The 93,747-nt window shown below is 71.9% G+C and carries 78 protein-coding genes, 6 pseudogenes and 1 riboswitch (1 of these 85 cut by a window edge); of the genes and pseudogenes, 42 read left to right on the top strand and 42 right to left on the bottom strand.

The window, feature by feature from the left end:
* Together ABZ079_RS12250 and ABZ079_RS12255 are read right to left on the bottom strand one after the other, a co-directional pair.
* On the bottom strand, positions 1–233 hold the start of the coding sequence (locus ABZ079_RS12250; RefSeq protein ID WP_356939329.1) for an LLM class F420-dependent oxidoreductase. It extends 700 nt beyond the left edge of the window; 233 of the gene's 933 nt are visible here — the first part of the coding sequence; the start codon lies at positions 231–233; its stop codon lies beyond the left edge, outside the window.
* A gap of 94 nt (positions 234–327) precedes the next feature.
* Entirely contained in the window at positions 328–1,014 is a 687-nt protein-coding gene (locus tag ABZ079_RS12255; protein WP_356939330.1) for a DUF5995 family protein, read from the bottom strand.
* A 73-nt stretch (positions 1,015–1,087) separates the two neighbouring features.
* On the opposite strand from ABZ079_RS12255, the pseudogene ABZ079_RS12260 reads away from it, so the two are divergent.
* Positions 1,088–1,240: pseudogene (locus tag ABZ079_RS12260) on the top strand (glycoside hydrolase family 6 protein); the annotation flags it as partial.
* Here ABZ079_RS12260 and ABZ079_RS12265 read toward each other — a convergent pair.
* Positions 1,207–2,598 (bottom strand): solute carrier family 23 protein, encoded by a 1,392-nt coding sequence (locus tag ABZ079_RS12265; protein WP_356939331.1) that lies wholly within the window; start codon positions 2,596–2,598, stop codon positions 1,207–1,209. The pseudogene ABZ079_RS12260 and the gene ABZ079_RS12265 sit on opposite strands and share 34 nt — an antisense overlap.
* Positions 2,599–2,845: 247 nt before the next feature.
* Between ABZ079_RS12265 and ABZ079_RS12270 the strand changes: the two are divergent.
* Positions 2,846–3,066, top strand: a pseudogene (locus ABZ079_RS12270) (alginate lyase); the annotation flags it as partial.
* Between the two features lie 98 nt (positions 3,067–3,164).
* Positions 3,165–3,623: an acyl-CoA thioesterase gene (locus ABZ079_RS12275; RefSeq protein ID WP_356939332.1), complete on the top strand. Its 459-nt coding sequence runs from the start codon at positions 3,165–3,167 to the stop codon at positions 3,621–3,623.
* On the opposite strand, the gene ABZ079_RS12280 is transcribed toward ABZ079_RS12275, so the two are convergent.
* A complete protein-coding gene (locus ABZ079_RS12280) occupies positions 3,583–4,797 on the bottom strand; it encodes an MFS transporter (protein ID WP_356939333.1) in 1,215 nt (404 codons plus the stop codon). The genes ABZ079_RS12275 and ABZ079_RS12280 overlap by 41 nt on opposite strands.
* 166 nt (positions 4,798–4,963) lie before the next feature.
* Here ABZ079_RS12280 and ABZ079_RS12285 point away from each other — a divergent pair, with 166 nt between their 5' ends.
* The gene (locus ABZ079_RS12285; protein ID WP_356939334.1) at positions 4,964–6,187 is read left to right on the top strand and encodes an ROK family transcriptional regulator; all 1,224 of its coding nucleotides are present in this window, start codon (positions 4,964–4,966) and stop codon (positions 6,185–6,187) included.
* 97 nt (positions 6,188–6,284) lie between these two features.
* Here the strand turns inward: ABZ079_RS12285 and ABZ079_RS12290 are convergent, their stop codons facing one another.
* On the bottom strand, positions 6,285–6,707 hold the full coding sequence (locus tag ABZ079_RS12290; RefSeq protein WP_356939335.1) for a DUF4440 domain-containing protein: 423 nt from the start codon (positions 6,705–6,707) through the stop codon (positions 6,285–6,287).
* Between the two features lie 48 nt (positions 6,708–6,755).
* Between ABZ079_RS12290 and ABZ079_RS12295 the strand changes: the two genes are divergently transcribed.
* Positions 6,756–7,154: a helix-turn-helix domain-containing protein gene (locus ABZ079_RS12295; protein ID WP_356939336.1), complete on the top strand. Its 399-nt coding sequence runs from the start codon at positions 6,756–6,758 to the stop codon at positions 7,152–7,154.
* A gap of 87 nt (positions 7,155–7,241) precedes the next feature.
* Here the strand turns inward: ABZ079_RS12295 and ABZ079_RS12300 are convergent, their stop codons facing one another.
* From ABZ079_RS12300 to ABZ079_RS12310, 3 genes and pseudogenes are all read right to left on the bottom strand, one after another.
* Complete coding sequence (locus tag ABZ079_RS12300) at positions 7,242–7,988, bottom strand: NAD(P)H-binding protein (protein WP_356939337.1); 747 nt, start codon at positions 7,986–7,988, stop codon at positions 7,242–7,244.
* Between the two features lie 103 nt (positions 7,989–8,091).
* A complete protein-coding gene (locus ABZ079_RS12305; RefSeq protein ID WP_356939420.1) occupies positions 8,092–8,310 on the bottom strand; it encodes a hypothetical protein in 219 nt (72 codons plus the stop codon).
* A 238-nt stretch (positions 8,311–8,548) separates the two neighbouring features.
* Positions 8,549–8,626, bottom strand: a pseudogene (locus tag ABZ079_RS12310) (hypothetical protein); the annotation flags it as partial.
* A 589-nt stretch (positions 8,627–9,215) separates the two neighbouring features.
* Positions 9,216–9,346: riboswitch (FMN riboswitch) on the top strand.
* Positions 9,347–9,507: 161 nt separating this feature from the next.
* Between ABZ079_RS12310 and ABZ079_RS12315 the strand changes: the two are divergent.
* The 9 genes from ABZ079_RS12315 (at position 9,508) to ABZ079_RS12355 (ending at position 16,862) form a co-directional block, all read left to right on the top strand.
* Complete coding sequence (locus ABZ079_RS12315; protein WP_356939338.1) at positions 9,508–10,113, top strand: riboflavin synthase; 606 nt, start codon at positions 9,508–9,510, stop codon at positions 10,111–10,113.
* Positions 10,110–10,751 carry a nicotinamide mononucleotide transporter family protein gene (locus ABZ079_RS12320; RefSeq protein WP_356939339.1) on the top strand — a complete coding sequence of 214 codons (642 nt, stop codon included), beginning with the start codon at positions 10,110–10,112 and terminating at the stop codon, positions 10,749–10,751. The genes ABZ079_RS12315 and ABZ079_RS12320 overlap by 4 nt, the downstream gene beginning before the upstream one ends.
* A complete protein-coding gene (locus tag ABZ079_RS12325; RefSeq protein WP_356939340.1) occupies positions 10,748–12,061 on the top strand; it encodes a bifunctional 3,4-dihydroxy-2-butanone-4-phosphate synthase/GTP cyclohydrolase II in 1,314 nt (437 codons plus the stop codon). Before ABZ079_RS12320 ends, ABZ079_RS12325 begins: the two co-directional genes overlap by 4 nt.
* Before the next feature lie 21 nt (positions 12,062–12,082).
* The gene (gene ribH / locus ABZ079_RS12330) at positions 12,083–12,568 is read left to right on the top strand and encodes a 6,7-dimethyl-8-ribityllumazine synthase (RefSeq protein WP_356939341.1); all 486 of its coding nucleotides are present in this window, start codon (positions 12,083–12,085) and stop codon (positions 12,566–12,568) included.
* Positions 12,569–12,601: 33 nt separating this feature from the next.
* Positions 12,602–12,874, top strand: a complete 273-nt coding sequence (locus ABZ079_RS12335; protein ID WP_356939342.1) for a phosphoribosyl-ATP diphosphatase — start codon at positions 12,602–12,604, stop codon at positions 12,872–12,874.
* A gap of 48 nt (positions 12,875–12,922) precedes the next feature.
* Positions 12,923–13,771 (top strand): ATP phosphoribosyltransferase, encoded by an 849-nt coding sequence (gene hisG / locus ABZ079_RS12340; RefSeq protein WP_356939343.1) that lies wholly within the window; start codon positions 12,923–12,925, stop codon positions 13,769–13,771.
* 14 nt (positions 13,772–13,785) lie between these two features.
* Positions 13,786–14,238, top strand: a complete 453-nt coding sequence (locus ABZ079_RS12345; RefSeq protein ID WP_356939344.1) for a PH domain-containing protein — start codon at positions 13,786–13,788, stop codon at positions 14,236–14,238.
* A gap of 204 nt (positions 14,239–14,442) precedes the next feature.
* Positions 14,443–15,777 carry a hemolysin family protein gene (locus tag ABZ079_RS12350; RefSeq protein WP_356939345.1) on the top strand — a complete coding sequence of 445 codons (1,335 nt, stop codon included), beginning with the start codon at positions 14,443–14,445 and terminating at the stop codon, positions 15,775–15,777.
* Complete coding sequence (locus ABZ079_RS12355; protein ID WP_356939346.1) at positions 15,774–16,862, top strand: hemolysin family protein; 1,089 nt, start codon at positions 15,774–15,776, stop codon at positions 16,860–16,862. Before ABZ079_RS12350 ends, ABZ079_RS12355 begins: the two co-directional genes overlap by 4 nt.
* 170 nt (positions 16,863–17,032) lie before the next feature.
* Here ABZ079_RS12355 and ABZ079_RS12360 read toward each other — a convergent pair whose 3' ends face one another.
* Positions 17,033–18,892 carry an AAA family ATPase gene (locus tag ABZ079_RS12360; protein ID WP_356939347.1) on the bottom strand — a complete coding sequence of 620 codons (1,860 nt, stop codon included), beginning with the start codon at positions 18,890–18,892 and terminating at the stop codon, positions 17,033–17,035.
* A 385-nt stretch (positions 18,893–19,277) separates the two neighbouring features.
* Positions 19,278–19,934, bottom strand: coding sequence for a hypothetical protein (locus tag ABZ079_RS12365; protein ID WP_356939416.1), 657 nt, complete (start codon positions 19,932–19,934; stop codon positions 19,278–19,280).
* A 260-nt stretch (positions 19,935–20,194) separates the two neighbouring features.
* Here ABZ079_RS12365 and ABZ079_RS12370 point away from each other — a divergent pair, with 260 nt between their 5' ends.
* From ABZ079_RS12370 to ABZ079_RS12390, 5 genes and pseudogenes are all read left to right on the top strand, one after another.
* Entirely contained in the window at positions 20,195–21,151 is a 957-nt protein-coding gene (locus ABZ079_RS12370; RefSeq protein ID WP_356939348.1) for a hypothetical protein, read from the top strand.
* A gap of 45 nt (positions 21,152–21,196) precedes the next feature.
* On the top strand, positions 21,197–22,738 hold the full coding sequence (locus ABZ079_RS12375) for an amino acid permease (protein WP_356939349.1): 1,542 nt from the start codon (positions 21,197–21,199) through the stop codon (positions 22,736–22,738).
* Positions 22,739–23,080: 342 nt separating this feature from the next.
* On the top strand, positions 23,081–24,445 hold the full coding sequence (locus ABZ079_RS12380) for a peptidase C39 family protein (protein ID WP_356939350.1): 1,365 nt from the start codon (positions 23,081–23,083) through the stop codon (positions 24,443–24,445).
* A 107-nt stretch (positions 24,446–24,552) separates the two neighbouring features.
* A complete protein-coding gene (locus tag ABZ079_RS12385) occupies positions 24,553–24,693 on the top strand; it encodes an SCO1431 family membrane protein (RefSeq protein WP_356939351.1) in 141 nt (46 codons plus the stop codon).
* Between the two features lie 109 nt (positions 24,694–24,802).
* Positions 24,803–25,003: pseudogene (locus ABZ079_RS12390) on the top strand (TetR family transcriptional regulator); the annotation flags it as partial.
* 58 nt (positions 25,004–25,061) lie between these two features.
* Here the strand turns inward: ABZ079_RS12390 and ABZ079_RS12395 are convergent.
* The gene (locus tag ABZ079_RS12395) at positions 25,062–26,300 is read right to left on the bottom strand and encodes a glycoside hydrolase family 18 protein (protein ID WP_356939352.1); all 1,239 of its coding nucleotides are present in this window, start codon (positions 26,298–26,300) and stop codon (positions 25,062–25,064) included.
* 332 nt (positions 26,301–26,632) lie between these two features.
* On the opposite strand from ABZ079_RS12395, the gene ABZ079_RS12400 reads away from it, so the two are divergent.
* A complete protein-coding gene (locus tag ABZ079_RS12400) occupies positions 26,633–27,805 on the top strand; it encodes an acyl-CoA dehydrogenase family protein (protein WP_356939353.1) in 1,173 nt (390 codons plus the stop codon).
* Positions 27,806–28,385: 580 nt separating this feature from the next.
* On the opposite strand, the gene ABZ079_RS12405 is transcribed toward ABZ079_RS12400, so the two are convergent.
* Positions 28,386–28,823, bottom strand: a complete 438-nt coding sequence (locus ABZ079_RS12405; protein ID WP_356939354.1) for a hypothetical protein — start codon at positions 28,821–28,823, stop codon at positions 28,386–28,388.
* Between the two features lie 244 nt (positions 28,824–29,067).
* Here ABZ079_RS12405 and ABZ079_RS12410 point away from each other — a divergent pair, with 244 nt between their 5' ends.
* The 3 genes from ABZ079_RS12410 to ABZ079_RS12420 all read left to right on the top strand — a co-directional run bounded on the left by ABZ079_RS12410 (position 29,068) and on the right by ABZ079_RS12420 (position 32,518).
* The gene (locus tag ABZ079_RS12410) at positions 29,068–29,508 is read left to right on the top strand and encodes an Lrp/AsnC family transcriptional regulator (protein ID WP_356939355.1); all 441 of its coding nucleotides are present in this window, start codon (positions 29,068–29,070) and stop codon (positions 29,506–29,508) included.
* Between the two features lie 73 nt (positions 29,509–29,581).
* The gene (locus tag ABZ079_RS12415; protein WP_356939356.1) at positions 29,582–31,186 is read left to right on the top strand and encodes an amidohydrolase; all 1,605 of its coding nucleotides are present in this window, start codon (positions 29,582–29,584) and stop codon (positions 31,184–31,186) included.
* 537 nt (positions 31,187–31,723) lie between these two features.
* Complete coding sequence (locus ABZ079_RS12420) at positions 31,724–32,518, top strand: polyprenol monophosphomannose synthase (protein WP_356939357.1); 795 nt, start codon at positions 31,724–31,726, stop codon at positions 32,516–32,518.
* Positions 32,519–32,600: 82 nt separating this feature from the next.
* Here ABZ079_RS12420 and ABZ079_RS12425 read toward each other — a convergent pair.
* Positions 32,601–32,758: pseudogene (locus tag ABZ079_RS12425) on the bottom strand (GNAT family N-acetyltransferase); the annotation flags it as partial.
* Positions 32,759–32,820: 62 nt separating this feature from the next.
* Between ABZ079_RS12425 and fxsA the strand changes: the two are divergent.
* Positions 32,821–33,372, top strand: coding sequence for an FxsA family membrane protein (fxsA, locus tag ABZ079_RS12430; protein ID WP_356939358.1), 552 nt, complete (start codon positions 32,821–32,823; stop codon positions 33,370–33,372).
* A gap of 80 nt (positions 33,373–33,452) precedes the next feature.
* Here the strand turns inward: fxsA and ABZ079_RS12435 are convergent, their stop codons facing one another.
* The 3 genes from ABZ079_RS12435 to ABZ079_RS12445 form a co-directional block, all read right to left on the bottom strand.
* The gene (locus ABZ079_RS12435) at positions 33,453–33,827 is read right to left on the bottom strand and encodes an RNA polymerase-binding protein RbpA (protein ID WP_003977404.1); all 375 of its coding nucleotides are present in this window, start codon (positions 33,825–33,827) and stop codon (positions 33,453–33,455) included.
* Between the two features lie 723 nt (positions 33,828–34,550).
* Complete coding sequence (locus ABZ079_RS12440; RefSeq protein WP_356939359.1) at positions 34,551–35,327, bottom strand: glycerophosphodiester phosphodiesterase; 777 nt, start codon at positions 35,325–35,327, stop codon at positions 34,551–34,553.
* On the bottom strand, positions 35,324–35,977 hold the full coding sequence (locus ABZ079_RS12445) for a hypothetical protein (protein WP_356939360.1): 654 nt from the start codon (positions 35,975–35,977) through the stop codon (positions 35,324–35,326). Before ABZ079_RS12445 ends, ABZ079_RS12440 begins: the two co-directional genes overlap by 4 nt.
* Positions 35,978–36,079: 102 nt before the next feature.
* Here ABZ079_RS12445 and ABZ079_RS12450 point away from each other — a divergent pair, with 102 nt between their 5' ends.
* Positions 36,080–37,588 (top strand): PLP-dependent aminotransferase family protein, encoded by a 1,509-nt coding sequence (locus ABZ079_RS12450; RefSeq protein ID WP_356939361.1) that lies wholly within the window; start codon positions 36,080–36,082, stop codon positions 37,586–37,588.
* Between the two features lie 209 nt (positions 37,589–37,797).
* Here ABZ079_RS12450 and ABZ079_RS12455 read toward each other — a convergent pair whose 3' ends face one another.
* Positions 37,798–39,417, bottom strand: a complete 1,620-nt coding sequence (locus ABZ079_RS12455; RefSeq protein ID WP_356939362.1) for an ABC transporter ATP-binding protein — start codon at positions 39,415–39,417, stop codon at positions 37,798–37,800.
* 40 nt (positions 39,418–39,457) lie between these two features.
* Positions 39,458–39,652 carry a hypothetical protein gene (locus tag ABZ079_RS12460; RefSeq protein ID WP_258781179.1) on the bottom strand — a complete coding sequence of 65 codons (195 nt, stop codon included), beginning with the start codon at positions 39,650–39,652 and terminating at the stop codon, positions 39,458–39,460.
* A gap of 308 nt (positions 39,653–39,960) precedes the next feature.
* Here ABZ079_RS12460 and ABZ079_RS12465 point away from each other — a divergent pair, with 308 nt between their 5' ends.
* A complete protein-coding gene (locus ABZ079_RS12465; protein WP_356939363.1) occupies positions 39,961–40,353 on the top strand; it encodes an ankyrin repeat domain-containing protein in 393 nt (130 codons plus the stop codon).
* 300 nt (positions 40,354–40,653) lie between these two features.
* Positions 40,654–42,072 (top strand): HEAT repeat domain-containing protein, encoded by a 1,419-nt coding sequence (locus ABZ079_RS12470; RefSeq protein ID WP_356939364.1) that lies wholly within the window; start codon positions 40,654–40,656, stop codon positions 42,070–42,072.
* Positions 42,073–42,477: 405 nt separating this feature from the next.
* Here ABZ079_RS12470 and ABZ079_RS12475 read toward each other — a convergent pair whose 3' ends face one another.
* The 5 genes from ABZ079_RS12475 to ABZ079_RS12495 form a co-directional block, all read right to left on the bottom strand.
* Positions 42,478–43,347 carry a biotin-dependent carboxyltransferase family protein gene (locus ABZ079_RS12475; RefSeq protein WP_356939365.1) on the bottom strand — a complete coding sequence of 290 codons (870 nt, stop codon included), beginning with the start codon at positions 43,345–43,347 and terminating at the stop codon, positions 42,478–42,480.
* A gap of 70 nt (positions 43,348–43,417) precedes the next feature.
* Positions 43,418–44,035: an allophanate hydrolase subunit 1 gene (locus ABZ079_RS12480; RefSeq protein WP_356939366.1), complete on the bottom strand. Its 618-nt coding sequence runs from the start codon at positions 44,033–44,035 to the stop codon at positions 43,418–43,420.
* Positions 44,032–44,790, bottom strand: a complete 759-nt coding sequence (locus ABZ079_RS12485; RefSeq protein WP_356939367.1) for a 5-oxoprolinase subunit PxpA — start codon at positions 44,788–44,790, stop codon at positions 44,032–44,034. Before ABZ079_RS12485 ends, ABZ079_RS12480 begins: the two co-directional genes overlap by 4 nt.
* Positions 44,791–44,837: 47 nt before the next feature.
* Positions 44,838–45,668 (bottom strand): putative hydro-lyase, encoded by an 831-nt coding sequence (locus ABZ079_RS12490; protein WP_356939417.1) that lies wholly within the window; start codon positions 45,666–45,668, stop codon positions 44,838–44,840.
* Between the two features lie 5 nt (positions 45,669–45,673).
* The gene (locus tag ABZ079_RS12495) at positions 45,674–46,993 is read right to left on the bottom strand and encodes an MFS transporter (protein WP_356939368.1); all 1,320 of its coding nucleotides are present in this window, start codon (positions 46,991–46,993) and stop codon (positions 45,674–45,676) included.
* A 127-nt stretch (positions 46,994–47,120) separates the two neighbouring features.
* On the opposite strand from ABZ079_RS12495, the gene ABZ079_RS12500 reads away from it, so the two are divergent.
* From ABZ079_RS12500 to ABZ079_RS12515, 4 genes are all read left to right on the top strand, one after another.
* Entirely contained in the window at positions 47,121–47,828 is a 708-nt protein-coding gene (locus ABZ079_RS12500) for a GntR family transcriptional regulator (RefSeq protein WP_356939369.1), read from the top strand.
* Between the two features lie 91 nt (positions 47,829–47,919).
* Positions 47,920–49,449 carry a hypothetical protein gene (locus ABZ079_RS12505; RefSeq protein ID WP_356939370.1) on the top strand — a complete coding sequence of 510 codons (1,530 nt, stop codon included), beginning with the start codon at positions 47,920–47,922 and terminating at the stop codon, positions 49,447–49,449.
* A gap of 31 nt (positions 49,450–49,480) precedes the next feature.
* Positions 49,481–50,371, top strand: a complete 891-nt coding sequence (locus ABZ079_RS12510) for a hypothetical protein (protein ID WP_356939371.1) — start codon at positions 49,481–49,483, stop codon at positions 50,369–50,371.
* Positions 50,372–50,408: 37 nt separating this feature from the next.
* A complete protein-coding gene (locus tag ABZ079_RS12515; RefSeq protein ID WP_356939372.1) occupies positions 50,409–55,058 on the top strand; it encodes a hypothetical protein in 4,650 nt (1,549 codons plus the stop codon).
* 3 nt (positions 55,059–55,061) lie between these two features.
* Here ABZ079_RS12515 and ABZ079_RS12520 read toward each other — a convergent pair whose 3' ends face one another.
* The 9 genes from ABZ079_RS12520 to ABZ079_RS12560 all read right to left on the bottom strand — a co-directional run bounded on the left by ABZ079_RS12520 (position 55,062) and on the right by ABZ079_RS12560 (position 67,478).
* Positions 55,062–56,612, bottom strand: coding sequence for a GMC family oxidoreductase N-terminal domain-containing protein (locus ABZ079_RS12520; RefSeq protein WP_356939373.1), 1,551 nt, complete (start codon positions 56,610–56,612; stop codon positions 55,062–55,064).
* A 37-nt stretch (positions 56,613–56,649) separates the two neighbouring features.
* Positions 56,650–58,221: an amino acid permease gene (locus tag ABZ079_RS12525; protein ID WP_356939374.1), complete on the bottom strand. Its 1,572-nt coding sequence runs from the start codon at positions 58,219–58,221 to the stop codon at positions 56,650–56,652.
* Positions 58,222–58,240: 19 nt separating this feature from the next.
* A complete protein-coding gene (locus ABZ079_RS12530; protein ID WP_356939375.1) occupies positions 58,241–59,707 on the bottom strand; it encodes an aldehyde dehydrogenase family protein in 1,467 nt (488 codons plus the stop codon).
* Entirely contained in the window at positions 59,700–60,830 is a 1,131-nt protein-coding gene (locus ABZ079_RS12535) for an aromatic ring-hydroxylating dioxygenase subunit alpha (protein WP_356939376.1), read from the bottom strand. Before ABZ079_RS12535 ends, ABZ079_RS12530 begins: the two co-directional genes overlap by 8 nt.
* Before the next feature lie 11 nt (positions 60,831–60,841).
* Positions 60,842–61,996 carry an N-methyl-L-tryptophan oxidase gene (gene solA, locus ABZ079_RS12540; RefSeq protein WP_356939377.1) on the bottom strand — a complete coding sequence of 385 codons (1,155 nt, stop codon included), beginning with the start codon at positions 61,994–61,996 and terminating at the stop codon, positions 60,842–60,844.
* A 107-nt stretch (positions 61,997–62,103) separates the two neighbouring features.
* The gene (locus tag ABZ079_RS12545) at positions 62,104–64,629 is read right to left on the bottom strand and encodes an FAD-dependent oxidoreductase (protein ID WP_356939378.1); all 2,526 of its coding nucleotides are present in this window, start codon (positions 64,627–64,629) and stop codon (positions 62,104–62,106) included.
* 44 nt (positions 64,630–64,673) lie between these two features.
* A complete protein-coding gene (locus ABZ079_RS12550; RefSeq protein WP_356939379.1) occupies positions 64,674–65,309 on the bottom strand; it encodes an MBL fold metallo-hydrolase in 636 nt (211 codons plus the stop codon).
* A gap of 17 nt (positions 65,310–65,326) precedes the next feature.
* Positions 65,327–66,412 carry an S-(hydroxymethyl)mycothiol dehydrogenase gene (locus ABZ079_RS12555; protein ID WP_356939380.1) on the bottom strand — a complete coding sequence of 362 codons (1,086 nt, stop codon included), beginning with the start codon at positions 66,410–66,412 and terminating at the stop codon, positions 65,327–65,329.
* A 226-nt stretch (positions 66,413–66,638) separates the two neighbouring features.
* Positions 66,639–67,478, bottom strand: a complete 840-nt coding sequence (locus ABZ079_RS12560; RefSeq protein WP_356939381.1) for an IclR family transcriptional regulator — start codon at positions 67,476–67,478, stop codon at positions 66,639–66,641.
* A 301-nt stretch (positions 67,479–67,779) separates the two neighbouring features.
* On the opposite strand from ABZ079_RS12560, the gene ABZ079_RS12565 reads away from it, so the two are divergent.
* Positions 67,780–68,103 carry a bifunctional 3-phenylpropionate/cinnamic acid dioxygenase ferredoxin subunit gene (locus ABZ079_RS12565; RefSeq protein WP_356939382.1) on the top strand — a complete coding sequence of 108 codons (324 nt, stop codon included), beginning with the start codon at positions 67,780–67,782 and terminating at the stop codon, positions 68,101–68,103.
* 130 nt (positions 68,104–68,233) lie between these two features.
* Positions 68,234–69,421: an FAD-dependent oxidoreductase gene (locus ABZ079_RS12570; protein WP_356939383.1), complete on the top strand. Its 1,188-nt coding sequence runs from the start codon at positions 68,234–68,236 to the stop codon at positions 69,419–69,421.
* Between the two features lie 252 nt (positions 69,422–69,673).
* On the opposite strand, the gene ABZ079_RS12575 is transcribed toward ABZ079_RS12570, so the two are convergent.
* On the bottom strand, positions 69,674–70,207 hold the full coding sequence (locus ABZ079_RS12575; protein ID WP_356939418.1) for a hypothetical protein: 534 nt from the start codon (positions 70,205–70,207) through the stop codon (positions 69,674–69,676).
* Between the two features lie 418 nt (positions 70,208–70,625).
* Between ABZ079_RS12575 and ABZ079_RS12580 the strand changes: the two genes are divergently transcribed.
* Genes ABZ079_RS12580 through ABZ079_RS12600 form a run of 5 tightly spaced genes read left to right on the top strand, consistent with a single transcriptional unit; the run spans position 70,626 to position 78,587 of the window.
* Positions 70,626–73,466 (top strand): nitrate- and nitrite sensing domain-containing protein, encoded by a 2,841-nt coding sequence (locus ABZ079_RS12580; RefSeq protein WP_356939384.1) that lies wholly within the window; start codon positions 70,626–70,628, stop codon positions 73,464–73,466.
* A complete protein-coding gene (locus ABZ079_RS12585; protein ID WP_356939385.1) occupies positions 73,463–73,897 on the top strand; it encodes a roadblock/LC7 domain-containing protein in 435 nt (144 codons plus the stop codon). The genes ABZ079_RS12580 and ABZ079_RS12585 overlap by 4 nt, the downstream gene beginning before the upstream one ends.
* 9 nt (positions 73,898–73,906) lie before the next feature.
* Entirely contained in the window at positions 73,907–74,302 is a 396-nt protein-coding gene (locus ABZ079_RS12590) for a DUF742 domain-containing protein (RefSeq protein WP_356939386.1), read from the top strand.
* Positions 74,303–74,326: 24 nt separating this feature from the next.
* Positions 74,327–78,001, top strand: a complete 3,675-nt coding sequence (locus ABZ079_RS12595) for a hydantoinase B/oxoprolinase family protein (RefSeq protein WP_356939387.1) — start codon at positions 74,327–74,329, stop codon at positions 77,999–78,001.
* Entirely contained in the window at positions 77,982–78,587 is a 606-nt protein-coding gene (locus tag ABZ079_RS12600; RefSeq protein WP_356939388.1) for an ATP/GTP-binding protein, read from the top strand. The genes ABZ079_RS12595 and ABZ079_RS12600 overlap by 20 nt, the downstream gene beginning before the upstream one ends.
* Before the next feature lie 87 nt (positions 78,588–78,674).
* On the opposite strand, the pseudogene ABZ079_RS12605 reads toward ABZ079_RS12600, so the two are convergent.
* The 5 genes and pseudogenes from ABZ079_RS12605 to ABZ079_RS12625 form a co-directional block, all read right to left on the bottom strand.
* Positions 78,675–79,259, bottom strand: a pseudogene (locus ABZ079_RS12605) (FGGY family carbohydrate kinase); the annotation flags it as partial.
* Positions 79,260–79,352: 93 nt separating this feature from the next.
* Positions 79,353–80,102 carry an MIP/aquaporin family protein gene (locus ABZ079_RS12610; protein WP_356939389.1) on the bottom strand — a complete coding sequence of 250 codons (750 nt, stop codon included), beginning with the start codon at positions 80,100–80,102 and terminating at the stop codon, positions 79,353–79,355.
* Between the two features lie 340 nt (positions 80,103–80,442).
* Positions 80,443–82,092 (bottom strand): GGDEF domain-containing protein, encoded by a 1,650-nt coding sequence (locus tag ABZ079_RS12615; protein WP_356939390.1) that lies wholly within the window; start codon positions 82,090–82,092, stop codon positions 80,443–80,445.
* A 123-nt stretch (positions 82,093–82,215) separates the two neighbouring features.
* Entirely contained in the window at positions 82,216–83,406 is a 1,191-nt protein-coding gene (locus ABZ079_RS12620) for a lipid-transfer protein (RefSeq protein ID WP_356939391.1), read from the bottom strand.
* Positions 83,403–83,849 carry a zinc ribbon domain-containing protein gene (locus tag ABZ079_RS12625; RefSeq protein ID WP_356939392.1) on the bottom strand — a complete coding sequence of 149 codons (447 nt, stop codon included), beginning with the start codon at positions 83,847–83,849 and terminating at the stop codon, positions 83,403–83,405. Before ABZ079_RS12625 ends, ABZ079_RS12620 begins: the two co-directional genes overlap by 4 nt.
* 223 nt (positions 83,850–84,072) lie before the next feature.
* Here ABZ079_RS12625 and ABZ079_RS12630 point away from each other — a divergent pair, with 223 nt between their 5' ends.
* Positions 84,073–84,609, top strand: a complete 537-nt coding sequence (locus tag ABZ079_RS12630; protein ID WP_356939393.1) for an NUDIX domain-containing protein — start codon at positions 84,073–84,075, stop codon at positions 84,607–84,609.
* A 90-nt stretch (positions 84,610–84,699) separates the two neighbouring features.
* Here ABZ079_RS12630 and ABZ079_RS12635 read toward each other — a convergent pair whose 3' ends face one another.
* The gene (locus tag ABZ079_RS12635) at positions 84,700–87,060 is read right to left on the bottom strand and encodes a TIM-barrel domain-containing protein (protein ID WP_356939394.1); all 2,361 of its coding nucleotides are present in this window, start codon (positions 87,058–87,060) and stop codon (positions 84,700–84,702) included.
* A 214-nt stretch (positions 87,061–87,274) separates the two neighbouring features.
* Between ABZ079_RS12635 and ABZ079_RS12640 the strand changes: the two genes are divergently transcribed.
* Positions 87,275–89,242 carry an acetoacetate--CoA ligase gene (locus tag ABZ079_RS12640; RefSeq protein ID WP_356939395.1) on the top strand — a complete coding sequence of 656 codons (1,968 nt, stop codon included), beginning with the start codon at positions 87,275–87,277 and terminating at the stop codon, positions 89,240–89,242.
* 12 nt (positions 89,243–89,254) lie between these two features.
* Here ABZ079_RS12640 and ABZ079_RS12645 read toward each other — a convergent pair whose 3' ends face one another.
* Positions 89,255–89,560: a hypothetical protein gene (locus ABZ079_RS12645; RefSeq protein WP_356939396.1), complete on the bottom strand. Its 306-nt coding sequence runs from the start codon at positions 89,558–89,560 to the stop codon at positions 89,255–89,257.
* Positions 89,561–89,570: 10 nt separating this feature from the next.
* Between ABZ079_RS12645 and ABZ079_RS12650 the strand changes: the two genes are divergently transcribed.
* Complete coding sequence (locus ABZ079_RS12650; RefSeq protein ID WP_356939397.1) at positions 89,571–90,125, top strand: hypothetical protein; 555 nt, start codon at positions 89,571–89,573, stop codon at positions 90,123–90,125.
* A 23-nt stretch (positions 90,126–90,148) separates the two neighbouring features.
* Entirely contained in the window at positions 90,149–91,042 is an 894-nt protein-coding gene (locus ABZ079_RS12655; RefSeq protein WP_356939398.1) for a hypothetical protein, read from the top strand.
* Positions 91,043–91,134: 92 nt separating this feature from the next.
* On the opposite strand, the gene ptsP is transcribed toward ABZ079_RS12655, so the two are convergent.
* A complete protein-coding gene (gene ptsP / locus ABZ079_RS12660) occupies positions 91,135–92,805 on the bottom strand; it encodes a phosphoenolpyruvate--protein phosphotransferase (RefSeq protein ID WP_356939399.1) in 1,671 nt (556 codons plus the stop codon).
* A gap of 78 nt (positions 92,806–92,883) precedes the next feature.
* A complete protein-coding gene (locus ABZ079_RS12665) occupies positions 92,884–93,333 on the bottom strand; it encodes a PTS glucose transporter subunit IIA (protein ID WP_356939400.1) in 450 nt (149 codons plus the stop codon).
* Positions 93,334–93,747 lie beyond the last annotated feature (414 nt).

The raw sequence follows: 93,747 nt of genomic DNA on the forward strand, positions 1-93,747 counted from the left end.
GCCGCCAGGGTGAGCGTGACCAGCGGGTCCGCCGTGTTCCGGTACTCGTCGGGCCAGGCCATGCCCTCGATGCCGTACAGGCCCTGCGTGGCCGGCTCCGGGTACAGGGCGCGCTCGAAGACCCACAGGCTGTCGTAGCCGATACGCTCGGCCGCCCGTGCCACGTCGGGCACGTCCTTGCCGAGTGCGTACTGCTGCATCTGGGGAAGACCGAGCCCGAGCCTGGTCGCCATACGGCTGCTCCTCTGCAATCGGATACACGGGATCAACGCAGGGTGATCACCGGCGAGTTCCGGAGGCCGCGCGGAGCGAGGAGATCACGCCACGTCAGTCGGCCAGGGGGGTCAGCAGCATCCGGCCGGCGAAGCCCACCGCCGCGTCCAGCCGCTCGGTGAACTCCTCGGCGACATCCTCGCATCGGCGCAGCGTCCACAGTGCCCGGGCCGCCGACCAGGTCGCGTCCCGGGCCCGCTCCAGGCTCCAGGAGCCCAGCAGATGCGTGAGCGGGTCGGCGATCTGGAGCAGGTCGGGGCCCGGCATCAGATCCTCTCGGATGCGCTCCTCCAGCGAGACGAGGAGGTCGCCCACGCGGTCGAACTCGTCCTCCAGATCGGCCGGTGCGCAGCCAAGCGTACGACAGGCGTCCACCACGGCGAGCGCCAGGTCGTGGCCGATGTGCGCGTTGATGCCGGCCAACGCGAACTGCAGAGGCCGTACTCCGGGATGGCGGCGCAGCTGGAACAGCGGCCGCCAGCAGGCGGGGGGACGGCGGTCCGCGGCCGCCGCGTCGACCGCGGCCAGATACCGCTCGGCGAACCGCACGTCCAGCGCGATCGCAGCCCGAGGATCGGTGAACTCCCCGCTGTCCAGGCGCCGGTCGACCTCCTCGGTGACGGCGAGGTAGACGCGGTTGAACACGGCGACCCCGTCCCGCTCGGGCAGAGCCGCTTCGAGCGCGCGCATCCGGGAGACGACCGCGTCGACGGGAGTGGGGAAGTGTTCCAACCGGGCCATGGGGGAAGGGTCCCAGCCCTGGGCCGACCGGCGTGCCGACCGGCCCGGCGCTTCGCCGGAACGGGGGAACGCAGGGCGGGCGCCGGCCCTGGCCACCGGCGAGGCGCGGATCGACGCCTGCCTGTGGGTGAAACCGCCGGGGGAGTCCGGCGGCCGCACGGGCCCGGCCGGGACGTTCAGTCCGTCGGACGCCTACGACCCGGCGCGCGGACCCTCCGCGTCGTAGCTGGACGTGCCCTCGTCCAGCAGCGGCGCCTGCTTCTTCAGATGGGCCGGGGCGAAGGCGCGCAGCGCGTGGTAGCCGGTGATGGCCACCAGGGTGCCGAGGGCGATGCCGCTGAGCGAGAAGGTGTCGGTGAACTGCATGGTCACGTTGCCGACGCCGATGATGATGCCCGCGGCGGCCGGCACCAGGTTCAGCGGGTTGCGCAGGTCCACCCTGGCGTTGAGCCAGATCTGGGCACCGAGCAGGCCGATCATGCCGTAGAGGATCACGGTGATGCCGCCGAGGACGCCGCCCGGGATCGCGGCCACGACCGCGCCGAACTTCGGGCAGATTCCGAAGAGCAGGGCGAAGCCGGCGGCCGCCCAGTAGGCGGCGGTGGAGTAGACGCGGGTCGCGGCCATCACGCCGATGTTCTCCGAGTAGGTGGTGTTCGGCGGGCCGCCCACCGCGGTGGACAGCATGGAGGCGACGCCGTCCGCCGAGATCGCCGTACCGAGCTTGTCGTCCAGCGGGTCGCCGGTCATCTCGCCGACCGCCTTGACGTGGCCCGCGTTCTCCGCCACCAGCGCGATCACGACCGGCAGCGCGACCAGGATCGCCGACCACTGGAAGGACGGCCCGTGGAAGGAGGGCAGACCGATCCAGTCGGCCTTGGACACGCCGGAGAGGTCGAGGCGCCAGTGGTCGGTGACCTTGCCGCTCGGGCTCATGGAGTGGATCCTGCCGAATATCCGGTCGAAGGCCCAGGAGACGCCGTACCCGAAGACCAGGCCCAGGAAGATCGCGATGCGCGACCAGAAGCCGCGCAGGCAGACGACCGCCAGACCGGTGAAGAGCATGACCAGCAAGGCCGTCCACTGGTCCTGCGGCCAGTACGTCGACGCGGTCACCGGGGCCAGGTTGAAGCCGATCAGCATGACGACCGCGCCGGTGACGATCGGCGGCATCGCGGCGTGGATGATCCGCGCGCCGAAGCGCTGCACAGCGAGCCCCACCAGGAACAGCACGGCACCGACGACGAGGACCGCGCCGGTCACGGTCGCGCTCGTACCGCCCTGCGCGCGGATGACGGCGGCCACGCCGACGAACGACAGGGAGCAGCCGAGGTAGCTCGGCACCCGGCCGCGGGTGGCGAGCAGGAAGATCACGGTCGCCACGCCCGACATCATGATCGCCAGGTTGGGGTCCAGGCCCATGAGTACGGGCGCCACGAAGGAGGCGCCGAACATCGCGACCACGTGCTGGGCGCCGAGGCCTACGGTACGGGGCCAGGAGAGCCGTTCGTCGGGGCGTACCACCGCTCCGGGCGCGGGGGTGCGCCCGTCACCGTGCAGCTTCCAGCGCACGCCGAGGTCCATGGTGGGGTTTCGCTTTCTCTGTACGTGAAGACGGTCCGCACCATTGTCACGGGTACCTGGAAGCTCTACGCTCGCCCGGCCCTGTTCATGAACTGCGTTCACATAGACGATCCGCCGTCGTGGTCGGAGTGCCCGAGGAGTGGAAGATCGCGCGCGGTCGTGCCGCTGGCCGCGGCGGTGACCTTCACAGCCGTGCCCGTCCCGTCCAGTCGCCCAGAGTGCCGCGGACGGCCGTCCTCGACGGAGCCAGGGACCGGACGGTCAGAGCCTGGTCAAGACGGCCGACCATCTACTGCCGGCCGCACCCGAGCCGGTCCACCGTCACGCGGCGATTGACGTCGGGCACGCGACCGCGGACGCCGGTGACCCGGCGGCGCGGGCGGCCGTGCCGAAGCTCCGGGCGCCGCCCGGGGGAACCTGTGGGCGCTGCGGCCCGCCGCCGAGCAGTCGGACTCGATAGCGGGCTGACCAGCCCCTTCCCGGCCGGGGTTCCTGAGCGGTCGCTTAGTATGGGGTGTGCCCGGGGGTGCGCCCGCCCCACTGCCCAGCGTTCAGGAGTCCCTGCCGTGACCGCCGAAGCGCCGACCGCCCCCGCCGTCTCCTACGGCCGGCTGATCCCCGTCACCGTCCACTTCGACGACCTCGACGCGCTCGGGCTCCTCCACAACGCCCGCTACCCGCTGATGGTCGAGCGCGCCTGGACCGAGCTTTGGAGCGAGCACGGCGTCCGCTTCGACGGCGACTGGGTGGCGGCCGGCGACGCCTGCAACGCGGTCAGGGAACTGCGGATCACCTACGAGGCACCGGTGACCCGCCCCGGCGCCTACGCCGTCCACCTCTGGCTGGATCGACTCGGCACCACCGGCCTGACCTACGGTTTCCGCTTCTGCTCGGCCGACGGGACGCAGACCTACGCGCAGGGCACCCGGGTGCTGGTCCGGCTGGACGCGACGAGCCTGCGCCCCGCGCCGTGGACCGACGCCTTCAGGGCCGTGGGTCGGGAACTGCTGCGGCCTGCGGACTGATCTCCTTCCGGCCGCCGCGTTCGGCGGTGCGCAGCACCCCGGCGAACACCGCGAGCCCACACGCCAGCGCCGTCACCACACAGAACGACACCATCAGGCTGGTCGCCTGCGCCACCCCGCCGATCAGGCTCGGCGCGATCAGTCCCGAGGTGTAGGTGATGGTCGCCACGCCCGCGATGGCCTGGCTCGGATTCGGCCCGGCGTGCCCGGCCGCGGCGAAGCACAGCGGTACCACCACCGCGATGCCGAGGCCCATCAGCGCGAATCCGCCCATCGCCGTGGCCGGGTGCCCGGCGAGGACGATCAGCAGCCCGCCCAGCCCGGCCAGGACTCCGCCGGCCCGGACCGTGCGGACCGCGCCGAAGCGGTTGACCACCGCGTCCCCCGCGATCCGGGCCACGGCCATCGTCAGCATGAAGCCGGTCGTCGAGGCCGCCGCCAGACCGGCGGAACTGCCCAGCCGGTCCCGCAGGAACACCGCCGACCAGTCCAGGCTCGCCCCTTCCGCGAACACCGCGCAGAACCCGACCGCGCCGATCAGCAGCGCGGAGCGGGGCGGGAGGGCGAAGCGCGGGGGCGGTTCCTCGTCCTCGGCGGGCTGCACATCGAGCACCCAGGTGCAGGCCAGCAGTCCGAGGACGGTGAGGGCGGCCGCGGCGAGGGCGTGGTGCAGGCGGGCGTCGGAGCCGAAGTGTGCGGCGAGCGTGCCCGCCGCCGAGCCGATGAGCGCGCCCGCGCTCCACATGCCGTGCAGTCCCGACATGATCGACTTCTCGAGCCGCCGCTCGATCTCGACACCCAGCGCGTTCATCGCGACGTCGGCCATGCCGGAGGTGGCGCCGTAGGTGAACATCGCCAGGCACAGGGTGTACAGGTTCGGCGCGAGGGACGGCAGGATCAGCGACAGGGTCCACAGTGTGAGCAGCCCGCGCAGGGCCGTACGACTGCCGGAACGGTGACTGATCCGGCCCGCCAGCGGCATCGCGCACGAGGCACCGAACGCCGTGAAGGCCAGCGCGAACCCCAGCTGGCCGGCGCTGAGCGAGGCGTGGTCCTGCACCCAGGGCACGCGGGTCGCGAAGGAGCCGGTCACGGCGCCGTGCACGGCGAACACGGCCGCCACGGCGTACCGGGCGCGCCGCGCCTCGTCGCGCGCGTAGCCCACGTCACTCATGTTCCAGTCCCTCCCCGGTAGTTCCCCGGACACGCCTGCTGAACGCGCCGCAAACTATCAGGGACCCTGCCTGATAGAAAGACGGTTTTACGGCCGGAGATGCCCTCGAAACCGCCTCCCGGGCCCACAGCCGGTCCGGCCGCAGCGATCTGGGAGGATTCCCGCCATGCCCGCATCACCCAGCACCGCCCGGGCCATCAACGACCGGCTCGCCCTGCGGCTGTTGCAGCAGGAAGGCCCCCTGACGGCAGGGCAGTTGAAGCACCTGACGGGGCTGTCCCGGCCGACGGTCGCCGACCTCGTCGAACGGCTCACGGCCTCCGGACTGATCACGGTGGTCGGCGAATCCGGCGAACAGCGCCGGGGCCCGAACGCCCGGCTGTACGGCATCGTCGCCGACCGCGCCCACCTCGCCGCCCTCGACGTCCGTACCGAAGGCGTCTTCGTGCTGGTCTCCGACCTGGTCGGGCGGGTGCTCGCCGAGGCGTCCGTGCCGATCGGCGGTGACGCCGGGACCGGACCGGCCGTCGAGCAGGCGGTGGCCGCGGTGGAGCGGACGGCGAAGAAGGCCGGGGCGGACCGGCTGCACACCGTCGGCATCGGCGCCCCCGGCCTCATCGACCCGGCCACCGGCGACCTGCGCGACTCCGCCGGGCTGCCCGCCTGGCACCGCAGCCTGGCCGCCGCCCTCCAGGAACGGCTGCCCGGGGCCCGGGTCACCGTGGAGAACGAGACCAACCTGGCCGCCCTGGCCGAACAGCGCGAGGGCGCCGCCCGGGACCGGGACACCTTCGTCCTGCTCTGGCTCGGCCACGGCGTCGGCGCCGCGGTCGTCCTGGACGGCACGCTCCGTCGCGGCGCCTCGGGCGGCACGGGCGAGATCGGCTTCCTGCCTGTTCCGGGAACCGGCTCACTCCCCTCGGCGCGAGACTGCGACGGCGGCTTCCACTCACTGACGGGGGCGGCGGCGGTCGTGTCCCTGGCGGGCGAGTGCGGCCTGCCGGTGCCGGCCGCGACGGACGGGCCGGGGGCGGCCGTGGCGGTGCGGAAGGCGGTGGCGGAGGTGTCGCGGGAGCCGGTTCCGGTCACCACGCCGGCAACGGTTCCCCCCGCCCACCGCTTCCTCCACACCCTGGCCGACCGGGTCGCCGTCGGGGCCGCCTCCGTCGTCGCCGTACTGGACCCCGGGTGTGTGGTGCTCGGCGGTGAGGTCGGCCAGGCCGGCGGAGCGGTGCTCGCCGGGCTCGTGGCGGAGCGGCTGCGCCGGATGTCGCCCCTGCCCACCGAGGTACGGCCGAGCAGCCTCGGCGGGACCGCCGTGCTGCGCGGAGCGCTGCTGACCGCCCGGGAGCGAGCACAGGACCAGGTGTTCGCACCGCCCGAGCGGTAGGGCTGCCCTCGGTGGCCTGGCGCGCCGACGCGGCGGAGCGTCTCCCGGCTCGTACCGGCGACGCGGAGGCCGGCACGGAGATCTGCCGCGTGGCGGCTCAGGCCTGAGCGGTGCCGAACGGGTTGTCGATCAGGTATCGCCACAGCCCGTCCGGGCCACGGCGGGCGACATCGGTGGCCGTCCCCTCCAGGTGCACGCGCTCGCCGTCGGGACGCCGGCCGGCGATGACCCAGTCGACGATGAGCAGGGCAGTGTCACCGCTGACGTAGGTGTGTCGGGGGTTGACCCGGATGGGCAGCCCCAGCGACTGGAACCCGGCGTTGGCGGCGACGAGTTCCGTCCCCGTGACCTGGCCGCCGGGGCGCGGCACGAACACCGCGTCCTCGGCGTAGACCCGGGCGAGAGCCTCGGGACCGCCGGAGTTGAACGCGGTGGCGAAGACATGCGGATGTTGTGCGGCGTCGCAGGTGAGGGCGACAGTGGGGGCATGGTCGAGAGCGGAATTCCTGTGCAGGGTCATGGCACCAGCCAAGCCGGTCGCCGTGTGGCTCACCAAACGGAAAGTCACATGTGGGACGGCGAGTTGGTGCCGACCGCGGCCGGGCGCACCACCCGGCCCGAGCCGGACTGCCCCGTGGAGATCGCCCTGGCCGCGGTCGCCGGCCGTTGGACCACGCTGGTCCTGCGCGAGCTGATGAACGGCCCGCACTCCTTCGGTTCCCTGCGCGAACGGCTCCCGGAGATCAGCCCCAAGGTGCTCACCGAGCGCCTTCGCGCACTGTGCGACCGAGGCCTGATCGCCCAGGAGAGACTGCCCGGCTTCCCGGTCCGCACCCGCTACACGCTCACCCCGTCCGGCCGGGCGCTGCGCCCGCTGCTCGTGGAGCTGTACCGCACCGGCGCCCGGCTGTCCCGGCTGAGCGTGGACCCGCCGACACGCGCCGGCCCCGGGCGCCGTGGCGGTTGAACCCGGTGGGCGGCATGGGTCCTTCACGGCGGGCGTCCGGTGCCGAAGCGACCGGACCCGGCGAGCGGCAGCAGCCGTTCACCGTGCTCAGTTCCGCCCGAACCGCTGTGTCAGGTACTCCTCGAAGGTCACCTTGCCCACCGCCTGGTCCGGTGCCAGGTGCCCGCCCGAGCGGAAGGCGCTGTAGGTCCCGCCGAAGAGCCGCACCTTCGCGACCGGGCGGCGCCGGCCGGTCGCCCGCAGGTAGGCACGGGCCAGCGACTCGAAGGTACGGACCTCGGGACCGCCCATGTCCGGCACCCGCCCGGCGGGCGCCGCGAGCGCCAGCTCCGCCAGGCGGTCGGCCACCTCGGTGACGTCGGCCGGCTGGTCCGCCACCCCGGCCGGAACCAGCATGACCGGCGGTTTGGCCAGGCCCTGGAAGAGCGTGACCAGCAGGTCGTGGAACTGGGTCGCGCGCAGCACGGTCCAGCCGAGCCCCGACTCCTGGATCAGCCGCTCCACGGCGAGCTTGCTCTGGTAATAGCCGAGCGGCACCCGGTCGACGCCGACGATGGAGATGTAGAGGAGGTGGCCCACTCCGGCCCGCCGCGCGGCCGCGATCAGGTGCTGTGCCGCCTTCTCGTCGCCGCCCCGGGGAGTGCTGGCGCAGTGCACGACCGTCTCCACGCCCTCCAAGGCCGCCTCGAGTCCGGGGCCGCCCTCGCGCAGGTCGACGGCGTACGGCTGGGCGTGCCGGCTGAGCACCCGCACCTCGTGCCCGTCCGCCCGCAGCCGCTCCGTGACGAGCCGGCCGAGCGTGCCGGTCCCGCCGGTCACCAGGATCGTGGTCATGCTGTTCTCCGTCCCTCGGGTACCGGGGCGCCCCGGCCGGAGCGCCCTTCGTCAGCTGAGACAGACAGCCGCCCGGAAATGTGACAGCCCCGGCGGCCGTCTTTCACGGGCGTGCGAGCTGCCGTCGTACGAAGTCCAGCTTGTCCGGGTTCACCACGCACCGCATGGGCGCGATCACTCCGTCCGCCAGCTCGAAGGCGGCGACGCCCAGCAGCGTGTCGCCCGCCCATCCGGCCAGTGCGCTCGCCCCGTTCCCCTCCACCACCGTGACGTCCAGGCCCGCCGCGAACCGCCGGGAGCCGCCCACGAGGAAGCGAACCACCTTGTCCGGCCCTCGATCGGCCGCAGGGCCGCCGAGACCTTGCCGCCGCCGTCGCGGCTTCTCCAGACCGGCCAGGTCGCCCCTCCCGGGCGGCCGTGCTGAACGACGTGACCAGCTCCTCCCGGCGCTCCGGCACCGGGTCGAACCGCCCCTCGCGCACGGCCACCCCCGCCACCACCCGGCGGTACAGCTGACGGCAGTCGGCCTCGCTCAGGTCCAGCACGGCCGCGATCTCCCGGTGGCCGTAGCCGAACGCCTCGCGCGGCACGTACACCGCCCGTTCGGTCGGCGTCAGCCGCTCCAGCAGGACCAGCATCGCCAGGGAGACCTGGTCCCGCCGCTCGGCCGACTCCAGGGGTCCCAGCGTGCCGTCGGAGGTGACCACCGGCTCCGGCAGCCAGGTCCCGACGTACTCCCCGCGCCGCGGCCGCGCCGAGGTCAGCCGGTTCGGTGACGGTCTTGGCGAGCCCGGCGCCCAGGTGCTCGATGTCCGCGCGATCGGCGCCGTTGAACCGCAGACGCGTCCTGTACGGCGTCCTCCGCCTCCTGCGCGGAGCCGAGCAGGCGACAAGCCAGGCAGCCGGAACGGTGGGTCTAAAACTCCTCGGCGGATGGCGGCAGCGTCATGCGCTCACCCTGCCAGAGGGCAAGCCGGTGACGTTCCGAGCCCTGGCGGCCCGGCGGCGGGCAAGGGCCGTCGTCACCGCCGCCGGGCCCGCCCGCACCCTAAGAGGACTAGACCAGATGGTCAATAGGTCCAGACCAAGCCCACCGCTCACCCGGCACGCGGCAGTTGACGGAAGCGGCTTCAGGCGCAAGTCCAGCGATACACACTGTGAGCGAACCCACACTCTTCACCTGTCTGGGTGAGCGCGGGGCGTGGCACACTGGCCCTGTACCAGAAGCAGCGCACTCCGGGGTCGGTGAAAGTCCGAACCGGCGGTTATAGTCCGCGACCCGGTCGCTTCCAGCGGCCGGTTGACCAGGTGGAATTCCTGGACCGACGGTTAAAGTCCGGATGGGAGGCAGTGCGCGGCGGGCGGGCATGCGTTCCGTGTGCGCGCCGCCGTCTCTGGACTCGTCCGGGTACGGACGCGTCCTTTTTCGGCGACGCTCCCGGTGTGCGCCCATCCGTAGATTCTGTCGTCATCGACAGGCCCCGGAGTCCGTGCCCGAAGAGGCAGGAGGACCCGGGAAGTGTTCACCGGAATCGTCGAAGAGCTGGGTGAGGTCACCGCCGTCGAGAACCTCGGCGACGCCTCCCGCTTCCGGCTCCGCGGCCCCGTCGTGACCGAGGGCGCGCAGCACGGCGACTCCATCGCCGTGAACGGGGTCTGTCTCACCGTGGTCGACCACGAGGGCGACGAGTTCACCGCCGACGTCATGGCCGAGACGCTGAACCGCTCCAGTCTGGGCGCGCTCGCCGTCGGCTCCCGCGTCAACCTGGAGCGCCCCACCGCCGTGGGGGCACGCCTCGGCGGGCACATCGTGCAGGGCCACGTCGACGGCACGGGGCAGGTCCTGGAGCGCAAGCCGTCGGAGAACTGGGAGATCGTCAGGATCTCGCTCCCCGCGGACCTCGCCCGCTACGTCGTGGAGAAGGGCTCCATCACGGTCGACGGCATCAGCCTCACCGTCGTCGAGGCCGGTCCGGACTACTTCACCGTCAGCCTCATCCCGACCACCCTCGCCCTGACCACGCTCGGCCACAAGCAGCCCGGCGACCCGGTCAACCTCGAGGTCGACGTCATCGCCAAGTACGTGGAGCGGCTGCTCGCGGCCGGTCAGGGGGCCGGCCGGTGAACTGGATGAACTCCGAGGCGTTCACCCTCTTCGGCCAGCACATCATCTGGTCGGACATGGTCGGCAACATCCTCGGCCTGATCACCCTCGCCCTCGGCTGGCGCCGCTCCCTGCTGACCTGGCCCGTGCAGTTCCTGTCGGGCCTCGTCCTCTTCGCCGCCTTCTACGGCCACCTGACCGGAAGCGCCGGCAAGCAGGCCGTCGTCATGGCCGTCGCGCTGTACGGCTGGTGGCAGTGGCAGCGCAACAAGGACCGGTCCGCGGACGGCCACATCGCCCCCCGCTTCGCCACCTGGCGCGAGCGCGCGGCGATGCTCGGCGCGGCCGCCGCGGGCACGGTCGCGGTGGCCCTGCTCTTCAAGGCCTACCCGAACCTCTCCTGGGACCCCTGGCCCGACGCGTACATCTTCGTCGGCACCATCGTCGCCATGTACGCCCAGGCCAAGGGCATGGTCGAGTTCTGGTTCGCCTGGCTGCTCGTCGACCTCGTCGGCGTGCCCCTCAACTTCGCCAACGGCTACGCCTTCTCCGGTTTCGTCTACGTCATCTACGGCGCACTCGTCCTGTGGGGCATGCGCGACTGGTGGCTGCGCTCCCGCAGGGGCACGCGGCCCGTTCTGGAAGGAGCGCCGGCATGACCTCGGCACCGCCGCTGTACGACACGGACACCATCGAGAGCTTCGGGCTCGACCCCGTCGAGCAGGCCATAGCCGACATCGCGGCCGGCCGCCCCATCGTGGTCGTCGACGACGAGGACCGGGAGAACGAGGGCGACCTCGTCGTCGCCGCCGAGAAGGCGACCCCCGAGATCGTCGCGTTCATGATGAGTGAGTGCCGGGGCCTGATCTGCGCCCCCATGGAGGGCGAGGAGCTGGACCGGCTCCAGCTGCCCCAGATGGTCGAGGACAACACCGAGTCGATGAAGACCGCGTTCACCGTCTCCGTGGACGCCTCGGCCGCTCACGGCGTGAGCACCGGCATCTCGGCCGCCGACCGCGCGACGACCCTTCAGCTCCTCGCGAGCGGCGCGGCGGAGCCGACGGACCTCGTCCGTCCCGGCCACGTCTTCCCACTGCGTGCCAGGCCCGGCGGGGTACTCGTCCGCAACGGCCACACCGAGGCCGCCGTCGACCTCGCCCGGCTCGCGGGCCTCCGCCCGGCCGGCGCCATCGTGGAGATCGCCGGCGAGGACGGCCGGATGCTCCGGCTGCCCGAGTTGATCCCGTTCGCCCGCAAGCACGGCCTGACGATCATCTCCATCGAGGACCTGATCGCCTACCGCCGCAGCAGCGAGCCCACCGTCCGCCGCGAGGCCGAGACCCGCCTGCCCACCCGGCACGGCACCTTCACCGCCTACGGCTACCGGTCCACCGTCGACGGCGTCGAGCACGTCGCCCTCGTCCACGGCGATATCGGCGACGGCACGGACGTCCTGGTCCGCGTCCACTCCGAATGCCTCACCGGCGATGTCTTCGGCTCCCTGCGCTGCGACTGCGGCCCCCAGCTCGACACCGCGCTCGAACGCATCCAGAGCGAGGGCCGGGGCATCGTCGTCTACCTGCGCGGACACGAGGGACGCGGCATCGGCCTGCTGTCCAAGCTGCGTGCCTACGAGCTTCAGGAGCAGGGTCACGACACGCTCGACGCCAACCTGGAACTGGGCCTGCCCGCCGACGCCCGCGACTACGGCGCGGGTGCCCAGATCCTCGCCGACCTCGGCGTCCGCAGCGTCCGGCTCATGACCAACAATCCCGAAAAGACCGACGCGCTGCTGCGTCACAGCCTGCAGATCACCGGCCGCGTGCCGATGCCGATCCAGGCCGGCGAGCACAACCTCCGGTACCTGCGCACCAAGCGGGACCGGATGGGGCACGACCTGCCCTGGCTGGACACGCCGGCCGCGGCAGCCTCCGCGGCCGCGTCCGCGACCACCTGCGGCAACCAGTAAGCGAAAGCACTTAGGAGAGACGTGAGCGGCAAGGGTGCACCGGAGCTGTCCGTACGCAACGTGAGCGACCTCAGGGTCGCCGTCATCGCGGCACAGTGGCACGAGAAGGTGATGGACGGTCTGGTGAACGGCGCCCTGCGCGCCCTGCACGAACTGGGGATCGACGAGCCGACCCTGCTCAGGGTCCCCGGCAGCTTCGAGCTGCCGGTCGCGGCCAAGGTCCTCGCGGGCCGCGGCTACGACGCGGTGGTCGCCCTCGGCGTCGTCATCCGGGGTGGCACCCCCCACTTCGACTACGTGTGCCAGGGCGTCACCCAGGGCCTCACCCAGGTCTCCGTCGAGACCGGCGTCCCCGTCGGCTTCGGCGTGCTCACCTGCGACACCGAGGAGCAGGCCCTGGACCGGGCCGGCATCGAGGGCTCCAGCGAGGACAAGGGGCACGAGGCGGTGACGGCCGCGGTGGCGACGGCTGCCACACTCCGCTCAGTATCTGAACCCTGGCACTGAGGTACCGCCCGAACCGCGTAGGGTGGGACCACCATGCCCAAGAAGACGTTCGAGCAGCTGTTCACCGAGCTGCAGCACAAGGCCGCCCACGGCGATCCCGCCACCTCCCGCACCGCAGAGCTGGTCGGCAAGGGTGTCCATGCCATCGGCAAGAAGGTCGTCGAAGAGGCCGCCGAGGTCTGGATGGCCGCCGAGTACGAGGGCAGGGAAGCGGCCGCCGAGGAGATCTCGCAGCTGCTCTACCACGTCCAGGTGATGATGGTCGCCCGCGGGATCTCCCTGGACGACGTCTACGCCCACCTGTAAACCCCACCAGCTCAGATTCACCCTCTCAACGCGAAGGAAGCCGACCTCATGCTGCGCATCGCCGTCCCCAACAAGGGTTCCCTGTCCGGCCCTGCGGCGGAGATGCTGCATGAGGCCGGCTACCAGCAGCGCCGAGACTCCAAGGAGCTGCGGATCGTCGACCCGGAGAACGAGGTCGAGTTCTTCTACCTCCGCCCCCGCGACATCGCGATCTACGTCTCCTCCGGCCGCCTCGACATCGGCCTCACCGGCCGGGACCTGCTGATCGACTCCGGCGCCGACGCCGAGGAGATCCTGCCGCTGGGCTTCGCCCGCTCCACGTTCCGCTTCGCCGCCAAGCCGGGCACCGCGAACGGCGTCGAGGACCTGAAGGGCAAGACGGTCGCCACCTCCTACGAGGGGATCGTCGCCGGGCACCTCGCCGACAGTGGCATCGACGCCTCCGTCGTCCACCTGGACGGCGCCGTGGAGACCGCGATCGAGCTGGGCGTCGCCGAGGTCATCGCGGACGTCGTCGAGACCGGCACCAGCCTGCGCAACGCGGGCCTGGAGGTCTTCGGCGAGCCGATCATGAAGTCCGAGGCGATCGTCGTCCGCCGCACCGGCGCCGACGCCGAGGAGCCGAAGGTCCAGCAGTTCCTGCGCCGTCTCCAGGGCGTCCTGGTCGCGCGGACGTACGTGATGATGGACTACGACTGCCGCGTCGAGCAGCTGGAGAAGGCCGTCGCCCTCACCCCCGGCCTGGAGTCGCCGACCGTCTCCCCGCTGCACAACGAGGGCTGGGTCGCGGTCCGCGCCATGGTCCCCGCCAAGGAGGCGCAGCGGATCATGGACGACCTCTACGCCATCGGCGCCCGCGCCATCCTGACCACGGCCATCCACGCCTGCCGCCTCTAAGGGTACGTACCGAGATGTCCGACGCTCTCCCCCTTCCCGTCACCTTCCGGCCGGGCCGCACCCGGGCCATCCTGCTCACCGCCGGTGTCGTGATTTTCCTGGTGATCTCCGGGATCGCGATGCTGCTGGAGCTCGGCCCGGGGGAGCGGCTCAGCTTCGTCATCACCGGGGCGCTCATCTTCTGGGCGCTGGCCCAGCTGGCCCGGGTGAAGGTCGTCGCCGACGAGTCCGGCGTCACCGTCGTCAACATCGCCAGCAAGAGGCGTCTGGACTGGGCGGAGATCGTCCAGGTCAACCTTCGTCCGGGCGATCCCTGGGTGTTCCTCAACCTCAGCGACGGCACCAGCCTGCCCGCCCTCGGCATCCAGCCGGGCATCGCCAAGCAGCGCGCCATCGCCGACGCGCAGGCCCTGCGGGCGCTCGCCGACGCCCGCGCGACCGCCCGCCAGGCGCAAGATCAGGGGTGAGTCGGGGGGCGCCCACCCTGCCCGTGCGGGCCGTGTCTTGATTAATCTGGAGGCGGAGGCCTTTTCGCTGCGCCTCCGCCCCTGAGCGCCGCCCGGTGCACAGGGGTTCCTGCTACCCGAGGAGTGACTCCCTCCAGCGATGGACGGATCGTCCTGTAGTACCCGCGCCGCCCCGACCCGACATAACGGGGAGGCGGTGGCATCGTGACCACCCCCCTGCTGCTCCTCGGAGCGGCGTTCCTGCTCATCCTGGCCAACGGCTTCTTCGTGGCGGCCGAGTTCGGCCTGGTGACGGTCGAGCGCCCGGACGCCGAGAGGGCCGCGGCCGACGGCGACAAACGCGCCCGTACGGTCGTGGAGTCGCTGAAGGAGCTGTCCTTCCAGCTCTCCGGCACCCAGCTCGGCATCACCATCACCTCCCTGGTCGTCGGCATGCTCGCCGAACCGGCCCTGGCCGAGCTGCTGCACGGCCCGTTCGCCGCGCTCGGCATCCCCGAGGGCGCCGTCTCCGGTGTCGCCGTGGTCGTCGGCATGCTGCTGGCTTCCGCGATCCAGATGGTGATCGGCGAACTCGTGCCCAAGAACTGGGCGGTGTCCAAGCCCCTTCAGGTCGCGCGGTTCGTGGCCGGCCCGCAGCACCACTTCTCCCGCCTGTTCCGGCCGGTGATCGCCGCGCTCAACACGGTCGCCAACCGGCTGGTCCGCGCGCTCGGCGTCGAACCCGCCGACGAGCTGGCCTCCGCCCGTACCCCCGGCGAACTGGTCTCTCTGGCCCGGCACTCCGCGCGGGCCGGCGCTCTGGAACAGGACACGGCCGACCTCTTCGTCCGCACCCTGTCCCTGGGCGAGCTGACCGCGCAGCACGTCATGACCCCTCGTGTGAAGGTCAGCGCCCTGCAGGCCTCGGCCACCGCCGAGGACGTCGTCAACCTCACCCGGGCCACCGGCCTGTCCCGCTTCCCCGTCTACCGGGAGAAGATCGACGAGATCGTCGGGATGGCCCACCTCAAGGACGCGCTGGCGATCCCCGTGCACGACCGGCTGCGCACCCCCGTCGGCCGTATCGCCCACAAGGCACTCCTCGTCCCCGAGACCCTGCCCGTCCAGCCGCTCCTCGCCCGGCTGCGCAGCGAGCAGCCCATCGCGGTCGTCGTGGACGAGTACGGCGGCACGGCCGGCGTGGTCACCCTGGAGGACATCGTCGAGGAACTCGTCGGCGAGGTCCGCGACGAGCACGACGCCAAGGACATGCCCGAGCTGGCCGCCGCCCCGCCCGAGGACGGCAAGCCGGCCTGGGACGTCGACGGCAGCTGCCGTGTCGACATCCTGCAGCGCATAGGCCTCGTCGTGCCGGAGGGGCCGTACGAGACCGTCGCCGGCCTGGTCGCCGACCTGCTCGGCCGCATCCCGGCCCCCGGCGACCGGGCCGAGCTGCCCGGCTGGCGGCTCTCGGTCCGACAGGTCGGCCACTACCGCGCCGAACGGGTCCGTCTGGTCAGGACGGCCCCGGTGACGAACGTCATGGAGGCGGCCCGATGAGCGTCCTCCAACTGGTCTTCGCCATGCTGCTCGTGCTCGCCAACGGCTTTTTCGTCGGCGCCGAGTTCGCGCTCGTCTCCGTCCGCCGCAGCCAGATCGAACCCCTTGGCACGGCCCGGGCACGCCAGGTGCTGTACGGCCTCGAACGCCTGCCCCAGATGATGGCCGCGGCGCAGTTCGGCATCACCGTCTGCTCCCTGACGCTCGGCGCGGTCGCCGAACCGACGGTGGCGCACCTGCTGGAGCCGGTGTTCGAGGCGATCCACCTCCCGCACGGCATGATCCACCCCCTCGGCTACGTCATCGCCCTGGCCGCCGTGGTCTTCTTCCACCTGGTCATCGGTGAGATGGTCCCGAAGAACCTGGCCATGGCGGCGCCCGAGAAGGCGGCACTCTGGCTCAGCCCGGGCCTGGTCTACTTCGCCCGCCTGTGCAAGCCGATCACCGTGTCCCTCGGCGCCTGCGCCCAGGGCATCCTGCGGCTCTTCCGCGTCGAGCCGAGAGACGAGGTCGAGGCCGTCGTCACGAGCGAGCAGCTGAACCGCCTGCTGGAGGACTCGGGCCAGGCGGGCCTCCTCGACCCCGAGGAGCAGGAGCGGCTGGAGGACGCCCTGGAGCTGGGTTCCCGTCCGGTGACGGACGTCCTGCTGCGCCGGGAGTCACTGGTGACGGTGACCCCGTCGGTCACGCCGGGCGAGATCGTGGATCTGACCGCCCGCACGGGCTACTCCCGCTTCCCGGTCGCGGCGACGGAGAAGGGGCCCTTCATGGGGTACGTCCATGTGAAGGACGTCCTCGATCTGGAGGACTCCGACCGCGCCGTCCCGCAGCACGTCTGGCGCCCGATGACGACCCTGCGCTCCGAGCTGCCGCTCGACGACGCCCTGACGGTGATGCGCCGAGCGGCCACGCATCTGGCCCAGGTGGCGGACGCGACCGGCAGGGTGCTGGGCCTGGTCGCCCTGGAGGACGTCCTGGAGCTGCTGGTGGGGGAGGTACGGGATCCGGCGCACCGGAAGACGGCGGACGTGAAGCTGACGGAGCCGAGGGCGAGTGGGGAGCCGGAGGAGGCGCTGGCCTCGTAGACCGTCGTCGCCTGCGGGTGCGTGGGGGCCGGTCACGCGGTCCCCCGTGCCCCTTCGGGGCGCTCGCGGTCACCCTGGCAGTCGTGCCGCCGGGGCGGCGCCCGTCTCGTGGAAAGGCGGCCCGCCGGTGCGGACAGGCGAGCCCCCCGCCCGGCGACGGCATCGGGCACCTAAAGAGAAGACGGATCCTGCGGCCCCCGCCCCGACAGCACCTCGCCATACGCCTGCATCAGGTCCGGCAACCGCAGCGTCGCCAGATCCGCCCGTGACAGCGACCCGGCGTACGTCGACAACCGCAGATCCCGGTACGCACAGCTCTTCTCGTACAGCGTCCGGAGGAACCGCCCGTTCCCCAACTCGTCGATCCACCCCTGATCGACCACATGCCCGGCGATCGACCGCAGCTCCTCCAGCGCCTCCTCGTCCCACCCGTCCCCGTTCTCCGAAGCCAGCACCTTCCCGATCTCGGTGAGTTCCTGCGGTCGGTAGGAGGGGAAGTCGACACGGGTCGTGAAGCGGGAGGACAGCCCGGGATTCGCCGCCAGCAACCGGTCCATGCCCTCCGGATAGCCGGCCAGGATGACCACCAGGTGGTCCCGGTTGTCCTCGGCCCGCTTGAGCAGCACCTGCAGCGCCTCGTCGCCGTACGCGTCCCCCTTGCCGTACCCGGAGTTGGACAGCGAGTACGCCTCGTCCACGAACAGCACCCCGCCGATCGCGGAGTCGATCAGCTCGTTGGCCTTCACGGCCGTCTGCCCCAGGTACTCGCCGACCAGATCGGCCCGCTGGGCCTCCACCAGGTGATCCCCGCCGAGCAGGCCGAGCGCGTAGAACACCCGTCCGAGAATCCGCGCGACCGTGGTCTTCCCGGTCCCGGACGGCCCGGAGAAGACGAAGTGCCGTTTCGGAGGCTGCACCGGCAGCCCCTGCCCGGTCCGCAGCCGGGCCATGTTCAACTGCGCGGACAACGCCTTGACCTGGCGCTTGACCGGCTCCAGCCCCACCATGCGCTCCAGCTCGGTGAGCGCCTCCTCGAGCAGGTCCGGATCGGTCGGCCCGGCGGGAATCGGGGACGACACCACCCCCGTCTTCACACGCACCGCCGGATCGCCCACCGACGGCAGGGGGCCCGTCGGCAGATCCGGTTCCGGCAGCCGCAGATCCCGGCCCTCCGTGCCGAAGAGCGGATCGAACCCGTCCGGCCCGTCCATGGTGTCCTGCCCGGCACCGGTCAGCGAGATCGCGGCGAGGTCGGCCGCGTCGTACCCGTCGCCCTCGGCGATCGCGGCGAGCCGCGCCGAGGTGTCCATGAAGGCCGGGTCGACCCGGTGCACCGCCCGGTACAGGGGGAGCGCGGCGGCCGAGCGGCCCGTGCCCTCGTGGGCGCGCGCCAGCCAGTACCGCAGCTCCTTGCGCTGCGGCTGCTCGCTGCGGCAACGCATCAGCGCCGTGGACAGGAGGGGTTCGGCCTGCCCGTACATCTCCAGCCGCACCCGGGCCATGCCGCCGAACAGGCCCGCCTCGATGCCGAGCAGGGGATCGTCCAGCAGCGGATCGGTGTGCCGGACGAGCTGGTCCCAGTCCTTGACCAGGTAGGAGCGGCAGGCGTGCAGGAAGCGAACCTGCGGATCGGTGTCGACCGGGGGCAGCCCGGCGAGGGCCCGGTCCAGCTCGGGCACATGCCGTCCGTCCAGCCAGTGCGAGGCGTGCGCCAGCAGCAGATCGCGCGGGCTCTCCAGCACCGGCTGCACCCACCAGCCGAGCCAGTACCAGGAGTTGAGGGCCCTGCGGTGCCGGCCGCGCTGTTCACCGAAGCGCTCACGGTGCCGGAACATCCGGAGCAGCGCGGTCGTCGTGTCGACCCGCAGCGCGTGCAGCCCGAGCCAGGCGTCCGCCATCCCCGGGTCCATCCGCACCGCGGTGCGGAACTCCTCCTCGGCCTGCGGGTAGGCGCCCATCGTGTAGGCGTCCACACCTCGCAGCCAGGCGAGGTCGGCCGGGGCCTCGCGGCCCTGCGTGCCGAAGTCCATCCCGTCCCCCCACAGACCGTGCCCCCGTGGTTCACCACCGGGCAGTCGCCCGACGGCCGCCGCGGTCGAACCGCTGTGCCGCGGACCGGAGTTGCAGGTGCGCGAGGCAGCCGCTCGAGGTCGCACCGAGGGCATCGTACCCGCGGGCCGACCACGTGCCGAAGGGCGCGCACAGGCCGTTTGACGAGGTGGAAGCAGATGGGGCGCACGCCATTTCGTGACCGAGGGTGATCGCACCGGTGCGCCGGGCGCCCGGCCGCGGGCAGAACGAAGCCCCCGGTCACGGGGGAACAACCGGGGGCTTCGCGTACGCGGGCGGCTCCTGGCGGCCGCACATTCAGAACGTAAGTCCTGTACGGGACCCAGGTCAAGCACAGTTGAGGCACTACGGACAAGTTGGCCCGCCAGGCTCTTCCCCACCCCACCACATTGGCGACGGCCCCTCACTCTCAGTAGCGCTGTGGTCGGGTTCGGGAGGTGCCGCCGGCCCCGGCAGCACCTCATATCCCTCAGGTTTCTGAAGCACCAGCAGCTCGGCATGGGGGCGCGAAGGATCGGCGTCGAAGTGCGCACGCTCCGCGTGGACCCAGTCGTCCCAGAACTCCTGTTGCCCCGCCCCGTCCCGCGATCGGCCGCGCCGCCAGGCCTCCTCCGCCGGCAACTCCATCCACAGCAGTCCCGCCAGGTACGGCCGCAGCGCACGACGGCCGGCACCGACGCCCTCGATCAGCACCACGGGCGCGGTTGGCAGCGGGCGGGGCGCGCCGAACGCGCGCGTGCGCCAGTCGTAGGGGGTGTAGCGCGCGCTCTCGCCGCGGGCCAGGGGCTCGATCACCTGGGTCATGAGCCGGTCGGTCCATGCGAAGAGCTGCCCGTGGCTGGCGATGTCGTCGAGGTGGAGCACCGGCGCCCCGTCCAGCGCGGCGGCCAGCCGCGCGGCGAAGGTGGACTTTCCGGAGCCGGCGTGCCCGTCGACGCCGATCAGCCGGACCGGCCCCACGGAGGGCGGGAGCCGGCGCAGCCGGGCGGCGAGGTCGTGAATGGCGATTCCCAGATGTGGTGCGATGTGGGGGTGTTTTCCGGCAGCAGTCTAGTAGGGGCCCATAGTCTCCGGGCCACCCGCGCCATCTGGACGGAAGACGTCACGATTTGAACCATCGGCTGGCAGCCAGTCAATCGCACTGATAAACAATCCGAATCCCCTGACCGATATGTCGAATTCGGCGTTTCGGGTGTGCCCGTCACTGAGTAAGGTGCCTCCTGCGCAACTGTGATGCGTCGAACGGGGACGGGCGGGTGGACATGGCCGCGGAGTTATTCGAAGGGCACTATGTATGGCATCCGGCGGCCGACGACCGTGTCCTAGCAAGCGTTTGCGTCGATGTGCGCGCCGGACGTTATCGACACGCGTACGAGGTGCTCGCCGAGACGCGTTCCGACTTCGCGCTGCGCGCCCACCGCTCGCTGGTGCTCGCCTCCGAGGCGGCCGGCACCGATCTGGTGGAGCGCTGGCTGGCCGAGGAGCCGACGCCCGAGGCGGCGCTGATGTGGGCACGGGTCGCGGTGCAGCGCGCGCTGCGGGCCGCCGACGCGCGGGACGAGCGCGCCGAGCCGCTGGAGCGGATAGCGCTGACCGCCTGCGACCGCGCCGCCGCCCTGGCCCCCGGCGACCCCACCCCCTGGGTCGCCAAGCTGTCCATGGCCCGGCTGCACCGGCTGCGCGACCCGGCCCCGCAGGGGTTGCTCACCGCCCCGCCGGGACCCTGGCGGCTGTTCGCGCACATCCTGTCCCTGGACCCGTGGCACCGCGAAGCCCATCACCGCTTCCTCTCCTGCTTCTTCACCCGCTACGGCGGCTCGGTCAACGCCGCCTGGGACGTGGCCGCCTTCCTCAGCCAGCGGGCGCCCTCCGACTCCGCCCTCCGGCTGCTGCCCCTGGTGGCCCTGGTGGAGAGCTACAACCCGACCCAGTTGCTCGCCGACCGGGTCTGGGAACAGCCCCAGTGGCGCTCCACCGCGCTGGCGATCTACCACAACTGGCTGCCCGCGGTGGCCGGTTACCGTTTCACCCCGGTGCTCGACCTGGCCTACCTCGCGCACGCGCTGGTCATGGCCCAGCGGGAGTTCGAGGCCCGGGCGGTCTTCACGGCGATGGGCCCGTATGCCTCGCGCATGCCCTGGAGTGCCTTCGGCGACCCCGTCGAACAGCTCTCCCGGGCCCGGCGCGCCTGCGGGCTGCCCGTCCCGGGACCCGTCTGACCCTCGCTCGTCCCCCCATTCCCCCATCGAGAGAAAGGCCGATCTGTGTCGGAACGGACATCGGCGCCACGCGCGAAGGGTCGCGCGGGCGAAGACGCGGTCGTGCTCGACGACGACGCGACCCTGCACGCGATGGGTTATCCGCGAAAACTCACCCGGCGCTTCAAGGCGTTCGACAACTTCGCGATCTCCTTCACCATCATCAATATTCTCTCGGGTATTTTCTCGTCCTTCGGGTTCGGTATGAATGCGGGTGGCCCCCGTATTCTCGTATTCGGCTGGATCGGCGTCTCCGTCATGGTGCTGCTCATCGGCGCGGCCATGGCGGAAGTCGCCTCGGCCTATCCGACGAGCGGTGCCCTGTATTTCTCCGCCGGTAAACTGGCGAAGCGGCACAAGGGCGCCTGGTCCTGGTTCACGGGCTGGCTGAACTTCGTGGGCCAGATCGGCGGCACCGCCGCCACCGGCTACGCGGCCGCCTCCTTCATCCAGGCGTTCGTGCAGCTGCAGTGGCCCTCCTACCAGCCGACCGCGCACCAGACGGTGTTGATCACGGCACTGATCATCGTGCTGCAGGGTCTCGCCAACACCTACACCGTCCAGCTCGTCGCCATACTGAACCGCATTTCCGTGTGGTGGCTGCTGATCGGACTCGTCGTGATCGTGGGCGCACTCATAGTGATGCCCGATCATCATCAGCCGGCGTCCTTCGTCACGCATTTCGAGAACAACACCGGCTTCACGAACGGCCTTTACGGCGGCATGCTCGGCCTGCTCGTCACCAGCTGGACCTTCACCGGGTTCGACGGCAGCTTCCACATGTCCGAGGAAACGGTCGGCGCGACGGTCAACGCCCCGAAGGGGATCACCCGCGCCATCGGCTATTCGGCGATCACCGGTCTGATCCTGATGCTGGCACTGGTCTACAGCATTAACGACTACGCCAAGGTGGCCGGAGCGGGTACGCCCCCCGTCCAGATTCTCATCGACGGCCTCGGTCTCGGCACCGCCAAGGTCATGCTCCTCATCGTCATCGGCGCGATGCTCTTCTGCGGTCTGGCCAACCTCACCAGCAACACCCGGCAGATCTTCGCCTTCTCCCGGGACGGTGCCATGCCCGGCTCCCGCTGGTGGCACACGGTCTCGCTGCGCACCCGCACCCCCGTGAAGGCGGTATGGCTCGCGGTGGGCTGCTCGCTGGCCCTCGTGGTGCCCGGCTGGTGGTCGCACACGGCCTTCACGGCCATCGTCAGCGTCAACGTGGTGGGGCTCTTCCTCGCCTACGCCGTGCCGATCTTCCTGCGACTCCGGCTCGGTGACGCGTTCCAGCCCGGGCCCTGGCAGCTGGGCCGCTGGGGCCGGCCGATCGGCTGGCTCGCGGTGATCTGGATCCTGCTCAGCAGCGTCCTGTTCATGCTGCCGCAGGCCTCGCCGATCACCGTCGACTCCTTCAACTATGCGCCGATCGCCCTCGCCGTCGTCCTGCTCGTGGCCACGGTGTGGTGGTTCGCCACCGCCCGCCGCCGCTTCCAGGGCCCGGTCAGCTACGGCCGTCCCGACGAGGTCGCCGCGATGGACCTGATCTGACCCGACCGGCCACTCGGGCCGGTCCCGGACCCTCCGGTTCCGGCCGCCCGGACCCCCCGGTACGACTCCCAGGACCCTCCGGCCCGATTCCCCGGACCGCCCGGTCGATTCCCCGGACCGCCTGGTCCGACCCGCGCGGCCACCTGGCCCCGGCGCACGGCACCCTCGCCCGCGCCGGGGCCTTCGCGCACCCCGGGGAAACCCCTTTCAGTGGCCGAGACCAATATTCATGGCGCGGCATGCGCCGAAGTGCTGGCAGGGGCATGCCGCCTGATCCATAGTTGGCGCACGACCGTGCACCGGACCAACCCCGACTCGGACACCTGGGGGGTAAGCGCGCCCATGAGCAGAGCCGAACAGCCGTCCCGCAGAACCGTCCTGGCCGTCGCCGTCGCCGCGGCGGTGACCGGAGCGGCGACCCCCGCTGCCGCCGCCGCGCAGCCGTCCGCCACCGACGCCCCAGACCAGACGCAGGCCCGCCCGATCGACTACCACGCCTGGACCACCCACCGCGAGTGGCGCTCCGGCACCGCCCAGGGCACCCGGGCCGTCTCCGGTCACCGCCCCGGCCTCGTGATCGGCGTCCCCGCAGGCCGCAGCGACTACACCGACCCGCACACCGGCACCACCGCCACCTGGGAGTACGCCACCTGGACCTCCCCGGTCCACCGGCTCACCGTCCCCGCCACCGAGGTCGTCGCCTCCTGGAACGCGCACACCCCCGACGGCACCTGGCTCCAGGTCGAGCTGCGGGGCACCTACTCCGACGGCACCGACACCCCCTGGTACGTGCTGGGCCGCTGGGCGTCCGGTGATCAGGACATCAAGCGGACCTCGGTGGACGACCAGACCGATGGCAAGAGCACCATCTGGACCGACACCTTCTCCATCGACGACGCGAGCACCGGCCTGCGCCTGACGTCGTACCGGCTGCGCCTCACTCTGTACCGCAAGCCGGGCACGCATCTCACCCCCACCGTCTGGCGGCTCGGCGCGATGGGCTCCGACATCCCGGACCGCTTCACCGTCCCCGCCTCCACTCCCGGTCTCGCCCAGGAACTGGCCGTCCCGCGCTATTCGCAGGAGATCCACAAGGGCCAGTACCCGCAGTACGACAACGGCGGCGAGGCGTGGTGCAGCCCCACCTCCTCGCAGATGATCATCGAGTACTGGGGCGGCCGGCTCACCCCCGAGCAGCTGTCCTGGGTGGACCCCTCCTACGCCGACCCGCAAGTCGACCACGCCGCCCGTTTCACCTACGACCACCAGTACCAGGGCTGCGGCAACTGGCCCTTCAACGCCGCCTACGCGGCCACCTACGCGGGCCTCCAGGGCGTGGTCACCCGGCTCGCCTCCCTCACCGACCTGGAGACACTGATCGCGGCCGGCATCCCGGCCATAACGTCCCAGTCCTTCCTCAAGAGCGAGCTGACCGGCGCCGGCTACGGCACCTCCGGCCACCTGATGACCGTGATCGGCTTCACGGCCGACGGCGACGTGATCGCCAACGACCCGGCCTCGCCGAGCGACGAGGCGGTACGGCGGGTCTATCTGCGCCGGGAGTGGGAGAACATCTGGCTGCGTACCAAGCGGTACAACGCCTCCGGGAAGGTCGTCTCCGGCACCGGAGGGGTCTGCTACCTCTACTTCCCGGCCCACCCGAGCCCGCGCCAGTGCAAGGCGCTCGCCGCGGTGGGCGTGCGCTGACCCGTCCTGTTGTGAGCAACGTCTCTGCCGCAAACGCCGTCGCGGGTGGCAAGGTGGACAAATGGGTGGGGGACCCCCCTCCGTACGTCCGACCTCTGTGAGAAACCATGACCGCACACTCGGCCACCGCCACCCGCGTCCGCACCGGCGGCCCCCAGGAAGACGGCCCGAAGATCCTCGAGCACGTCATGGGCTGGGTGCTGGTCGTGGTGACCGCGATGTTCGTGACCCAGCTGGGTCTGCTCTGACTCCAGCCTCACCGGGCGGCATGTTCCGACATACCGCGGAGGTCTCACCGACCTCCCAGACCAGGTCGAAATTGAATATGCCTCAGCAGCGTGCCGCCGCCCTGCGCCACTCGCCCCGCTCGCGCGTATGGGCCTGCTCTCCTGGGTGTGCGGCGTGGAGGGTGCCACCCTGGAGTGGATCGCCCGCCCCGAGCTGTCCCGCGAGACCATGTGCGAGCTGCTGGTGAAGACGCTCGGCGGAGCGCTGCGCGCCATCGAGGAGCTGGACCCGGCCTACCCGGCCCCGCCCCCGGCCCGCCGCGACAACTGACACACGCAGGGGAGCGGAGGCTCGTGGTCCTCCGCTCCCAAGTCCCCCGTGGGATGGATCAGTTGATGGCCTTGATCAGCTCACCGCTCGCGGTGTCGCCGCTCAGCTCCCAGAAGAAGGTGCCGCCGAGACCCTGCTGGTTCTTGTACGTCATCTTCGTGGCGATGGTCGCCGGGGTGTCGTAACTCCACCAGTTGTTCCCGCACTTGGCGTAGGCCGTGCCGCCCACCGTCCCGGTCGCCGGGCACTTGGTCTTGAGGACCTTGTAGTCGTCGATGCCCTGCTCGTAGGTCCCCGCCGCGGGTCCGGTCGCCGTGCCGCCGGGCGCCGCCTGTGTGACACCGGTCCAGCCGCGCCCGTAGAAGCCGATGCCCAGCAGCAGCTTGGCGGCCGGGATGCCGAGGCCCCTGAGCTTGGAGACGGTCGCCGAGGTGGAGTAGTTCGCCTTCGGGATGCCGGAGTAGGAGTCCAGTGGGGAATGCGGCGCGGTCGGGCCGGCGGCGTCCCAGGCGCCGAAGTAGTCGTACGTCATCGGGTTGTACCAGTCGACGTACTGGGCGGCGCCCGCGTAGTTCGCCGCGTCGATCTTGCCGCCGCTGGTGCCGTCCGCGGTGATCGCGGCGGTGACCAGGTTGCCGGAGCCGAACTTCGAGCGCAGGGCGGCCATCAGGTTCTTGAAGGCCTCCCGCCCACTGGTGTCGCAGGTGCTGCCGCAGGCGTTCGGGTACTCCCAGTCGATGTCGATGCCGTCGAAGACGCCCGCCCACTTGGAGTTCTTCACCAGGTCGTAGCAGGACTGGGCGAAGGCGGCCGGATTCTTCGCGGCCTCCCCGAAGCCGCTGGACCAGGTCCAGCCGCCGAAGGACCACAGGACCTTCAGGCCCGGGTGCTTCTTCTTCAGCTTCAGCAGCTGGTTGAAGTTACCGCGCAGCGGCTGGTCCCAGGTGTCGGCGACGCCGTCGACCGACTCGGCGGCCGTGTAGGCGCGGTCGGTGGCCGCGTAGGAGTCGCCCGGCGCGCACTTGCCGCCGGTGACGTTGCCGAACGCGTAGTTGATGTGGGTCAGCCTGGCCGCGGAGCCCGAGGTCTCGATGTTCTTGACGTGGTACTTGCGGTCGTAGGTGCCCCATTCGGTGAAGTAGCCGACGACCTTCGAGCCGGCCTTGAGTTGCGGAGCGGCGGGAGCGGCCGCGGACGCGGTGCCCGCGCCGGCCAGTAGGCCGGCGCCGAGGGCGGCGGAACACGCGGCGGAGACGAGCGCCCGGCACCAGGGGCGGGGGCGATGGGGAGAGTGCATCGGGTGGCTCCTCGTGGGGGAGAGGGGAACGCGCGCCGATTGGCATGAACGCGGTAAAGCGTTGGTCATGCACAGTAGGAGGACTAGACCAGTAGGTCAATGGTTCGTACCAATTTCGGCGGTGCGGGGCCGGTGCACCGGATTCCTGAAGTAAGCGGTCGTTAACTGGTGACGGAAGGCCGCCGATCGGGCATACTCACAGCGCACAGCCGCTGGTCAGCAGCTTCCGAGACCCGGGAGCGGGCACCTACGGCCGACCGGAACGATCAGGCGGGCCGCCCCCACCCAACGGGCCGGACCGCCGGTGCCCGAACAGGGAGGAGACCGACGCCATGCCCGACCGCGACCCGCAGCCGGTGGAGCGTCAACTGCCGACGGACGAGGCGAGAGATCTGCTCGCGCTCGTCCGGGAGATCGCCCGGCGCGAGATCGCGCCGACGGCCGCCGAGGAGGAGGACGCGGGACGCTTCCCGCGCGAGGTCTTCACCCTGCTCTCCGAGTCCGGCCTGCTCGGCCTGCCGTACGACTCCGAGTACGGCGGCGGCGACCAGCCCTACGAGGTGTACCTCCAGGTGCTGGAGGAGCTGGCCGCGGCACGGCTCACCGTGGGCCTCGGTGTCAGCGTGCACACGCTCGCCTCCTACGCGCTCGCCACCTACGGCACCAAGCAGCAGCAGGTCGAGCACCTGCCCGCGATGCTCGGCGGCGGCCTGCTCGGGGCGTACTGCCTCTCCGAGCCGTCCTCCGGCTCCGACGCAGCCGCCCTGCGTACCAAAGCCGTCCGGGACGGCGACCACTGGCTGATCACCGGCACCAAGGCATGGATCACGCACGGCGGCATCGCCGACTTCTACACCGTGATGGCCCGCACCGGCGAGGACGGCCCGCGCGGGATCACCGCCTTCCTCGTGCCGGGCGACGCGCCGGGCCTCAGTGGCGCTGCGCCCGAGAAGAAGATGGGCATGAAGGGCTCGCCCACTGCACAGGTCCACCTCGACGGCGTCCGGCTCCCCGACGACCGGCGTATCGGCGAGGAGGGCCAGGGCTTCTCCGTCGCCCTGTCCGCCCTCGACTCAGGACGGCTCGGCATCGCGGCCTGCGCCATCGGCCTCGCCCAGGCCGCGCTGGACGAGGCGGTGGCCTACGCCACCCAGCGCCGGCAGTTCGGCCGGCCCATCGCCGACTTCCAGGGCCTGCGCTTCATGATCGCCGACATGGCGACCCAGATCGAGGCCGGCCGCGCGCTGTACCTCGCGGCCGCCCGGCTGCGCGACGCGGGCAGGCCGTTCGCGAAGCAGGCGGCCATGGCCAAGCTGCACTGCACCGACACGGCCATGAAGGTCACGACGGACGCCGTGCAGATACTCGGCGGCTACGGCTACACCGCCGACTTCCCGGCCGAGCGCTACATGCGCGAGGCGAAGGTCCTGCAGATCGTCGAGGGCACCAACCAGATCCAGCGGATGGTCATCGCCCGTCAGGTGGTGGGACCCGAGGGTCGCTGAACTGGCCCGCGAGGACCGTCGGGGCCGCCAGCCTGACCCACTCCGGGTCGTGGCGGCCCGGCAGGGTGCGGCCCCTGTCGGCCCAGGCGCGCATCAGGTCGCGGAAGATGGGCGGGTCCTGCGGTGCGGGCGGCGGCGGAACCGATTCTGCCGGGCGGGGGACGAAGATGCGGCGCTGACGCCCGGTGGCCGAGTGCAAGGGGGTCATGCCAGAGGAACGCGGGGCAGGCCGGAGAGGTTACCCCTCGGCCGAATCGCGCGTCAGTTCACGGACGACGTCGGGTTCCCCCGCTGGTCCCCGTCGCCGATCGGGCGCACACGCGCGGGCCGCGCCCCGCCCATCCCCCGGCCCCGGCGTGCCCCCGACCCGGGCGTGATCGACACCTACGCCACATGCCGCGTGCGGGACGCCCTGCACGCCCTCCGCGCCTGGGACCCGCTCGGCGACGACCGGATGCCGCTCGCCGGCAACCCGCTGCGCGTCGAGGTCCGGGAACCGCTCCGGTGGCTGCGCCTGCTCCGCGAGGAAGAGCTGCCGCCTACCGTCAGGTGCGTTTCGGGAGGGACGGCGTCCCGGCACCTAGGCAGCGGCCTGGCTGCGCATCGCCGGTACACGCATCGGGCGCGAGCCCGGGCCGCCGACGTGCGAGAAGGGCTGCGTCCGCCAGTTCAGACCCTGGGGGAGCGTCAGCAGCAGGGCGGTGTCCTGCTCCTGCGGTGTGAAGGACTCGTCCGCGGGGCGGGCGTCGGCCGCCGCACGGCCCGTGCCCGCACAGACCGTGAGCCCGAACGGGTTCCACGGCGAGGCGCACAACGCGTGCTCCGGCAGGACCTCCTCGTCCGCCAGCAGCGCGATCGGCTGCGCGCAGTCCGGGCAGATCACCCGGTACATCTCGAAGGTGTCGTAGGCGTCCAGTTCGTCGTCGAGGGCGTCGGGTTCGACGCCCTCCGGCTCGGGCTCGACGACCGGCTGCTGCCGCTTGGACGCGGATCGACCAGGGCGCTTAACACTCTGCATGGGTTTCTCCCCCTAAGGCTGGGCCGTGAAGGCGCTGCGGCCTCGACCACAGCAAGCACTTCCCGTCCGGTCTCGGCGGTAATCACGAGAACATCACGGAGCCTGTTCGAAGCGTGTGGTGTTCGTCACATGCCATGCGCAGATGCCCGTTCGGAGACCGGTTCGGTGCTTTTTGTATCGAACCGGCTATGACCTGCGCTCTCGGCTATCCGTGGAGATCAGGCGCACTGTAGGTTTTGGCGCCATGGAGGAGCTGGACCGTCAGATCGTGCAGCTGCTCGTCACGGACGGGCGGATGAGCTACACAGACCTGGGCAAGGCCACGGGCCTGTCCACGTCAGCCGTGCACCAGCGGGTGCGCCGGCTCGAACAGCGTGGCGTCATCCGCGGCTACGCCGCGGTGGTCGACCCCGAGGCCGTGGGCCTGCCGCTCACCGCGTTCATCTCGGTGAAACCGTTCGACCCCAGCGCTCCCGACGACATCGCGGACCGGCTCGCCGACGTCCCCGAGATCGAGGCGTGCCACAGCGTCGCCGGCGACGAGAACTACATCCTCAAGGTGCGCGTGGCCACCCCGCACGAGCTGGAGGAGCTGCTGGCCCGCCTGCGCTCCCTGGCCGGGGTCTCCACGCGGACCACGGTCGTCCTTTCGACGCCGTACGAGGCGCGTCCGCCGAAGATCTGAGGCCGGGCCCCCGCGCCCAGGGCGCGCCGCCCCGGTTCCCGGCCTGCCCCGCGCACGCGAGAGACTGTCGGGCATGAGTGAGCAGTCCGCCGAGCCCAAGACCGTTCTCCTGCGTCGCGGGGAGGTGCACAGCCCCGCCGACCCCTTCGCCACCGCGATGGTGGTGGAGCGCGGCCAGATCGCCTGGGTCGGTTCCGAGGGCGCCGCCGACGCCTTCGCCGGCGGTGTGGACGAGGTGGTCGACCTCGACGGTGCCCTGGTCACTCCGGCCTTCACCGACGCCCATGTGCACACCACCGCGACCGGTCTCGCCCTGACGGGCCTCGACCTGTCCGGCGCCCCCTCCCTGGAGGCGGCCCTCGCCCTGGTCCGCGAGTTCGCCGCCGCCCGTCCCGGCGACCGGGTCCTGCTGGGCCACGGCTGGGACGCCGCCCGCTGGCCCGGCGGCCGCCCGCCCACACGGGCCGAACTGGACGAGGCCACCGGCGGCCGTCCCCTGTACCTGTCCCGTATCGACGTGCACTCGGCGGTCGTCACCACCGCCCTGCTGGACCTGATCCCCGGGGACGTGCCGCGCGAGGACACCCCGCTCACCCGGAACGCCCACCACCTCGTGCGCGAGGCCGCCCTCGCCGCCATCACGCCCGCCCAGCGCGCCGAGGCACAGCGCACCGCCCTCGCGCACGCGGCCTCTCTCGGCATCGGCTCGGTACACGAGTGCGGCGGTCCGCAGATCTCCTCCGAGGACGACTTCACCGGTCTGCTGAAGCTCGGCGCCGAGGCCCCCGGCCCCCGTGTCGTCGGCTACTGGGCCGAACAGGACGTCCAGAAGGCACGGGACCTGGGCGCCGCAGGCGCCGCGGGCGACCTCTTCGCCGACGGAGCCCTCGGCTCGCACACCGCCTGCCTGCACGAGCCGTACGCCGACGCCCGCCACACCGGCACCGCCTACCTGGACGCCGACGCCATCACCGCCCATGTCGTCGCCTGTACCGAGGCGGGCCTGCAGGCCGGCTTCCACGCCATCGGGGACGCCGCCGTGACCGCCGTCGTCGAGGGCGTGCGCGCCGCCGCCGAGAAATGCGGCCTCGCCCGCGTCCGCGCCGCCCGGCACCGCGTCGAGCACGCCGAGATGCTCACCCCGGAGACCGTCGCCGGCTTCGCCGAGCTCGGCCTGATCGCCTCCGTACAACCCGCCTTCGACGCGCTGTGGGGCGGCGAGGACGGCATGTACGCCCAGCGCCTGGGCGCCGAGCGGGCCCGCGCCCTCAACCCCTTCGCGGCGCTGCTGCGGGCCGGTGTGCCCCTCGCCTTCGGCTCCGACAGCCCGGTCACCCCGCTCGACCCCTGGGGCACGGTCCGTGCCGCCGCCTTCCATCACACGCCCGAGCACCGGGTCTCCGTCCGCGCCGCCTTCACCGCGCATACGCGCGGCGGCTGGCGGGCCGTCGGACGGGACGACGCCGGGGTCCTGGTCCCCGGCGCACCCGCCGACTACGCGGTCTGGCGCACCGACGAGCTGATCGTCCAGGCCCCCGACGACCGGGTGGCGCGCTGGTCGACCGACCCCCGCTCCGGCACCCCCGGCCTGCCCGATCTCACGCCGGGCCGCGACCTGCCGGTCTGCCTGCGCACGGTGGTGGGCGGACGGACGGTGTTCGTACGGCCGGGCGAGTGATCTCCCGGGGTGGCGCGGCGGTGATCGTCCCCGGCCGCCCCGTCGCCCGACCTGCGCATCCTTTCGGCTCACCGCTGGGAAGGCTGAGTTCGAGCAGGTCAGGAGGCTGTTGACAGTCGGCGGCCGGGGGCCGGTAGGTTCGGCCGAGTCCACCACCGGACGCCCGACCGGGGAGTGTTCACGCAACTCGTCGCAGCGCCGCTGGGTCAGGGACGGTGTGCCGCACCGGGGCACCGTCACTGGGAGCCAGGCTCAGGGCCCGCGCCGACGAGGGATCGTTCCGGCCGGTCGGCAGGGTGTGACCCGGGTGGGGCCCGGGCGCTCAGTAGACAACGGCTTTCGGTCGATCCGCAGCCAGCGGGTCCAAGGTCGGCCCGAAGGGCGCCGGGGCCCCCATCCGCCGCGGACCGCAGGTGCCGAAACAGGTGTCCTTACCCCGCTTTTGTGGAATCGACACCACCACGCGAACGAGTCGGCACGTCATCCCAGGGCGCGGCCACTATGGTGGATCCCTGCGTACAACATGAAGGGGCAGCAGTGAACGACGGCGACGGGACCCGCGCGGCCAAGGCCCAGGGGAGGCAGTTCGGTCCGCTCGGCACGGCCTTGGTGATCATCCCGACCTACAACGAGGCGGAGAACATCAAGAGCATCGTCGGCCGGGTACGCGAGGCCGTCCCCGAGGCGCACGTACTCATCGCGGACGACAACAGCCCGGACGGCACCGGCAAGCTCGCCGACGAACTGGCCGCCGGGGACGACCACGTCCAGGTGCTGCACCGCAAGGGCAAGGAGGGCCTCGGCGCCGCCTACCTCGCGGGCTTCCGCTGGGGCCTGGAACGCGGTTACGGCGTGCTGGTCGAGATGGACGCCGACGGCTCGCACCAGCCCGAGGAACTGCCCCGCCTGCTCACCGCCCTCAAGGGCGCCGACCTGGTGCTCGGTTCCCGCTGGGTGCCCGGCGGCCGGGTGGTGAACTGGCCCAGGTCCCGCGAGTTCATCTCCCGCGGCGGCAGCCTCTACTCCCGCCTCGCCCTGGACCTGCCGCTGCGCGACATCACCGGCGGCTACCGTGCCTTCCGCCGCGAGACGCTGGAGGGTCTGGGGCTGGAGGAGGTCGCCTCGCAGGGCTACTGCTTCCAGGTCGACCTGGCCCGCCGCGCGGTCAAGGCCGGCTACCACGTCGTCGAGGTGCCGATCACCTTCGTCGAGCGTGAGCTCGGCGACTCCAAGATGAGCAAGGACATCCTCGTCGAGGCGCTGTGGCGGGTCACCGCCTGGGGCGTGGGCGACCGCGTCGGCAAAGTCACCGGCAAGGGCAAGCAGGCCTAGAGGCCCTGTCGTCACACTCCCGCCTGCCCCTCGGGCGGACGGCGGGAGTCCGACGGCAGGACCTCGAAGGACACGCCCTGGCTCAACCGGACGGCGTGACCGATGACCACACGCCGAACCACTGCTCGGCGCCCCGTACTCCTCGAACCGCTCCACCTCGGTGAACCCCAGCTTCGCCCAGAGGCGCATCGCGCGGTCGTCGGCGGTCCGGGTGCAGCGCACCACCGGCTCGCTGGGGAGTACTTCTCCGGCTGATCAAGTCCCTTATCCCGCGCTGAGCCGCTCCCGGGCACACTGGGAGCATGACGACTGGCGCTCCGACCTCTCCGCGTACCGCCCGGCCCCGGCGCTCCCGGCTGCGCAGGTATCTGCCCCTGGGTATCGCCGTGTGGCTGGCGCTGGAGATATGGCTGCTGACCCTGGTCGCGGGCGCGGCGGGCGGCCTCACCGTCTTCCTGCTCCTCGGCGCGGGCTTCGTGGGCGGCTCCGTGGTCATCAAGCGGGCGGGCCGCCGCGCCTTCCAGAGCCTGAACGAGGCGCTGCAGCGTGGCGGTTCGCCCGAGCGCGGGGGCGGCAACGGCCTGATGATGCTCGGCGGCCTGCTGCTGATGATCCCCGGCCTGGTCTCCGACGTGGCGGGGCTGCTCCTGCTGCTCCCGCCGGTGCAGAGGGCCGTGAGCCGCTTCACCGAGAACGCCCTGGACAAGAGGATCCGTACGGCAGCCTCGGGTGGCCTGGCCGACGCCTTCCAGCAGGCCCGCATCCACCGCCCCGACGGCAAGGTGGTGCCGGGGGAGGTCATCCGCGAGGACCGGCCCGAGCCGGGGGAGCAGCGGCCGCCACTGACGCGCTGAGCGCGTCCGTGCACACACGAAACCGCGGGCGCCGTACGTGAAGGTCACGTACGGCGCCCGCGGTGTACTCGTATGCGGAGTTATGCAGACTTGCGGCTGTCCCGAGGGTGAACCGCGATGTTCATCGCCCCCGAACGCAGAACCGCCAGGCGCTCCTCGAGGACCTCTTCGAGCTCCTCACGGGTGCGCCGCTCCATCAGCATGTCCCAATGGGTACGCGCGGGCTTGGCCTTCTTCTCTTCAGGGCCGTCGCCGTCGACCAGGAGTGCCTGGGCCCCGCAGACCTTGCACTCCCACTCCGGCGGGATCTCCGCCTCGACCGAGAAGGGCATCTCGAAACGATGCCCCTTCTCGCATGCGTACTCCACGGCCTGGCGCGGAGCCAGGTCGATACCGCGGTCCGTCTCGTAGCTGGTCACTACGAGGCGCGTACCGCGAAGAGCTCGCTCACTCATGAATCGTGCCTCCCGGGCTTGTCGCCCACAGGACAGGTGTCGCTGTCGTCGTCATCCGGTCAACGTCCGGTCGGCGGTAAAGATTCCCGTTCCGAGTCCCGTTCCGGGTCATGCGTCGCCGTCGTAGCCGCCCCTTGTTCTACCCACAGGCGCCCGGTTTGTCACATCTGCTAGCAGATGTCACCCAGCGTTTCGGCATCTTTGACGCGCAGTAACGGTACGCCTGGCAGGCCAAACGCGTACACTACCGCCCTTTCGTGTTGAACGCTAAATCGGTGCTGGATCTTTCCCGGAACCGGGTTGCCCGTTTCGCGCATCGCACGCCGCACGGGTCACCCCGGCCGGCAGGGAGGCCCTTCCCCGGCACCGGGTGGGACAACAGTGAGGTGGACAGCGCCTGGCTGCCACCGATGACCAGTCGATCCCCCAGGCCGGCAGGGAGAGCCACATCGGGCGCCTTGGCGGGCTACCCGGCCGCCAGCGGCTCCGCCCAGGCCGCCGGCGAGCCCAGGATCGTCCGTTTGGCGCCGTACCCCGGGCCGGCCGCCCCATCGCCGGCGTCCCGGCCACGGCCGGCACCTCCACCCGCAGCACGGCGACGATGGGCGTCGACTGCCCAGTCCCAGCCGCACGGAGCCATGGACCGAGAGGAACGCCGTGAGGACGCACGTCGAGTGGGCGGAGCGCGCCCAGCCGTAGGAGCATCGTCCGCTGCCCGGGTGGTCAGGCCCAGACGCCGCGGTCCTCCATGACCTTGCGCAAGGTGTCGATGTGATCGGTCATGATGCCGTCAACCCCCAGGTCCAGAAGCCGGTGCATCCGCTCCGGTTCGTTGATCGTCCACACGTGCACCTGCAGCCCACGCGCGTGGGCGGCACGGACGAAGCGGTGGTCGACCACCGGGACTCCCGACCGGGCCTCGGGCACCTGCGCCGCGACGGCCGACCGGCGCACCGCGGCGGGCAGCCCCCAGGAGCGCAGCCGCAGGTTGAGCACCCCGCGCGTGCCGAAGGAGGTGGCCAGGCGCGGTCCTGCCAGTCGCTGGGCCCGCAGCACGCGCGCCTCGGAGAAGGAGCCCGCGCAGACCCGGTCCCAGGCATTCGTGCGGGCGATCAGCTCGAGCAGGGGGCGCAGGGCGGGCTCCGCCTTGACGTCGACGTTCCAGCGGACCTCGGGGAAGGTCTCCAGCAACTCCTCGAACAGCGGCACCGGTTCGCGGCCGCCCACGCGCGCGTGCCGTACGTCCTGCCACGGCAGGTCGGCGATCCGGCCCGCGCCGTCGGTGACCCGGTCCAGGGTCGCGTCGTGGAAGGCGACGAGACGGCCGTCCACCGTGGCGTGCACGTCGGTCTCGATGTACCGGTAGCCCAGCTCGGCCGCGCGCCGGAACTGCGCCACGGTGTTCTCCAGCCCCTCGGCGGCCCCGCCCCGGTGGGCGAAGGCGAGGGGGCCCGGGTGGTCGAGGTACGGATGGCGCACCGGCGGTGTCGTGAGCGTCACCGACGCAGTATCGCCCGCCCCGGGGCCGCGGCGGCAACGACCGTGCTGCCGCCCGGTGCCGCCGGGACGGCGCACACCCGCAGGAACAGCTGGGCCAGCGGACCGATGGACACGGCGTACAGCACGGTGCCCACCCCGATGGTGCCGCCGAGCAGGAACCCGGTGACCACCACCGCCACCTCGACGACCGTCCGCATCAGGCGGATCGAGCGGCCGGTGCGCCGGTGCAGGCCCGTCATCAGCCCGTCGCGCGGACCCGGCCCGAAGCTCGCGGCGATGTACAGGCCGGTCGCCGCGCCGTTCAGCACGATCCCCGCGAGCAGGAGCGGGATCCGTACGGCGAGGGAGTGGACGTCCGGGACGAGTGCGAGCGTGCCGTCCATGGCGAGACCGACGACGAAGACGTTGGAGACGGTGCCGAGGCCGGGGCGCTGGCGCAGCGGGATCCACAGGAGCAGCACCGCCGCCCCCACGACGATCGACACCACGCCGATGGTCAGCCCGGTGAGTTCCGCGAGCCCCTGGTGCAGCACGTTCCATGGCTCCAGGCCCAGGCCCGCCTCCACGAGCAGCGCGGAACTCGCGCCGTACAGCGCGAGTCCGGCGTACAGCTGGATCAATCGTCGTCCGAGACGGACCCGAGTGGACACGACATACCCCCCTGGGTGGTGGCGGTGGCCTGACGCATGACACTCTGTGGCTTGGGATGAATCGCCATCCATGGCCAATTCGGGGAAGGTGGACTGATCTTCATGGCGCAGTGGACCTCGGCAGTGGGAGCCGCGCAGCTCGCCCGGCTCCTCACCTCCCAGCAGGAACGGCCCGCGGGCCCCGGCACCCGCCGTCCGCCCGCTTACCGCGCCCTCGCCGACGGCATCCGGCTGCTGGTGCTCGAGGGCCGCGTTCCGGTGGCCGCCCGCCTCCCCGCCGAGCGGGAACTCGCCCTGTCCCTCTCCGTGAGCCGCACCACGGTCGCGGCCGCCTACGAGGCGCTGCGCAGCGAGGGCTTCCTGGAGTCCCGGCGCGGAGCGGGCAGCTGGACCGCCGTACCCGCGGGCAACCCGCTGCCCGCCCGCGGGCTGGAACCGCTGCCCCCCGAGGCCCTGGGCTCCGTGATCGACCTGGGTTGCGCCTCGCTCCCCGCCCCCGAGCCGTGGCTCACCCGCGCCGTACAGGGCGCCCTGGAAGAGCTGGCTCCGTACGCCCACACGCACGGCGACTACCCGGCCGGCCTGCCCGCCCTGCGCTCGATGATCGCCGAGCGCTACACGGCGCGCGGGATTCCCACGATGCCGGAGCAGATCATGGTGACGACCGGCGCGATGGGCGCCATCGACGCGATCTGCCACCTCTTCGCGGGACGGGGCGAGCGCATCGCCGTGGAGTCCCCGTCCTACGCCAACATCCTGCAGCTGATGCGGGTGGCGGGCGCCCGGCTCGTCCCCGTCGCGATGGCCGAAGGACTCTCGGGCTGGGACATGGACCGCTGGCGCCAGGTCCTGCGTGAGGCCGCACCCCGCATCGCCTATGTCGTCGCCGACTTCCACAACCCCACCGGCGCGCTCGCCGGCGAGGACCAGCGACGCCGGCTGGTGGACGCGGCCCGCTCGGCCGGCACGGTCCTCGTGGCCGACGAGACGATGAGCGAGCTGTGGCTCGACGAGGGCTTCAGGGAAGGCGGCATGCCCCGGCCGGTGTGCGGGTTCGATCCGGCGGGCTCCACGGTGATCACGGTCGGCTCGGCCAGCAAGGCGTTCTGGGCGGGCATGCGGATCGGCTGGGTGCGCGCGGCGCCGGACGTCATCCGCAGCCTGGTCGCCGCGCGCGCGTACGCCGACCTGGGCACCCCTGTCCTGGAGCAGCTCGCCGTCAACTGGCTCTTCAGCACCGGCGGCTGGGAGCAGGCCGTCGACCTGCGCCGCGAACAGGCGCGGGAGAACCGTGACGCCCTGGTGGCCGCGATCCGCCGGGAGCTGCCCGACTGGGAGTTCGAGGTTCCGCAGGGCGGCCTGACCCTCTGGGTCCGCGCCGGCGGCCTCTCCGGTTCCCGCCTCGCGGAAGCGGGCGAGCGGGTCGGCGTCCGCGTCCCTTCCGGCCCCCGCTTCGGCGTCGACGGCGCCTTCGAGGGCTACGTCCGCCTTCCGTTCACGGTCGGGGGAGCGGTGGCGGAGGAGGCGGCGGCCCGGCTTGCCGCCGCGGCTCGGTTGGTGGAGACGGGTGCGACGGGGGCGACGGAAGCGCCGCGGACGTTTGTGGCTTAGGCGGGTTCGGCGGCGGGTGCTTCGGCGCGTTTCCGGGTTCGGGTGCGCTTGTGGCTGCTCGCGCGCTTTCCCGCGCCTCTGGGGGCTGCAGCGCCGTCGGCATCATGCGCCGTAACCGCGCGGGGAGCCGTCGTGCAAGCAAGGCGGCACCCCGCCGGGGCGCGGGCAAGCGGCACCCGCCCCGCCCGGCCGCAGCACAGGGTGCCTGACTAGCTCTCGGCGGCCACGGCCTCCGCAGCCACCGGTGCCACCCCAGTCGCCGGCTTCGTCAGGTCCGTCGGCGCCGGCGGCTCCGCGTCCGCGGGAGTGGTCCGCGGCGGCAGCAGCGCCAGCACCGCCTGCCGGTCGGCATCGCTCGTCGCGTCGTCGTACGGATCGGGTGTACGCGGCACCTGCAGCCGGTGCACCGGACCCGACCCCAGCCGGGCATACCCCCGCCCCGGCGGCACTTGGGCAAGCGGTGTCGTGTGCGGCGGCACCCCGAGCACCGCCTCCACCTGTCGAGCCGCCGCAGCCCCGAGCACGACACGCGCGCGCGTGTGCTGCCGAACCGCGTCGCTGAGCGCCTCCGCGCTGTCGAACTGCTCGGCCACCACCACGGTCACGTTCGCCGCGCGGCCGTGCCGCAACGGCACCTGGAGCAGCGCCTGCGGGTCCTTGCGGCCGTCCGTCACCGCGAGATGGGCGAAGACGCCCGGGCGGTCCAGCAGGATCCACAGCGGACGCCGGGTGTCCTCCGGCGGCGGGTCGCCCGCCTGCCGGGCCAGGTTGATCGCGATGAGCCGCCGTTCGGTCTCCTGCGCGGCCCACTCCAGGCTGGCCAGCGCCCCGGGGAGGTGGCACTCCACGGCCAGCACACCGTCCCGGCCGGTCAGGCACGCGTACTCGCCGGTGCCGCCGCCGTCGACGATGAGGACGTCGCCGTACCTCAGGGCCTGGAGTGCGAGGGAACGCAGCAGCGTCGAGGTGCCGCTGCCGGGATGGCCCATGGCCAGCAGATGCGGCTCGGTGGAGCGGATGCCGGTGCGCCAGACCACCGGCGGGACGTCGACCTGTTCCTCTCCGTAGGAGAGGGGAAGCGTGCGCTGGACCTCACCCGGGTCGGTGAAACCGAGGACGGTCTCGCCGGGTGCGGTGACGAAGCGCTGCGCGGCGATGTCGGTGGGCAGCGGGGCGAGGGCGGTGACGGTGAGCTGGTTGCCCACCTCGTCCCAGGCGAAGTGGTACTCCCGGCCGCGGCCGGCTTTCGCGGTGAGCAGTTGCTCGAGCCGCGCGCGGGCCTCGGACTCGCCGTCCGGGAAGTAGGCGGGGTAGCGGATCACGAGGTGACCGACGCGCCCGTCGTCGTCGAACTCGTGCGCGGTGAAGGCCTTCTGCCACTCCCCGCCGTGCGCGTACAGCGGCGCCGGGTCCTCGGGGCTGGAGAAGTACGGCACCAGGGCCTCGTACAGCGCCTGGAGCCGTTCGATCTGGGACTCGTCGGGCCCGTCGGGCGCCGACGGGGTGCGCTCGCGGCCCTGCCAGGCCGCCGCCGCCATCACCGTGATGACGGCGAGCAGCGGCCCGTACGGCACCAGCGCCACGACCAGGACCACGGAGGCCACCAGGAACAGCAGCGGCCCGCGTTTGTCCTTGGGCGTGTCCGCCCACGTGCGCCGCCCGACCGAGGCCAGCCGGCACAGCCCGCGCGAGACGGTGATCAGCGGGTGGAGGACGTCGGTGGCGTTGTCGGCCGCCGTCCGGGCCAGCTCCCGGCTCCGGGCGAGCTGCATCCGGGCGATCTGGGCGCTGTCTTTGCTCAGGATGCGGGGGAGAGGGCGCCGGGCCACTGCTGTCTCCTGTGGGTGCGTACGGGGGGGACTGGCGGGGTCAGAACTTGATGCCGCCGAGGAGGCTCGCCAGGCTCTCGCCGCCGGCCTTGATGCTGGGGGCGATGCCCGTGCTGGCGAGGTAGAAGCCGAACAGCGCCGAGGTGCATGCGTGTGAGCCCTTGAGGCCGTCCTTCCGGAAGAAGAGGAAGACGATGATGCCGAGCAGCAGGACGCCTGACAGAGAGAGGATCATTTCGGATCTCCTGGTGTCGAGAGGGGACAGTCACCATGAGTTCTTCCAGGATCACAGGATGTATCCATACGATTAAAGGTGCAACTGGGTGAAAAACGGTTGATTTCGCCCGCTCGGCGGAGCTGTTCCGCCCCGTTTGAGCAGGCCTCTCGCCTCTGGCGGCGCCCGCTGCCGATCTTTACCTCGGGCACATCGGGTCATGTGCCGCGCGAGCCAGTACGCTGGCGATTCACTCGTACGGCCGCGTTCCGCTCACGGCCGTACGTTCCCTGACGGCACCCGAGTTCCAAGCAGAGGCGGTTCGGCCGATGAGTGAAGCCCCCGACCCCGAGGTCGTGGAGCTGGCGACCAAGATCTTCGATCTGGCCCGCCAGGGTGAGACCGAGGCGCTCGTGGCGTACGTCGACGCGGGCGTTCCGGCCAACCTCACCAATGACCGAGGTGACTCCCTGGTGATGCTCGCCGCCTACCACGGCCACGCCGGCGCGGTGCGCGCGCTGCTGGCTCGCGGCGCGGAGGCGAACCGGATCAACGACCGTGGCCAGACACCCCTCGCGGGGGCCGTCTTCAAGGGCGAGACCGAAGTGATCAAGGCCCTCCTGGAGGGCGGAGCGGATCCCTCCGCGGGGACGCCGTCGGCCGTCGACACGGCCCGGATGTTCGGCAGGACGGAACTCCTGGAACTGTTCGGCGTCAAGTGATACGAACGTCCTGACCAGGTACGACACGGAAAACGGGGGAGGCGGTAAAGGGCCGCCGGAAATACGGTCGCGGCAGCACACACCGCGGGTCATCATGACGTCGTGATTCACGGACGCGATGGCTGGGCAGGTGATGCCGCACCGCGCGGGCCGTGATGCGGTCCGCATGGGCCACCGACGAGAGGCAGAGAGAGATGGTCTACAGCAAGCAAGAGACGGCGGGCGCTCCGACGTTGTGTCACGCGGCCAGGTAATGCGTGTTCCCCGGTTGCGTCGACGCTTGATGTGAGGCTGTTTCCCATGTTCGATCCGGTCATAGCGCCCAGCGGTACGCTGCTCGGGCTGCTCCAGCGCGGCCGTGGCGACGGCACGCTGCACGCGCTCACCGCCCCGCGCGCCGAAGCGCTCGCGGCCCTGAACCACTGCGTGCTGCGCGACCCCCGCCACGACTGGCAGGTGGAGAACCGCTCCCTCTACTACGCCCGGCTCTACCTCGACCTGAACGGCGAGCTGGACGCCGTCGAGGCGCACCTCTTCGACCCCCAGGACGTCCTCGACACCGACGAGTCCCGGACCGGCCTCGCCCTGGCCGTCCTCGGACACCTCGCCTCCTACGGCAGGCGCGACGCGCTCGCACTGTTGCGCAGGTACGCCGCCCACGGCGCCAACTGGGCCTGGGCCCTGGACGAGCTGGCCCTGCGGGACGACGACGCGGGGCTGCGCGCCCTCGCCGCCCCCGTCCTGGCCCGTTTCCCCGCCGATCCCGAGGGCGAGGCCGAGCTGGCCGCCGCCGTACGCGACGCCTTCGAACCGCGGCCCTGGCGGCTGTGGGCCGAGGATCCGCGGGAATCGATCGCCACGCGTGTGCGTGCCGCCCATGAGACCGGCTGCTTCGACCGCTGGCAGCGGCAGATGCGGCCCACCGGTCCGCGACCCGGCTGGAGTGTGCGTGCCGTGTTCGAGTGGGCCCAGCAGGGCATGGAGCGCGGCGCCGCCCTCCATGTCCCCGCCGCCCGCTGCCTGGCCGCCGTGGCCGGCCCCGACGACCGGCCCGAGATCCTCCAGGCCGCCAGGAACGGCACGGACGGAGCCCGCTGCACGGCACTGCGCTACCTCGCCGACGGTGACGATCCCGGCGCCCTCGCCCTGATCGAGGCCGCCGTCATCGATGGAACGGCGCCCGTCGTGGAGGCGGCCGTCGACGCCTTCGAACGGATGCGCAGCGTCGCCGCCGTCGACCGCGCGCGTGGCTGGGCCCAGCGCCCCGACGCGCTCGGCGCCGCCGCCGGACGCATGCTCGCCTGCCGCGGCGGCACACAGGACAGCGACCTCGTCCTCGGTGCCCTGCGTGAGGCCGTACGCGGCGAGGGCCCCGACGCACCCACCCTGTGGACCCTCGTCGACGGTGCCGGACGCCTCGGTATCGCCTGCGCGGCCCCCGTGCTGCGTCACGTCTACCGTGAGACGGCCTCCTCCCACCTCCGTGGCCGCGCCGCCCGTGCCCTGGCCGCCACCGACCCCTCCTTCGCCACCGGCTTCGCCGTCGAATGCCTCTGGGACTGCGAGGAGACCACCCGCGAACTCGCCGCCCGGCACGCCGAGACCGGTGACGCCCGGGTCGTGGAACGACTCCGCCGCCTAGCCGCCGACCCGGCCGAGGAGGCCGAGGTGCAGACGGCGGTACGCAGCCGCTTCGGACCGGACACCGCCGCCGGCTGACCTCTTGACCGCACCAGGCCCCGGCGGACGCCCCCCGCCGTATGGACACGGGGTGACCCGCGGGTCAGGCGGCCCTGACGGCCGTCCGACCCGCGGGGGGTGTGCGGCTCAACGCCCGTGGGACCGCACGGAAAGACCGAAGTTGACGCGCCCACGCCCAGCGCGGTGAACGCGATGGGCGGAGCGGCACGCGCGCGTGTTGAGTGCTTCGGCCGCGGAGGCGCTCCTGTCGGCCCACGACGCCCAGGGTGCTGCGCCGTACGGACTCCCACCGCAGCGTGCGGAGGCGTGGCTGAGAGCCGTCTACACCACGCCGGGGCACCGGCCCGCCTCGACCTGCGCGCGTCGACGGCGGTCTCAGCGGCCCTCGCCGCCAGCCGGGGGCGCCTTCGAAGGCGACGAGATTCAGCGACGCCCTACCGGCACGAACCGGACCGGGGTCCCCGGCACCGCCTGCGCGGCCGCGCTGAGGTCGGCGGCGCGGACCACCGCGATCACCGGATAGCCCCCGGTGGTCGGATGGTCTGCCAGGAAGACCACCGGGCGCCCGTCCGGTGGGACCTGGATCGCTCCGCGGACCATGCCCTCACTGGGCAGCTCACCGGGCCGGGCCCGCTCCAGCGCGGGCCCCTCGGTACGCAGCCCGATGCGGTTGCCGGCCGAGGAGACCCGGTACGCGCGCGTGGTGAGATCCCGGACCGCCCCGGCCGTGAACCAGTCGGCGCGCGGCCCCAGGGTCACCCGGAGCACCAGGTCGGACGGCGGGCGCGGCTGCGGGACGCCGTCCACGCGCGCGGGCGGACCGGCCGGGGCGCCGAGCGGCAGCACCGTGCCGTCGGCGAGTGGTGCCGGACCCAGACCGGACAGCAGGTCCGTGGCACGGCTGCCGAGGACCGGCTCCACGGCGATGCCGCCGGAGACGGCGAGGTAACTGCGCACGCCGGCCGTGGCCGCCCCCACCTCCAGCAGCTCGCCGGCCGGCACCACGACGGGGGCACCCCAAGCGGCCGGCCGGCCGCCCACCGCGACCGGACAGGGCGCACCGCCTACCGCCACCCACACCGTGGAGCGGGGACGCACCGCACAACCGTTGAGGGTCGTCTCCAGGACGGCGGCGTCCGGAGGGTTGCCGACGAGCCGGTTGACGAGCGCCGCCGCGGGCGGGTCGAGCGCCCCCGAGCGGGGCACCCCGAGATGCGCGTACCCCGGCCGGCCGCGGTCCTGCACGGTGGTCAGCGCCCCGGAGCGCACGACGACGAGCGCACGGTCGGTCACGCGCCCTCCCCAGGTACGGCGTCCACGCGCGTGTGGCAGGTGATCCGGGCCCCGCTCATGTGTGGCCCGCTCATGCGCCCTCCACCGGGACGAACCGCACGCGTGCCCCCGGTGACAGCAGGGCGGCCGGTACCCGTGCGTGGTCCCACAGCACCGCGTCGGTCGTGCCGATCAACTGCCAGCCGCCCGGCGAGGAACGCGGGTACACGCCCGTGTAGGGGCCGGCCAGGGCCACCGCACCGGCCGGGACCGCCGTGCGCGGGGTGGCCCGGCGGGGGACGTCGTAGCGGGCCGGCAGCCCGGTGAGGTAGCCGAAGCCGGGGGCGAACCCGCAGAAGGCCACCGTGAATTCGGTGCCCGCGTGGACGCGGGCCACGTCGTGCTCGGGCACTTTCCAGTGCGCGGCGACCTCCGCGAGGTCCGGGCCGTCGTAGCGCACGGGCAGTTCGATCAGCTCAGGCGCGCGCGAAGGCGACGGCGGCGCACCCGAGGAGGTCAGTTCGGAAATCCAACGAGCCGGGTCGTCCAGGCCGTCGAGCAGGACCGTCCGTGCCGCGGGGACGATCTCGCGGACCGACAGCGAGCCCTCCGCCCGGCGCCGCAGCAGCGCCGCGTGCAGGGCCTGCGCCTCCTCGCCGGAGGACACCTCGACGAGCAGCGCGTCGTCGCCCACGGGAAGCGCCCTCACGCGAAGGCCTCCACCCGGACCCCCGCCGCCACCAGCCGCTCGCGCACCCGGCGGGCCAGGTCCACCGCGCCGGGTGTGTCGCCGTGCAGGCACAGCGAGCGGGCACGCACCTGAATGGACGCCCCGGAGTGCGCGGTGACCTCGCCGGAGCGCGCGAGGCTCACCGAGCGCTCCACGACGGACTCCGGGTCGGTCACCACGGCACCGTCGCGGCCGCGGGGCACCAGCGTGCCCTCGTCGGTGTACGCGCGGTCCGCGAACGCCTCCGTGACGGCCGGCAGCCCCGCCTTCGCGGCCAGCTCCAGCAGACGCGAGCCGGGCAGGCCCAGCACCGGCAGCGAGGCGTCCGCGAGGAGCACGCCGTCGACCACCGCGCCGGCCTGCTCCTCGTCCTGCACGACCCGGTTGTAGAGCGCGCCGTGCGGCTTGACGTACGCCACGCGCGCCCCGGCGGCCCGCGCGAAGACCTCCAGGGCGCCGATCTGGTACGCCACCTCGGCCGTCAGCTCGGCAGGCGGCACGTCCATCGCGCGCCGTCCGAACCCGGCCAGGTCCCGATAGGACACCTGCGCGCCGATCGTCACCCCGCGCTCGGCCGCCAGTTCGCACACCCGGCGCATCGTGGCCGCGTCCCCGGCGTGGAACCCGCAGGCCACGTTGGCGCTGGTGACGACGGAGAGCAGTTGTTCGTCGTCGGTGAGCCGCCAGCGGCCGAAGCCCTCGCCGAGGTCGGCGTTCAGATCGATCGCGGTCATGGTGTTCTCGTGTCTCCGGTTCTCGTGCAGTGCTTCGATGTCACCGGTCAGTCGATGCCGACCAGCCGGTACTGCTCGTCGCGGGCGTCGGTCAGGAACATCTGACCCGGTGCGTGGGTGATGGCGAACGGCGGCCTGGAGGCCGCCACCGCCGCCTGCGGGGTCACTCCGCAGGCCCAGAACACCGGGATGTCGCCGTCGGCGAGGGTGACCGGGTCGCCGAAGTCGGGCCGGGCCAGGTCCTCGACGCCGAGGGCCGCGGGGTCTCCGCAGTGCACGGGCCCGCCGTGCACGGCCGGCAGCAGGCTGCTCTCCCGGATCGTGGCACGGAGGTGCTCGGGCGGCACCGGGCGCATGGACACCACCATGGGTCCGCGCAGCCTGCCCGCGGCGCGGCACTCGCGGCCGGTCACGTACATCGGCACGTTGCGGCCCTGCTCGACGTGCCGGATCGGGACCCCGGCCCGGGTCAGCGCCCACTCGAAGGTGAAGCTGCACCCGAGCAGGAACGACACCAGGTCGTCCCGCCAGTACGCGCGCACGTCGGTGGGTTCCTCGACCAGCTCGCCGTCCTGCCACACCCGGTAGCGGGGCAGATCGGTGCGCAGGTCGGCGCCCTCGGCGAGGACGGTCGTCGCGGCACCGGCCTCCGTGACGTCGAGCACCGGGCAGGGCCTGGGATTGCGCTGGCAGAACAGCATCATGTCGTAGGCCCAGTCGGCGGGCACCGCGATCAGGTTGGCCTGTGTGTGGCCCGCCGCGACCCCGGCCGTGGGGCCGGCCAGGCCCTCGCGGAAACGGGCCCGCGCGGTTTTCGGGCTCCACGCGTGCGCGTGCTCGTCGATCGTGGTGACGGGCCGGTCCTCGGTACGGTGCAAACGCGTCACGCCAGTTCCTTTCCGCGCGTCTCCGGAAGCCCGAGGAGGGCCAGCGCCGCGAGGCCGTAGCCGATCGCCCCGAAGACCAGCGCACCGCCCACGCCCCAGCTGTCCGCGAGGAAACCCACCACGGTCGGGAAGACCGCTCCCACCGCGCGGCCCGTGTTGTACGTGAAGCCCTGACCGGTGCCGCGCACCGCCGTCGGATACAGCTCGCTCAGGTAGGAGCCGAAGCCGCTGAAGATAGCCGACATGCAGAAGCCGAGTGGGAAACCGAGCATGAGCAGCAGGGTGTCGGCGCCGTGCGGGATGTTCGCGTAGGCCAGGACGCACACGGCAGAAAGCAGAGCGAACAGCCAGATGTTGTTCCGCCGGCCGAGCCGGTCGGTGAGGTGGCCACCGGTCAGATAGCCGAGGAAGGCGCCGGAGATCAGGAAGGTCAGATAGCCGCCGGTGCCGACGACCGACAGGCCGCGCTCGGACTTCAGGTAGGTCGGCACCCACGTGGCCAGGGTGTAGTAGCCGCCCTGCACGCCCGTGGAGAGCAGGCCCGCGAAGACCGTGGTGCGCAGCAGGCCCGGGGCGCCGTCCCGGCCAGGACGGAAGATCGCCGCGAACGAGCCCCGCCCGGCGTCCCGTTCGCGGGCGGCCGTCGCCGTGGGGGCGTCGTGCACCCGGCGGCGCAGCCACACCACGAGCAGCGCGGGAAGTGCGCCGGTCCAGAACATCACCCGCCAGGCCAGGTCGTCGCCGACGAAGGAGAAGACCACCGTGTACATGATCGCCGCCAGCGCCCAGCCGGCCGCCCAGGAACTCTGGACCGCGCCGAGCGTACGCCCCCGGTGCCGCGCGCTCGCGTACTCGGCCACCAGGATCGCCCCGACCGCCCATTCGCCGCCGAAACCGAGTCCCTGCAGCGCGCGGAAGAGCAGCAGCGTCTCGTAGGTGGGCGCGAAGCCGCAGGCCACGGTGAAGACCGCGTAGGTGATCACCGTGATCATCAGGGCCCGGACGCGGCCCACCCGGTCCGCGACCACGCCCGCCACGGCACCGCCGATCGCGGAGACCACCAGCGTGACGGTGGTGAACAGACCGGTCTGGCCGCTGTCGAGACCGAAGTACGCCGCGAGCGCCACCATGCTCAGCGGCAGCGTGAAGTAGTCGTACGAATCCAGGGCATATCCGCCGAAAGCACCGGCGAAGGCGCGCCGGCCGCGCGGGCCGAGGGCGCGCAGCCAGCCGAACGCCCCGTCCTCGGCGGTGGGTTCGGCCGGGACCGGCCGTACGCCGGGGGGTACGGACTGTGGCGGAGGGGTCGTGCTCATGGGCACCTCGCAGAAAGGGGACGGAGGGTGCTGGGAAGTGAGCCGTGCGGAGGACCGTAGAGGATCGTTCAACGATCCTTCAATACCCACGTTGTTTCGTCCTGGTGTCTGCGATTGAATTCCGGGCATGGCAGAGCAGCTGGCGGGACTGGCCGACGACCGCGCCCTCCTGGGGCGTACGAGCACGGCCGAGCGGGTTTCGGACATCCTGAGGAGCCGCATCGCCGACGGGTACTTCCCGCCGGGCACCCGGCTGTCGGAGGACGGCATCGGCCAGGCGCTCGGGGTCTCGCGCAACACCCTGCGCGAGGCGTTCCGGCTGCTCACGCACGAACGCCTGCTGGTCCACGAGCTCAACCGGGGCGTGTTCGTCCGGGTGCTGACGGTCGAGGACGTCGAGGACATCTACCGCACGCGCTCGCTCGTCGAGCGCGCCGTGGTCCGGAGTCTCGGCGAGCCGCCGTACCCGCTCCAGGGGCTCGCCTCGGCGGTCGCGGAGGGCGACACGGCGGCCGCCGAGAACGACTGGAAAGCGATGGGTACGGCCAATATCCACTTCCACCAGGAGCTGGTCGCCCTCGCCGGCAGCGAGCGCACCGACGAGCTGATGCGCAGCGTCTTCGCCGAGCTGCGGCTGGCCTTCCACGTCGCCGACGATCCGCGCCGGCTGCACGAGCCGTACCTCGCCCGCAACCGGCAGATCCTGCAGGCCCTCCAGGCGGGGGACCGGGCGGCGGCGGAACGGTTGCTGGAGACCTACCTCTCGGACTCGCTGCAGCGGATCGTGGAGGTGTACCGCCGGCGGGTCGGCGAGGATGGCACCGGTGTCTCCTGAACCTCTTCCCGGCGCCTCTTGAGCTTCTGTGACGCCCGTCGCTTCTGCGTCGTTTGGGTCGTTGTCAGACCGAGGACCTAGTCTGTGCACCGTGACTTCGCCTGCATCGACGGACAGCGTTCCGCCCCAGCTCAGCGCGGGGCCGCGCCCTGCTCCGGGCCCGGCCGCCGACGAGGGGCTGGCGCGTCGCCTGCGCGCGCTCGCCTGCACCGCGCCGCTGCACGACCTCGACGCGCGCAAGGCCAACCTGGCCGGTGAGTACTCGGTGTACGGGATGGCCGAGGTGGCACTGGCCGCCATCGACCTGGTCACACTCAACATGGACTTCGACACCGGCGCCGACCACGAGCAGATCGTGGCCCGGCTCGTCCCGCGCATCGCCGCCCAGGCCCCTCACCGGCCGACCGCCGAGCACGAGCGCGTGGCCCGCTGGGTCATGGAGAACCTGATCAACGTCGGCAGCGTCGACCGCGGCTTCCGCGCCGTCTACGGCACCTTCGCGCCGGACGGCACCTACGTCCGCCGCGACTACGACTTCAAGCTCATCGAGGAGGTCCCCGGCCCCGGCGGCACGGTCTACCTGCGGACCACCGACGAGGCGGTCAACGTGCTGGTCGGCGCCCTGGACACCGACGTCACCAGCGCCCAGATCGCCGCCGAGGTCAAGCTGGAGGTGCTGATCAGGCGTGGCCGTCTGGCCGACGCCCAGCTCGCCGCCGAGCAGGCCCGCTACCGCACGGTGCAGTACTCCGAGACCCTGCGCCGCGCCCTGGACGCCACCCGGCGCAACGTCCGCGCGGTCGACTGGCTCAACGCCGTGCCCGACATGATCGCCGAGGCCCTCGAGCACGTGGCCGAGCGCTACCGCCACGAGAACGCCATCCTCACCAACATCCGCAAGGCCAGGGACGAGACCGAGGACCCCGAGCACAAGCGCCGCGCCGCCGAACTGGTCGACATCGTCAAGGACTGCATCCGGCGCCACACCCAGCTCCAGTCGCGTCTGCTGGAGGCAGGCCCGCTGTTCCGCGCCGAACAGGACCGGCAGGCCTTCGCCGCGCCGGCGACGACGTCCGGGATAGACCTGTACGGCCATCTCGTCGCCCCCGTCCTGCCGTTGCCGCTGGAGCAGGCGATCCGGGTCACGGACGCGTTCTTCGCGAACGGCACGGGGCTGCGGACGCCGGTGTCGGTCCGGATGGCCGATCTCGTCGACATACTGCTGACGCCGCCCGTGGAGCGGGAGCACCTGGGCGCGGAGATGCCCGAACCCGATCTGATCGCGACTCCGGACGACAGCCGCTTCAGCGAGGAGCAACTGGCCGCCGCCACGGAACTGCTGGATCTGCCGGCGGACGCGCCGAGGAGACTGTCCGGGCTGCTCGCCGAGGCACGGCGGACCGGCGACCCCGACCTGGCCTATCTCGTGGCACTGCTGGCCGTCCACGCGGCCAGCCCCGCCGTGGGCACCGCCTACCGGCAGGGCGAGGAGAAACTGTTGTTCGCCGTGGACGACGGGACCGAGCTGGACGATCCCGAGTTCGGTGGGGCCGATCTGATCGTGGGGACGGCACTGCTGGATGCGGCGGGGATGGCAGCGGACCGGACAGAAGCAGCATGAGTGAGCAAGAACGCGACAAGGAGTCAAAGCCGTGAGCGAGCACGTCGAGTGGAGTGACACGGAGGCCCCGGCCCCGTCGGCATCCGCCGCCGTCACCCCCGCCGACGCCGCCGACGCGGCGCGGCTCGTCGCCTTCGGGCTGCAGCCCAAGCTGCAGCCCGCGCGTGACCAGGAGTACACGGAGCTGCTGCGCCGCCACCGCGACGATCCGGCCTTCGCGCGACTCGCGGACGCCGTCGCCACCGGTCTGGGGCTCGTCGTGCTGGAGGTGTCCCCGCGCGCGGGGATGGCCGTGACCGCGGCCGAGGACTCCGTCTTCGCGGTCCGCATGGGCGACTACGCGCGTCGCACCGCCGCCGACTCCGGCGACCGGTTCCTGCACGGGCTGGCCCATCTCGCCGTCGCCGCGCTGGCGTTCCCGCGCCCGGAGGACCTGGCCGACGACACCTACTTCGGCCGCGTCACGGTCAACGGCGTCGACGCCTTCGTACGGCAGGCCTGCCGGCGCCTGGAGGAGCGCGCCGAGGAACAGGGCGAGAACACCGACCCGGCGTCCGACGCGCCCGGCCTGGAGACCGCCTGGCGGATCTGGGCCAGACGCAGCGCCACCGGCGCCACCAAGGACGCCCGCCGCCCGGCCGCCTCCACCACCGGCATCGTGGCGAAGGCCCTGGCCTTCCTCACCGACTCGGGTTTCCTGCAGCGCACCGGAGACGACAACGGCGGCACCTACCGCACCACGGCCCGCTACCAGCTCCAGATCCGCGACATGGCCGGCAGCGCCGCCATGGCCGAGCTGCTGGAGCTGGGCGTCGTCCCGGTCACCGACGGCACGGCCAGCCTGCTGCCCGCCGAGGACACCGACGACCTGGACCTGGTGGCCGACGCCGGGCTGCCGTTCCACGCGCCTTCGCACTCCTGAACCCCCCGATCTGCCAGAAGACTGACGAGAGTCCGCCATGTACGAGCTGTCCCGGGTCCGCCTCTACTCCATCGGGCCCGCCGGTGCGCGCTACGCCGACACCGTGCTTGACCTGCGGGGCGTGGGCGAGCCCGTGCCCGACCCGGCGCCGACGCAGGCGGAGTTCTTCGCGGAGGAACCGTCCGGGCCGCCGCGCCGGCCCGCGCCCGCGGGCGTGCTGTTCCTGGAGAACGGTGGCGGCAAGTCCGTCCTGCTCAAGCTGATCTTCTCGGTGATGCTGCCGGGTCACCGCAATACCCTCGGCGGCGCCAGCTCCGGTGTGCTGCGCAAGTTCCTGCTCGCCGACGACTGCGGGCACGTGGCCCTGGAGTGGCAGCACGTGCTCACCGGCGAGTGCGTCGTCGTCGGCAAGGCCAGCGAGTGGCGCGGACGGCAGGTCTCCAACGATCCGCGGAAGTTCGCCGAGGCCTGGTACTCCTTCCGGCCCGGCCCCGGCCTGAGCCTGGACAACCTGCCCGTCGCCGAGTCCACCGCCGTCCGGCCGCCCGTCGAGGGCACCTCCGGCGCCCAGGGCCGCCGCCGCACCATGAAGGGCTTCCGCGACGCCCTCACGGAGGCGGGCAAGGCCTACCCGCACCTGGAGGTGCACTGGGAGGAGACCCACGACCGCTGGATCGAGCACCTCGGCGACCTCGGCCTCGACCCCGAACTCTTCCGCTACCAGCGCGAGATGAACGCCGACGAGGGCGAGGCCGCCGGTCTCTTCGCGGTGAAGAAGGACTCCGACTTCACCGACCTGCTGCTCCGCGCGGTCACCGACACCCGTGACACCGACGGCCTCGCCGACCTCGTCAGCGGCTTCGGCAACAAGCTCGGCCGACGCGCCGAACTGATCGCCGAACGGGACTTCACCGCAGGCTCCGTCGACCTGCTCGGGCGGATCGTCGAGGCCGCCGAGGCCCGCGCACGCGCGCGTGACGTCCACGCCGGCGCCGAGCGCCGTACCCGCACGCTGGCCCGGCGGCTGTCCGCGCGGGCCGTGCGGGAGCGGGTGCGGGCCGCCGACCTCGCCCAGCGGGTCACGGCCGCCGCATACGCCGTCACGCACTCCGAGGGCGCGCGGGAGCGCAGCGCCCTGATCGCCGCAGAACTCGCCTACCGGCACGCCTCCCTGGCGCTCGCCGCCGCCGAGAAGTCCGCCGCCGCGCAGAAGCGCGAGCTGGCCGACGCCCGCACCCTGCACTCCGCCTGGCAGGCGGCCGAGGCCGTGCTGCGCCACCGCGCCGCCGCCGACCGTGTCGCGCGCGTGTCCACCGCGATCCAGGAGGCCGAACGGGACGCGGCCCCCGCGCTCGCCGCCCGTGCCAAGGCCGCCGTGGACCTCGTACGGGCCCTGCACGCGGCCGCCGGGAGCGCCGAGGCCCTCGCCAACGAGGAGGAGGAGCGCTCCGCCGCCCTTCAGGAGGTCAGCGACTCCGCCTACCGTGACTCCACCTCCGCTGCCACCGAGGCGCAGCGCGCCCGCAGCGAGGCCGGACATCTGCGCCAGCGGCTCGCCGAGGTCGAGCAGGAGACCGCCGAAGCCGTCCGCGCGGGCTGGCTCGACGACAGCTCCCCGGACGCCGACCCCGCGCGTGCCGCGCTCGCCGCCAGCGACGCCGAGAAGACCGCCGTGGCCGCCTGGGACGCGGCCCGCGAGGCCGCACGCAAGGCCACCGAGCAGGCGCGCGAGGCGGCCTCCGCCGAGTCCCGCGCGGAGCTGACGGCGGCCCGCGCGGCCGACGCGGCGAGCGCGGCCGAGCGTACCTATGAGGCCGAGCGGCGCCTGGCCGAGTCGCTGGCCACCGAGGAACGGCTCGCGGAGCTGCTGAGCCTGCCGGGCGCACCCGGAGCGGCGCGCGTGGTCGTGCCCGCACCGCGCACGGGGGCGGACGACGGCACGCGCGACGGGCAGGCCACGGGCTCCGGAGACGTGGCCGAGGGCCCGCTCACCCCCGAGGAACTCGACCGGTTCGCCGACGAGCTGCGTGAACTCCTCGACGACGCCGTGTCGACCGCCGAACGGCACCTCTTCGAACTCCGTACGGCAGCCGCCGACGACGCCCGTATCCTCGGCGCCCTCGGCGACGGCGGACTGCTGCCGCCCGGCCCCGACGTGCTGGCCACCGTCGAGTTCCTCGGCGAGCACGGCATCCCCGCGCTGCCCGGCTGGCGCTACCTGGCGCAGGCCGTCGACCCGGCCGACCACGCGCGCGTGCTCGCCGCCCGCCCCGAGCTGGTCGACGGTGTGATCATCACCGACCCGGACACGCACGCGCGTGCCCGCGAGACCCTGGGTGAAGCCGCCCTGCTGCCCCGCTCCGCCGTCGCCGTCGGCACGGCCGCCGCCCTGCTCGCCCCGACCCCCGCCGCCGACGCCGCCCCCGGTGACGTCTTCCTCGTGCCGCCGAACCCGGCCATGCACGACGAGCACGCCGCCGACGAGGAACGACAGGCCCTGCGCGCGCGGGCCACCGAGCGCGACGAGGGGATCCGCGGCCTCGCCGCCCGGCTCGGCAAGGACCGCGAACTGGCCGCCCGGCTCGCCTCCTGGCGCACCGGCTGCCCCGCCGGGCGCCTCACCGAACTGGCCCAGGCCGCCCAGGAGGCCCGCGCGTTCGCCGGGGAGGCCGAGGCCGAACTCGCCGAGACACGGACCATCCGCGCGGAGGCCGACGAGTCCGCCGCCGAGGCCGTACAGATCCGCGACGAGCGGCAGGAGGCCGCGCAGAAGGCCCGCCGCGCCGCCGACGCCCTGGCCGGCCTCGCCTTCCGGCTCCGCGAGCGCGCCGGCTGGCAGGTGAAACTGCGCGAACTCGCCGACGAGGCAGCCGAGTCCGAGGCCCGCGCCCAGGCATGCCTGGAGCGCGCCCGCGCCGCCGACGAGGACCGCCGCGCCGCCCAGCGCGCCGCCGACGATGCCCGCCGCACCGCGCGCGCCCTGCGCGCCGAGCGCTCCGAGATCGCCGGCGCCCCCGACGACGTACCGGTCGAGGACGCGGACGCCCCGAAGGCGTCCCTGCCCGCGCTTCGCGAGGCCTACCGGGCCGCCTCCCAGCTGTACGAGAAGGTCGGCGTCGGCGCCGACCTGCGAGCCGAGCAGGCTCGCGCGGAGAGCGACGAGAGCGCCGCCCGCGCCGAACTGGACCGGCTCAGCAACAAGGTCCGTACCCGGGCCGAGCAGCTCCTCCAGTCGCCCGACGGCTCCGACGGGCCCTCCCGGCAGGCCGCGGCCACGCGCGCGGAGGAGCTGGTGCAGCTTCTGGAGACCCGCATGTCGACCGCGAGCGAGCAGCTCGGCCGGCTGCGCGGCGAGGCCGAACGGCTCGCACCCGAGGAAGGCGAGGCGCACACCGAACTGCCGGAGGAACTAGCCCCGCGCGACGCCGAGCACGCCCAGGCACTGCTGCGTACGGCAACGGCCGAACTCGCCGCCCGCACCGAGGCGCTGGCCGAGGCCCGGGAGGCGCACGCGGAGCTGCTGGAGGCCCACCGCGCCGCCGAGGACGCGGCAGGCGGCTTCGACGAGATCGCCGCGATGCTCCGCGACCTGCTGCGCGAGCAGACCCCCGAGGAGGAGCAGGAGGAGCCGGAGCCGTACCCCGGCAGCCTGGAGGAGGCCCGGCACTCCGCCGCCGAGACCCGCCGCTCGCTGCGGGGCTGTGCCGGCGACCTGTCCGCCGCCGAGGCGGCCGTGCGTGAGGCGAGCGACGTCCTCGTCCGCCATGCCAACTCCACCCGCTACGAGCAGGTCCGCACCCCCGCCCGGCAGCAGATCCGTGAACTGCCCGCCTCCGCGCTGCCCGAGCACGCCCAGAAGTGGGCGGACGCCTTCGCGCCCCGGCTGCGCGTCCTGACGGACGAGTTGGCCCAGCTGGAGCGCAACCGGGACTCGATCGTGGACCGGCTGCGCGGTCTCGTGGAGTCGGCCCTGGCGACACTGAGGTCCGCGCAGCGGCTCTCCCGGCTGCCGGAGGGGCTCGGCGAGTGGTCCGGGCAGGAGTTCCTGCGTATCCGCTTCGAGGAGCCCGACCAGGCCACGCTCACCGAACGGCTCGGCGAGGTCATCGACGAGGCCACGCGCGCGGCCGTGAGGAAGAACTCCGACCTGCGCCGCGACGGCATGTCCCTGCTGCTGAGGGGGGTCGCGGCAGCGCTCCAGCCCAAGGGCGTGGCCGTCGAGATCCTCAAGCCCGACGCGGTACTGCGCGCCGAGCGCGTCCCCGTCGGCCAGATGGGCGACGTGTTCTCCGGTGGTCAGCTGCTCACCGCGGCCATCGCGCTGTACTGCACGATGGCCGCGCTCCGGTCGAACGACCGGGGCCGGGACAAGCACCGGCACGCGGGCACGCTGTTCCTGGACAACCCGATCGGCCGCGCCAACGCGACCTATCTGCTGGAGCTTCAGCGGGCCGTGTCCGACGCGCTGGGCGTGCAGCTGCTGTACACCACGGGCCTGTTCGACACGACGGCGCTGGCGGAGTTCCCGTTGGTCATCCGCCTGCGCAACGACGCCGACCTCAGGGCGGGCCTGAAGTACATCAGCGTGGAGGAGCACCTCCGGCCCGGGTTGCCTCAGCAGCCCCAGGCCGGAGAAGGGGTGCGCAGCGAGATCACGGCGACGCGGATGTACAGGAAGCCGGCGTAGCCGTCAGGCGTCCTCCTTCACAAGGTCCGCGCACTTCTCGCCGATCATCATGGTCGTGATGCACGGGTTGACCGCGATCAAATCCGGCATGACCGACCCGTCCGCGACCCGCAGCCCCTCGACCCCCTTGACCCGCAGCCGCGCGTCGAGCGGGGCCGAGGGGTCGTCGTCCGCGCCCATCTTCACGGTGCAGGACGGGTGGTAGACGGTGTTGTGGGTCTTGCGGATGTAGTCGAGGAGTTCGTCGTCGGTACGGACATCCGGGCCGGGCGCCAGCTCGGCGCCCGCCCAGCCGCTCAACGCGGGCTGTGCGGCTATGCGACGCGCGAGCTTCAGCCCGAACGTCATCACCCGCACATCGTGCTCGTCCGTGAAGTACCGCGGGTCCACCCTCGGCTTGTCCCGGTAGTCCCTGGTCCGCAGCCGTACCGTGCCGCGGGACTTCGCCTTCGTCACGTTCGGCGTCAGGCAGAAGGCGTTCTCCGAGGTCGGATAGCCCCAGCGCGCGGTGTTCATGTCGAACGGCACCGAGCCGTAGTGGAACATCAGGTCGGGGCGGTCCAGGCCGGGCTCGGTGTCGTAGAAGACGCCCGCCTCCCACCACTGGCTGGAGGTGGTCGTCATGGGCTGCCCGGCCTGCCACATGATGACGCCCTCGGGATGGTCCTGGAGGTTCTCGCCGACCCCGGGAGAATCGACGACGACCCCGACGCCGACCTCGCGCAGGTGCTCGGCCGGGCCGATACCGGACAGCATCAGCAGTTTCGGGGAGTCGATCGAGCCGCACGAGACGATCACCTCGCGCCGGGCCCGGACCGTGCGCGAGTGCACCAGGTCGGGGTCCAGGTATTCGGCGCCCACGCAGCGCCGCCCCTCCAGCACCAGCCTCTTGGCCCGCACGCCCGTCCGGACGTCCAGATTCGGACGTCTGCCCAGCACCGGGTGCAGATAGGCCACCGATGACGACTGGCGGATGTTGTTCTCGTCGGAGTTGATCTGGAACCAGTTGGCCCCGCGCACCACCGTCTTTCCGGTGTTGAACGGGACCGTGGGTATGCCGGCCTGCGCGCATGCCTCCAGCAGCGCCGCGCCGCACGGGTCCCCGCCCTTCAGCGTGCGCAGCTTCACCGGCCCGGTGCGGCCGTGGTGGTCGCCGGGCGCGTCGTTGTTCTCCAGTCGCTGGTACAGCGGGAACAGGTCGGCCGCGCTCCAGCCCGTGCAGCCCTGGGCCGCCCAGTCGTCCAGGTCCTCCGCGGGAGCCCAGAAGGCGATACAGGAGTTGTGCGACGAACAGCCGCCCAGCACCTTCGCGCGCGCGTGCCGCATAAAACTGTTGCCGTCGGCCTGTGGCTCGACCGGATAGTCCCAGTCGTAGCCGGACTCCAGCAGCCCCATCCAGCGCTCCAGTCTGAGCACGTCGTCGTCGCCGACGTCGCTCGGGCCCGCCTCGAGGACGCACACCGTCACCGAGGGGTCCTCGGAGAGCCGTGCCGCCACGACGTTGCCCGCGGTGCCGCCGCCGACCACCACGTAGTCGAACTCGTCGATGCTCATGAGCAGTGACCTCCTTGCCAGCCGGAATCAGGCGGAATCAGTCGGCCGCCGGAGCGGTGAGGGGAGCGGTCGGGGTGGTGGACGCGGCCTCCAGTCGGTGTTCGGCGAGGACGCCGGTGCGATGGCGCTGGACGAACCAGTAGTAGGCGAAGCCGCCGCCCGCGATGACCGCGACGAACAGCACCGCGCCCCAGCGCAGGTACCAGTGGTAGGGGGCGGCCGCGTTGTAGACCGCGGCCCGGGGCCAGATCAGGTTGATGGTCATGGCCGCGCCCCACACCACGGCGACGATGTTGACGAGCAGCCCCCAGCGGCCCAGCGAGAACCTGCCCTCGCCGGCGGGCTGCCACTTCCCCCGCAGCCGGGCCACCAGCATCGGCGCGGTGACGCCGAGATAGGCGAGGTAGATCATGACGATGCCGATGCTGGTGACGACCGTGAAGATCTGCGGCTGGCGGATGTTGACCACCAGGATCGCCAGCGCCAGAACGCCGATGATCACGGCCGGCAGTACGGGAGTCTGGAAACGCGGGCTGACCCGGGCCATCAGCGAGGACGCGGGCAGGTTGTTGTCCCGGGCCATCGCGAACGCCAGCCGGATCGCCGCCGTGTGCACGGCCAGCGCGCACACCGTGACCGCGATGAGCACGCACCAGAGCATCGCCTTGCCGGCCGTCGGGCCGAGCACGTCGAGCACGGCGTACTGCAGACCGTCCGTGGACAGCTTGTCGCCGTTGAGGCTGGAGACGCTCATCAGCGCCAGCAGCAGCACCAGGCCGCCCAGGACGAACGAGGCGACGATCGCGCGGATGATGGCGCGAGGGGCGTTACGGGACGGGTCGAGCGACTCCTCGCCGAGCGAGGCGGCGGTGTCGAAGCCGTACATGACGTACGCGGACGCCAGCGAGGCCACCAGGAAGGCGCCGAGATAGCCGGTGGAGTAGCCCGTGCCCGTGTGGTTCGTCTGCAGGACGACTTGAGGGCCCCGGGTGATGTGGACGGCGAACAGGATGATCAGGACGACGGTCGCGATCAACTCAATGAACACGCCCGCGGTGTTGATCGTGGCCATCAGCTTGACGCCGAAAGCATTGACCAACGTGGTGAACAGGATCAACACGGCGGCCAGAATGACCGCGTTGGTCGCCACGTCGTACTTGCCGGAGCCGTCTCCGACGAACTGGAACGTGGACGAGATCTGTGGCAGCGTCAGCTGATAGGCCAGCGCCACCGCCGAGATGGACACGATCGACGCGATCAACATCATCCATCCGGCGAGCCAGCCGAGATGCGGATTGCCGATCTTCTTCGACCAGTTGTAGACCGAGCCGGCCACCGGATAGCGGGCGGCCAGTTCGGCGAAGCACAGGGCCACCGCGAACTGGCCGACGAAGACCATCGGCCACGACCACCAGTAGGCGGGGCCGCCGCTGCCGTAGCCGAAGTAGAACAGCTGGAAGGTGCCGGTCAGGATCGAGATGTAGCTGATCCCGGCGGCGAAGGTGTGGAAGTGACCGAGGGAGCGCTTGAGTTCGGGCTTGTAGCCGAACTCGGCGAGTTCGGCGTCGTCGTGGTGGTGTGGGCCTGGCGATTGCTCGGTGGTCTTCATGAGCGGACTCCTCTGGCTGTCAGTCGAACCAGCCCTGTGGTGCCGGCGCGGTGTTGCGCCAGATGTGCTTCGTCTCGCGGTACTCGGCGAGCCCCGCGGGTCCGAGTTCGCGCCCGAACCCGGACTGCTTGTAACCACCCCATTCGGCCTGCGGCACGTACGGGTGGTAGTCGTTGATCCAGACCGTGCCGAGGCGCAGCGCCGCCGCTACCCGGGCGGCCCTGCCTTCGTCGCGGGTCCATACGGCGCCCGCAAGGCCGTAGATCGTCTCGTTGGCGCGGCGGACGGCCTCCGCCTCCGTGGTGAACCGCTCGACGGTCAGCACCGGTCCGAAGGACTCCTCCCGGACCACCGACATCTCGCTCGTGCACTCGTCCAGTACGGTCGGCAGGTAGTAGTAGCCCGCGTCGTGGCCGGGGCCGGAGGGCCGGGCACCGCCGCAGCGCAGCACCGCGCCCTCCCGAAGCCCCTTCGCCACATAGGCCTCGACCTTCGCCCGGTGGGCCGCCGAGATCAGCGGCCCGGTCTGCGCCCGCTCGTCGAACGGCCCCCCCAGCCGGATGGATCGTGCCCGCCGTACGACCTCGTCCACGAACCGGTCGTGCAGCGCGTCCTCCACCAGCAGCCGGGCCCCGGCGGAGCACACCTGACCGGAGTGCAGGAAGACTGCGGTCAGCGCCATGTCGGCCGCCGCATCGAAGTCGGCGTCCGCGAACACGATGTTGGGGTTCTTCCCGCCGAGTTCGAGCGCCACCTTCTTCACCGTGCCGGCCGCTGCCGCCATCAGCCGGCGGCCGGTCTGCAGACCTCCGGTGAAGGAGACCAGGTCGACATCCGGATGGTCACCGAGCGGGGCCCCCGCCTCGGAGCCGGCACCCAGCACCAGGTTGGCCACGCCCGCCGGCAGCCCGGCCTCCGCCAGCAGCCGCACCAGATGGATCGCGGTGTGCGGGGTCAGTTCGCTGGGCTTCAGTACGAAGGTGTTCCCGGCCGCCAGCGCCGGCGCGACCTTCCACGCCGTCTGGAGCAGCGGATAGTTCCAGGGGGTGATCAGGGCGCAGACGCCGACGGGCTCGTGCACCACCCGGCTGTCGACGTCCTCCCGGCCGGTCTCGATCACCCGCCCGGCCTCGCTCGCGACCAACCGCCCGAAGTAGCGGAAGCAGTTGACGACGTCGTCGACGTCGTACGCGCTCTCCACCGACCGCTTCCCCGTGTCCAGGGACTCGGCGCGGGCCAGGCTGTCCCGGTCGCGGATCAGGAGGTCCGCCACCCGCAGGAGCAGATCGCCGCGCTCCACGGGTGACGTGCCCGGCCAGGGACCGGTGTCGAAGGCGCGCCGGGCAGCCGCGACGGCCTCCACGGTGTCCTTGCCGCCCGCCTCGTCCACGACCCCGACGAGGGAGCCGTCGGCGGGACAGCGGATCTCGCGGGTGCGTTCGTCCAGGGCGCCGCGCCACACGCCGTCGATGAAGAGGTCAGGCATGGGCGTCTCCCAGCCGGGTCAGCAGCCACTCGTGGAAGATAGCGAGGTGGTGTTCGTTGGGGACCAGCACGCCGCCCTTGCGGTAGGCGCGCGAGGACATCGCCGGCTGGGTTCGCTCGCATGCCTCGAAGTCCTGGACGTTGACACGGTGGAACAGTTCCACGGACTTCGACACGTCCGCGCCCGACGCCACCACCTCCGGCGCGTACAGCCAGTCGCACTCCACGACCGTGCGGTCCTCGGCCAGCGGGAACATGCGGTGCAGGATCACATGGTCGGGGACGAGGTTGACGAACACGGTCGGCTTGATCGTGATGGCGTAGTAGCGGCGGTCCTGGTCGGCGCTGACTTCGGGCAGCCTGGCGAAACCGGCGCTGCCGTCCACCGTGAAACCGCTGATCTCCTCGCCGAACTCCGCGCCGTGGCCCACGTAGTACTGGGCCGCGTATCCGTCCGCGAACTCCGGGAGGACTTCCGTGAGTTCGGGGTGGATCGTCGCGCAGTGGTAGCACTCCATGAAGTTCTCGACGATCAGCTTCCAGTTGGCCTTCACGTCGTAGGTGATGCGCTTGCCGAGGGCCAGCTTCTCGGGGCCGTAGTGCTCGATGGCGGCCGCGTCGCCGAGCCGCTCCACGGCCGCCCGCGTCACCGTGTCCTCGAAGGGAGGCGGTTCGTCGGCGAGGCACACCCAGGCGTAGCCGAGCCATTCACGCAGGGTCACCTTGATCAACCCGTACCCGACCCGATCAACGTCCGGCATCTTGATCAAGTTGGGTGCCGCGATCAACTTGCCGTCAAGGTCATACGTCCATGCGTGGTACGGACACTGCAGACTGCGCCGCACCTCGCCGGACGCCTCGGTGCACAGGCGCGCCCCGCGATGCCGGCACACATTGAGGAACGCGCGCAGTTCTCCGGTGCGGGTACGGGCGATGATGACGCTCTCCCGGCCCACCTGGGCGGTACGGAAGGCGCCCGGCTTGTCCAGATCGGCGCTGCGGACCGCGCAGAACCACATGGATTCGAAGAGCTTCTCCTGCTCCAGCCGGAAGACCTCCGGGTCGGTGTAGTAGGGGCCGGGAAGCGTCGCGATGAGGCTCGGGGAGATCGGGGTCGTCGTCACGGGCGTGCTCCTCAGGCGGGCGCGGTGGCGAGGCGGGCGGGGTCGAACAGGCCGATCGGGTGCGCGGTGGAGCCGGTCAGGGCCAGGTCGGCCAGGATCTCGCCGACGACCGGCACGAACTTGAAGCCGTGCCCGGAGAACCCGCAGGCCACGGTCACCGACTCCGGGTGGAGGGGATGCCGGGCGATCACGAAGTGCTCGTCCGGGGTGTTGGAGTACATGCAGGTGGCGGCCTTGAGGAAGGCGCCGGGCAGGTCCGGGACGCAGCGGGACATGTGGTCGGCCATGGCCCGGATCTCGTCCTTGTGCACGGTCCGGTCGATGGTCTCCGGTGTGGTGACCCGGCCCTTCCGGAAGAAGGCGACCTTGGCGCCCAGCCCGGGTCCGTCGATGGCCGGAAAGCCGTACACCTGGACGCCGGCCGCGTCCTCCCATATGTAGACCGGGTGGTTCCGGGGGACGAACCGCTCGGTGCCGCCGTGCGGCTGGAACCAGTACATGACCTGCCGCTCGATCGTGAACGGAACCCCGAGATCGGTGAGCAGCTCCGGGGCCCACGCGCCCGGGCAGATCACCAGCCGGGCGCCCGTGTACGTGTTCTCGGCCGTATGGACGCGCACCCCGTCCCGGTACGGCTCCCAGCGCAGCATCGGCTCCTCGAAGTGCAGCTCGGCGCCCTGCCGGGTGGCCAGCTGCAGGTGCGCGGCGACGGTGTTCTCGGGCCGGAGCAGGCCGGCCTTCTTCTCGTACAGCGCCACCTCGTCGTCGTCCGGGTTCAGCGTCGGGAAGCGGCGGCGGATCTCCTCGGCGTCGAGCATCTCGTGCGGCAGGTCCCACTGCTGCGCCGAGCGCAGCGAGCCGGAGACGGTCCGTGAGTCCGGGCGCCCGACCATCACACCCCCACTGAGCACGGCGATCTCCCGGCCGGTGGCCCGCGCCAGGTCCTCGTACAGCTCGTAGGCGCGCAGCAGCAGCGGTACGTAGGCCGGGTCCTCGAAGTACGACTGCCGGGTGATCCGCGAACCGCCGTGACTGGAGCCCCGGTTGTGCACCGGGCCGAACTTCTCCAGGCCGAGCAGACGCGCGCCGCGCGCGGACAGGTGGTGAGCGGCGGCGCTGCCCATGCCGCCGAGACCGATGACGATGACGTCGTAGGTGGGGGACACGCTTCGGGCCTCCTGAGCGGATGGGGCGCGCCCCGTAGGGGCGCGGGGAACTGCGCGACCGGCCACGGACGGCCGTCCGTCGGACAACGGCCGATCCAGCGGAGCGCCTAGCGACGGATACGGGTCATCCTCGGGTCGAACAGCGGCTCGTCGGCGACCGTGGCCGGGACCTTCTCGCCGAAGTACTCGATGTGCACGCCCGTGCCGGTGGCGAGGCCGGCCGGCAGCCAGGCGTAGGCGACGCAGCGGCCGAGCGTGTAGCCGTACGACGCGCTGGTCACGTAGCCGGCCGGGGCGCCGTCGACATAGACCGGCTCCTTGCCGAGGACCACGGAGGCGGGGTCGTCCAGGAGGAGCGGGGTGAGCCGGCGGGTGGGCTCGGCCAGGCTGCGCAGGGCCTCCTGGCCGACGAAACCGTCCTTGTCCATACGGACCGCGAAGCCGACGCCGGCCTCGAAGGGGGTGTGTTCGTCGGTCATGTCGGTGCCCCAGGCCCGGTACCCCTTCTCCAGGCGCAGGGAGTTGAAGGCGGAGCGGCCGGCGGCGATCACACCGAGTTCCTGCCCGGCCTCCCACAGCGTGTCCCAGAGCCGGAGACCCAGGTCGGCGGTGGTGTACAACTCCCAGCCCAGCTCGCCGACGTAGCTCAGCCGCATCGCCGTCACCGGCACATGCCCGAGGTGCGTCTGCTTCGCGCGGAAGTAGCCGAAGCCCTCGTGGGAGAAGTCGTCGCGGGTGAGCGGCTGGACGAGGTCGCGGGCCAGGGGACCCCAGACGCCGATGCAGCAGGTGCCGGAGGTGATGTCCCGGATCTGGACGTCCGCCGGCGCGTGGCGCAGGAGCCGGTCCAGGTCGGCGGGGGAGTTGGCGCCGACCTGGAAGCGGTCGGGGGCCAGGCGGGCGACGGTGAGGTCGGAGCGGATGCCTCCGGCCTCGTCCAGGAGGAGGGTGTAGGTGACCGCGCCCGGCCTCTTGCGCAGGTTGTTGCTGGTCATCCGGTCGAGGAAGGCGAGGGAGCCGGGGCCGGTGACCTCCAGGCGGCGCAGCGGGGTCATGTCGTACAGCGCGACCTTCTCGCGGGTCGCCCTCGCCTCGGCCGCGGCGATCGGGGACCAGTAGCGCGCGGACCAGGCGTCGCGCTCGGGGAGGTCACCGAGGGCGTCCACGAGCGGGGCGTTCGCCTCGTACCAGTGCGGGCGCTCCCAGCCGGTGCCCTCCAGGAAGAAGCCGCCGAGCTGCTGCTGCCGGGCGTAGAAGGGGCTGACGCGGAGGGGCCGCGGCTGCTCCATCGGCTGGAGGGGGTGGAGCACGTCGTACACCTCGACGAACTGCTGTGAACCACGTTCACGGACATACGACGGTGCACGCTGCGCGTCTTCGAATCGCGTGAGGTCGCACTCGTGCAGGTCGATGGACGGCCGCCCGTCGACCATCCATTCGGCCACCGCCTTCGCCACCCCCGCGGAATGGGTCACCCAGACCGCCTCGGCCAGCCAGAATCCCCGCAGCTGCCGCGCCTCCCCGAGGACCGGCATGCCGTCCGGGGTGAAGGAGAAAACCCCGTTGAACCCGGTCTCGATCTCCGCCCTGCGCAGGGCGGGCAGCAGCCGCCGGCACTCCTCCCAGCTCGGCGCCCAGTCTTCCGTGGTGAACGGGTACGAGGACGGCATCTCCATGTCCTGGGCACGCGCCTCGTCGTACGCCGGCACGGCGAACGGGTCGACCGGCATGGGCCGGTGCGCGTACGAGCCGATGCCGATGCGGTCGGTGTGCTCGCGGAAGTACAGATCGCGGTCCTGGAAGCGGAGGATCGGCCTCGTGGCCTCGGCCGTGGCACCGCTCAGCTCCGGAAGCGGCCCGGTCCTCGCGTACTGGTGCGCCAGGGGCTGCAGCGGTACCTCGACTCCGGCCATGCGCCCGATGACGGGCCCCCAGAAGCCGGCCGCGGAGACGACGTGGTCCGCCGGAAAGGTGCCCCGGTCGGTGACGACCGCGGTGACCCGGCCGTCGTCCTGCTCGATCCCGGTGACGGTGTGCCGGTCCAGGAAGCGGGCACCGCGCGCGGTGGCCCGGTCCATCTGGGCTCGGGCCGCGAGCAGGGCCCGGGCCAGGCCGTCGTCGGGGGTGTGGAAGCCGCCGAGGACGACCGACTCGTCCAGCAGGGGCCAGAGTTCCTTGCAGCGGGCGGTGCTCACCATCTCGCCGCGGATGCCCCAGGCGGCGGCGTAACCGGCCCTGCGGTGCAGCTCGGCCAGGCGTTCGGGGGTGGTAGCGAGTTCCAGGCCGCCGACCTGGTCGAAACAGGAGACACCGTCCACTTGGAGGGAGCGGAACTTCTCGACCGTGTACGTGGCGAACTCCGAGAGCGTCTTCGAGGGGCTGGTCCGGAAGACGAGTCCGGGCGCGTGGGTGGTGGAGCCGCCCGGGGCGGGCAGAGGGCCCTGTTCGAGGACGGTGACGTCGGTCCAGCCGCGGGCGGTCAGCTCCTCGGCGAGGGAGCAGCCGACGATGCCGGCGCCGATGACGACGACGCGCGGCCCGTGGGTCGCGTTTCCGGGCGTGCGGGGGCCGTCTTCGGAAGTGCGGGGGTGGTCTTCGGAAGTGCGGAGGTGGTCTTCGGGCGTGCTGGACATGCCCCTCCTTGTGGTGGCGGGGATGGCAGGTGCGGGGGAGCCGTTCAGGCAGCGGGGAGGTGGGGCCGTTCGGCGGCGATCGTGGTGTCCTGGCCGTGGCCGGTGTGGACGACGGTGGCGGCCGGCAGGGTGAACAGCCGGTCCCGGACGGACGCCTCGATGGTCGGACGGTCGGAGTACGAGCGGCCGGTGGCACCCGGGCCGCCGTGGAAAAGCGTGTCGCCGGTGAAAACGGCGTCGAGGAACGGGGCGTACAAGGAGCAGCTGCCCCAGGTGTGACCGGGAGTATGGACGACCTTCAGCTCGATGCCCGCGACCGAGAGCACACGGCCGTCGAACAGCTCGCCGTCCGGCTTGTGGGCCGGGTGCGTGTGCGACCACAGTTCGTGGTCGCCGGGGTGGAGCAGTACAGGCGCCCCGGTCAGAACGGAGAGCGCGGGCGCCGCGTCGATGTGGTCGTCGTGGGCATGGGTGCAGACGATGGCGGTGACCCGGCGGCCGGCCGTGGCGCGGTGGATCGCCTCGGCGTCGTGCGCGGCGTCCACGACCAGCACTTCCTCGTCGTCACCGATCAGCCAGACGTTGTTGTCGACGTCGAAGGTCTGACCGTCGAGGCTGAAGGTGCCGGAGATGACGACACGTCTGACGCGGACGGAGCCGTGCACGCCCGATCCGTCCACGCTCGGCCCCTGTGGGCTCACAGGACCACCACCGAGCGCAGCACCTCACCGCGGTGCATCTTGCCGAACGCCTCCTCCACCTGCTCCAGGGCGATCGTCTCGGAGACGAACGCGTTGAGGTCGAGCAGGCCGTACAGGTACTGGTCGATCAGGAACGGGAAGTCCCGGCTCGGCAGACAGTCGCCGTACCAGGAGGACTTGATGGCGCCGCCACGGGAGAAGACGTCGACCAGGGGCAGTTCGACCTTCATCTCGGGGGAGGGCACGCCCACCTGGACCAGCAAGCCCGCGTGGTCGCGCATGTAGAAGGCCTGCCGGAACGTCTCGGGCCGGCCCACCGCGTCGATCGCGATGTCCACGCCGTGGCCGCCGGTGAGTTCCCGGACCGCTTCGATCGGGTCGGCGCCACGGGAGTTGACGGTATGGGTGGCGCCGAACCTCTCCGCCTGGTCGAGCTTCCTGTCGTCGATGTCGACGGCGATGACCTTCATGGCACCGTTCAGGCAGGCGCCCGCGATGGCCGCGTCGCCGACTCCGCCGCAGCCGATGACGGCGACCGAGTCGCCGCGGCCGACGTTGCCGGTGTTGACCGCCGCGCCGTATCCGGCCATCACCCCGCAGCCGATGAGGCCGGCCGCCTCGGGGCGTGCGGCCGGGTCGATCTTCACCGCCTGGCCTGCCGCGACCAGCGTCTTCTCGGCGAAGGCACCGATACCCAGGGCGTTGCTGAGCGGGGTGCCGTCCCGCAGGGTCATGGGCTGCGCGGCGTTGCGGGAGTCGAAGCAGTACCAGGGCCGGCCACGGCGACAGGAGCGACAGCTGCCGCAGGGCGCCCGCCAGGCGAGCACCACGTAGTCGCCGGGCTGCAGATCGGTGACACCGGGGCCGACCGCCTCGATCGTGCCGGCCGCCTCATGGCCCAGCAGGAAGGGGAAGTCGTCGGTGATCGCGCCCTCGCGGTAGTGGAGATCCGTGTGGCACACCCCGCAGGCCTGCACGGTGACGAGTACCTCGCCGGGCCCCGGATCGGGGACGACGATCGTCCGCACCTCCACGGGTGCGCCCTTCTTCACAGCGACTACGGCACGGACCTCGTGTGGCACGACAAGCTCCTCTGCTGTTGCGCATTGCACGATGGGTTGCGCGATGGGGAACATACTGAGAACGGCGTCATAGGGCCGTCAAGGGGTGCGCGTTAACCCTTGGCAAAAGGACCCGCGGGACGAAACCTCTCGGACACACGACGGCGCGGGACCCGGATCCTCCCCGGTCCCGCGCCGTCGTGTGCCCGTGCGCTGTCCGTGCCGCGCCTCTGCCTTGCCGCTCGGGTCAGAAGCCGTACCCCATGCGGCGGGACAGCTCGGCACCCGCCGCCACCGCTCGTTTCGCCACCTCCGGCAGCCGGTCCGGATTCAGCCGGTACACCGGCCCCGAGACGCTGATCGCAGCGATCACCTTGCCGTCGTGCGCGCGCACCGGCGCCGCGACGGCCGCGAGTCCCAGTTCCAGCTCTTCGACGGTGATGCCGTAGCCCTGTTCGACCACGGCCTCCAGTTCGGCGCGCAGCATCGTCGCGCCGGTGATCGTACGGTCCGTGAACCGCGGCAGCTGCCGCGCCAGCAGGCCCTCGCGCAGGGTGGGCGGCATGTGCGCGAGCAGCACCTTGCCGCTGGAGGTGGCGTGCAGCGGGGTGCGTCTGCCGAGCCAGTTCTGCGCGGTGACCGACGCGGTGCCGCGGGCCTGCATGATGTTGACCGCGGCATCGTCGTCGAGCACGGCGATGTTCACCGTCTCGCCCAGCTCGTCCGCGACCTCCCGGCAGACCGGGACGCCTTCCTGGGAGATGTCCAGACGCACTGCCGCCGCCCCCGCCAGGCGGAGTACGCCGGCTCCCAGGTAGTACTTGCCGCGGTCCTTCGCCTGGGCCACCAGGCCGCGGTTCTCCAGGACGCCGAGCAGCCGGAACGCCGTGGACTTGTGCACGTCCAGTTCCTCGGCGATCTCGGTGACGCCCGCCTCGCCGTGCCGGGCGAGGATCTCCAGCACGCTCACGGCGCGGTCCACCGACTGCACCGCACTGGCCGCCCCGCGGCCGTTCTGTCTCTCCGGAGCCCTGGGGTTCTCCGTGGTCTCCTCGCTGCGGTCAGGCTGCTTCTGCGTGCGGGTCATGGCTCAACTCTCACCACCTGGGGGCCCGGTTCGGGCCGCATCTGCGGGAAGCCCTTGACGCGACGGTCGTCCCGCCCGGATTCTGTTGCGTATGGCGCTCGCTCGTGCGCCATACGAAACATCATGTTACCGAAGTGTCCGGATCCCGGAAGGGTGCCGGACCACCCGGACCCCTGACGGTCCGCCACTCCCGTAACACCTCACCGGGCCGGGCCGACCATGGTCCGGACTCCCGCCCGCATCCCTGACGCCTGCATCGAGCAGGTCCCGGACCGAGTGTCCCGGACCGAGAGGGGGGCCCGTGATTCCCGTCTGCCGCCTCGAAGACCTCCCCGAGGGCGAGTCGGTCCGCGTCGAGACCACGCCACCGGTCGCCGTGTTCCGCACCGAGCACGGCGAGCTGTACGCCATCGACGACACCTGTACCCACCAGGACGCGTCCCTCTCCGAGGGCTGGCTGGAGGGCTGCCTGGTCGAATGCCCGCTGCACGCCGCGTCCTTCGATCTGCGCACCGGCGAGCCGACCTGCCTTCCGGCCCGGCGCCCCGTCCGCACCCACCGCGTCACCGTCGAGGACGGTGTCGTCCACGTCCACCTCGCGGCGGAGGAGGGCACAGCCGCATGAATGCCGCCGCCAGGAGCCGGTTCGGTCGGCCCGGTCGCACGGACACCCCCTTCTCCACCACCCCCTGTCCGGCCGCTGCGGAAGCAGCCGGTCCCCACCGTCCCGCCCGTGTCGCGAGGAGCCGTGCCCTATGAGGACCGTGACCATCGTCGGCGCGTCCCTCTCCGGGCTCTACGCCGCCCGTGAACTGCGCGCCCAGGGCTTCGACGGCCGACTGGTGATGGTCGGCGAGGAACCGCACCGCCCCTACGACCGCCCTCCGCTCTCCAAGGACTTCCTCACCGGGCTCGCCGACGAGGACCAACTGGCACTCACCGACGCCGACGAGACCGCCGACCTCGACGCCGAGTGGCTGCTCGGCGTCCGCGCCCGCGGACTCGACACCCGCGGCCGCACCGTGCTTCTCGGCGGCGGACGGACGGTCTCCACCGACGGCGTCGTCATCGCCACCGGCGCCGCCGCCCGCCGGCTCCCCGGCGACAGCCTCGCCGGCGTACACACCCTGCGCACCCTCGACGACGCCCGCGCCCTGCGCGCCGACCTCACCCAGGGCCCTCGCCGTGTCGTCGTCATCGGCGGCGGCTTCATCGGCGCCGAAACCGCCTCCTCATGTGCCCGGCTCGGCCACGCGGTCACGGTCGTCGAGGCCGCCCCCTTGCCGCTGGTGCCCCAACTCGGCGCGCACATGGCCGCCGTGTGCGCCGCCCTGCACCGCCGTGGCGGCGTGGAGCTGATCGCCGGGACCGGCGTGGCCGGGCTGTGCGGCACCGTCACCGTCACCGGCGTCGACCTCACCGACGGCAGCACACTGCCCGCCGACGTGGTCATCGTCGGCATCGGCGCCGTCCCCAACACCGCCTGGCTGGTGGGCTCGCCGCTCGCTCTGCACGACGGCGTGCTGTGCGACGACGGCTGCATGACCGCCCTGCCCCAGGTCGTCGCGGTCGGCGATGTGGCCCGCGTCGGCGGCACCCGGGCCGAGCACTGGGCCTCCGCCACCGAACAACCCCGGGTCGCCGTGACCAACCTGCTCGCCGGCCGCGTCCGGGAGAGCGTCCACACGGTGCCGTACTTCTGGTCCGACCAGTACGGCGCCCGCATCCAGTTCGCGGGCCGGTACCGCGAAGGTGACACCGTCCGTGTCACCGAGGGCCAGATCACCGACGGCCTGCCCGGTGAGGCCGGTTTCCTGGCCCGCTATGAACGGGACGGCCGTACCGTCGCCGTGCTCGGTGTGGACCGTCCGCGCGCCTTCATGCGGGCCCGGCGTGAACTCCAGCGGGAGGAACGGCAGCGGGTCGAGCCGGCGGTGCTCTGAGGGGCGGCACGGGCACCGAGCGCGTCCGGCTCGGCGCCGCCCGGACGAGACGATTCCTGATGAGACCCGTCCGGACGAGATCCGTCCGGTCCGGCTTCGCGGGGTTCGCCCGGTTGGGTTCGGCTCGGATGGGCCCGGTTCGATACGGCCCGGCTCGCTCGGTCCGGCTCTCTCGGGCCGAACCCTGTTCAGCCCGGCTCACTGAGGTCAGCGCCGCTCGGTCCCGTTCGGTACCGTTTCGTCGGCTCCGGGTCAGGAGTGCGACAACTGCCCGGTGCCGCCCCCTCGGCGTATCCGCTCGGGCTCGCCCAGGGCCGCCCGCTCCTGGCGCCGGCGGGCGCGCCGCTCCCGCCGGAGCGCCCGGGCCGTGCTGCTCGGCTCGGAGACCACGCCGTACCGCTGGTTCCACACCTGGCGGGTCACCCATACGTCGACCACGGCCCAGGTGGCCACCACCGTGCTCACCACGCTGCTGATCACCATGGGGAACGCCAGCCAGGACCCGGCCATCGTGCACAGGAAGGCCACCATCGCCTGGATCAGCGTCACCGCGATGATGATGACCGCGCGGACCACCGCCGTACGCACCGGATCCGGCGTCGGGTGCCGTCGCGCGGGCTCCTCGACCCACAACGGCCGGGGTATCTGCTGCTGTTCGCCGCTGGTGGACTCCCCGACGCGCCCAGGCGCCGGAATGTCGCGATCCGGCGCCTTGAGGCCCCGCCGCGCCACCGGGCGCTCCGCCGCGCCCTGCTCGGGCGCCTCGCGCCGCTCCGCCGTGCCCATCATTGTCACTCCCCACCGCCGGCAGACCGCTCGCCCCGGCGTCCGAAGACTCCGTCTCCCCAGTGGCTGCCCGGCTTGCGTTGTTTTACGCCGCCGGGATGCGGGATGCGGCTCCTGTGGCCCATTCCGTCCCCATCTCCCGTAGGTGACGACGAACGAGATCGCGCAAAGATTCCCGAACGCCGAATAAATCCAGCCAACCCCCCACGCACACCTCCGAGTCCGACCCCGGCACAACCCACCGAATCGCGGTGGCAATCTCCCGTAATGCCCGGACAACTCGCCATGTCTCGCCGGTGCTGCGGAAGTTCGTCCTCCGGACATGTCTTCGAGTTAACTGTCAGGCGGTAGTAGGCTCGCGCCGTTTGTTGACACACATGTGCACCCCCGACCGGCGGGGGTCGAGCTGGGGGAGGCCATGCGCTTTCGCGGGAAGTCGATCCGCCGGAAGATCGTGGCGCTGCTTCTCGTGCCGCTGGTGTCCCTGACCGCCATCTGGGGCTTCGCCACGGTACTCACGGGGCGTGAAGTCGCCCAGCTCTTCAGGGTGTCCGAGGTCGTGCAGGACATCGGCTATCCCGCCGAGGACACCGTCCGCGTCCTGCAGCAGGAGCGTCGCCAGACCCTCGTCTACCTCGCCGACCCGCGGGCCGCCGACGCCCTCTCCGCGCTGCACCGCACCCGCAGCGCCACCGACCGGGCGATCGCCGAGATCCGGAAGAACGCCAAGGACCACGACATCCGCGACGGCATGGACTCGGACGACAACGAGCGCCTCACCGCCGTCCTGGACGCCTTCGACGGCCTCGACTCCCTGCGCCGCAGCGTCGAGGAGGGCACCGTCACCCGCGCCGAGGCCTTCTACCACTACAACCGTCTCGTCGACCCCTGCTACACGCTGCTCGCCGCCCTCGACGGCATCGACGACGTCGAGATGGACAAGCAGGCCCGCGCCCTGGCCAACATCATCCACGCTCGCGAACTGCTCTCCCGCGAGGACGCCCTCCTCGGCTCCTCCCTCGTCGTCGGCCGGCTCACCCGCGACGAGACCCGTGACATCTCCGACCTCGCCGCCCAGCGCACGCTCCTGTACGACATCAGCCTGCCCCTGCTGCCCGCCGCGGAACGCGAACGCTACGAACGCTTCTGGAAGAACGCCACCACCGCCCCGCTGCGTGTGGCCGAACGGACCGTCATCGGCACGGACTCCGGCACTCCCCGCGGGGTCACCGCCAAGAGCTGGGACTCCGCCGCAGCCGGCGTCCTCGACGAACTCGGCACCCTCGACGACCAGGCGGGCGACCGCTTCCAGGAACGTATGCGCCCCGTCGCCGTGACCGTCATCGTGCAGGCCGCGATCGCGGGCCTGCTCGGCCTGGTCGCCCTCCTGCTCTCCGTCGTCCTCTCCGTCCGGGTGGGCCGGGTCCTGATCCGCGACCTGAGGCAGCTGCGTCTGGAGGCGCACGAGGCGTCCGGTGTCCGGCTGCCCAGTGTCATGCGCCGCCTGTCGGCCGGCGAACAGGTCGACGTCGAGACGGAAGTGCCACGGCTCGAGTACGACAAGAACGAGATCGGCGAGGTGGGGCAAGCCCTCAACACCCTTCAGCGTGCCGCCGTCGAGGCCGCCGTCAAGCAGGCGGAACTGCGGGCCGGTGTCTCCGAGGTCTTCGTCAACCTCGCCCGCCGCAGCCAGGTGCTGCTGCACAAGCAGCTCACACTGCTCGACACCATGGAACGCCGGACCGAGGACACCGACGAACTCGCCGACCTGTTCCGCCTGGACCACCTCACCACGCGCATGCGCCGCCACGCCGAGGGCCTGGTGATCCTGTCCGGCGCCGCGCCGTCCCGGCAGTGGCGCCGCCCCGTGCAGTTGATGGACGTCGTCCGCGCCGCCGTCGCCGAGGTCGAGGACTACGAACGCATCGAGGTACGGCGTCTGCCGCGCGTCGCCGTCACCGGCCCGGCCGTCGCCGACCTCACCCACCTCGTGGCCGAGCTCCTGGAGAACGCCACGGTCTTCTCGCCCCCGCACACCGCCGTCCAGGTCCTCGGCGAGCGGGTCGCCAACGGGTTCACGCTGGAGATCCACGACCGAGGTCTCGGTATGACGGCCGAGGCACTCCTGGACGCCAACCTGCGCCTCGCCGAGACCCCCGAGTTCGAGCTCTCCGACACCGACCGGCTCGGCCTGTTCGTGGTCAGCCGCCTGGCCCAGCGCCAGAACGTCCGCGTCTCCCTCCAGCCGTCACCCTACGGCGGCACCACCGCCGTCGTCTTCGTCCCCGACACGCTGCTCACCGACGACGTCCCCGACACCGACGGCCTCGGCTTCCGCCTCGACCGGGACCGTCCGGCGAGGGAGCCCGGGCAGGTGGCGAGCCGTACCGCCGGCCGGTCCCCGGCACCGGTGCAGTTGCCGGGCCTGCCGACCTCTCTGCTGGACGGCCCGGTCGAGCTGGAGTCGCCGGTCGATCTGGACGCGCTCGACGACTTCCCCGGGGTCCTGGCGGACGAGGACAGCGAGCGCGGCGGACTGTTCCGTCCCCGCCGCTCTCTGGCCGGCGCCGAGGACCAGACGGCCGCCCTCACCGGTGACCATCCCGCGCGTGAGGAGCCCGGCGACCGAGGCCCCGTGCCGCAGCCGCGGCGGCAGACGCCCAAGCTGGTCAGCTCGCACGGCAAACCCGTCACCGACCAGCGCTCCCGCCGCACGGAACCGGACCAGCAGCTCTCCGGCGGCCCGCGCCGCCCCGACACCGGGGGGCTGGCCCCGCTGCCCGCACGGCGCCGCGGTACCGCGCCCCGACGCCGTGCGGAAGTCACCGACCGCCTGGGCGAGCCCGGGACCACTCCGGCCGGCGACGCCGGTGAGACGTCCGGCCCCCCGGCACTGCCCAGGCGGACCCGGCCCAAGGGGTTCTCCGCCGGCGGTCCGAGCGACCCGCCGCCATCCAGCGGCGATGCGGCCAGGACCGGCGCCGGCACCACCCCGCTCGCCGGCGAGACGGCCGCCGAACCGGGCACCGGGCCGCTGCCCCGGCGTATCCGCCAGGCCAGCCTGGCCCCCCAGCTCAAGCAGGACACCGAACGGCGCACCGAGCGCGCCGCCCAGCCCGCCGACCGCGATGCCGAGGAGGTCCGCAGCCGGATGGCTTCCCTCCAGCGCGGCTGGCAGCGCGGCCGTGAGCAGAACGCCGCGGGCGACGACGCCCATAACGGCACAGCACAAGGAACGACTAAGGGGGACGGTCGATGACCGCACCGAAGGCGACCGACCACACGGCGACCAACAAGGGGCAGCTGAACTGGCTCCTGGACGACCTCGTCGACCGGGTCGCCAGCATCCGCAAGGCCGTCGTCCTGTCCGGCGACGGGTTGCCCACCGGGGTGTCCAAGGATCTGACCAGGGAGGACAGCGAGCATCTGGCCGCCGTCGCCTCCGGCTTCCACAGCCTCGCCAAGGGAGTGGGCCGCCACTTCGAGGCGGGCAGCGTGCGGCAGACGGTGGTCGAACTCGACGACGCCTTCCTGTTCGTCACCGCCGCCGGCGACGGCAGCTGCCTCGCTGTCCTCTCCGACGCCGACTCCGACGTCGGGCAGGTCGCCTACGAGATGACGCTCCTGGTCAAGCGGGTGGGCGTGCATCTGGGCACCGGCCCGCGCACCGAGCTGCCCGCAGGCGGGTAGTGGGATGACATGAGCGGAGACGGTCAGGGAAGAAACCACTGGTTCGACGACGAGGCCGGACCGGTCGTCCGTCCGTACGCCATGACGCGCGGCCGCACCACGAGTGCGGCCCAGCACCGCCTGGACCTGATCGCCGTGGTCGTCACCGAGCCCCACGCGGGCGATCCGGAAGCGGACCCGACGCTGTCCCCGGAGCACGTGGAGATCGTCGGGCTCTGCCGGGACACGCCGCAGTCGGTCGCCGAACTCGCCGCGGAACTCGGCCTGCCCATCGGTGTGGTCCGGGTCCTCATCGGCGACCTCGTCCACGCGGAATTCGTGCATGTCACGCGCCCGGTGCCCCCGGCCGAACTGCCGGACGAGAGTATTCTGCGCGACGTGATCAACGGCCTCCGGGCGCTGTGACCGGCGCGGAAGCGGAGTACTGACGTGGCAGGCTGGCAGTTCTGGGTCGACCGAGGCGGCACCTTCACCGACATCGTCGCGCGTCGCCCGGACGGCCGGCTGCTCACGCGCAAACTGCTGTCCGACAACCCGGCCCTCGCCGACTCCCGGCTTCGCTCGGGCGGGGGGACTCCCATCGCCGACGCGGCCGTCGCCGGTGTGCGAGGACTCCTCGGCGGCTCCCGCGAGCCCGTCGACGCCGTCCGCATGGGCACCACGGTCGCCACCAACGCGCTGCTGGAACGCAAGGGCGAACGCACCCTCCTCGTCATCACCCGCGGCTTCCGCGACGCCCTGCGCATCGCCTACCAGAACCGCCCCCACATCTTCGCCCGCCGCATCGAACTGCCCGAGCTGCTCTACGAGCGGGTCGTCGAGGTGGACGAGCGTGTCGCCGCCGACGGCACCGTCCTGTGCGCCCCCGACCTGGACGCCCTCGCGGACCCGCTCCGGCAGGCATACGACGACGGGATCCGCGCCGTCGCCGTGGTCTGCCTGCACAGCCACCTGTACCCAGCCCACGAAGAGGCGATCGGTGACCTCGCCGCCCGCACCGGCTTCCCGCAGATCTCGCTGTCCAGCGAGGTCAGCCCGCTGATGAAGCTCGTCCCGCGCGGGGACACCGCCGTCGTCGACGCCTACCTCTCGCCCGTGCTGCGCCGCTACGTGCGGCACGTCGCCGACGAACTCAACGGCGTCCGGTTGATGTTCATGCAGTCCAACGGCGGGCTGACGGAGGCCGGACAGTTCCGCGGCAAGGACGCCATCCTCTCCGGCCCGGCCGGCGGCATCGTCGGCATGGCGCGGATGTCGCAGCGCGCCGGCTTCGACCGTGTCATCGGCTTCGACATGGGCGGTACGTCCACCGACGTCTCGCACTTCGCCGGCGAGTACGAGCGCGTCTTCACCACGCGGATCGCGGGCGTCCGGCTGCGCGCCCCCATGCTGGACATCCACACCGTCGCCGCCGGCGGCGGCTCCGTCCTGCACTTCGACGGCTCCCGCTACCGGGTCGGCCCCGACTCCGCCGGCGCCGTCCCGGGCCCGGCCTGCTACCGCGCCGGCGGCCCGCTCACCGTCACCGACGCCAACGTGATGCTCGGCCGCATCCAGCCCGACCACTTCCCGGCCGTGTTCGGGCCCGGCGGCGACCAGCCCCTGGACCCCGTTTCGGTCCGCGACCGGTTCACCGCCCTCGCACGCGAGATCCACGAACGGACCGGCGACGACCGCACCCCGGAGCAGGTCGCCGAGGGCTACCTGCAGATCGCCGTCGCCAACATCGCCAACGCCGTGAAGCGGATCTCCGTCCAGAAGGGGCACGACGTCACCCGCTACGCCCTCACCACCTTCGGCGGAGCCGGCGGCCAGCACGCGTGCCGGGTCGCCGAATCGCTCGGCGTCCGCACCGTGCTCGTACCCCCCATGGCCGGAGTCCTCTCCGCACTCGGCATCGGTCTCGCCGACACCACCGCCATGCGCGAGCAGTCCGTCGAGGCACCCCTGGAAGCCGCCTCCATGCCCGGCATCCGCAACACCGCGGACGACCTGGAGACCGCGGCACGCACCGAACTCCTCGCGGAGGAGGTTTCGGAGGACCACATCCAGGTCACCCGCCGTGCCCAGCTGCGCTACGACGGCACCGACACCACCCTCACCGTCGAGCTGGCCGAACCCGACGTCATGCGGCACGCCTTCGAGGAACGTCATCGCGCCACCTACTCCTTCACCCTCGACCGCCCGGTCGTCGTCGAAGCCCTCTCCGTCGAAGCCACCGGGATCACCGCACCCCCCGATCTCTCCGCCCTCGCCCCGTACGAGGGTCGGCCCGCCGCGCCCGATACCGTCCGCCTCCACACCGGCGGCGCCTGGCGCGACGTACCCCTCCACCGCCGCGAGGCCCTGCCTCCCGGCGAGACCGTCACCGGCCCCGCGATCATCACCGAGGCCGGCGCGACGACCGTCGTCGACGACGGCTGGCGGGCCGCGGCGACCGACGACGGGCATCTGGTCATGGAACGCACGGCGATCACGCAGAGTTCCGATCTCGGCACACAAACAGACCCGGTTCTGCTCGAGGTCTTCAACAACCTCTTCATGTCCATCGCCGAACAGATGGGCGCCCGGCTGGAGTCCACGGCCCAGTCAGTCAACATCAAAGAACGCCTGGACTTCTCCTGCGCCCTGTTCGACCCGGACGGGAACCTGGTGGCCAACGCGCCCCACATCCCCGTCCACCTGGGCTCCATGGGCACCAGCGTCAAAGAGGTCGTCCGCCGCCGCGGCACCGCCATGCGGCCGGGCGACACCTACGCCGTGAACGACCCGTACCACGGCGGCACGCATCTGCCCGACGTCACCGTGATCACCCCCGTCTTCGAATCCGACCGGGCTACGGACACGGAGAGTGAGTCGAAGATCCTCTTCTACGTCGCCTCACGCGGCCACCACGCCGAGATCGGCGGCATCGCCCCGGGTTCCATGCCGGCCCACAGCCGCACCCTCGAGGAGGAAGGCGTCCTCTTCGACAACTGGCTCCTCGCCGAGAACGGCCGCTTCCGTGAGGAGGAGACCCGCCGCCTGCTCACCGAGGCGCCCCACCCCTCCCGCAACGTGCGGACCAACCTCGCCGACCTGCGCGCCCAGATCGCCGCCAACCAGAAGGGCGTCGACGAAGTCGCCCGTATGATCGGCGACTTCGGCCTCGACGTCGTCCAGGCCTACATGCGGCACGTCCAGGACAACGCCGAGGAGGCCGTCCGCCGCGTCATCGACGCCCTCGACGACGGCGAGTGCGCCTACGAGACCGACTCGGGCGCCGTCATCCGCGTCCGCGTGCGCGTGGACCGCACCCAGCGCCGGGCGACCATCGACTTCACCGGGACCTCCGCACAGCTCGCCACCAACTTCAACGCCCCCTACGCGGTCGTCAACGCGGCCGTCCTGTACGTCTTCCGCACCCTGGTCGCCGACGACATCCCGCTCAACGACGGCTGCCTGCGCCCCCTGGACATCGTCGTGCCGCCCGGTTCGATGCTCGCCCCCGAGCCGCCCGCCGCCGTCGTCGCGGGCAACGTGGAGACGTCCCAGGCCATCACCGGCGCCCTGTACGCCGCGCTCGGCGTCCAGGCCGAGGGCTCCGGGACCATGAACAACGTCACCTTCGGCAACGAACGCCACCAGTACTACGAGACCGTCGCCTCCGGATCGGGTGCGGGCGACGGCTTCCGTGGAGCCGACGTCGTACAGACCCACATGACCAACTCCCGGCTCACCGACCCCGAAGTCCTGGAGTGGCGCCTGCCGGTCAGGCTCGAGGAGTTCGCCGTCCGGTGGGGGAGCGGCGGCGCCGGACGGTGGTGCGGCGGCGACGGCGCCGTGCGCCGCATCCGGTTCCTCGAACCCATGACCGCCTCCACGCTCTCCCAGCACCGCCGTGTACCCCCGTACGGCATGGCGGGCGGCGAGCCCGGAGCGCTCGGCGCCAACCGCGTGGAGCGGGCCGACGGCACGGTCACCGACCTCGGCGGCAGCGGCTCGGCAGACGTCGGTCCCGGCGATGTACTCGTCATCGAAACCCCTGGCGGCGGTGGCTACGGCCGACCGTCGCCCGACCCCCATCAAGCAGGAGAAGAGATCGATGATCTTCGGGCGTTCTGAGCGCGGCAAGCCCCCGGTCGAGCCCGTCACGCTCAAGATCCTCGTGGCCGGCGGCTTCGGCGTGGGCAAGACGACCCTCGTCGGCGCGGTCAGCGAGATCAGGCCGCTGCACACCGAGGAACTGCTCACCGAGGCCGGGCGCCCGGTCGACGACACCAGCGGGGTGGAGGGCAAGCACACCACTACCGTGGCCATGGACTTCGGCCGCATCACCCTGCGCGAGGACCTGGTGCTGTACCTCTTCGGCACGCCCGGGCAGGAACGGTTCTGGTTCATGTGGGACGAGTTGTCCGAGGGCGCGCTCGGTGCCGTCGTCCTCGCCGACACGCGCCGCCTGGAGGACTGCTTCGCCGCCGTCGACTACTTCGAGCGGCGGTCCATACCCTTCGTCATCGGCGTCAACTGCTTCGAAGGGGCGGCCCGTTACCCGGCCGACGCCGTCCGCCGGGCCCTCGATCTCGACGACGACGTGCCGGTCCTGCTGTGCGACGCACGCGACCGGGAGTCGGTCAAGGAAGTACTCATCGGCGTCGTGCAGCATGCGATGGAGTACGCGGCCGACAGCCGCCAGACCGTCAGCACCTGAGCCACGGGCACGGCCCGTACCCCCGCCGACCGGGGTACGGGCCGTGGTCCGGTGAGGGGCATTCACGCGCGCGTGCGGTCATGCCCGCATGGTGCGGCCGGCGTTCGTGACGTCGGTGATGTGCCGGCCGCCGTCGGTGCCGCCGGTGAGGTTCGAGATCAGGGAGTCGATGCTCCCGAAGGCGATCTCGCCGCGCTCTGCCCGCTGCCGCAGGCCGGGCACGTGGTCCAGCAGCCAGGCCGCCTCGGGCCCGGAGAAGTAGCGGGCCAACGGCAGCCCGGTGTGCTCGCGGAAGCGGTCCTGACCGTCCGTGCCGCCCAGTTCGCGGCACAGGGCGGCGGTGCGGGTGTCCTGCCAGACGACCGCGTCGTGCACGGGCTTGCCGGTCGAGTGGTCCCACAGGACCGTGGTCTCCCGCTGGTTGGTGATGCCGAGCGCGCTCAGCTGGTCGGCGCGCAGCCCGGCCTTGGCGAGCGCCCCGACCACCACGGCCTGCGCCTTGGACCAGATCTCGGTGGCATCGTGCTCCACCCAGCCCGGCTTGGGGAAGATCTGGCGGTGCTCGCGCTGGTCGGGGGCGACGATGGCGCCGCTGTGGTCGAAGGCGATGCAGCGGCTGGACGTGGTGCCCTGGTCGATGGCGGCGACGTACTTCTCTGCGGTGTCCGTCATGGCTGTCCCTGGGTCGCTGGGTCGCTGGGTCGGGTCGCTGGGCAGAGGGCCGCGTGGAAGGTCCGCGTGGGGCCGGGTGGGCCGTGTGCGGGGTCAGAAGGCCGCGTTGTAGATGAGGCCGGCGAGCGTCCCGCCGATGAGCGGGCCGACGATCGGGATCCATGCGTAACCCCAGTCGGAGGTGCCCTTGTTCGGGATCGGCAGGAAGCTGTGCACGACGCGCGGGCCGAGGTCGCGGGCCGGGTTGATGGCGTAGCCGGTGGGGCCGCCGAGGGAGAGCCCGATGCCGACGACGAGCAGCGAGACGATCAGCACCGTGGTGCCGGACTCACCGAGTCCCCTCGTCAGCCCGAAGGCGAGAACGGGCAGGACCAGCGCGATGGTCGCGATGATCTCGGTGACGAGGTTGGCGACCGGGTTCCGGATCTCCGGGACGGTCGAGAAGACACCGAGGGTCGGCACCGGCTCGCCGGCCGAGCCCTCGGTGGTGCCCTCCTTGTGGACGTTGGCCTGGAACTGCGCGAAGTACACCAGGTAGGCGAGAACGGCACCCAGCATCGCGCCGACGATCTGGCCCAGCAGATACACCCAGACCCTGCCCCACGTGCCGGTGTCCACAGCGATGCCGATGGTGACCGCGGGATTGAGATGGCCGCCGGAGAGGGGAGCGGCGGTGTACGCACCGGCGAGCACGCCGAAGCCCCAGCCGAACGCGATCACGACCCAGCCCGAGGCCCGCGCCTTGGAGTATCTGAGGGTGACGGCGGCGCAGACACCGGCGCCGAACAGGATCAGGATCGCGGTGCCGATGACCTCGCCGACGAATATGTCTCCGTTGCTCATGGCGGCTCCCTTGGCGCCGGTGGGGCGATCAGCCCCGGCCCTCCGTGCAGGAACGGTTCCCTTGGCGACTTCAGCCGAAGGCAGGGAGGTCCCGCGCCCCGCCCGGCGTCCGTGACGAGCGTGCCGTCGCAGCCGGATCGCCCTGGACGGCCGTGGCGCAGGACAGACCCGTGGCGCAGTGCCTGATAACGCCAAGAATGTACGGCGATGTCGGCTGACACCGGGAAGTGTTCACCGGTGTCCCGGGGGCGTCAAGGTTGCCGACGGCAACGGTGACAGCGGCTCACCCCGCGGGCCCGCACCGCAGGGGCACCTCAACGGAGGCACCGGGCAGGGCGGTTCACCACCGTGGCTCGGCGGCCGCGTACCCGGCCTGGGCCGGTGCCGCCCCCGAGCCGCGCCGGACCTCGTGGCCGGGCAGCCCGGCGCGGCCGAGTACCCAGCTGGCACCGCGCAGCGCCTTGGCCGCCTTCTTCAGCGGGGCGAGATGGGCGGCGGCCTGGCGGTGATCGCTGACGCTGCCCGCGGTGCACACGACGGTCGCCAGGGAGAGAGTGACCGGCCGGCCGCCCGCCGACCAGGGCGCGTCGAGCACGGCGGCGACCAGCGGATCGAGCGCCTCTCTGTCGGCCAGCACCAGGAAGTCGTCACCACCGATGTGCCCCACGCGCGCGTGCCCCGCGACCGCCTGCTGCAGTGCTCGGCCCACCGACCGGATCAGCTCGTCGCCGGCCGCGAATCCGGCACCGTCGTTGACGTGCTTGAAGTGGTCGATGTCCAGCCAGCTGAGCGTGAAGGGTCGCCCGTTCGCGATCCACCGGTCCACCTCCCCCGTGATCGCGTCCGAGCCGGGCAGCCGGGTCAGCGGGTTGAGACCGGCCGCCTCCTCGACCCGGCTCTCGGCCAACGCCCGCACCAGGTCCGCGAGCCGTACGACGCCCACGCACCGGCCGCGCCCGTCGACCACCGCCACATCGTCGGAGGTCCGGTCGCGGCCGCCGGCCGCGACCACGTCCAGCACCTCCCAGGCGGTGGCGTCGACGCCGACCGTCCGGGCTGCGTCCCCGAGCTTGAAGGCCGGTCGCTCGGCGTACAGGGCGTGCCCGTAGCGGCCGGACATCGACAGCAGGAAGCGCGAGCGGTGCACCGACCGGAGGGGCCTTCCGGTCTGGTCCACCAGCAGCACACCGGAGACGTCCGGCGACCCTGTCAGCAGCGCCCGTACCTGCCCCGCCGAAGCCGTCACCGGCAGGACGGCAGCCGGGCGCACGAACTCCCGTACCGAAGGCCCCGACCGGGGCGCGGGCAGGGAACCCGGTGAGCGGGGCGGAACGTATACGCCCGCCGCCGGTATCCGGGCCGGCGGCGCGAACAGCTGACCCTGCGCCAGCTGCGCACCGGCAGACACCGCCGCCGCACATTGCCGTTCGGTCTCCACGCCCTCCACCGCGACCAGGGCACCCAGCTCCTCGCACAGCGTGCGCATCGCCCGCACCGCGGCCGGCCGGGCCAGCAGCGAGGCGTCGAGTTTGACCAGGTCGGGCGAGAGATCGGTGAGCAGCCTGAGCGGCACGTCGCCGTCCCCGATGCCGTCCGCACAGATCCGGAACCCCTGTTCGCGGAGCGCGGCCACCGCCTCCAGCAGGGCCCGCTGCGGCACGTGCGTGTACGGCGGGACGATGTCGAGCGTCACCTCCCAGGGCAGGCGCCCCGCGGCGCGCACGGCGTCGTGCAGCGGTGTCAGACCGCCGAGGTCGGCGAGTGTGCCCGCGAACACGTTCAGGTGCAACGGCAGCAGCGTCTCCTCGAGCGTCGCCGCGCGGAGCGCCAAGACCGTGAGCGTGCCGTCGAGCCCGGGGTCACGGCGGGCCTCGGCCAGGACACCACCGGTCTCCGGGCGGGCAAGCATCTCCAGTGCGGCGACCGCGCCCGTCCTCAGGTTGACCACCGGCTGGAAGGCGAAGCGGAGAGTATCCGTCCACGAGTGCACGGGAGCATGATGGCGCCGCCCGCATACGCCCAGGCGCAGTTCATGAGACGTTCACAGAGGATTCGGGGGTGCTCACAGCGGGTGAGCCTTACGCGTGCCTTCGACCACGGGACCCGCTTCCGGTCATCTCACCGCGACCACCGCCGATCCATGCCCGAACAGCCCCTGGTTGGCGGTGATGCCCACGCGCGCCCCGGCGACCTGCCGGCCACCAGCCGATCCCCTCAACTGCCAGGTCAGCTCGCAGACCTGGGCGATGGCCTGGGCCGGCACCGCCTCACCGAACGAGGCCAGCCCGCCACTGGTGTTGACGGGTATGCGGCCGCCCGGGGCCGTCACGCCCTCGCGCAGCAACTTCGCGCCGTCGCCCTCGCCGCACAGCGCCAGATCCTCGTACCACTGCAGCTCCAGGGCGGTGGACAGGTCGTACACCTCGGCCAGGTCCAGGTCCCCGGGCCCGAGGCCCGCCTCCTCGTAGGCAGTCCTGGCGACGGACGCCCGGAAGGTCCCGGCCGGGGGTTCCACCGCGACCGCGGAGTCCGTGGCGATGTCGGGCAGGTCCAGCACCGTGTTCGGGAAACGCGGGGTCACCGTGGACACTGCCCGGATCCGTACCGGCCGGAGCGCACCGCGCCGGTGTGCGAACCCCATGCTGGCCAGTACCAGGGCTGCGCCGCCGTCGGAGGTGGCGCAGATGTCCAGCAGCCGCAGCGGATCGGCGACCACCGCGGAGGCGGCCACCTCCTCCGCGGTGACCCGCTTGCGGTAGCGGGCGTACGGGTTCAACGCCCCGAGCGCTGCGTTCTTCACCTTCACCAGGGCGAAGTCCTCCGGTGTGTCACCGTGCACCGTCATCCGCCGCCGGGCGTACAGCCCGAAGTACGCCGGATTCGTCGCGCCCAGCAGGCGGAAGCGCAACCAGTCCGGATCGTCGGGACGATCCCCGCCCGCCGGCCGGAAGAACCCCTTGGGTGCGGCGTCCGCCCCGACCACGAGCACGACGTCCGCGAACCCCGCGAGGATCTGCGCCCGCGCCGTGGCGATCGCCTGCGCACCCGACGCGCAGGCCGCGTACACACTGGCGACCCTGGCTCCCTGCCAGCCCAGGGCCTTGGCGAACGTCGCTCCCGCCACATACCCGGGATACCCGCCACGCACGGTGTCCGCGCCCACGATCGACCCGACGTCCCGCCACTCCAGACCTGCGTCCGCGAGCGCCGCGCGGGCCGCCGCCGTGCCGTACTCGACGAAGCCGCGGCCCCACTTGCCCCAAGGGTGCATACCCGCGCCGAGCACCGCCACGTCCGCCGTCATGCCGTCACCCCCGTCGGCCGCCAGTGCCAGGTCGTCCAGGTCGTCTCCGCGTCCTCGTGGAGCACCCCGGGGACGACCTCCACCTCCATGCCCACCGTGAGACCGGCGACGGTGACCCCGGGAGCCCCCTGTCCCAGTACCACGATCCGCTCGGACTCCAGCTCCACCGCGATCAACGCGTACGGCTCCCACGGAAGTTCCGGGTCGCTCACATAGGGTGACGGCGGGCGGTACCGGCTGTCGGTGTACGACCAGATTCGTCCCGTTCGTGACAGTGGCACCTCCTCCAGGGCGCCGCCCACGCAGTACGGGTTGCGGCAGTGGACGTCCTCGCGGGGGAAGAAGACCGAGGCGCAGGACGAGCAGCGGGTACCCAGGAGTCGGAAGTCGTCCGCCTCACCGGTGAACCAGCCGGCGACCGCGGGTGTGTGTCCATGCGGCAAAACCCCTCCACGGTCCCGATCTGACGAAGTATCAGAAGTGTGCCACGGGCCACGGCGAAAGGGCAGGCCGTCGCTGTGAACCGAGTGTCCTCTTCCGGCGTCCTGGTACAGGAGGGGCGGCCGGGATCGACGGGGGTGATTCCGGCCGCCCCTCCTGATTCCCGTCGATCCTTGTGCGTCACTGCCGGAAGACGTCCTTCCCGTGATCGGATACAGTCCGCGCGTGTCCGAAATTCAGCACCCAACTGCCAACTCCGCGCCCGACTCGCACTGTTCGAGCTGCGGAGCGCCCTACGGAGAAGGCGTTTCCGGCTGGCCGCGCACCTGCCCCGACTGCGAGACGGTCGCCTACCGCAATCCGCTGCCGGTCGCGATCGCCCTCCAGCCCGTGTACGACACCAAGGGCACGGCCCTGGTCGTCATCACCCGCACCATCGCCCCCGCGCGCGGGGGCACGGCCCTGCCCGGTGGTTACATCGACGACCGCGAGGACTGGAAGCAGGCCGTCGTGCGGGAACTCAAGGAGGAGACCGGTATCGACGCGGCCGCCCGCGACGTGCGGCTCGTGGACGCCATGAGCTCGCCCGACGGGCATCTGCTGCTCTTCGGGCTCCTCCCGGAACGCCCGGCGAGCGGACTCCCGCCGTCCGATCCCACGGACGAGACCGAGGGCTGGCACCTGCTGCGCAGGCCCGAGGAACTCGCCTTCCCGCTGCACACCGTCGCCGTGCGGGCGTGGTTCGAGGGCCGGTACGTCTGAGCGGCGGCTCGGCCGAGCGCCCCCGGCGCGGCTCAGACGAGTCCACCACTCGAGACGCGGCTCAGACGAGTCGACCACACGAGACGAGGCTCAGCCGAGCCCTCGTACGCGCACCGGGCAGGGCGGCTCACTCGTGCCGTCCCCCCGCTCCCGGGTGACCACCACCCGTGGGCCCTGCCGGCGGGCGACGTAGCGTTCGATCTCCGGATCGTCCCACCCGTCGCCCGCGTCCGGCACCACCAGACCGCCTCCCGTCCGGCCGGGCGCGGGTGCCCACACCTCCAGCTCGAGCCCGCCGCCGGCGCCCCGCACGGGTACGACCGCTCCCGCGCGCGCGAACACCGGTATGCGTGACAGTGGCGCGTCCACGAGAACCCGAGCCGGGCCCTCGTGGGCCTCCTCCGTCACCGTGTCGTACCAGCGGCCCCGCGGCAGCTGCACGGCACGCCGGCCTGCGCCGGGGGCCAGGACCGGAGCCACCAGCAGGCTGTCACCGAGCAGAAACGCGTCCGCGCAGTCACGCAGTGCCCGGTCCTCCGGCGCCCCCCACCACAGCGGCCGCACATAGGGCGCGCCCGTCCGCCGGGCCAGATGCGCCAGCGTCACGAAGTACGGCAACAGCCGCCGGCGCTCCAGCAGTGCCACGCGCGCGTGCCCCAGCACCTCGGCACCGAACTCCCAGGGCTCCCTGCGCCCCGCCCGCGACCTCGCGTGCGTACGGAACAGCGGCAGGTACGCCCCTAGCTGGAACCACCTCAGGAACAGCTCCGGGGACGGGCTGCCATCGAAACCGCCCACGTCCGGACCCGAGTACGGCACCCCGCACAGCCCGAGACCCAGCACCAGCGACAGCGAGGCCCGCAGCCCGGGCCAGCCCGTCGCCACGTCCCCCGACCAGGCGCCCGCGTACCGCTGCATCCCCGCCCAGCCGGAACGCGAGAACAGGAACGGCCGCTCCTGCGGAGACAACTCGCGCAGCCCCTCGTACCCCGCCTGGGCCATGCACAGCGCATACACGTTGTGCGCTTCCCGATGGTCGCCGCCGCGCCCCTCCAGCGCGTGCCGGGACGAACGCGGCAACGTCCGCTCACCGAAGGCGTTGAACGACGTCGGCTCGTTCATGGCGTGCCAGAATCCCGCGAAGCCCTGACCCAGCCGCTCCTCGTAGAGCCCGCCCCACCACTCACGCACGCGCGCGTGCGTGAAATCCGGGAAGACCGACTCACCCGCCCACCCCTCGCCCCGCACCGTGCGCCCCGCGGCATCCCGCACGAACGCGTCCACGTCCGAACCGCTGTCGTAGACGGCGTTGCCCGGCGCGGCCTTCACCGCCGGATCGACGATCGACACCAGCCGGATCCCGTCCCGGCGCAGCTCCTCGGCGAGCACCGGCAGCTTGACGAAACGCTCCTGGTCGACGGTGAACACCTGGTGATCGTCGTAGTGGTCGATGTCCAGGTGGACCGCGTCCAGTGGCAGACCGTGTTCCTGGTACCCCGCGATGATCCGGCGCACCTCCTGCTCGCTGCCGAAACCCCGCCGCGCGTGATGGTGGCCGAGCGCCCATGCGGGCGGCGCAGCGGGCGCCCCCGTCAGCGACGCCCATGTGTGCAGCAGGCGCGCGGGAGTGCCCACCACCACCCAGCAGCGCAGCGGACCGCCATCCATCCGCACCTCGCAGCGCCCCGCCCGGTCGTGCCCTGACCCGGCGCCCTCCTCGCCCTCCCGCAGGACCACCGTGCCGTCCCACGTGGTGTCGTGGAACACCAGATGCGTGCCGGCGTCGGCCACCACCAGCTGCACCGGCATGGTCAGATGCAGCGGATCGTCACCGGGCCCGAACGCGCGGCCCGGATCGGTGTTCCACAGCCGGTACGTGCCGTCCCGCAGCAGGGGCCCCGACGCCCGCCCTCCCAGGCCGAAGAACCGGGCGTCCGCCGCCACCTCGGACCGCTGCAGCCAGCGCGCCGAGCCCCCACCGACCGGTTCCCACCAGCGCGGCGGCAGGTCACGCCGCAGCGTCACCCCGCCCGGCGTGCAGACCTCCACCGCACCGTGCCGTGACACGACGACCGTCACCCGCTCGGCGACCACCCGCCAGCCACCGTCCTTGTCCGGCTCCAGCACCGCCCGCGGATCCGGCTCGGGACCGCTTCCCACGAGCGCGTACGACGGCTGCGGACCGGCCCCGTCCCACCCCCAGAAGACGGCCCCGTTCACCGCGACGGTGATCCGCAGCTCGGACCGGCTGAAACGGATCAGCCCGCCCCCCGGCCCCGGCTCCACACCCTGCATCTGCCCCGGCACCCGCGCACGCTCGGTCCCCCGTTGCGGCAGTCCGGCGGCGTCGATACGCCTCCTGCGCCACGCGGCCCGCACGGTACGCAACCCCCGAACCGCCCTCCCCGAACCGACCACACTCACCGAACGCACCAGGTCACGACCGTCCATGCTGCTCACCCTGCCACTGACCGCCCCACGCGCGTGTCTCGTTCAACTGCCGTTCACCCGTGCCGGGACCACATCTTCACGACACGGACTATGGGGGGCGCACCCTGGTGTAGAAGTCGATCACATGGCATCGTCCCTGTCAGCCGCGTCACGCGCACACCCCAGCCCGTGCGCGGACCGACGCACACGACGCGCACAGCCCGGGAGCCGCCCCATGTCGACCGCGAACCCCCAGCCCCTCTGGCAGCCCGATCCCGAGCGGATCGCCCAGGCCCGCATCACCCAGTTCCAGGCCTGGGCCGCCGAGCACCACGGCGCGCCGGCCGAGGGGGGCTACCCGGCTCTGCACCGGTGGTCCGTCGCGCAGCTGGACACCTTCTGGAAAGCCGTCACGGAGTGGTTCGACGTGCGGTTCTCGACCCCCTGCACGCGCGTGCTGGGCGCCCGCTCGATGCCAGGCGCCCAGTGGTTCCCCGGGGCCACCCTGAACTATGCCGAACACGCCCTGCGCGCCGCGGACGACCGCGCGGACGAACCCGCCCTCCTGTATGTGGACGAGACGCACGAACCGCTCCCGGTGACCTGGTCCGAGCTGCGCCGCCAGGTCGGCTCCCTGGCCGCCGAACTGCGCGCCCTCGGTGTACGGCCCGGCGACCGTGTCAGCGGCTACCTCCCCAACATTCCCCAGGCCGTCGTCGCCCTCCTCGCCGCGGCCACCGTGGGCGCCGTCTGGACCTCCTGCGCCCCCGACTTCGGCGCCCGCAGCGTCCTCGACCGTTTCCAGCAGGTCGAGCCCGTCGTCCTGTTCACCGTCGACGGCTACCGTTACGGCGGCAAGGAGCACGACCGCCGCGAGATCGTCGCCGAGCTGCGCCGCGAGCTGCCCACCCTGCGTGCCGTCGTGCACATCCCGCTTCTCGGCACCGAGGCACCCGAGGGCGCCCTGGAGTGGTCGTCGCTGACGGCGGGGGACACCGAACCCGTCTTCGAGCAGGTTCCGTTCGATCACCCCTTGTGGGTCCTGTACTCCTCCGGCACGACCGGCCTGCCCAAGGCCATCGTCCAGTCCCAGGGCGGCATCCTCGTCGAACACCTCAAGCAACTCGGACTGCACTGCGACCTCGGCCCCGAGGATCGCTTCTTCTGGTACACCTCGACCGGCTGGATGATGTGGAACTTCCTCGTCTCCGGCCTGCTCACCGGAACGACGATCGTCCTCTACGACGGCAGCCCCGGCCACCCGGACACCGGCGCCCAGTGGCGGATCGCCGAACGCACCGGAGCCACCCTCTACGGAACGTCGGCCGCCTATGTGATGGCCTGCCGCAAGGCCGGCGTCCACCCCGCCCGCGACCATGACCTGTCGAAGGTGCGGTGCGTCGCCACCACCGGTTCGCCCCTGCCCCCCGACGGCTTCCGCTGGCTGCATGACGAGGTTCGCGACGACCTGTGGATCGCCTCGGTCAGCGGCGGCACCGACGTCTGCTCCTGTTTCGCCGGAGCCGTACCGACCCTCCCCGTGTACACCGGCGAACTCCAGGCGCCCGGCCTCGGCACCGATCTGCAGTCATGGGACCAGAGCGGCAAGCCACTCATCGACGAGGTCGGGGAACTGGTCGTCACCAACCCCATGCCGTCCATGCCGATCCACTTCTGGAACGACCCCGACGGCAGCCGCTACCACGACAGCTACTTCGACACCTACCCCGGCGTCTGGCGCCACGGCGACTGGATCACCGTCACCTCACGCGGCTCCGTGATCATTCACGGCCGCTCCGACTCCACCCTCAACCGGCAGGGCGTCCGCATGGGCTCGGCCGACATCTACGAAGTCGTCGAGCGGCTCCCCGAGATCAAGGAATCCCTCGTCGTCGGCATCGAACAGCCCGACGGCGGCTACTGGATGCCGCTGTTCGTGCACCTGACACCGGACGCCGTCCTCGACGAGGCACTCCGGAACCGCATCAAGCAGGCCATCCGGGAACAGCTCTCGCCGCGCCATGTTCCCGACGAGATCATCGAGGTCCCCGGCGTCCCGCACACCCTCACCGGCAAGCGCATCGAGGTCCCGGTCAAGCGCCTTCTCCAGGGCACCCCCCTGGAGAAGGCCGTCAACCCCGGGTCCATCGACAACCTCGCCCTGCTGGGCTTCTACGAGGAACTCGCCCGCAAGCGCGCCTGACCAGCCGGCGGCTCACCCTCCACAGATGGCCTCGGACTCGCCGAGCACGGTGACGAAGTCCGAGGCCAGCCGCGTGGCCTCGGCCGGTTCCAGGCCCGCGGCCGTGATCCGCACCCCGGGTGCGGAGGCCAGACGGAACCTCGCCCCGGCCGCGATCCACCAGCCGTACGACCGCAGTCCGTTCACCACCGCCGACTCGTCCCGCACCCGCACCCACAGGTTCAAGCCGCTCGCGGAGTGCGACGCGATGCCCCGCACGGCTTGCTCGCCGGCCCGGGCGGTGCGGGGCAGCGCGTACGTCTCACGCGCGCGTTCCACCAACGCACGCGTGTCCCCGTCCGTCATCAGCCCGTGCACGGGGAAGTGGATCGCGCACAGCGAGGATGTGCCGCACGGCCTCGCGCCCCCGCTGCTCGTCCTCAACAACGTGCTGGTCGTGGCCCTCCAGGTGCCGCCCGCCCGCTACGGCACCACCACCGCGGCAGCCCGCAGACTCCTTGGCCCGCTGTTCGCCGCCGGCGGCATCACCATGACCCTCTCCGCCACCGGCGGCACCCTTCGGGCCATCTGCCTGCTCACCGCATCGGCCGTCGCCTTCACCCTCGCCGAGACGTTCCATGCCACCGTCTCCTGGGAACTGTCCGTGGCCCTCGCCCCCGACGCCGCCCTCGGCGCCTACCTCGGCGTCCACGGACTCGCCCAGTCCGGCCGGCGCGGCATCGGCCCGCTCGCCGTCACCGCCGCCATCGCCACCAGACCCCTCGGCTGGACCGTCTTCGGCACCGCCATCGCCGTGACCTGCGCGATTCAGCACCGCTTGGTCCGCGACCGTCTCCAGCGGAGTCCGTTGTCAGTGGGGCCGGTTACGGTGAGTGAGCACTGATCGACTGCGCATCAGGGGGAGACATGGCGCACACCGGGCACCAGACCATGCGACGCGTCCTGCACCGCGAGATCGCCGGCACCATCGGCCTGCTCACCGACGAACACGACTTCCGCGCCATGCGGCGCTATCGCAGCTTCACCTTCGACGACCACGCCACCTACCTGCAGCAGGTAGAGGCCGTTCTGAAGACCCGCGCCGCCCAGGGCACCCACACCACGCTCGCCCTGTTCGACCCGGAGGACTACGCCGCCTACTGCGCACAAACGGGCCTCGACCCGGAAGCTCCGGCCAGCCGCACCAGGTTCACCGCCGAGCTCGCGGCCACCGGCCCCACCCTCCCCTACGACGGCCGGCCCCTCTCCGCCCTCCTGCCCGCCCTCGTGGACGAAGCCGTTCGCCAGGCCACCTGGGAGTACGCCACCACCCTCCTCACCCGCCTCGGCCCCTGCCCCACCTGCGGCGAGGACATCGGCAGGGCGGCCTTCACCCGCGCTTCCGACCTCCTGGTCCGCATCCTCGACACCGCGCCGCCCGGCGACCGGCACCTGGTGTGCAGCGTCTCCGGACCACCGGACACGCTCATCTCCGTCCTGCACGGCGACCAGGGCCCGCAGGGCGGCACCCGACCCGACGAGGCCGAGGCCCTCGAATTCACCAGCGTCCTCGCGCTCGGCCTCGCCACCCGCAGCCCCGGCGGACTCGTCATGCGTGTCAGCGCCCCCGGCACCGCCGACCACGTCTACGGCTGGCGGCTGCGCGCCGGCGGACTCCGACCGCTCACCGCCGCGGAAGTGTTCGACGCCTACTGCACCGACGTCGAGTCCGGCGACCTCATCTCCCCGGAGTCAGGCGTCGACTACTGCGAACCACCCGACCTCGGAGAGGAGAACACAGCACAGGGACACCGCCACTGAACGCACGCTGAAGGCAAGCCGAGCGCGCCAGGGGCGCCCCACCCGAAGGCGGGACGCCCCTGATCACCCGGCACAGCACATGGCCGGAACGGCTACTCGCCCGACAGCACCGCCTGGGCCGCGCCGCGCGCCTCCTCGGCGCTGTCCGCCGCGCGCGCGGCCGCCGCGGCCCGCTCGCACTGCGCCAGCGTGTGCTTCGCCAGCGTCGCCCGGACGTACGGAATGGACGCCGCGCCCATGGACAGGGAGGTGACACCCAGGCCGGTCAGCACACAGGCCAGCAGCGGGTCGGAAGCGGCCTCACCGCACACGCCGCAGCTCTTGCCCTCGGCCTTGGCCGCCTCCGCGGACAGGGCGACCAGGTCCAGCAGCGCCGGCTGCCACGGGTCCTGAAGCCGCGAGACCGCACCGACCTGCCGGTCCGCCGCGAAGGTGTACTGCGCGAGGTCGTTGGTCCCCAGCGACAGGAACTCGACCTCCTGCAGGATCGAACGCGCCCGCAGGGCGGCGGAGGGGATCTCCACCATCGCGCCGAACTTGGCGCGCAGTCCCGCCTCGCGGCAGGCGTCCGCGAACGCCTTTGCGTCCGCGCGGTCGGCCACCATGGGCGCCATGACCTCGAGGTAGACGGGCAGCCCCTCGGCGGCCTTCGCCAGCGCGGTGAGCTGCGTACGCAGAATGTCGGGGTGATCGAGCAGCGTGCGCAGACCACGGACGCCGAGCGCAGGGTTCGGCTCGTCCGCCGGCGTCAGGAAGTCCAGCGGCTTGTCCGCACCCGCGTCCAGCACACGCACGACCACACGGCCCTCGGGGAACGCCTCCAGCACCTGCCGGTAGGCCTCCACCTGCTTCTCCTCGGAAGGAGCGTTCTTGCTGTCGTCCAGGAAGAGGAACTCGGTACGGAAGAGACCGACACCCTCGGCCCCGGCCTCCACGGCCGCCGCCACGTCCGCCGGGCCGCCGATGTTGGCCAGCAGCGGCACCTTGTGCCCGTCAGCGGTCACGCCCGGGCCGGTCGAGGCGGCCAGCGCGGCCTTTCGCTCGGCGGCCGCGGCCCGCAGCTCCGCCTTCTTTTCCGCGCTCGGGTTCACGAAGACATCACCGGTGCTGCCGTCCACGGCGACGACCGTGCCCTCGGCCAGTTCACCGGCACCCGGCAGCGCGACGACGGCCGGCACACCCAGCGCACGTGCCAGGATCGCGCTGTGACTGGTCGGACCGCCCTCCTCGGTCACGAAACCGAGCACCAGAGACGGGTCGAGCAGCGCCGTGTCGGCGGGAGCCAGGTCCCGTGCCACGAGCACATAGGGTTCGTCGCTGTCCGGGACTCCCGGCATCGGAACGCCCAGCAGCCGGGCGACGATACGATTCCGCACGTCATCGAGATCGGCCACCCGGCCGGCGAGGTACTCACCGGCGCCGGCCAGCAGCTCCCGGTAGGCCGCGAACGCGTCGTACACCGCACGCTCGGCCGTGCTGCCGACGGCGATCCGCCGGTCCACGTCAGCCATCAGCTCGGGGTCCTGGGCCATCATGGCCTGCGCCTCGAGCACCGCCTGGGCCTCGCCCCCCGCCAGGTTGCCACGCGCCATCAGGTCGGCGGCCACGGCGCCCACGGCCTGGCGGGCGCGGCCCTGCTCGCGCTCCGCCTCCTCGGCGGGAATCTGCTTGGCCGGCGGCTCCAGCACCGCCGTACCCATGTGCCGAACCTCGCCGATCGCCACGCCATGGCTCACGCCGACGCCTCGCAGCGTTGTCTCCATCTCACCCGTCTCCGATAGTGCGGCGGGTCCCGCCGCCGCGGTGGTTGTCCTGTCCGCCGTCCCGGGACGGCACTGCCGTCAGATCCAGGCGAAGAGACTGTCGCCGGCCTTCACGTCGCCGCTGTCACGGAGGTCGGAGAGGCATTCGGCCGTGGCTTCGAGTGCGACGACGGGGCAGACCGGGGACTTTCCGGCGGCCTCCACCGCGGCGGGGTTCCAGCGCACGATGCTCTGCCCGCGCGTCACGGTGTCGCCCTTGTCGACGAGCAGCTCGAAGCCCTCACCGTTGAGCTGCACGGTGTCGATGCCGAGATGCGTGAGCACGCCGTGGCCTCTCTCGTCCACCACGACGAAGGCATGCGGGTGCAGGGAGACGATGACGCCGTCCACGGGCGCCACGGCCTCCGAGGGCTCACGCACGGGATCGATCGCGGTGCCCGGGCCGACCATGGCCCCGGAGAAGACCGGATCCGGCACGTCGGCCAGTCCGATGGCACGTCCAGCGAGAGGGGACGTCACGGTGGTCATGGGAAGCCTCCCAAGAAGTGGAGCTGCTTACGGGCGGTCACTGCCTGTCCCAGACGACACTGAGCAGCAGGGTATGTCATGTGAAGTGGCGGTTCCGTATAGAAGCTACCAGCTAGTGGTCTAGACCACCAACACTGCAGATTTGCACCGGCTTCGAGGCTCCGTGTACAGTCGTAACCCTGCTTGGGGCTGAGGGGTGCGCAGCACCCTGTGTCCGGGCAGCACCCAAACTCATCAGATCCTATCTCTGGATCTCCTTCTGCGTGCCCGCAGCGGGGTGGTCAGGGAGACGGGAAAACCCTGGTAGAGTTTGAAACATCGAAGGGAAGCGCCCGGAGGAAAGCCCGAGAGGGTGAGTACAAAGGAAGCGACCGTTCCTTGAGAACTCAACAGCGTGCCAAAAATCAACGCCAG

This window comes from Streptomyces sp. NPDC006314 (genome assembly GCF_040613075.1).
GTDB lineage: Bacteria > Actinomycetota > Actinomycetes > Streptomycetales > Streptomycetaceae > Streptomyces.

Bases quoted from the DNA above. Each gene is read 5' to 3' on its own strand.
- ABZ079_RS12570 (WP_356939383.1), top strand. From the start codon at position 68,234: ATGAGGACCGTGACCATCGTCGGCGCGTCCCTCTCCGGGCTCTACGCC.
- ABZ079_RS12395 (WP_356939352.1), bottom strand. From the start codon at position 26,300: ATGCACTCTCCCCATCGCCCCCGCCCCTGGTGCCGGGCGCTCGTCTCC.
- ABZ079_RS12590 (WP_356939386.1), top strand. From the start codon at position 73,907: ATGAGCGGAGACGGTCAGGGAAGAAACCACTGGTTCGACGACGAGGCC.
- ABZ079_RS12435 (WP_003977404.1), bottom strand. From the start codon at position 33,827: ATGAGTGAGCGAGCTCTTCGCGGTACGCGCCTCGTAGTGACCAGCTAC.
- ABZ079_RS12545 (WP_356939378.1), bottom strand. From the start codon at position 64,629: ATGTCCAGCACGCCCGAAGACCACCTCCGCACTTCCGAAGACCACCCC.
- ABZ079_RS12515 (WP_356939372.1), top strand. From the start codon at position 50,409: ATGTACGAGCTGTCCCGGGTCCGCCTCTACTCCATCGGGCCCGCCGGT.
- ABZ079_RS12585 (WP_356939385.1), top strand. From the start codon at position 73,463: ATGACCGCACCGAAGGCGACCGACCACACGGCGACCAACAAGGGGCAG.
- ABZ079_RS12520 (WP_356939373.1), bottom strand. From the start codon at position 56,612: ATGAGCATCGACGAGTTCGACTACGTGGTGGTCGGCGGCGGCACCGCG.
- ABZ079_RS12300 (WP_356939337.1), bottom strand. From the start codon at position 7,988: ATGACCACGATCCTGGTGACCGGCGGGACCGGCACGCTCGGCCGGCTC.
- ABZ079_RS12635 (WP_356939394.1), bottom strand. From the start codon at position 87,060: ATGGACGGTCGTGACCTGGTGCGTTCGGTGAGTGTGGTCGGTTCGGGG.
- ABZ079_RS12485 (WP_356939367.1), bottom strand. From the start codon at position 44,790: ATGACCGCGATCGATCTGAACGCCGACCTCGGCGAGGGCTTCGGCCGC.
- ABZ079_RS12255 (WP_356939330.1), bottom strand. From the start codon at position 1,014: ATGGCCCGGTTGGAACACTTCCCCACTCCCGTCGACGCGGTCGTCTCC.
- ABZ079_RS12385 (WP_356939351.1), top strand. From the start codon at position 24,553: ATGACCGCACACTCGGCCACCGCCACCCGCGTCCGCACCGGCGGCCCC.
- ABZ079_RS12495 (WP_356939368.1), bottom strand. From the start codon at position 46,993: ATGAGCACGACCCCTCCGCCACAGTCCGTACCCCCCGGCGTACGGCCG.
- ABZ079_RS12290 (WP_356939335.1), bottom strand. From the start codon at position 6,707: ATGACCCTGCACAGGAATTCCGCTCTCGACCATGCCCCCACTGTCGCC.
- ABZ079_RS12450 (WP_356939361.1), top strand. From the start codon at position 36,080: ATGGCGCAGTGGACCTCGGCAGTGGGAGCCGCGCAGCTCGCCCGGCTC.
- ABZ079_RS12370 (WP_356939348.1), top strand. From the start codon at position 20,195: ATGGCCGCGGAGTTATTCGAAGGGCACTATGTATGGCATCCGGCGGCC.
- ABZ079_RS12465 (WP_356939363.1), top strand. From the start codon at position 39,961: ATGAGTGAAGCCCCCGACCCCGAGGTCGTGGAGCTGGCGACCAAGATC.
- ABZ079_RS12325 (WP_356939340.1), top strand. From the start codon at position 10,748: ATGACCTCGGCACCGCCGCTGTACGACACGGACACCATCGAGAGCTTC.
- ABZ079_RS12280 (WP_356939333.1), bottom strand. From the start codon at position 4,797: ATGAGTGACGTGGGCTACGCGCGCGACGAGGCGCGGCGCGCCCGGTAC.
- ABZ079_RS12355 (WP_356939346.1), top strand. From the start codon at position 15,774: ATGAGCGTCCTCCAACTGGTCTTCGCCATGCTGCTCGTGCTCGCCAAC.
- ABZ079_RS12410 (WP_356939355.1), top strand. From the start codon at position 29,068: ATGGAGGAGCTGGACCGTCAGATCGTGCAGCTGCTCGTCACGGACGGG.
- ABZ079_RS12295 (WP_356939336.1), top strand. From the start codon at position 6,756: ATGTGGGACGGCGAGTTGGTGCCGACCGCGGCCGGGCGCACCACCCGG.
- hisG (WP_356939343.1), top strand. From the start codon at position 12,923: ATGCTGCGCATCGCCGTCCCCAACAAGGGTTCCCTGTCCGGCCCTGCG.
- ptsP (WP_356939399.1), bottom strand. From the start codon at position 92,805: ATGGAGACAACGCTGCGAGGCGTCGGCGTGAGCCATGGCGTGGCGATC.
- ABZ079_RS12405 (WP_356939354.1), bottom strand. From the start codon at position 28,823: ATGCAGAGTGTTAAGCGCCCTGGTCGATCCGCGTCCAAGCGGCAGCAG.
- ABZ079_RS12360 (WP_356939347.1), bottom strand. From the start codon at position 18,892: ATGGACTTCGGCACGCAGGGCCGCGAGGCCCCGGCCGACCTCGCCTGG.
- ABZ079_RS12345 (WP_356939344.1), top strand. From the start codon at position 13,786: ATGTCCGACGCTCTCCCCCTTCCCGTCACCTTCCGGCCGGGCCGCACC.
- ABZ079_RS12460 (WP_258781179.1), bottom strand. From the start codon at position 39,652: ATGATCCTCTCTCTGTCAGGCGTCCTGCTGCTCGGCATCATCGTCTTC.
- ABZ079_RS12500 (WP_356939369.1), top strand. From the start codon at position 47,121: ATGGCAGAGCAGCTGGCGGGACTGGCCGACGACCGCGCCCTCCTGGGG.
- ABZ079_RS12600 (WP_356939388.1), top strand. From the start codon at position 77,982: ATGATCTTCGGGCGTTCTGAGCGCGGCAAGCCCCCGGTCGAGCCCGTC.
- ABZ079_RS12610 (WP_356939389.1), bottom strand. From the start codon at position 80,102: ATGAGCAACGGAGACATATTCGTCGGCGAGGTCATCGGCACCGCGATC.
- ABZ079_RS12665 (WP_356939400.1), bottom strand. From the start codon at position 93,333: ATGACCACCGTGACGTCCCCTCTCGCTGGACGTGCCATCGGACTGGCC.
- ABZ079_RS12380 (WP_356939350.1), top strand. From the start codon at position 23,081: ATGAGCAGAGCCGAACAGCCGTCCCGCAGAACCGTCCTGGCCGTCGCC.
- ABZ079_RS12525 (WP_356939374.1), bottom strand. From the start codon at position 58,221: ATGAAGACCACCGAGCAATCGCCAGGCCCACACCACCACGACGACGCC.
- ABZ079_RS12560 (WP_356939381.1), bottom strand. From the start codon at position 67,478: ATGACCCGCACGCAGAAGCAGCCTGACCGCAGCGAGGAGACCACGGAG.
- ABZ079_RS12640 (WP_356939395.1), top strand. From the start codon at position 87,275: ATGTCGACCGCGAACCCCCAGCCCCTCTGGCAGCCCGATCCCGAGCGG.
- ABZ079_RS12620 (WP_356939391.1), bottom strand. From the start codon at position 83,406: ATGACGGCGGACGTGGCGGTGCTCGGCGCGGGTATGCACCCTTGGGGC.
- ABZ079_RS12400 (WP_356939353.1), top strand. From the start codon at position 26,633: ATGCCCGACCGCGACCCGCAGCCGGTGGAGCGTCAACTGCCGACGGAC.
- ABZ079_RS12335 (WP_356939342.1), top strand. From the start codon at position 12,602: ATGCCCAAGAAGACGTTCGAGCAGCTGTTCACCGAGCTGCAGCACAAG.
- ABZ079_RS12580 (WP_356939384.1), top strand. From the start codon at position 70,626: ATGCGCTTTCGCGGGAAGTCGATCCGCCGGAAGATCGTGGCGCTGCTT.
- ABZ079_RS12265 (WP_356939331.1), bottom strand. From the start codon at position 2,598: ATGGACCTCGGCGTGCGCTGGAAGCTGCACGGTGACGGGCGCACCCCC.
- ABZ079_RS12470 (WP_356939364.1), top strand. From the start codon at position 40,654: ATGTTCGATCCGGTCATAGCGCCCAGCGGTACGCTGCTCGGGCTGCTC.
- ABZ079_RS12415 (WP_356939356.1), top strand. From the start codon at position 29,582: ATGAGTGAGCAGTCCGCCGAGCCCAAGACCGTTCTCCTGCGTCGCGGG.
- ABZ079_RS12655 (WP_356939398.1), top strand. From the start codon at position 90,149: ATGGCGCACACCGGGCACCAGACCATGCGACGCGTCCTGCACCGCGAG.
- ABZ079_RS12575 (WP_356939418.1), bottom strand. From the start codon at position 70,207: ATGGGCACGGCGGAGCGGCGCGAGGCGCCCGAGCAGGGCGCGGCGGAG.
- ABZ079_RS12285 (WP_356939334.1), top strand. From the start codon at position 4,964: ATGCCCGCATCACCCAGCACCGCCCGGGCCATCAACGACCGGCTCGCC.
- fxsA (WP_356939358.1), top strand. From the start codon at position 32,821: ATGACGACTGGCGCTCCGACCTCTCCGCGTACCGCCCGGCCCCGGCGC.
- ABZ079_RS12530 (WP_356939375.1), bottom strand. From the start codon at position 59,707: ATGCCTGACCTCTTCATCGACGGCGTGTGGCGCGGCGCCCTGGACGAA.